Source organism: Pseudooceanicola sp. NS-SX9 (assembly GCF_057380705.1).
On the sequence record NZ_CM170818.1, the window covers coordinates 1,968,087 to 2,080,738 of the forward strand.

Sequence of the window (112,652 nt, forward strand, 5' to 3'; positions counted from 1 at the left end):
AATGCACCTTCATCGAACAGTCGGGCTGCTACCGGCGCTATCATGCGCCGCTCTGCCGCTCGATCTTCTTTGGCAAGCCGCCACAGTTCATGTCGGATGCCTCCGAGGCGCTGACCGAGGGGCTGAATGCCGGGATCGAGGCCGCCCGCGCCGGCAGCCGCGCCTGCGACATCGCCAATGCGCTGGATGCCGCGCTGCGCAAGGTCGGGATCGAGCGTCCGAACCGCGCGGGCTATGCGGTGGGCCTGTCCTATCCGCCCGACTGGGGCGAGCATACCGTGTCGATCCGCGCCTCGGACCAGACGGTGCTGCAACCGGGGATGACCTTCCACTTCATGCCAGGCCTTTGGATGCAGGACTGGGGGCTGGAGACGACCGAGACCATCCTGATCCGAGAAAATGGCGCAGCGGAAACGCTTTGCAACGTGGAACGAAAGCTTTTCGTGAAGGACTGAGCGATGGATCTGAGCCTTGCCAAGCAGCATCTCGACCGGCTGGTCTCCTGTCCCAGCATCTCTGCCGACAGCAATCTGGACATCATCGCCTATTGTGCCGACATCCTGACGGCCGCCGGCGCCCGGGTCGAGGTGCTGCGCGACGACACCGGGCTGAAGGCCAACCTTTGGGCCACCCTGGGCCCGGATGCGCCGGGCGGGCTGGTGCTGTCGGGCCATACGGATGTGGTGCCGGTGGCGGATCAGCCCTGGTCCGGCGATCCCTTCCGCCTGCGCGAGGCCCATGGGCGGCTGTACGGGCGTGGCACCTGCGACATGAAGGGCTTTATCGCGCTGTGCCTGGCCACAGCACCCCGCCTGGCACAGGCCGCCCGCGACACCCCGATCCATTTCGCCTTCACCCATGACGAGGAAACCGGCTGCCTGGGCGCCAGGCGGCTGGTCGAGGCGCTTGCCACCCGGCCGCATCGCCCGGGGCTGGCGCTGATCGGGGAACCGACGCGGATGCAGGTGATCGAGGGCCACAAGGGCTGCTGCGAATATACCGTCTGTTTCACCGGCGCCGAGGGGCACGGGTCCGCCCCTGACCGGGGCATCAACGCGGTGGAACTGGCGGTGCGCTACGCCACCCGCCTGCTGGACCTGCGCGCCGACCTCGTGCCCCGCGCCCCCGGCAACAGCCCCTTCGATCCCCCCCATACAACGATCAACATCGGGGCCCTGCAGGGCGGCAGCACCCATAACGTGATCCCCGGCCGCGCCACGCTGAAATGGGAAATGCGCCCTGTCACCCCCGAGGATCATCTTTACGTCCTGGATGAGGTAACACGCCTAACCCGATTTCTTCAAAATGAAATCCCAGGGTCTACCATAGACACGACCGTCATCGGAGAGGTCGTCGGCCTGACCCCCGAACCCGTCAACCGCCTGCGCGATCTGGTGCAGCGGCTGACCGGGTCCGGTCCGGCCTGCGTTCCCTTCGGCACCGAGGCCGGGCTGTTCCAGGGCCTCGGGCTGCAGGCCATCGTCTGCGGCCCCGGCGACATCGCCCAGGCACACAAGCCCGACGAATACCTGGACCTGGATCAGTTGGCGGCAGGCCAGGACCTGCTGCTGCGCCTGGCCGACAGCCTGGCGGCCCACCCGTGAGCAGCGAACCCACGGCCCGCACCCGCGCCGAAGCCCTGGAGGAGGAACTGCGCGACCGCATCTGCCTGCTCGACTACCCTCCGGGCATGCGGCTGTCGGAAACCGAGCTGGCCGAGGAATTCGGCATCTCCCGGACGCCGCTGCGCCGGGTGCTGGCGCGGCTGGAGGTGGCCGGGCTGGTGGTCTCGGTCCACGGGGTCGGCACCTTCGTGACCGACCTGCGCGACGAGGAACTGGACCAGATCTATCGCCTGCGGCTGGAACTGGCGCAGCTGGCCGGTCAGCTGGAACCGGTCCCCCCCACGGCCGCGCAGATCGCGGGCTTTTGCGCCCTGACGCGGCGCACCCGCGCCCTCGACCCGCAGGACGCCGGCACGCCGCGTGCCTTCGCCCGGCTGATCCTGGATTACATTCTGGCCCAGAAGGCGCTTTCTGCGAATGTGCCGCTGACGGAATTCGCCACCCGGCTTTATGTCCAGACGGCGCGGATCTGGCTGCATTCCCTGCAGGCCTCGGCGCTGGACCGGGCCGAGGAGATCCGCCTGTTCGCCGACGAGGTCGAGGCCGTGACCCGCGCGCTGCAGGCCGGTGACCTGCAGGCCGCCGCGCTGCTGCACCGGGCGCATGTGTCGATGTCCTGGCACCGGATCCGCCAGCGCCGGCCGATCAGCCGTTAAGACAGTGGAAATCAACCTGTGGCAGCCTCGCGGTTCAGCGGCGGGGCCAGGTCCGGATGACACAATATTCCCTCAACATCTTCGAACTGTCGGGATTGTCGACCACGTCCTATACGTTCGACGACAATGGGGGCTACCAGTTCAACCTGGGCAGCGACACGGTGACGATCAATTCAGGCGTCACCTCGCAAACAGCCCTGATCGAGGATGCCGACGGCTATTTCGACGATGACCAGACACAGACGCTGGTCAACGACCTGGTGCTGGACGGCAGCACCCACAGCGCCGGAACCGAGATCGAGGCCGAATACGTGATCCGCGTTCAGGATGGCGACGGCAACAATTACTATCTGCAGATCGTCTCGCTCGATAATGATGCCTGGGCGGCGCATGGCTTTACCGTCCTGGGCACCATGCCGCCCTGGGATACCCCGCTGACGGTGGTCGAAACCTATGACAATATCCAGGGGGTCTGGCCCTATGCCACGACCCTGCCCGCCTGTTTCGCCGCCGACACCCTGATCGCCACGGATCGCGGCCCCGTACCGGCGCGGCAGTTGCGTGTCGGAGACAGGCTGGTGCGCGCCGGAGGCGGCACCGCAGACCTGCAGATGATCCTGCGCCGACGCCATGTGCTGGACGGCAGCCTGGAGCAGGCGCCGGTCCGCCTGCAGCCGGGAACCCTGACACCCCAGATGCCCGGCCGGGCGTTGCTGCTGTCGCCGCAGCACCGCGTCTTCGTGCCACGCCTGGCCGCGCTGGTGCCCGCCCGGGCCCTGACCGTGCTGCCGAAGATCGGCAGCCAGCGCCAGCTGCGCCGGATCGACTACGTGCACCTGGTCTGCCCCCGTCACGAGTTGATCGAGGCCGAGGGCGTGATCTGCGAAAGTTTCTGGCCCGGCCCCCAGGCCATGGCCTCGCTGCGGATGTCGGATCGCATCCGGGTGCGCGCATTGATGGGGCCTGCCCCCGATCCTGCCGCCCCGATGCTGCGCCGCCGCCCGGCCGAGGCCGCGCTGCGCGCCGACCATCTGCTGCCGGGCTGACACCGCCAGACGAAATCGCCTCGGGCCGATTTCCCCCCCGGATGTGTCGCAAACAGAAATCCCGTTTCCGATCGGCCGCGTAATCTGGGGCCATCCGCCGGATCCCCCTCCGGCGCTCCCACCTGTTCCCGGGGCGCCAAGCCCCACCCTCATCCGGGATACCCCGTCGCCAAGGAGACCGGCCATGGACGCCCAGGCCAAGACGCGCATTCTGCTGGACCGCCGCAAGCCGGCCCATGCCCTCGAGCAGCCCTTCTACACCGATCCCGACATCTTCGCCCTGGACATGGACACGATCTTCCATCGGGAATGGCTGTTCGTGACCCCTGCCTGCGCCCTGCCCAAGGCGGGCGCCTATGTCACCTATCAGCTGGGCGTCTACCGCGTGATCATCGTGCGCGGCGCCGACGGCCAGATCCGCGCCTTCCACAACACCTGCCGTCACCGCGGCTCTGTGATTTGCAAAGGGGCCAAGGGTCAGGTTGCAAAGCTGGTCTGCCCCTATCACCAATGGACCTACGAACTGGACGGCCGTCTGCTGTGGGCCCGCGACATGGGGCCCGAATTCGACCCCTCGAAGCATGGGCTGAAAACCGTGCACTGCCGCGTCCTGTCGGGCCTGGTCTATATCTGCCTGGCGGACGAAGCCCCCGATTTCGACGCCTTTGCAAATCTCGCCCAGCCCTATCTGGACGTGCATGACCTGGGCGAGGCCAAGATCGCCTTCCAGTCCACCATCATCGAGAAGGGCAACTGGAAGCTGGTCTGGGAAAACAACCGCGAATGCTATCACTGCGGTGGCAACCACCCCTCGCTGTGCCGCACCTACCCCGAGGACCCTTCCGTCACCTTCATCCCCGCCACCGGGGAAATCCCGCCGAAGCTGAAGACGCATTTCGACCGGCTGGAAGCCGCCAACACCCCCTCGACCTACCGCATCGACCCGGCCGGCCAATACCGCCTGGCGCGGATGCCGCTGCTGGACGGCGCCGAAAGCTACACGATGAACGGCAAGATCGCGGTCAGCAAGCGGCTGGGCCGGGTGCCCTTCCTGGATGCCGGCACGCTGCTGAAGTTCCACTATCCGACCACCTGGAACCACTTCCTGCCCGACCATTCGATCACCTTCCGTGTGACCCCCATCAGCCCGACCGAGACCGAGGTCCAGACCACCTGGCTGGTCCACAAGGATGCCGTCGAAGGCCGCGATTACGACATCAAGAACCTGACCCAGGTCTGGGAAGAAACCAACGACGAGGACCGCCGCGTGGTCGAGGACAACCAGCAGGGCATCCTGTCGCCCGCCTATGAACCCGGCCCCTATTCCGAGCTGCAGGAGGCCGGCGTGATCGGCTTTGTCGACTGGTATGCGCAAACCCTGTCGGACCGGCTAACCCCCACGCGGATGGCGGCGGAATGACCCCGACGCTCTCGCATCCGCTGCGCGTCTGGGACGGGACCGAGGAACTGGAATGCGTCTCGGTCATCCCCGAGGCGCCCAATGTCGCCAGCTTCTGCTTCCAGGCGCCTTCGGGCGCGCTGTTCTCCTACAAGCCCGGCCAGTTCGTCACCCTCGAACTGCCGGTGCCAGGCGGGCCGCTCTACCGGACCTACACGATCTCGTCCTCGCCCTCGCGGCCGATGTCGATCACCGTGACCGTCAAGGCGCAGGATGGCAGCCTGGGCACCCGCTGGATGCTGGACCAGCTGCGGCCCGGAATGCGACTGAAGGCCACGGCGCCCGGCGGCCATTTCACCAACCACGAGATGTTCGGGAAGAAATACCTGTTCATCTCGGCCGGCTCGGGCATCACGCCGATGATGTCGATGACGACCTGGATGTTCGACCAGGGCCGCCCCGCCGACATCGTCTTCGTCAACTGCGCCAAGCGCCCTTCCGAGATCATTTTCCGCGAGCGGCTGGAGCATATGGCGGCCCGTGTCCCGGGGATCGACCTGAAATGGGTCGTCGAGGGCACCGATCCGTTCTCGCCCTGGACCGGTTACCAGGGGTTCTTCAACCAGCTGATGCTGGGCCTGATGGCGCCCGACTACCTGGAGCGCGAGGTCTTCTGCTGCGGTCCCGAACCCTTCATGCAGGCCGTCCGCGACGCGCTGCAGGGTCTGGGCTTCGACATGGATCATTACCACCAGGAGAGCTTTGGCGCCCCCACGCCCGAACAGGCCGAGGACTGGACCGAGGACGATACCGTTCCCGAAGCCGATGCCACGGCCGAGGTCACCTTCGCGGTCTCGGGCGTCACCCACAGCTGCAAGGAAACCGACACGGTTCTGGCGGCGGCGCGGGCTGCGGGTCTGAACATCCCCTCGGGCTGCACCTTCGGGGTCTGCGGCACCTGCAAGATCAAGAAGGCCTCGGGTCAGGTCCACATGGTCCACAATGGCGGCATCACCGATGACGACATTGCCGAAGGCTACATCCTGGCCTGCTGCTCGCATCCGATCGGCAAGGTCGAGGTCGAGGTCTGATCCCCCCGGGGGCGGCGCTGCCGCCCCTTGATGCTTTGGATTAGGATCGCCACTCAAGCACCTGAAATCAAAAGATCCTGTGGCATTTCGAAAGCAGGGTTTCCCGCAGCCCCGGGGCGCCTGCGCAGGTGGCGAAAGGCTGCTGCGGCTGCGTGGGATCGGCATTGGTGACGATCCAGCCACCGGCACCCTCGATCACGGCCGTGGCGCCTGCAACATCCCACAGGTACATGTTGGCCTCCAGGTAGCCGTGGTAGCGACCTGCCGCCACATAGGCCAGCGCCAGCGCCCCTGCGCCCGGCATCCGAGGCCGGAACCCTTCGGCCATCAGCTCGGCCAGGGTGTCGAAGGTCAGCGCCACGGGGCGTTTCGACACCACGCCAAAGCCCAGCACCCGGCGCCCCTCGACCGGCGCGGCGGCAAGGTCGATCCTGACCCCATCCAGCCAGGCCCCCTGACCGGGCAGACCGGTGAACATCTCGTCCAGGTTCGGATCATAGACCAGCCCCAGCACCACCCGGCCGCGATACATCAGCCCGATCGAGATGCACCAGAACGGGATACCGGCGGCAAAGTTGCCGGTGCCGTCGATCGGGTCGATCACCCAGGTCCAGTCGGCCATCTGGCCGCCCGCTTCCTCGCCCAGAACGGCATGATCGGGGAAGCGTTCCAGCAGGGCGCGACGCAGGTAATCCTCGACCAGCCCGTCATAGAGCGTCACCACATCCCCCGGACCCTTCAGGCGAACCTGCCGGTCGGCCTCGGTCGCGGTGAAACCGGGCATGGCAATGGCTGCAGCATCGCGGGCAAGCGTTTCGGCCAGGGCCAGCCATTCGGCCAGCGGAGCCTGTTCTGGAGTCATGATCTTTTGCCTGTCTTCAATGGGATGGGATGTCATCTTAACGTGCGATCACAATATCGGCCCGCAGGCCACCCAAGGTGTCGCTGTCGCCAAGCCGCAGCACCCCGCCATGGGCGCGGGCAATGTCGGTGGCAATCGACAGACCCAGACCCACGCCCGGGCCGCGGTTCTGGTTGCGGGCGGCCTCCAGGCGGGTGAAGGGGCGCGTCGCCTCCTCGCGGCGCTCGGCCGGGATGCCGGGGCCGTCGTCCTCGATGCGGATGCGCAGGGATTTCGCCGACAGATCGACCGAGACCTCGGCCCGGGTGCCATAGCGCACCGCATTGCCCACCAGGTTCTCGACCGCGCGGCGGATGGCGATGGGGCGCAGCGGCAGCGTGCCCGTGCCCTCGGCATGGATCAGCGTCACGTCGCGCCCCGCGCGCTGCGAATCCGCCACGATGGTGCGCACCAGCGCGATCGGGTCGACATCCTGCGCGACCTCCTCTCCGGTGCCGCGGGCGAAGGACAGGAATTCGTCCAGCATCCCCTGCATGTCGTCGATATCCTGCTCCAGCGCGGCGCGCTCGGGGCCGTCGAGCATCGCGACCTCCAGCCGCATCCGCGTCAGCGGCGTGCGCAGGTCGTGGCTGACCCCCGACAGCATCAGGGTGCGCTGCTCGATATGGCGCTCGATCCGGGTGCGCATGTCAAGAAACGCATTGCCGGCGGCGCGCACCTCGACGGCGCCACCGGCGCGGTAAGGAATGTGGCGGCCGCGCCCGAAGGCCTCGGCGGCTTCGGCCAGCCGGGTGATCGGACGCAGCTGGTTGCGCAGGTAGAGGAAGGCGATGACCGTCATCAGCGCACTGAAGAAGACCATGTTGACCAGCAGCTGATGCGGATTGGAGGCCGACACCCGCCGCCGGTCAAAGCTGAGCTGCAGCGCCCGGTCGCCCCGATGCACATAGACATGGACGGTGTAATCATCCGGCAGCTCGACTTCCTGGACGCCGGGGACCGTTTCGCGCAGGGTGCGGATGACGACGCGGCCGGACAGATCGTACCAGCGCAGCCGGTCGCCCGCGGGCACCGCATCCGCCGCCACGGGCTTCAGCGTGATCTGCAGCGCCCGGGCGATCCGCGGCCCGTCGCCGCCATCAGGTTCCTGTAGCACCAGCCCTAGATCGTAGCTGACGGAACGTGTCATCTGCACGGTCACATCTTCGAAATGTCGCTGGATAAACACCACCGACACTACAAGTTGAAGCGTGACCACCGGCAACACCAGGATCAGCGCGGCACGTCCATACAACCCGTGCGGTACATAACGTTTGAGCCATTCGAAAGACATGCGCTACCCTAAGCCGGTCGCAGGACGGAGAAAAGACGCATGGCACCGCTCAGGAGCTTCGAGGCCCGCCCCGGGGAAGCCGAAGCCATCACCGGCACGATCCGTCGGATCCTTGCCCCGAATCCCTCGGCCTTCACCGGGCCTGGCACCAATACCTATCTGCTGGGGCGGCGCGAGGTGGCGGTGGTCGATCCGGGCCCGGCCTCTCAGGCGCATCTGCAGGCGATCCTGGATGCGCTGGAGCCCGGCCAGAGGGTCAGCCACATCCTGGTCACCCATGCCCACCGGGATCATTCCGAACTGGCACCGGCGCTGTCGCAGGCCACCGGCGCCCCGGTTCTGGCCTTCGGCACCGCCACCGCCGGTCGGTCCGAGGCAATGAGCCGGTTGGTGGAGGAAGGCGGCGCCCTGGGCGGCGGCGAGGGCGTGCACGAGGATTTTGCCCCTGACTGGATCCTGCCCGACGGCGCCACCCTGCGCGGCGAGGACTGGCAGGTCACTGCGCTCTGGACCCCTGGCCACATGGGCAACCATCTTTGTTTCGACCTTGGGACAGGCGACATTCTGACCGGAGATCTGGTGATGGGCTGGTCGACCTCGATCGTCTCGCCCCCCGATGGGGATGTCAGCGATTTCATGGCCTCGTGCCGCCGTCTGGCCGCGGCTGGTGCACGGCGCCTGCTGCCCGGCCATGGCGGCCTGATCGAGGATCCGGCCGCGCGCCTCGCATGGTTGATCGAACATCGGCTGGCCCGCGAACGCGCCGTGCTGGAGGCCCTGGCCGCCGGCCCCGCCACCCCTCACGAGCTGGTGCCCCGCGTCTATGCCGACGTCGCCCCCGCGCTGCATCCGGCGGCGCGGCGCAATCTGCTGGCCCATCTGATCGACCTGCTGCAGCAGGGTCGCGTCGAGCGCAGCGGTCCCTTGGGCGAAACTGCCATCTTTCACCTCTCTGGCACCTGAGCTTTCTCGGCTGAGCCCTTGTTATCCATACGAAAACCACCTTCCGTAAGGTCGTTCTGAAAATCGCCCCAAAAGGTCGATAAACGCCTTGCGCGCCCCGAAAGCCATCGCTATACAGCCCCACATGTTCCGGCGTAGCTCAGCGGTAGAGCAGTTGACTGTTAATCAATTGGTCGTAGGTTCGATCCCTACCGCCGGAGCCAAATCTCTCTAAGAGATCACTGGCATAAAGGCCCCTCTCGCGAGGGGCCTTTGTCGTTTCAGGGGCCTCTGCAACAACTCTGCAACATTGGGGTCTCTACAACGAAAAGGGCCGCATTCGAAGGCGCGGCCCCGTTGTCGATGCAAGTGGCAGTCAGGGATTGGTGAACCGCTGCGTGCGGGTCACGATGGTTTTACCCCTTTCCCAGGTCACGTGCCATTCCGAGCCATCAACGGGGCGTTGTTGCAGAACTCAGCCGGTGAAGGATTCACATCGGGAATCCATACGGTTAGACGCGCTGCATTAGCAAGCCCAAGCCCGCCCGCTACCACACGACAAACTGGTCTACCTACAACGATGCGCTCAGGAAGCGCGGGTCACTGCTGATCTGGCTGAACAAGGAGATGGCCTGGCACGCGCCGCATGAGGGACGCCCAGGGCGCCCGCCAGTTTTCTCGGATGCCGCGATCCAGTTCTGCCTGTCGATCAAGGTGCTGTTCAAACTGCCGCTCAGACAGACAGCCGGGATGGTCGCGAGCCTCCTGCGGCTCGCAGGACTGGACTGGCCCATTCCCGACTACTCGACGCTGTGCCGTAGGCAGAAGACCCTCAAGGTGCAGATCCCCTATCGTCGTGCCGACGGGCCGCTGAATCTGCTGGTGGACAGCACCGGCATCAAGTTTCTTGGCGACGGCGAATGGCAGGCCCGCAAGCATGGTGTTCAGGGTCGTCGCCAATGGCGCAAGGTGCATCTGGCAATGGACACTACCACTTCGGATATCCGGGCCGTTGAGTTCACCCCCAGCCGGGAAGGCGACAGCCCCATCCTGCCAGACCTGTTGGGCCAGATCCCCGAGGACGAGGACATCGGCACCGTGACTGCGGATGGCGCCTACGATACCCGCCGATGTCACAGCGCCATCATCGCACGCGGCGGCTCGGCAATCATACCGATCCGAAGGAACGGTCGGGCTTGGAAAGAGGACTGCCCGGCTGCCAAGGCGCGCAACGAAACCCTGCGCGCCACACGTCACTACGGCCGGGCGTTCTGGAAACGGTGGACCGGATACCACGCTCGCAGCCGCGTGGAGGCCAAGATGCGCTGCATCAAGTCCTTCGGCGAGCGCATCGCTGCAAGGGACCCCGATCGCCAAACCGCCGAAATCCACATCCGCGTCGCTCTTATCAATCGCTTCAACGCGCTCGGCACCGCCGAGGTTGTTCGCGTGGCCTGAGCCTGAACGGGAAAGGGGCACTCACGTCTCAGGCCGCCTTTCTGCAACAACGCCGGTCAAACGCGAGACGCGCGAACTGATATTCGATCATCTGCCGACCATCGACCATCTTGCCGGCCGCATCGAAGCGGACGTGTGGGTCGCGTCTACGCCATGCGGTGCGTGCCGCAGAGAGCACATCAGAGCTTGGGCATCGCCGCCAAGTAACGTCAGTATAGGTAAGCGGAAAGTCATCGCCTGCTACCCCAGTTCTGGGGGCGCTCTACCAGTAGCCCTTGAGCGGTACCTGACCGATGTGCACCCCGACGCTGCGATGATCAGAGAGCCATAGGGCGAGCGCTGCGGAAACGGCAAGGTCCGCGTGGCCGAACTTCGTGCCACCTTCGATCTTCACTCGTCCGCTTGACCCCACATCGGCCTCGAAGCTCTCAAGCTCTTGCCGCATGAGGTCGCGGGCATCGAAGTTACCGATGGACAGGTCGCCCGTGTGGATTGCCGAGTTCAGCGCTGACAAGAGCCGGGTGCGCCCCACGTTGTTGAAGGTGCGCCCACGTTCAGTAGTCTCGGTCTCATTCTCACCGGCGACCATCTGAACGCGGATGTGCTGGACCGACTTAGTGTCAAGCAGATCGCAGAAGGCGCGCCCGACGCCAGAGGAATCCACGACAAGATAGGCGCGGCTCGCGATTGAGTGGTCCATCATCAGGTTCCGCGTCACGATGGCGAGGTCGGCATAGGACATGGCAGGCAGATGGTCCGCCCGAACGATCTCGCGGCACCTTCCCGCGAAGGCCTTTCACTGCAGCCCTGACACCAAGGCCGAGGATCTCCTTCGTCAGAGGCAGGCGGAAATGCCGCTGCGGTGTTTTGTTGCCACGACGGCGTGGCTTTTTGGGCTTCGGGGGCGCTGCTTTGCCCCCTTCATCTCGGCCCGGGCCCTGCTGGACGTCCGGTCCGCAAGGGTTTGAAAAAGCGCGGTTTCAGGGTCAGTCGCCAACCTTGACGCTTTGCCGCAGGGCACCGGTGGTGGCGTCATAGATCAGGATCTGCTCCTTGCCATCCTTGCCCTTGGCGACAACGGCCACCCAGCCGGTACCGATGGTCACCGCCTCGGCGGTGGCGCCGTCCGGCAGGCTCAGGCTGTCGGGCATCAGCGGCTCGGGCGTGGCGGAAAAGCGGATGACAACCAGGCCGACAATGCTTACGACGCCGATAATCATCACCACCATCAGCAGCGTGACAAGGCGGCGCAGCAGCCGCAGGTTCGCCGGTTCCTGATATTCGGAGGTCTCTTCCTGCGCCATGAGCAGCACTATCCTTCACGTCCTGATCGCGGCCAACCCGCCTGCCCGCCTTGATAAAGCGCTTTCCCGCGATGTGCCAGAGGACGCGGCCCTGTCGCGCACCCGCCTCGCGCGGCTGATCGCCGAGGGCCAGGTGGCCCGCGACGGCATCCCGCTGACCAATCCCAAGGAAAAGGTGGCCGAAGGCGACGTGATCGAGATCACCGTGCCCGTCGCCACTGATGTCGAGACCGTGGCCGAGGCCATTCCTCTCGACATCGTGTACGAGGACGACGACCTGATCGTGCTCAACAAGCCCGCCGGCATGGTCGTGCATCCCGCGCCCGGCTCGCCCACGGGGACGCTGGTGAACGCGCTTCTGGCCCATTGCGGCGACAGCCTGTCGGGGATCGGCGGCGAAAAGCGTCCCGGCATCGTGCACCGCATCGACAAGGACACCTCCGGCCTGCTGGTGGTGGCGAAATCCGACCGCGCCCACCATGGCCTGGCCGCGCAATTCGAGAAGCACTCGGCCGAACGCGCCTATCTGGCGCTGTGCCACGGCGTGCCCGATCCCGGCGATCCGCGGCTGCGCGGCATCAAGGGCACCTCGTTCGAGCCGGGCGGCGTCCTGAAGATCACCACGCTTCTGGATCGCCACCGCACCGACCGCCAGAAACAGGCGGTGTTCTTCGACCATGGCCGCCATGCGGTGACGCGGGCCCGGGCGCTGGCCGCATTCGGCACGCCGCCCTCGGTCGCGCTGCTGGAATGCCGGCTGGAAACCGGTCGCACCCACCAGATCCGCGTCCACATGTCCCATGCCGGCCACGCGCTGGTGGGCGATCCGACCTATGGCGGGCGCCGCCGCGCCTCGGCCAGCGCCCTTGGCGCCCAGGTCGCAGCCCTGATCGATGCCTTCCCCCGCCAGGCGCTGCATGCCGCCACCCTGGGCTTCGAACACCCCGCCACCGGCGAGCGCATGACCTTCGAAGCCCCGCTGCCCGCGGACATGCAGGCCCTGCTTGACCGGCTGCAGCCTCTTCAAGCCTGACCCAACCCTGCACATGAGCGTCATTCCTCACGAAGGACCACGCTCATGTGCATTTTTGCGAAGACCCTTCGCCTTGCGGTTCCGGTCCGGCCAGGCCTATCCTCGGCGCGAACAAACCGACGTGAGATCCTGAAACATCCGGATATTTCCCGACGGACAATCATTAACCCCTCGTTAGAACTTGCATGACAGGTGCTTGAACGCACCCACCAGCGCACCTAAGTTCATGTTAAGCGCATTTACATAAAAAGGCGCGCTGGTCAGTGGAAGGATGTGGACGTGAGCAATTACAACAATCTGCCGGCTCCGACCCCGGAAGGTGGTCTGAACCGTTACATGCAGGAAATCCGCAAGTTCCCGATGCTGGAGCCGGAAGAGGAATACATGCTGGCCAAGCGTTGGGTGGAGGACCAGGACACCCATTCGGCGCATAAGCTCGTCACCTCGCACCTGCGCCTGGCGGCCAAGATCGCCATGGGATATCGCGGCTACGGCCTGCCGCAGGCCGAGGTCATCTCCGAGGCCAACGTGGGCCTCATGCAGGCGGTGAAACGCTTTGACCCGGAAAAGGGCTTTCGCCTGGCGACCTATGCGATGTGGTGGATCCGCGCCTCGATCCAGGAATACATCCTGCGCTCCTGGTCTCTGGTCAAGCTCGGGACCACCTCGGCGCAGAAGAAGCTGTTCTTCAACCTGCGCAAGGCCAAGGCCCGCATCGGCGCGCTGGAAGAAGGCGACCTGCGCCCCGAACACGTGCGCCAGATCGCCAATGACCTGGGCGTCAGCGAAGAGGAAGTGACCTCGATGAACAGACGGATGTCGGGGGGCGATGCCTCGCTGAACGCCACCGTCGGCTCCGAGGGCGATTCCGCCATGCAATGGCAGGACTGGCTGGAAGACGAAGACGCCAACCAGGCCGGTGATTACGAGGAACGCGACGAGATGGACGCCCGCCGCGAGCTTCTGGTCGAGGCGATGGACGTGCTGAACGAGCGCGAGCGCGATATTCTGACCCAACGCCGCCTGACCGAGGACACGGTGACCCTCGAAGACCTCAGCGCCTCCTATGGCGTGTCGCGCGAACGCATCCGCCAGATCGAGGTCCGCGCCTTCGAGAAACTGCAGAACCGGATGCGCGACCTCGCCCAGGCGAAGGGCATGCTGCGTCGGATCTGAGGCGCCGTTCCCCGTCATCTGGCCGAAAATACTCCGGGGGAATCGGCGCGGCCCGCGCCGATGGGGGCAGCGCCCCCGGCCCGCTCTCCACCGGCATCCCCTCTCCTCCGGGTCTCCCCGCCCTCCGGGTCTCCCCGCGGCAAGGCTGCAAATGGAAAAAGGCGGGCCCATCGGCCCGCCCTTTTTCGTCCGACCGTTTCCGGTCGTCCCGGTCCTGAACGCCTCAGGCGGCCTTGACGCCCAGAACTTCGGCGACGCGGGTGCGGATGTCGGCGCGGGACATGCCCAGATCGGCCAGTTCCCGGTCGGACAGGCTGTTCAGCTCGGCGCTGATGCGCGAGGCCTGCATGGCGCGGCCGATCATCGAGAAAAAGCCCATGATGCCCTTGGTGTCGATCATCGGAGCGGCGTGGATATGTGCGGTATGTGCGGCCATTTTCGGGTCCCTTCCGGTTGAATGTCTTCGTTTGCCTGCCCCCTAGATAGCGAGGCCCCGGCCCGCGCGCCAACGCCGTTTGGTCAGCCCCGTCATGCATCCAGAGCATGGATTTGCCTGCGCCCCGCGCATGGCTCGGCACAACCTTCCCGGTCCCGGCCGACCGCGACAGATCCGCCCGGATCCCCCGCGCCCCTTGCCCGATGGGGACGGCAGGCACCACTGTGGCAGCAGCGAAGGGAGAGACCCGCCATGACACGCACCGACGGCTACAGCGCCCCGCAGATCGGCCTGCATTGGCTGACCGCCATTCTGGTCCTGTTCAACTACATCTACAGCGACGGCATGGGCCGGGCGCTGCACATCCGCCTCGACGGCGGCGACGCAACGGGGCTGCAGATCCTGCCGCAGATCCATGTCGTGGTGGGCATCGTGGTGCTGGTGGCGGTGCTGTTGCGGATCGCGCTGCGCCATCTGACCGGCGCCCCGGAAGCGGCCGGCGAAGGCCGGGCGCAACAGGTCGCGATCTGGGCCCACCGGCTGCTGTACCTCCTGCTGCTTCTGGTGCCGCTGGCGGGCATGGCCGCCTGGTTCGGCGGCGTCCATCTGCTGGGCGACCTGCATGCGCTGATGGCCAACGGGCTGATGATCCTTGCCGGGCTGCACGCGCTGGTGGCGCTGGTGCATCAGTTCATCCTGCGCGATGGGGTGTTGCGGCGGATGTTCATCCCCAGATAAATTCGCCCCCAGATAGAACTCAGCCGCCCCCATGCGCCAGTTCGGCATTGATTGCCACCGCCCGGACGTGGCATTCCGGTCGGGCCCGGCGTCAACCGGGCGGGAATGACGGGACACACCACTTGCTGACTGACCTGCGGGGCCGCATCGGCCCGATGCTGCCCTATATCGTCATGGCTGCGCTCTTTGCGGCCGGGTCCTATGCGCTTTATCACCTGCTCGACAAGGTCAGCCTGCGGGAGGTCATGCGCCTGGTCCGCCATACCCCGCGCGACACCATCGGGCTGGCGCTCTTGTGCACGCTCGGGGGGTTCTCGGCGCTGATCGGCTATGACTGGTCGGCACTGCGCTACATCGGCAAGAAGCTGCCCTTCCCGGTGATCGCCACCGGCGGCTTCCTGGGCTATGCGATCGGCAATACCGTGGGCGTCGGCCCCGTCACCGGCGGCGCCGTGCGCTATCGCGTCTATTCGGCGCTCGGGCTGTCGGCCTATGACATCGCCGGGATCTCGGTCTTCGGCTCTGTGGCCTTCGGGCTGGGCGCCACGATGATCGGCGTCGGCGCCTTGGCCTGGCATCCCCATGCCCTTGGCGCGCTGATCAACCTGCCCGGCGCGACCATCCGCATCGCGGCGCTGGTGCTTCTGACCACGGCGCTGGCACTGCTGACGCTGGTCACCACCCGGCGGGCCGAATTCACCGTGCGCGGCTTCCGCCTGCGCGCGCCCTCGCCAAAGCTGATGGCGGGGCAATTCCTTTTCACCGCCACGGAAACGCTGCTGTCGGCGACGGCGCTTTATTTGCTGCTGCCGGCGCATGACCTGGGCTTTGCCACCTTCCTGGCGGTCTTTGCCGCCGCCGTCATGGCCGGCGTCATCAGCCATGTGCCGGGCGGCGTCGGCGTCTTCGAGACGGTGATCGTCGCCGCCCTTCCGGCTTCGGTCCCCGCAGGCCAGGCGGCGGCGGGGCTGCTTCTGTACCGGCTGATCTACTACCTTGCCCCCTTCGCCCTGGCGCTGGTCCTGCTGGCCCTGGGCGAGCTGCGCATGGCGTCGCGCCGCATCGCGCCGGAACGGCTGGCGCTGCTGCAGCCGCTGTTCCGCGCCATGAGCGCCATCGTCCCCATCGCCATGGCCGCCATGGTCTTCGTTTCGGGGGCGATGATGATGGCAGCCACCCTGATACCGCCCACCAGCCATGCCGCCGAAGAGCTGGAGCTGCTGCTGCCGCTTGCCTTCGTGGAAAGCGGCGCGCTGGTGTCTTCGGCGCTTGGCGCCAGCCTGCTGGTCATTGCCCATGGCCTGCTGCGCCGGGTCGAGGGCGCCTGGTGGCTGTCGATCGCCGTGCTGACGGGCGGCATCGCCGCCAGCCTTGCCAACGGCATCGACATCGACCGCGCGGTGATCCTGCTGATCGCCATGGCGATCCTGCTGCCCACCAAGGGCGAATTCTACCGCGCCACCCGGCTGACGAAGAATGTCCTCAGCCTGCGGTGGTTCCTGCTGGTGCTGTGCCTGATGCTGGCGCTGCTGGCGGTGCTGTTCTTTTCCCACAAGGCCACCCCCTACGAGACCGACCTGTGGTGGCAGTTTGCCTCGGACAAGGCGGCGCCCCGGGCGCTGCGGGCGGAACTGGTGGCGCTGGTGGTGCTGGCGGTCTTGCTGCTGCGCTACGCGCTGCGCCCCGGCCGGCTGCACACCGCCCCCGCCACCCCCGAGGATCTGGACCGCGCCGCGCTGATCATCGACACCCAGACCGACCCCGAGGCCTGCGTCGCCCTGACCGGGGACAAGGCGCTGATGTTTTCCGAAACCGGAGACGGCTTCGTGATGTACCGCGTGCATGGCCGCAGCTGGATCGCCCTGCACGAACCGGTGGGCCCGCCCGCCCAGACCGCGACCCTTGCCTGGAGCTTTCACGACGCCGCCTATGCCGCCAGTGGCCGGCCGATCTTTTACGCCGTCGGCGCGGCATCGGCGGCGCTTTGGCTGCAGATGGGCCTGGCCCTTCACAAGCTGGGCGAGGAAGCGGTGGTGAAGCTGCCGGCCTTCAGCCTGGAGGGCAGCCACCGCAAGCGCCTGCGCACCACCTACAACCGCGCCCTGCGCGACGGGTTGTCGTTCGAGGTCCTGGCGCCCCCCTATGCCCCCGAGCTGCTGGAGACACTGCGCGCGATCTCGGACGCCTGGCTGACCTCGAAGGCGGGGGCGGAAAAGGGCTTTTCGGTGGGCAGTTTCGATCCCGCCTACCTGAACCGCACCCCGATCGCCCTGTTGCGCCATGAAGACCGCATCGTCGCCTTCGCCAACATCTGGCAGACGCAGGCCAAGACGCGCGCCACGCTGGACCTGATGCGCCACGTCGATGACACGCCGCAGGGGGTGATGGAGTTCCTCTTCACCAACCTGCTGCTGCATTACCGCGAGGCAGGTTTCGCGGAATTCTCGCTGGGCAATGCGCCGCTGTCGGGGCTTGAGGCGCGTCGCGGTGCGCCGCTTTCGACGCAGCTTGGCGCCTTCGTCTATCGCCACGGCCGGCAGTTCTACAATTTCGAGGGGCTGCGCAGCTTCAAGGAAAAGTTCGATCCCGACTGGGAACCGGTCTATGTGGCGCTGCCGCCCCGGGCCAATCTGGTGGCCGTCACCGCCGATCTGGTCGCGCTGATCGGCGGCGGCCTTGCCCGCGGCCGGGAAAAGCGCAGTTAACTGTCCTGACGGCCGTGTGCCTGTCATGAAATTGCCGCTGTATGTGGCGGACAGGACAGGATAAAGACGACCCGAAGACCTCCGGGCATCGGCCCGGAGAGACATGGCAACCTCCGGCTCCAAGTTTCCGGACCCTTCCTTTCAAGAGGAGTGCCTCATGAAATTCCGCTTCCCCATCGTGATCATCGACGAGGATTTCCGTTCCGAGAACTCCTCGGGGTTCGGCATCCGCGCCCTGGCCCAGGCCATCGAGGACGAGGGCTTTGAGATCCTCGGCGTCACGAGCTACGGGGATCTGTCGCAATTCGCGCAACAGCAAAGCCGGGCCTCGGCCTTCCTGCTCTCCATTGATGACGAGGAATTCACCCCCGGTCCCGATCTGGACCCGGCGGTGATGAACCTGCGCAAGTTCATCGAGGAAGTCCGCTGGAAGAACGCCGACGTTCCGATCTACCTCTATGGCGAAACCAAGACCTCGCGCCATATCCCCAATGACATCCTGCGCGAACTGCACGGCTTCATCCACATGTTCGAGGATACGCCGGAATTCGTCGCCAAGCACATCATCCGCGAGGCCAAGGGATATCTGGAATCGATCCAGCCGCCCTTCTTCAAGGCGCTGCTGGATTATGCCGAGGACGGGTCCTATTCCTGGCACTGCCCGGGCCATTCCGGTGGCGTCGCCTTCCTGAAAAGCCCCATCGGCCAGATGTATCACCAGTTCTACGGTGAAAACATGCTGCGCGCCGATGTCTGCAACGCGGTCGAGGAACTGGGCCAGCTGCTGGACCACAACGGCGCCATCGGGGCCTCCGAACGCAACGCTGCGCGGATCTTCAACGCCGATCACTGCTTCTTCGTGACCAACGGCACCTCGACCAGCAACAAGATGGTCTGGCACCATACCGTTGCGCCCGGCGATATCGTCGTGGTGGACCGCAACTGCCACAAGTCGATCCTGCATTCGATCATCATGACCGGCGCGATCCCGGTCTTTCTGAAGCCCACGCGCAACCACTGGGGCATCATCGGGCCGATCCAGCGGTCGGAATTCGACATGGACTCTATCCGCGCCAAGATCCGCAACAACCCGCTGCTGGAAGGCGTCGATGCCGAGCAGGTCAAGCCGCGCATCATGACGATCACCCAGTCCACCTATGACGGCGTGCTGTACAACACCGAGGTCATCAAGGAGCTGCTGGACGGCGAGATCGAGAACCTGCACTTCGACGAGGCCTGGCTGCCCCACGCCGCCTTCCACCCCTTCTATGGCCAGTATCACGCCATGGGCCGCAAGCGCGGGCGCACCAAGAAATCGGTGACCTACGCCACCCAGTCGATTCACAAGCTGCTGGCGGGCATTTCCCAGGCCAGCCACGTCCTGGTCCAGGATGCCGAGGAAACCAAGCTCGATCGCGCGCTCTTCAACGAGGCGTATCTGATGCACACCTCGACCAGCCCGCAATATTCGATCATCGCGTCCTGCGACGTGGCGGCGGCGATGATGGAACCCCCGGGCGGCACCGCCCTGGTCGAGGAAAGCATCGTCGAGGCGCTGGAATTCCGCCGCGCCATGCACAAGGTCGATGGCGAATACGGCGATGACTGGTGGTTCCAGGTCTGGGGCCCCGAGGACTTTCATCGCAACAGCGAAGACGGCATGGGCAAGGCCAAGGACTGGGTGCTGAAGAAGACCGATGCCGAGGGCGTCGAGACCACCGGCGACGACAGCTGGCATGGCTTTGGCGACATGGCGCCGGGCTTCAACATGCTGGACCCGATCAAGGCCACCATCATCACCCCCGGCCTGAACCTGGACGGCCGCTTCGAGGACTGGGGCATTCCCGCCTCGATCGTCACCAAATACCTGGCCGAACATGGCGTTGTCGTTGAAAAGACGGGACTTTATTCGTTCTTCATCATGTTCACCATCGGCATCACCAAGGGCCGCTGGAACACGCTTCTGACCTCGCTTCAGCAGTTCAAGGACGATTTCGCGAAGAACGCCCCGATGTGGCGCATCATGCCCGAATTCTGCCAGAAGCACCCCCGCTACGAGCAGATGGGCCTGAAGGATCTGTGTGATCACGTCCATGCGCTTTATGCGAAATACGACGTGGCGGTGCTGTCGACCGAGATGTACCTGAGCGATCTGACCCCGGCGATGAAGCCCTCGGATGCCTTCGCCCATATCGCGCGCCGCACCACCGAGCGCGTCGCCATCGACGATCTGGAAGGCCGCATCACCACCAGCCTCGTGACGCCCTATCCGCCGGGCATCCCGCTGCTGATCCCCGGCGAAGTCTTCAACCGCAAGATCGTCGAATACCTGAAGTTCAACCGTGAATTTGCCCGCAAATGCCCGGGCTTCGAGACCGACATTCACGGACTGGTTCAGGAAACCGATGCCGACGGCGTGGTGCATTACTTCGCCGATTGCGTCGCCAGCTAAACCGCAGATCTGCACGAACCAGAGGGGCCCCGGACGTACCAACGTCCGGGGCCTTTTGGTCTGCGTCACCCTGTCGCTGCGGCTCACCGGTAAAATCCCACCGATTTGATCAGGAACAAGGTTGCTTTTTTAATCCGACTGATCTTATCAGATTACAGCCACCTTTCGAGGGAACGCCATGGAACTGAGACAGCTTGATGCCATCGACCGTTCGGTCTCGCTGGGCGAGGCGCGTCGGGGATACCGGGGGCGCGTTGTCTGCCTGCTGCCCCTCGACGGCGCAGGCCGCCTCGCGGCCGACGAGATGGAGCGCCGCCTGATCGAGATGGGCTTTATCGAGGGGGTCGAGGTCTCGGTCATCCACGAAGGGCCCTTCGGCCGCGATCCGATTGCCGTGCGCGTGGGTCATGCCACCGTCGCCCTGCGCCGCCGCGACGCCATGGCGATCCTGACCGAATAAGCGATTCCCAGATGACCGATATCCAGACCCAGACCGGCGACGGGGTGACCCGCATCGCCCTTGTCGGCGCGCCCAATTGCGGCAAGACCTCTCTGTTCAACGCGCTGACCGGCGCCAACCAGCGCGTCGGCAACTATTCCGGCGTCACGGTCGAGCGCAAGATCGGCACCGCCCGCACCCCCGGCGGCCAGGCCCTGCGCATCACCGACCTGCCCGGCACCTACAGCCTGCGGGCGCGCTCGCCGGACGAGGCGGTGACGCGCGACGTGATCCTGGGCACCCGCCGCGATGCCGAACCGATCGACCTGCTGATGGTGGTGGTGGACGCCACCCAGATGCGCCACGGGCTGCGCCTGGCGCGCGAGCTGCGCAGCACCGGCCTGCCGCTGCTGGTCGTCGTCAACATGATCGACATCGCCCGCCACCGCGGCATCGAGATCGACCTGGACCGCCTCTCGGCCGATCTGGAGCTGCCGGTCGTGGCCTCGACCGCGGTGCGCCGGGCGGGCATGGAAAGCCTCTGGGCGCGCCTTGACGCGCTGGCGGCGGGCGGGCTGCCCGAGCGGCAGCCCATGCAGTGGCAGGCGCCCTCGGCCGGGGATCTGCGCGGCGCCCTGCGCGAGGCCGACCGGCTGATCACCCGCAGTGTCCGCCTGCCCGAACGCCGCCGCTCGGTGTCGGAGCGCATCGACGGGGTGCTGCTGCATCCGGTGGCCGGGCCGGTGATCCTGCTGCTGATCATGTTCACCATGTTCCAGGCAGTCTTTGCCGGCGCCGCCCCGCTGATGGACGGGCTGACCATGCTGGTCGATGCGGTCTCGGCCGCCGTCACCGCCCTGCTGCCCGAAGGGCTGCTGCGCGGGCTGCTGGTCGACGGGGTGATCGCGGGCGTCGGCAGTGTCATCGTCTTCCTGCCGCAGATCCTGATCCTGTTCGCCTTCATCCTGATCCTCGAAGACCTGGGCTACATGGCGCGCGCGGCCTTCCTGATGGACCGCATCATGGGCCATGCGGGGCTGCACGGGCGCGCCTTCATCCCGCTGTTGTCCAGCTTTGCCTGTGCCGTGCCCGGCATCATGTCGGCCCGCGTCATCGACGACCAGCGCGACCGGCTGATGACCATCCTGATTGCGCCGCTGATGACCTGCTCGGCGCGGATCCCGGTCTATACGCTGCTGATCGGCGCCTTCGTGCCCGCCCGCAGCATCGGCCCCGGCATCGGCCTGCAGGGGCTGGTGATGTTCGCGCTGTTTGCCGCGGGCGTCGTCTCGGCGCTGCTGGTGGCCTTTGTCAGTCGCCTGATATTCCGCCGCAACGAGGTCGCCTCGCCCTTGATGCTGGACCTGCCGGATTACAAGGTGCCGCAGGCGCGCGGCGTGCTGCTGGGGCTGTGGCAGCGCGGCCATGCCTTCCTGCGCCGCGCCGGGACGATCATCTTCACGGCCAGCGTCGTGGTCTGGGTGTTGTCGACCTTCCCCTATCCGCCCGCCGACGCCACCGAACCCGCGATCAGCTACAGCTTTGCCGCCATGATCGGCCATCTGCTGCACCCGCTGCTGGCACCGCTGGGCTTCAGCTGGCAGATCTGCGTGGCGCTGGTGCCCGGCATGGCCGCCCGGGAGGTCGCCGTGGCGGGCCTGTCGACGGTCTATGCGGTCTCGGGCGGTGATGGGGCGCTGGCCGGCGCGCTCGCCGCACAATGGAGCCTGGCGACCGGCGTGTCGCTGATCGTATGGTACATCTTCGCGCCGCAATGCCTGTCGACCCTGGCGGTCATCCGGCGCGAGACCGGCGGCAACCGCTGGATGTGGGTCGCGACGCTCTACATGTTCGCACTGGCCTGGATCGCGAGTTTCGCCGCTTATCACCTGGTCGCAGCCCTGTCCTGATCCCGGTCACAGCACGTCAGGGCCCGAGCCTCTGGTTCGGGCCTTTTGCCTGCCCGGCGCCTTGATGCGAAACATCAGCATCGGCCCCCAGTCCCCTGTTCGGAAAAAGAAAAAGGCCCCCAACCGGGAGCCTTTTTCTGAAAGCCACAATGTTGTGGCGGAGAGACAGGGATTCGAACCCTGGAGACGGTTTCCCGCCTACACACTTTCCAGGCGTGCGCCTTCGACCACTCGGCCACCTCTCCATGGCGCTGTCTTTAGCCGTGCCTGCTGGGGCTCGCAAGGGGGTGAAACGGATTTTTTGCACCTTTTTTCAGTCCCCTCGCCATGACCTTGCGACAGCTTCAGCGATCGTCGCCGCCACCATCCCCGTCACCCGCCGCATCGGCGTCGCGCATATGCGCAGGCGCCGGTCCGTCGGCCAGCGTCGGCCCCTGCGCCACCCCCGGCGGCACCGGTTTCGAGCTGCTGGCCGGCGGATGCAGGGCCTCGGGGTTGCGCAGCCAGATGTCGCGCTGCGCGAAGGGGATCTCGATCCCCTCCTGGGCAAAGCGGGCGGCGATCTGGTGGTTGATCTCGGTCTTGGTGGACAGACCCTGGGTCACGTCGCGCAGGATCATCCGCATCTCGAAGTTCAGCGAATCCGCCCCGAAGCCCTGGAAGACCACGCCCGGAGGCGGGTTCAACAGCACCAGCGGCTGGGCCTCGGCGATCTCCTGCAGGATCTTCTGCACGCGGCGGGTGTCGGTGCCATAGGCCACCCCCACCGACACGATCAGCCGCCCGATCAGGTTGCCCCGCGTCCAGTTCGTCACCTGACCCGAGATCAGATCGGCGTTCGGCACGATCACGTCGGTGCGGTCGAAGGTCTCGATCCGGGTCGAGCGCACCGAGATCGAACGCACAAAGCCCTGCTTGCCGCCGACCTCGATCCAGTCGCCTTCGGAAATCGGCCGTTCGATCAGCAGGATGATGCCCGAGACGAAGTTCTGCACGATGGTCTGCAGGCCGAAACCGACACCGACCGACAGCGCGCCCGCAACGATGGCCAGCGACGACAGGTCGATCCCCGCCAGCGTGATCGCCACCAGCGCCGCCAGGAAGATGCCGATGTAGCCGATGCCCGACACCGCCGCGTTGCGCCCGCCGATGTCCAGCTTGGTCTTCGGCAGGATCGTCGTCTTCATCGCCTTCTGGACCATGCGGGTGACCACGTAGCCCACCGCGAAGATCACCACGAAGGTCAGAAAGTCCGCGGGGCTGATATGCGTGCCCCCGATCGAGAAGCCGGCGACGAAGCGGGTCCACATCTCGGTCAGGTCGGTGACGCGGGCGCCCCAGATCAGCGCGAAGACCGGCAGCGACAGCACCACCAGCATCATGTCGATCAGCACCGGCACCAGCGCATCCGACACGCCCGAGCGGTTGCCCGTGACCAGCACGTAGACTTCCTCGGTCAGGCGCTGGAGGATCACCAGGAAGGCGATCAGCTGCAGCGACAGCAGCGAGGGGAAGATCAGCGTCCTTGCGGCCTGGAAATAGCCGATGGCACACAGGATGGGCGCCACGATGGCGATGATGAAGACGATGCGCCCCAGCACCATGGCCAGCTGCGCCCGAAAGCCCGGGTCGTTGCCCTCGCCATCGGCGGCCGAGGCATGGGCGATCAGGAAGCGCGACAGCCGCAGCAGGAAAAGCGAGATCACCACCAGGATCGGGAAGACCAGCGTCACCACGGTGGCGGGGGACCAGTCCTCGAAATCGGCGACGCTTTCCAGCAGGTAGTAAAGCGCCATCAGACCGCCCAGCACATTGGCATAGACGCGCCCCTCGCGGCGCTGGCCGCCCGACAGATCCAGCGGCGGGCTGGCCTTGTCGGAAACCGGGAAGATATAGCCCCCCACCCAGCGGGCGGTAAAGAACAGCAGGCCGATGTCGGGCACCGCGCGCGCCAGCGCCTGCACCCGGTCGCTCATCAGCCCCGAGATCATCGCCGCCATGTAGAGCATCAGGATCCCCGCCACCGGCAGCAGGATCTGCCCCAGCGACACGATGAAGCTGATCAGCCAGCGCGAGGCGCTGCGTTCGGATCCCAGCACCCGCAGGGCCAGCCGCTCGATCACGTCCCGGCCGCGCAACAGCAGGAAGACGGCCGCAATCACCAGGCCCAGTTCCAGCGGCAGGTTCTGCCGGAAGACCGAGCGGTGGCTGTCATCATTCCAGGCGGTGACGGAATCGGTGACGACATTGCCGACAAAGGTCACCACGGCCTCGATCGCATCGGGCCATTTGGTGGGATCAAGGGGCGACGGGCCCAGCTGGATCAGCGCCTGGGTCTGGCGATCACGCAGGATGGCATCGGCGGATTTGATCAGCGCATCGGCCCGGCTGTAGGCCAGCGTCGCCTGTTTGGCGGGGGCCTGAAGCTCGGTCAGCTTGGCCTCCAGCGTGGCACGCTGTTTGGCGTCGCCGTCGCCCTGCCCGTCCTTCGGCGCGGGTCCCAGGGCATCCAGCTGCGCCTGCACGGTGCTGATTGCGGTGGAATTGGCGCTTTCCTGGCCCTGGAACTTGTCGCGCCAGCTGACCAGCTGGCTGCGCAGCGCCTCGAAATCGGATGCCGAGGCCTGGTTTTCCTGGATCGACTGCTCGGCCTTGGTGGCGAAGCTGTCCCACTGCTTGTAATCTTGGGCGCTCAGGGCCACGGCTTCGGGGGCCGGATCGGCCGCCGCGGTGGTCTTGGCGGATTTGGCATCCGTGTCCGCCTTGTCCTGCCCGGACTTGTCGGCCCCGGGCAGGATGCTGGCCAGCGTGGTATCAAGGGCATTGCCGTCCTGCGCCAGCGCCGGCCCTGGTCCTGTCCCCTGCAAGGCAATCACGAAGGTGAAGATCAGGCAGAGGCGGAGGAGGAACCGGCGGGTCAGGAAGGTCATGCTTACTCGGTGAAGACTCCGGGAATGGAGCGGGGTGCTTCGGCCATCCAGGGCGGCGTCGGCAGGCCCTTTTCCTTCAGGAAGTCGGGGTTGAAGAGCTTCGATTGATAGCGCGTGCCATAGTCGCACAGCACGGTCACGATGGTATGGCCCGGGCCAAGGTCACGTGCAAGCCGCACCGCGCCGGCGACGTTGATCGCCGAAGATCCGCCGAGGCACAGGCCTTCTTCCGCCAGCAGGTTGAAGACATAGGGCAGCGCTTCGGCATCCGGAATCTGGTAGGCGAAGTCAGGGCGGAAGCCCTGCAGGTTGGCGGTGATGCGCCCCTGCCCGATTCCTTCCGTGATCGAGGACCCCTCGGCCGAAAGCTCGCCCGTGGTGTAATAGGAATAGAGCGAGGCGCCCATCGGATCGGCAAGGCCGATCTTGACGCCCTTGGGCTGCAGCGCCGCCGCCGTGCCCGCCAGCGTGCCGCCCGAGCCCACCGAGGCCACGAAGCCATGCACCTTGCCGCCGGTCTGTTCCCAGATCTCGGGGCCGGTGGTTTCCTCGTGCGCGAGCCGGTTTGCCACGTTGTCGAACTGGTTGGCCCAGATCGCGCCGTGGGGTTCGGATTTCTTCAGCTCTTCGGCCAGACGCCCCGAGTAATGCACATAGTTGTTGGGGTTGCGGTAGGGCACGGCGGGCACCTGGATCAGATGGGCACCGGCCAGCCGCAGCATGTCCTTCTTTTCCTGGCTCTGGGTCTCGGGGATCACGATGACCGTCTTGAAGCCCATCGAGGCGCCGACCAGCGCCAGGCCAATGCCGGTGTTGCCGGCGGTGCCCTCGACGATGGTGCCGCCGGGCTCAAGTTCGCCGCGGGCGATCGCATCCTTGATGATGTAGAGCGCGGCCCGGTCCTTGACCGACTGACCGGGGTTCAGGAACTCTGCCTTGCCGAGGATGGTGCAGCCGGTTTCCTCGCTGACGCGCTTCAGCTTGATGAGCGGCGTGTGACCGACGGCCTCGGCCAGGTCCTGGGCAACGAACATGGGTATATCCTTCGTCTTGAGGGGTCGCTCAGATGTATCGCCGCGGGGCGGCCAACTCAAGCCGCGCCCCGCAACTCGGAACGCTTGGACTGCAGCCACATCAGGGTCAGGAAGAGTGGTGCGGCCTGGGCCTCTCCGCTGGTCAGGAGTTCCATGGCGGCGTCATAGGACAGGACATGCGTCCGGATATCCTCGGCCTCCTCATCAAGGCCATGCTGGCCGGTGATCCCATCCGGCAGGTCGCAGGTGCCGAGGAAGACATGGTAATATTCGCTGGAGCACCCCGGCGTCGGGTAGCACGAGGCGATGTGAAAGAGATCCTTCAGTGCCACGCCCGCCTCCTCGACCGCTTCGCGGCGCACGCAGGCTTCGGGGGTTTCGCCGGGATCGACACGACCGGCGACGGGTTCCAGCATCCAGGGCAGCGCCTCGCCGCGGGCAAAGGGGCCCATGCGGAACTGTTCGACCAGCAGCACCCGGTCGCGCACCGGATCATAGGGCAGCACGATGCCCGCGTCGGGCGCCAGGAAGGTTTCCCGCCGGATCACCGCCGAGGTGCCCCCCGCGAAGGTGCGGTGCGTCAGCTCGTAGCTGCGGGTGAAGAAATAGCCCGCGTGATCGTCGCGCCGCGACAGCATGGTGACCTGCGGATCGGCCGGACCGGTGGCGATGCGATGGGGGGCGGGTTCGTCCTCGGCGCGGACACGGGCATGGGCGCGGGCCTCGATCTGCGGCAGGCGCAGTTGCAGCGCCGCGCCCGAGAAGCGGCCCCAGAGGGCCATGACCTCGCGGGCGGCATGGATGTCGGCGCGCGAGGCGCCGGCAATCCATCCGGTCAGGTCCCATTCACCGGGATCGACGCGGCGGGCATCGCGGGGGGCGAAGCGCTGCGCGGCGATCATGGCGCCATCCTGCTGTACGGTGCAGGGCTGCGGCGCATAGCCATAGGCGCCAAGGTAATGGCACAGCCGGTCGACGACATCGGCCGAGAGGTCGCGCATCAGGTAGCCGCGGGTGCGGGCGCCGGGTTCCTGCACCAGCAGCGGCCAGTTGGCCCGTCCCGAAGGCGCCACGCGGTAGCCTTCGAGCAGGGCCTTTTCGCGTGGCGGCAGGTAGCCTGCGACGATGGTCAGGAGCGGGTCGTGCAGCAGCGTGCCGTAGAGGAAGATGTTGGCGGTCATCGTCTTTTGTCCTTGGCCGGGGTGTGGCGGGCGGGCGTTGCGGGGGGCGCTGCCCCCCGTCGGCCTGCGGCCGCCTCCCCCCGGAGTATTTGGGGCCAGATGATAAAGAACCGGGCGCGAGGGGCGGCCGGCGTTTCGGAATGCTCTGACCCTGTCTAGGACGCGGCCCGGGATGGGGGCAAGGGGTGGGCTAGGACGCGGCCTCTTCCCGGGCGGCGCGGAAGCTTTCATAGGCATCAAGGGCGCGCTGGCGGCCGGTTTTCGGGTCTTCGGCGGGCTGCGGTGGTGGGTCCGAGGGCGCGAGGGTCCAGCGTTCGGGGATGGCATCGTAGAACGCGAGGGCCGTGGCGGGGGGATGGGCCTGCCCCTCGGCCAGCCATTGGCGGCGGTAGCGGTGGTCGGGGTCGAATTTCTCGGCCTGGGTGATCGGGTTGAAGATGCGGAAATAGGGGGCGGCATCGGGGCCGGAGCCTGCGACCCATTGCCAGCCCATGGCATTCGAGGCCGGATCCCAGTCGATCAGCGTGTCCTCGAACCAGCGCAGGCCGATCTGCCAATGGGCCATGAGGTTTTTCGTGAGGTAGGAGGCCGCGATCATCCGGGCGCGGTTGTGCATCCGCCCCGTGACGTAAAGCTCGCGCATCGCGGCATCGATGAAGGGGATGCCGGTGCGGCCCTGCTGCCAGGCGATGACCTCGGGGCGGGTGGCGTCAGTGTTCCAGGGGAAGTCGCGCCAGTCCGGGCGCCAGCTGTCGGTCAGGATCTCGGGGGTGTGCCAGGCGAGATGGGCGGCGAAGTCGCGCCAGGTGAGCTCCTTCAGGAAGGTTTCGGCGCCGGGCTTGCCGTCCGCCATGGCGCGCAGGCCCGCGTGCCAGCAGCGGCGGGCCGAGACCTCGCCCCAGGTCAGGTGATGCGAGAGGTCCGAAGTGCCCTGGGCCGCGGGGATGTCGCGCTGGCCCTGGTAATCGGCGATACGGTCGCGGATGAAGACCGACAGGCGCGCGAGGGCGGCGTCCTCTCCGGCTTCGGCATGGGCGCGCAGGACCGCGGCGCCGCGGCGCATCTGGGCGGCCAGATGCCAGTCGGTCAGGGTTTCGGTTTCGGGCCAGTGTGTCGGTGCGGGGATCTGCGCGGGGGCGCTGACCGGATCGCCCGGGTCGCGATCCTTGACCGCGCGCCAGTAGGGGGTGAAGACGCGGTAGCAGCCGCCCTGCCCGGTCTTGACCGTCCAGGGTTCGAACAGCAGGTGCCCGGCAAAGCTGTCGGCCTGCGTTCCCGCATCGCGAAGGGTGGATTTCACGCGGGTGTCACGCTCGACCGAGGCGGGCTCGTAGAGGCGCTGCCACAGCACGGCCCCGGCGCCGGTTTCCGCGACCAGCGCCTGCAGCACCTCGGCCGCGGGGCCCGAGCGCAGGATCAGCCGGCTGCCCGCGCCCTTCAGCCGCTCGGCAAAGGCCTGCAGCGCCATCTCGAGGCGCAGTTTCGAGGCCGCGCCCAGGGCATCGACCGCGTGGTCGCGGATGTAGACGGGGATCACCGGGCCGCCGCGCGCCAGCGCTGCCTGCAGCGCCGGATGATCGCTGAGGCGCAGGTCGCGGCGCAGCCAGAGAAGAGTGGGGTTGGTCATCGGATCGTCCTGTTCGTCTGCGCCCCGGGGATACGCGCGCGGGGTCCGGACGGATCACATAAGGCACGGCACGCGCAGGAAAAGGCCCCGCCACATGGGCGGGGCCTTCGGGCATCAGGCGCGATGTTCGCTGAGCAGGCCCTTGAAGATCGCCCAGCACATCATGAGCAGCACCACGGTGAACGGCAACCCGGTCGAGATCACCATGGATTGCAGGCTGGCAAGGCCGCCCGCCGACAGCAGCAGCACGATCGCCACCGCGCCCTCGAAGACGCACCAGAAGACGCGCTGCGGCACCGGGGCATCGACCTTGCCGCCGGCGGTGATCGTGTCGATCACCAGGCTGCCCGAATCCGAGGAGGTGACGAAGAACACGATCACCAGCACGATCCCCACCAGCGAGGTGATCGAGTCCAGCGGCAGGTGGTCCAGCATCTTGAACAGCTGGATCGGCAGGTCCGCGTCCTTGGCCGCGGTATAGCCGTCCTGCACCACCTGCTGGATCGCCACGCCCCCGAAGACCGACATCCACAGCACGCAGACCAGCGACGGGATCAGCAGCACGCAGGTGACGAATTCGCGCACCGTGCGGCCCCGCGACACCCGCGCGATGAACATGCCGACGAAGGGCGACCAGGAGATCCACCAGGCCCAGTAGAAGGCCGTCCAGCCCTGGACGAAGTTGGTGTCGGTGCGCCCGATCGGGTTCGACAGCGCCGGAAGGTATTCGAAATAGGCCAGCAGGTAGTCCCAGAAGCCCGTCAGGATCGCCAGCGTGTGGCCCGCGACCAGCACGAAGACCAGCAGCACGAAGGCCAGCCCCATGTTGATCTCCGACAGCAGCTTGACCCCGCCATCAAGGCCGCGCAGCACGGAAAACAGCGCGATCGCCGTGATCAGCGTGATCAGCAGCACCTCGACGGTATGGTTGACGGGGATGCCGAACAGCTCTCCCAGGCCCGCATTGGCCTGCGTCGCCCCGAACCCAAGCGAGGTCGCCAGGCCGAAGAGCGTCGCGAAGACCGCAAGGATGTCGATGATGTGGCCGGGCCAGCCCCAGACGCGCTCTCCCAGGATCGGGTAGAAGGCCGAGCGCACCGTCAGCGGCAGGCCCTTGTTGTAGCTGAACAGCGCCAGCGCCAGGGCCACCACCGCGTAGATCGCCCAAGGGTGCAGCGCCCAGTGGAAGATGGTCGCGGCCATGCCAAGGCGGATGGCGGCCTGCGGATCGCCCTGGGCGCCCCCCAGCGGGGCCCAGTCGGTGCGAAGACCGTCGTCGCCCATCTTCACCCCGCCCAGCGAGGAGGAGAAATGGCTCATCGGTTCGGAAACGCCGTAGAACATCAGCCCGATGCCCATGCCGGCGGCAAAGAGCATCGCGAACCAGCCGACGTAGCCGTAGTCGGGCGTGGCCTCGGCACCGCCCAGGCGCACCCGGCCCAGCGGCGTCACGATCAGCACCAGGCAGAAAATGACGAAGATGTTGGCCGCCCCAAGGAAAAACCAGTCAAAGCTTTGGGTGACGCTGTTGAACAGCCACTTGAACAGCACGCCCGCCTGATCGGGCAGCGCCAGCGTGTAGAAGACGAAGGCGACGATGCACAGGCCCGAGACCAGGAAGACCGGGTTGTGGATGTCGAAACCGAAGGGACCAAGCTGGCCGTCGATATTGTCCTGGCCGATCTCGTAATCGGTATCGATCACCTCGGCGGCGCCTTCCGGGGCGGGAATACCCTGTTCCTCGGTTGCACTCATGTTCGTGTTGACCTTTCTTTTATTACAACTGATTGCGACACTCTCCTCATGTGACGCACGAAGATGACCCAAGGCCCTCAGGCGTCAGGTCGGACCCCGCTTGGGGCCATCGCGGGGCCAGGGCCCGGCGCGAAAACAGCGAATGGATCGGCGCAGCCCAGCAGGGCTGCAGGGCAGCGCTCAGCGCCGCCCGGTCCGGTCGCTTGGCAAAAAGGGTAAGGCGATCGTGATCAATTCAAGGGCAAGACCGCGAGAAATTGCCGAAAGCGACATCAAATTGTCGGTTTCGTCGCGTCACAGCCAGGGACCCTGCTGCGGCATGTAGATCAGGTCAGTGTCCTCGGTCGGCAGGCCGAGGGCAGTCAGCATGGCATGGATCTGGCCGCGGTGATGGGTCTGGTGATTGAAGAGATGCATCAGCACCTGCCCGATGGGCCGCGCCGAGGTGACCCCGGTCGCCCCCGAGGTCCAGACAAGATCGCCTGTCAGATCAAGGGCCTGGACGTCCTCGGACCACAGCAGCAGCTGGCCGTCCAGCCGGTAGCGTTCCGTCGACCAGGTGGCGAAGGTGGGGCACAGCGTCAGGCCGCGCGGGCCGCCGCCTTCGGGACGCGGGGCGCCGGTCAGCCGGGCCAGCCAGATCGCATCGGCCCAGATCAGATGGTTCGCCGTCGCCAGGATCGAGCCGAAAAAGGCGCCGCGGTCCTGCTGCAGCGCCTCGGGCGACAGGCCCGCCATCGCCCGCCGCAGGCAGCCGTTCTGCCAGGCATTGTAGCGGGCCATGGTCAGGCAATAGGCGGGGGTGATCATCGGTTCCTCGCTTTCCGGACTCGCAGGACGCCGTGATTTCAGCGTTCTGCGATCTGGAATGCAAGCGGAACACGAAGTCGGTCAGCGCCCCCGCAGCGCTTCTGCCAGCACGCTGTGCACCGCGTCGCGCGGCACGTCCGAGGTCACGAAGGACTGCCCGATGCCGCGCGCCAGGATGAAGCGCAGCTTGCCGTCCAGCACCTTCTTGTCCTGGCCCATCAGCTCCAGCAGGCCATCGGCATCGGGCAGATCGCCCTCGATGTCCTTCAGATCGACCTTCATGCCCATGTCGCGCAGATGGGCGCGCACGCGGCTGGGGTCTTCCTGGGAACACAGGCCCAGCTTCGATGACAGCTCGAACGCCAGCGCACAGCCGATCGCCACCCCCTCGCCATGCAGCAGCCGCGAGGAATAGCCCGTCGCGGATTCCAGCGCATGGCCGAAGGTATGTCCAAGGTTCAGCAGCGCGCGGTCGCCCTGCTCGGTCTCGTCGCGGGCGACGATCTCGGCCTTCATCTGGCACGCGCGTTTCACCGCGGTGACGCGCGCCGCCATGTCGCCCGCAGCCAGCGCCGGGCCCATCTTTTCCAGCCAGTCGAAGAAGGCGGCATCGCCCAGCAGGCCGTATTTCACCACCTCGCCGTAACCGGCCAGGAAATCGCGCGGCGCGAGCGTCCCCAGCACCGCCGTATCGGCCAGCACCAGCGCGGGCTGGTGGAAGGCGCCCACCAGGTTCTTGCCCTGCGGCGCGTTGATGCCGGTCTTGCCCCCGACCGAGCTGTCGACCTGCGCCAGCAACGTCGTCGGGATCTGCACGAAACGCACGCCGCGCCGCAGCACCGAGGCCGCAAAGCCCGCCAGATCGCCGATCACCCCGCCGCCAAGCGCCACCACCACGTCCGAACGCTCGACCTTCTGGTCCAACAGCCATTCGACAGCCCGGGTGAACTGCGGCCAGCCCTTGGTGGCCTCGCCCGCCGGAAGCGCCAGCGACACCATGTCGATGCCCTGCCCCGCCAGCCCCTCGCGCAAGGCCTCAAGGTGCAGGCCCGCCACGGTTTCATCCGTCAGCACGGCGACGCGCTTGCGGCGCAGGAGCGGCGCGATATGGGCCCCTGCCTCGGCCAGCAGGCCCGGTCCGATCTCGATATTGTAGCTGCGTTCGCCCAGCTCTACCCGCAACGTTTCACGCATCACGCCACCTCCAGCACATCGGGGCGCAGCTGCAGCGCCCCCACGACCCGATCGCTCATGTCCTGCACGGAGAAGCTCGGGTCGGCCTTCACCGCAAGATCGGCCAGCGCATAGATCGGCACCCGTTGCTGGTAAAGGCCGGCCAGTGTCGCGCGCGGATCGGCGGTGCGCAGAAGCGGCCGGGAATCGCGATGCTTGACCCGGTTCCACAGGATGTCCAGATCGGCGTCCAGCCAGACCGAGATGCCGCGTGCCGTGATCATTTCACGGTTGCGCGCCGCCAGAAAGGCGCCGCCGCCTGTCGACAGGACGCAGGGCGCCTCGTCCAGCAGGCGCCGGATCACCCGGGTCTCGCGCTCCCGAAAGAACGGTTCCCCGTCGCGGGCAAAGATCTCGGGGACGGACATTTTCGCCGCCGCCTCGATCTCTGCATCCGTGTCGCGGAACGCCACTCCCAACTGGGTCGACAGGGCTTTTCCGACCGAAGTCTTGCCCGCGCCCATCATCCCCACCAGTACAACCGTCTTCTTAAGCACCCAGCCCATTGCCCCCGCGGCATGCAGCACCGCTTTGCCATTCGCGTGATTTTGCGACTGAATGACGTGATCTTGCCGAAAATGCCAGTTATAAGTTGGTCAAAACACAAGCGAACGAGGCGGGAACGACATGCTGCGCGTGCTGAAATGGCTCCTCTACCTGGCAATTGTGGCGGGAATCGCCTTAGTGGCCTATGCCTATGTGGGGCCGTGGCTGGGGGCCGATTTCGCGCCGCCCGCGCAGGAAGTCCACACGCCCGTAACGCTGAATGCGGAGTGACGGGAAACTGAGACCCTCTCTTCTGGCAGTGACGATCAGCCTTGGGCTGGGTCTGGTGCAGGGTGCCCAGGCCCAGAGCGCGGCCGATCCCGGGGCCGGTCATCCGATGTCGGCCATCGACTGGCTGAACGTGCTGAGCGCGGCCGGGCTGACCATGCCCGACGCCCAGCCCAGCCCCGAGCCGCCCACCAGCCGCGACGCCCTGAGCCCCGAGGTCTCGAGCGGGCCGTTGGGCCGGGTCGAGGCCGATGCGGTGGGGCTGCTGCCGGGATCCGTCACCGGTCTGCCGACCAGCCTGTGGTCGGGCTCTGCGGCGCAGGGCATCGCCACGCGCCTGCGCCAGATCGACGTGACCGGCAGCCCGGCGATGCAATCGCTGCTTTATACCCTGCTGCTGGCCGAGGCCGACCCGCCCGCCGATGACACGGCGCAGAACGGCGATCCGCTGCTGCTGGCACGCATCGACAAGCTGCGGGATCTGGGTGCGGTGGATCCGGCGCTGGCGCTGATCGAACGCGCCGGGCCCGACAGCGATCCGCGGCTTTTCGCGCGCTGGTTCGACCTGTCGCTGCTGAACGGCACCGAGGACGCGCCCTGCGCCCGCATCACCGCCCAGCCGACGCTGGCACCGGGTCTGGGCGCCAGGATCTTCTGCCTGGCGCGCGGCAATGACTGGGACACGGCGGCGCTGCTCTTGGATGCGGGATCGGCGCTTGGCACGCTGGGCCCGTCGGAAACCCACCTGCTGACGCGCTTTCTGGATGTGACGACCGATGACGACGCGGTGGCGCTGCCGCCGCCCGCCATCGTGACGCCGCTGCTGTTCCGCCTGTCCGAGGCGATCGGCGAGCCCATGGCGACCACCTCCTTGCCGCGCGCCTATGCGGCCTCGGACCTGCGGGGCGTGTCGGGGTGGAAGGCGGAACTGGATGCGGCCGAACGGCTGGCTCGCACCGGAGCGCTGGCGGAAAACGCACTGCTGGGGATCTATACCAGCGGCCGGCCCTCGGCCTCGGGCGGGGTCTGGGACCGGGTGGCGGCCCTGCAAAGCTTTGATCAGGCCCTGACCGCCGCCGGCAGCAAGCCGCTGGATGCCAAGGTGCTGGACCGCCTGCCCGCGGTCTGGTCGGCGATGGCCGAGGCCGGGCTGCAGGTGCCTTTCGCGCATCTTTACGGCGGCGCCCTGGCGGCCTATGCGGCGGCCCCCGGACCCGCCGGGCAGATCGCCGCCACGGCGGCCCTGCTGGCCCCCGATTACAAGGCCCTGGCGCCGATGCTGAAGCCCCACGACCCGCGCGAGGCCTTCGCGCTGGCGCTGGCCCAGGGCACGCCCCAGACGGCCCAACCCCCGGATGCCACCGCCCGGGCCATCGCCGCAGGCTTTGCCGAAGACGCCCATCCGCCAGCCGACATGCTGGAGCTGATCCGCTCGGGCCAGCTGGGCGAGGCCATTCTGGGGGCCATGGATCTGTATCTGGCGGCTCAGGCAGGCGATCTGTCGAAACTGCCCGATGCGCTTGCCGGCTTCCGCGCCATGGGTCTGGAAGACACCGCACGGCAGGCGGGACTGCAACTGCTGCTGCTGGACGACCGGACCTGAAACGATGACAGAGCATCCGAACCCCGACCGCTGGCTGCCCGCGTTCCTGGACGCGCTGGCGGCTGAAACCGGCGCCGCGCGCAACACGCTGCTGGCCTACGGGCGCGATCTGAAGGACCTGCGCGGCTGGCTGAACGCGCAGGGTCGCGACTGGCACGATGCCAGCCGCGACGATGTCGAGGGTTACCTGGTGCATTGCGATGCCGAGGGGCTGAAGCGCGCCACCCGGGCGCGGCGGCTGTCGGCGGTCAAGCAGCTCTATCGCTTCGCCTTCGAGGAAGGCTGGCGGCCCGACAATCCGGCGATCCAGATCCGCAGCCCCGGCAAGGCGCGCACCCTGCCCAAGATCCTGACCCCGGCCGAGGTCGATGCGCTGCTGGACGGTGCCCGCCAGCAGGGCCGCCGCGAAGAGGACCGGGTCCGCAACACCTGCCTGCTGGAGGTCCTCTATGCCACCGGCATGCGGGTGAGCGAGCTGGTCTCGCTGCCGGCCGCCGCTGCCCGCGGCCATCCCGAGATGCTGCTGATCCGTGGCAAGAGCGGCAAGGAGCGGCTGGTGCCGCTGTCGGGACCCGCGCGCACGGCGCTGGATGTGTGGCTGTCGCTGCGCGATGCGCGCGAGGAACAGGTGCGGCTGGCGGGCGGCACGCCCTCGCGGTTCCTGTTCCCCTCGCGTGGCAAGGAAGGCCATCTGTCGCGGATCCGCTTCTACACGCTGATCAAGGAAATCGCCGTCACGGCGGGCATATCGCCCGACAAGGTGACACCGCACCGGCTGAGACATGCATTCGCGACTCACCTTCTTGAGAACGGCGCCGACCTGAGGGCGATCCAGACCCTTCTGGGGCATGCCGACCTGGCCACCACCGAGATCTATACGCATGTTCTTGAAGCACGCCTGCAATCTTTGGTGGAAGACCACCACCCGCTCAGCCGCCGGAACGGGCGGGACTCGTGAGAACGTTGAAATACAAGGGCAAATAATAGGCGGAACTGCGGCACTTCTTCTCGCTGCGGCAACAAGTACATTTATCGGATCAGGATCGCGGGATAAGGAAACGCCATGTCGCGTTTCATGCAAACCCTCGTCTCTCCCCTCGTGCCGCCAAAGATTGTACACAATCATCGGGTACCGGTTCTTGGCAGGTCATTGCTGCTGGTCCTCATGGGATGCGGCCTGGGCTTTGGGCTGGGCATCATCGGCCATCCGGACCGCGAAGCGACAGCCCCTACCGCAGCCGTCGCCCTGCCCACCGCGCCGCCGCCGGCCCTGCAGGTGCGGGGTTTCCTGTGCAGCTTCCCCCAGGATCCGCGCAACAGCCTGGTCAGCAAAATGCGCACCCAGCTGATGATCTTCGAGGCCGACGGATCCGGCGCGCCGATGCAGCTGATGGGGCAGCCCAAGGCGCAGGTGCAAACCGGGCCCCAGGGCATCATGGTCACAAAGGGAACGGATTTCTTCTCGATCCAGGTTTCGGGCAATGGCTCGGGGCCGATCAAGGGGATCATCGACGACACGCTGACCCAGGGCAGCTGCGACGAGGTCACCGATGCCTTGATCGGCGTGGCCCTTTCAGCGCGCAGCAATACCTTGCAGCAGCTGTCCGCCTGCGCCGCATCGGGCAGCCTGGCTGGCCAGCAGGCCTGCCTGGCGGTAACGGGCCACCATGCGCCCGCCCTTGCCGAAGGCGGGCCTTGAACCCCGGCCCGCGCATCCCCATAACCCGTTGCAAACGGACGGCTTGCGAGGACCATCATGGACGGATCGACTGGGGCACTGGACAGCGCATTCTGGATCACGGCCGGAGCGATCCTGCTGCTGCTGGTCTTTTCGGCCTTCTTCTCGGGGTCCGAGACGGCGCTGACGGCAGCCTCGCGCGGGAAACTGCGCAGCCAGGCCGACAAGGGCAACCGCGGCGCCGAGCGGGCACTGAAAGTCACTGAAGACAGCGAAAAGTTGCTGAGCTCGGTGCTGCTGGGCAACAACCTGGTGAACATCCTGGCGACCTCGCTGACGACGTCGTTGTTCACGCGGGTGCTGGGCGATGGCGGCGTGGCGCTGGCGACGCTGGTGATGACGATCCTGGTGCTGGTCTTCTCGGAAGTGTTGCCGAAGACCTATGCGATCGCCAATGCCGAGGCCGCGGCCGCCAGGGTGTCGGGCCCGATCGCGGTGATCATCCGCCTGACCGCGCCCTTCGTCGCCATGGTGCGGCTGATCGTGCGGCTGGTGCTGCGCCTTTTCGGGGTGAAGACCGATCCCAACAGCCAGATCCTGGCCGTGCGCGAGGAAATCGCCGGTGCGCTGCAGCTTGGGCATTCCGAGGGTGTGGTCGAGAAAGAGGACCGTGACCGCATCCTGGGTGCGCTGGACCTGAGCGAACGCACGGTCGAGGAGATCATGCTGCACCGCTCGCGGATCGAGACGATCAACATCGCCGATCCCGCGCAGGAAATCCTGGGCCAGTGCCTGCGTTCGAACCACACGCGGCTGCCGGTCTACCAGGACGAGCCCGAGAACATCATCGGCATCCTGCATGCCAAGGACCTGTTCCGCGCCACCTACCGGCTGGCCACCGAGGGAACGCGGGCGGGCGGCGATGACGCCGACGTGCTGAAGGACTTCCGCATCGCCGACATCATGATGAAGCCCTATTTCATCCCCGAGACCACGCCGCTGGACGAGCAAATGCGCCAGTTCCTGCGGATGCGCACGCATTTCGCGCTGGTGGTCGATGAATACGGCGCCCTTCAGGGGCTGATCACCCTGGAAGACATCCTGGAGGAAATCGTCGGTGAAATCGCCGATGAATTCGACCCGGCTGCCGCCGAGCAGATCGTGCGGCGCACCGAGGATGGCCAGTACGTGGTCGATGGCGCGATGACGATCCGCGACCTGAACCGGGCGATGGAATGGACACTGCCCGATGACGAGGCCAACACCATCGCGGGGCTGGTGATCCACGAGGCGCAGACCATTCCGGTGGCAGGCCAGGTGTTCTCGTTCCATGGGTTCCGCTTCGAGGTCGCAGCGCGCAAGGACAACCGCATCACCCGGCTGAAGATCCGGCCGCTGGCGGGCTGAGGCCCCGGGTCGGGGGGCGCTGCCCCCCCGGTGCTGCGCACCTCCCCCCCGGAGTATTTCCGGCCAGATGAAAGAACCGGGCGCTTACAGGCTGAGGCGGGATTCCTCGGCCAGGGAGCGGTGCAGGCGCGCGCGCAGGTCACGGGCAGCCGTGGCGATCCCGGAATCGACATGGGCCGCCAGGGCGCCCAGGGTTTCTTCGAACGGGTCGCGCAGTTCGGGGCGTTCGGCGCCATCCTTGAGAATGGGCAGCAGGATGGTTTCGGTCAGCCGCCGGGTGTCGAGTGGCGGAATGTAGAGACGGTCGTATTTCAGCGGCTGGCCTTCGCCGTCGGCGGGCGCATCGATGGTCATGAAGACCCGGGCGATGCGGCGCAGGATATTCTCGGCGGTGCCGGGATCGTTGATCCCGGGCGAAAGAGAGCGCACGGCAATCTCGCGCAGGCAGGTGAAGCCGAATTCGGGATCTTGGTCGTAATTGCGCAAGGGGTCGAGGACGATATTGGCCGCGATTGCCGCCAGCAGCGCCGGGTCCTCGCTTTCGGTGCGGGCAAAGGCCTGACCGCGGTGCACGAAAGCCCCCACCGGATGCAGGATCCAGACATGGGCGCCCGCGTCCAGGGCGGCCTGTTGCAGCCGGTCCTGGTAAATCTGCCCCACGTAGCCGCTGGTGCAGGCGGCGACCTGATGCGTGGCCTTGGGGATCTCGGTGCGGATCAGGCGGCGGGCGCCGAGGCTGGGCCAGGCGGCGCGCAGCTTGAAGGCTTCGGTGGTGCGGTCCTCGATTCCGGCCGAGGTCTCGATCAGCGAGCCCAGCCGCTCCATATGGGTGATCCAGCGGATGATCGCCAGCACGATCAACGCCACCACGACCAGGGTGGTGACGAAGAGGACCAGACGCGAGGGGCCGGCGAAGCCGCCCATCTCGCGCAGGATGATCGCCAGAAGGGCATAGAGATAGGCACCGACGAAGGTCGCCAGAACCGTCTGCGTCACCGTGTCCTGCAAGAGAGCCTGATGCGCGCGCGGGGTCCATTGACCGGCCACGTAGCGGTGCACCGAAGACATGATCGTAAGCGAGAAAATCGTCACCGACAGCATGGAATTGGCGATGATCGACAGGATTTTGTCGACCGCATCGGTACCGATCAGACCGGCAAGGTCCGGCGGGATCAGCCGGCCGCCCAGGCGGGACAGGGCAACGGCCAGGACCGCGAGACCCGCGATCAGGAGAATGCGCACGACCAGGCGGCGGGAGATATCGTGGAGCCTGCGCAGAAGAGAGGGGAGCATCGTGGGTCCGGCGTTCATCGCTCTGGATCTAGGTCACTGTTCGAGAGGGAAAAGGGGGTCAACCGTCACAGGCGCAGCCACTTCCCTTGTGGCAGGCCCGGTCACGCGAGATACAGGAATTTCCGCAGGCCTTGCCGGCATGGCAGACCTTGCAGCAGGCCGCCTGTACGGACTTTGCAGATTGAAGATCAAGCATTTGCAAAAGTGCTGCCGTATCGCTGACGGGCAAGCTGTGCGGCAATGTGCCCATCGGCAGCGCCTGAGCCGGGGTTCCCAGCAGCAGCGCCAGCCCGGTCAGCAGCAGGGCGATGGATCGGCATCCTGGTCCTGATTTCGGCGCCACGGACCGCCGAGGCGCGCCACGCCGGGATCCCGATACCCGATCCGGGCGGATTTCAGAGAGGCCAGATCTGTCACCCAGAGCCGTCGCCGGACCCTGATCTGGCCACAGATCCCCCGGGGCACCGGGCCGCCCATCGCTGTGGCCCGCACCCCATGTTTCCGGCTGGGCAGAACAGACGGCCATCGCAGGACTGGAACCAGGCAGGGGCCTGACAGAAGCAGAGGGGAGGCGGCGCATGGAACTTCCCTTGGGAGCGTTAAAGAAGGTTAACGTCGCCCCTACCCCCTTTGCAATCTAGGGAATAGGGCTTTGCAAAGGATGGGACGCTCGGTCGCGGGGGCTGATCTGCAGATGGATCCCCGAAGCGCTGCGCAGGGTCAGATGCGACACCGGTTCGGGGCGGTCGCCAGCGACAGGTGCGAGGGTCAGATGCGACAGAACCTCGGCCAGGAAAAGCTGTCCTTCGATCATTGCAAAGCCCGCCCCCAGGCAGACCCGCGGCCCAGCCAGGAATGGCAGGAAGGCATCGCGCAGGCCGGCGCGGCCGTTCTCGGTTTGCCAGCGGCCGGGATCGAAGGCATCGGGATTTTCCCAGAGCAACCGGTGCCGGTGCAGGTGCCAGGGGCTGATCACCACCTGCGCGCCCTTCGGCACCCGGCGGCGGCGCAGATGCATCGGACAGGCAGTTTCGCGCAGCACCATCGGCAGCGGCGGATAAAGGCGCAGGGTCTCGCGGAAGATGTCGCGGGTCAGGCGCAGGGCGCCCACCCGGGCGAAATCCAGCGGCGCGGCGCGGGCCTCGGCGGCGGCGGCGTCCTGCCAGTCGGGATGGGTGGCCAGCAGGTAAAGACCCCAGGACAGCGCCGAAGCCGACGTTTCGTGCCCGGCAAGGAAGAAGATCGCCACCTGATCCACCATTTCCTCAAGGGTGAAGCAGGCGCCGGTTTCCGGGTCGGGCGTGGTCATGATCTTGGTCGCCAGGTCATCGGGCGCGGTGCCGGCGCGGATCTGGTCCATGCGCATCCGGGTCAGGTCGCGGATCAGCTCGCGGATCCGGGCGGCCAGGCGGCGGGCCTCGGCCGGGGGACGGCGCAGCCAGCGCGGCAGCGGGATCAGCTCGGAGGCGGAAAGGATGGGCTGGGCGCGCTGATAGGCGCGAAACAGCGCAAAGGTCTGCGCGGCGGTCTGGTCCTCGATCGGCAGCGAGAACAGAGTGCGAAAGATCACGTCGGCGGCGAAATGGCTGGTCTCGGCCTCGATGTCGAGGGGGCCCGGGGCCTGCGCCATCCGCGCGATCGAGGCCCGTGCCGCCGCCTGCATCGCGGGAAAGGTGTCCTTCAGACGGCCCCCTTCGAAGGCGGGGTCGATGATGCGGCGCTGGCGGGCCCAGGTGGCGCCGTTGGTCTGGAAGACGGACTGGCCCAGCAGCGGCGCCAGCCCCCGCCCCAGCCGGTGCGATTTCGGGAAGTCCTGCGGGCGCTCTTTCAGGATCAGCCGCAGCAGCGCCGGTTCGTTCACCAGGTAGGAGCGGAAGAAGGGCGTGCGGAACTCGGCCATCCAGGCGCCGTAGAGGCGGTCGGGCTGGGCGGCCAGCACGTTCTGCCGAAAAAGCCGCGCACGCGCACGCAGCGACAGCCGGTCGGGACGGGCGGGCGGTTTCGGCGGCAGCCCGTCCGGCGGCGTCACGGCCCGAGGCTCCGGTAGCGGTTGACCGGCGCGGTGATCCGGCTTTTCGAGGGCGGCCGGTCACGGTAGCTGTCGGCCAGCCTGCGCGGTCCGGCGGTGATGCGGAAATAGTCGTAGTCCCCCGGCCGGTCGAAGGCGCAAAGGTACTGGAAATGCAGCCGGAAGAAGCGCCAGCGCAGTTCCTGCCGGCGGTCGGGCGACAGGGTCTGGGTGAAGGCCGCCGACAGGATCAGAGGCCATTTCTGCCCCTCGGGGGCGACGCCGCTGACCGCCACCGGATCGCAGAGCGCGAAGGAACAGCCATCCCCCGGCGCCGAAACATCCAGCCAGAACACCTCGTCCCGGGTCGAGAGATAGGCCAGATCGGCGCGCAGGCGGTGGGCCTCGGGCAGGAAGGACACCATCGGCACCACCTGGCCCAGGGTCAGAAGGCCAAGGGACGGGCCGCGACCGGGCCCCTCGCCCGCGCGGATCAGCTCGGCCAGGATCGAGACCGCCAGATGCGCCCCCGAGGAATGGCCAACCACCAGCACCTCGTCCAGGTCGTCACGGGTCAGGACCTCGGCCAGGCGGTGGCGGAAATCGGTGATGCGGGCGGCAAGTTCCGGCGGGGTGGCGCCGCGGTGACGGGCCGAGAAGGCATAGTCGTGCATCAAGTAATAGGCGTAGAACCGGCCGTCGCGGCGGCGAAACCATTCCAGCACCAGCGGGATCACGGCCAGCCCGACGCCGATGCCGATCCAGGGATCGAAGGCCGCGAGTTCGGCCCCGTCAGCGGCCCAGTTGAACAGCGCACCCAGGCCCCAGGCCACCAGCAGCGCCAGCAGCAGCTGCAGCAGCAGGAAGCCCACCGGATAAAGCGCCGCCAGCACCGGCCCCTTGCGCAGCTTCATCAGCCGGAACAGGGCCCCGGTGCCGATATAGGTCCAGGCGGTGCGCGCCAGCTGCAGATAGGTGGCGGCAATGGTGCGGCCCATGGAATGGCGCACGATGTCGGTCCATAGCAGCACCTCGACCTCGGTCTCGACATGGGTTTCCCGCGCGCCGTCGTGGAAATGACCCTCGACATGCCAGCCGTAGGGGCCGGTGCCATGACGGGCCCGCAGCGTCACCTCATAGCCCGAGATTGCGCCCTGGATGGCGCTTTCGCGGCGATAGAGCTCCCGGTAGCGGCGGGGATGCACCGGGTCGTAACCCGGCAGATAGAAGACATGCCGCCTGCGCACCGGTGCCGTCCCGCTGGCGGGATCGCTGGTGCCTTGCTCTGGCGGACTGCGCATTCTCCTCCTCCCCGAGGTTGCAGTGTCGTCCGGGACCAGGGGCCCGACCCTAGCCCAGTTTGGCCAGAGCGGGCACGGTTTCAAGCAGCCAATAGGAAAAACGCGAGAACCCGCCGGTCAGCATCAGCAGGCCGATGGTCCACAGCAGCAGGCCCATGGTGCGTTCGATCTGCGCCATGTGGCGTTTCATCCAGCCCATCAGCCCGGTGAGCCGCGGCAGGAAGGCCGCCACCAGCAGGAAGGGAATGCCGAGGCCCGCCGCATAGGTCGCCAGCAGCAGCGTGCCCCGCGGCAGCGAGGCCGATTGCGCCGCCAGCGACAGGATGGCGCCCAGCTGCGGGCCGATGCAGGGGGTCCAGCCAAAGGCAAAGGCGAGCCCCAGGACGTAGGCTCCGAAGGCGCTGCCGCCACGGTCGCCGGCGTCCAGGCGGGCCTCGCGGTCCAGGAAGCCGATCCGGTAGATGCCGATGAAATGCGCCCCGAAGACCATGACCACAAGGCCCGCGACGGTGTTGAAGGCGCCCTGATGCTGCAGGAAAAGCGCGCCCGCCGCCGAGGCGGCGAAGCCCAGGAACAGAAAGACCGTCGAGAGGCCCAGCACGAAGAAGAGCGCCGGAAGCAGGGCCCGGCCACGCGCACCGTGACGGCCCATGTCCTGCAGCGACACGCCCGACATATAGGCCAGATACGGCGGCACGATCGGCAGCACGCAGGGGCTGAGGAAAGAGACGAGGCCCGCGAGCGCCGCCACGACCATCGCGGGCAGAAGCGCCGCATCCATGATTTCGATTCCGAACATGGGCTAGGATTAGCGCGGACGCGGCGCCGCGTCACCTGCCCAAGGCACACGGGATCGTGTCAGGAACAAGGGCGGGAACCCGGGGTTGCAGGGGGGCTCTGCCCCCGTCAGCCTTCGGCTGCCTCCCCCGAGGTATTTCAGACAAGAAAATGCAAGGAGAGGACGTGATGGAGGAGCTGGATGCGCGGGGGTTGCTGTGCCCCCTGCCCGTGCTGAAAGCCAGGAAGCGGCTGCTGGACATGGCGGCGGGCGACGAACTGGTGGTGCTGGCCGACGACCCGATGGCCGCCATCGACATGCCGCATTTCTGTGACAGCGCCGGTCACCTGCTGCTGGAGCAATCCTGCGGCAGGTTCCGCATCCGACGGGGCCCGGAGAGAAGCTGAGAGCGGGGCATGGCGGCCCGGATGTGGCCGCGCACCCTATTGGGCCGGGACGAAGCCGCCGTGCGCTGCTGCCCGGTTGGGCAAACAGAAAGGGCGCCCTGCAGGGCGCCCTTTCCGGTCTACAGAGGCGGAGCCTGTCAGGCGCTCCACCAGCCGCGTTTCTTCGGCTTGGGATCTTCTTCACCCTCGGTCTCGGCCTCGGCAAGCACCGGTTCGGCGACGGGCGCGGGCGAAGCCACGGGTTCGGAGACGGCCGGTTCGACCTCAACAGCTGCGGGCGCGGCGACGGCCTCGGGGGCCGGAGCCGGTTCCACAGGGGCCTCGGCCACCGGGGCAACCTCAGCGGCAGGTGCCTCTTCGGTTGCCGGAGCCTCGATCCCGTCCTCATCAGCATCCTCATCCGAGCCATCCTCGGACGCGCCCAGCACATCATCCCCCGAGCTATCAAGCGAATCATCCCCCGACTGGCCTTCGGGACGCGCGCCCTTCCGGCGGCGACGGCGACGACGACGCTTCTTCTTCGGCTGCTCTTCCCCCTCGGCCTCCGGGGCCTCGGGCGCTTCGGGCGGCGCCTCGACCACAGCCACCTCGGCGGCTTCGCGGGCCTCGGCCTCCTCCTCGGCCAGACGTTCGGCTTCCAGCGCTTCGGCTTCGGCCTCTTCGTCCACGTCATCCATCAGCGAGGCATCGACCGAGACCACATAGGGGATCTCGACCACGGTGCGGGTCGCGGTCTTGAACTTCTCCATCTCGAAATCGGGCGAGATGAGATGCGGATGCCCCTCGATCCGCACGGCCATGCCGTAGCGGGATTCGATCTGCGCCACATGTTCGCGCTTCTGGTTCATCAGGTAGTTGGCGATGCCCACCGGGCATTTCACCAGAACCTCGCGCGAGCGGCGGCGGGTGCCCTCTTCCTCGATCTGGCGCAGGATGTTCAGCGCCATGTTGTCGTCCGAGCGGATCAGCCCGGTGCCGTGGCAGGCATGGCAGGGCTGGGTCGTGGCCTCGATCATCCCGGGGCGCAGGCGCTGGCGCGACATCTCCAGCAGGCCGAAGCCCGAGATGCGGCCGACCTGGATGCGGGCACGGTCGGTTTTCAGCTTGTCCTTCAGGCGCTTCTCGACGGCGAGGTTGTTCTTGCGCTCGTCCATGTCGATGAAGTCGATGACGATCAGGCCCGCGAGGTCACGCAGACGCAGCTGGCGGGCGACCTCTTCGGCGGCTTCCAGGTTGGTCTTGGTCGCGGTTTCCTCGATCGAGCCTTCCTTCGTGGCGCGGCCCGAGTTCACGTCGATGGCCACCAGCGCCTCGGTCACGCCGATCACGATGTAGCCGCCGGATTTCAGCTGCACCACCGGATTGAACATGCCGCCCAGGTAGCTTTCGACCTGGTAGCGCGCGAACAGCGGCAGCTGGTCACCGTAAAGCTTCACGTTCTTGGCGTGGGACGGCATGATCATCTTCATGAAGTCCTTGGCGTTGCGGTAGCCGCGTTCGCCTTCCACCAGAACCTCGTCGATATCGCGCGAATAGAGATCGCGGATCGAGCGTTTGATCAGGTCGCCTTCCTCGTAGATCTTCGCCGGCGCGATGGATTCCAGCGTCAGCTCGCGGATCTGTTCCCAGAGCCGCTGCAGATATTCGTAATCGCGCTTGATCTCGGACTTGGTGCGGTTCGCACCGGCGGTCCGCACGATCAGGCCAGCACCGTTCGGCACATCAAGTTCGGCCGCGATCTCTTTGAGTTTCTTGCGATCCACCGCGTTGGTGATCTTGCGCGAGATGCCGCCGCCACGGGCGGTGTTGGGCATCAGCACGCAGTAGCGACCGGCCAGCGACAGATAGGTCGTCAGCGCAGCGCCCTTGTTGCCACGCTCTTCCTTGACGACCTGGACCAGCAGGATCTGGCGGACCTTGATGACTTCCTGGATCTTGTAGCGCTTGGGACGCGGCTTGCGCGGCGGACGGATATCCTCGTGATCGTCGTCATCGGCGACGCTCTCGATCTCGTCGGCGGGGTCGCCGTCGGCCTCGTCGGCCTCGGGCTTGCCCCGACGCGAGCGCGTGCGGCGACGGCGCGAGCCGCGGTTGCCGCCCTCGTCTTCCGCTTCGTCCTCGCTGTCGTCCTCGGCCTCGGCGGCCTCGTCGGTGACGGGCTCCTCGACGGGGGTGTCGCGCACGGTTTCCATGGGCGAGCTGCCCTCTTCGACCGCTTCATCCTCCAGGTCGATGGTCTCCATCCCGCTGATCTCAGAGAGCTCGCGGGTGGCGGTGGCATCGTCGCTGTCGGTCGAGGACGCTTTGGCGGGACGCGACCGCGACCGGCGCGGCTTGCGCTCTTCTTCCTCGTCACGCGCCTTCATGGCCTCGGCATAGGCGCGTTCTTCCTCCATCAGCGCCTCGCGGTCGGCGACGGGGATCTGGTAGTAATCGGGATGAATCTCCGAGAAGGCCAGGAAACCGTGACGGTTCCCGCCGTAATCCACGAAGGCCGCCTGCAGCGAGGGTTCGACCCGCGTTACCTTGGCCAGGTAGATGTTGCCAGCAAGCTGGCGCTTGTTTTCGGATTCAAAATCGAACTCCTCGACCTTGTTTCCGTCCACCACCACGACGCGGGTTTCCTCCGCGTGGGTGGCATCGATGAGCATTTTCTTTGCCATTGGATCCAATTGCGCATGACGACACGGCCGCCTCCCGTGGGAGGGGCCGTGGCAGCATTGCGTCTGTCAGGGGCGATCAGGTCGGCGGGTGTGGCAAAGCAGAGGGTCCGGCTTGCGCCGCCCGTCCTGATTGCCTCGTTCCTCGCACGCCTCATCGCGTTTCTTCTCCGACGCGGGACCCGCCACGGGGGCGACCCGTCCTCGGGTCAGCCACCTGCGGCAGGCACCGCGCCAATTTACTACCGGTCCGGCTGGTCAGCCATGCGGCAAGCCCTGAACCCCTTCGGGTTCACAATATCTGGAGCCGGGGTCGGGAGACCCGTGCGCCCGGAGCCAGGAAACTCTCTCGTTCAGGGTGATAGCCCTAAAGTCGTCTTATGAACATAAGGTGCATCATGGCCTTATGACAATGGAGAAAATGTCACAACCGCAGGAGGAATCACCCCACGCCACGGTGAGACCGGTGTGATCACACCAAAAGCGGCGCCGGATCGGGCAGCCCACGATCACCCTGCCGTGACACCTTGCGATCCGGCCCGCGCTGTCATTCCATCGTCACGGGATCGCGAGATTGCGATGTCACCCAAAGCTTTTCCGCAAGGACCGGATATGAAAAGACTTCTCCCGCTTCTCCTCGCCGTGGCGCCGCAGGCGCTGCTGGCCCAGGACCTGCCTGCCCCGCAATTCATGGACGATTACGAGCTGGTCTCGGGGCTGTCCATCAACGGGGTCGGCCTTGGTGGCCTGTCGGACCTGTCCTATGACGCAAAAACCGGCCAGTTCGTGGCGATATCGGACGACAAGGGGCAATACGGGCCGATGCGTTTCTACACGCTGGGTCTCAGCTTCAAGAAAGGCCGCATCGCGGGCCTCGACATCGCCGGCATGCACGAGCTGATGGCCCCCGGCAACACCCATTTCGGCCCCGATGGCGCCGATCCCGAAGGCATCGCGCTGGATCCCGCGCATGACCGCATGTTCTGGAGCTCGGAACGTGACGAACATGACGTGCCCGCGATCTATGTCGCCAAGACCGACGGCACCGACAGCCAGAAGCTGGAGATGCCCGCTGCCTTCCTGCCCGATGCCTCGGGGCATCACGGGGTCTATCCGAACCTTGGCCACGAGGGGCTGACGGTCAGCGCCGACGGCAAGCTGCTGGTCGCGGCCACCGAAAACGCCCTGCAGCAGGATGGCAACAAGGCCACCGTCGATGCTGGCAGCCCGGCGCGCATCCTGACCTATGATCTGGAGACGCTGAAACCCGGCGCCCAGTACCTTTACAATGTCGACAAGATCCCCGCCGCGCCGCTCAAGGATGGTGACTGGGCCGACAATGGCGTCAGCGCCATGGCCGCCCTGCCCGATGGCCGCTACGTGATCCTGGAACGCAGCTATACCGCCGGGGTCGGCGACAACATCCGCGGCTATATCGTCAGCTTCGACGGTGCCACCGATGTCTCGGGTCAGGACCAGCTGGACCTGGCCCACGACGTGCCGGTGAAAAAGACCCTGTGGTTCCAGCTGGACAAGGACCACAATCCCTTCAAGGCCCCCGTCGACAACCTGGAAGGCATCGAGTTCGGCCCCGTCGTCGATGGTAAGCAAAGCATGATCCTGGAAGCCGACAACAACTTCTCGCATGGCGAGGTGAACCAGTTCGCCTGGTTCTCGGTCGAACTGCCACCCCATAGCTGAGGCCGCACGGGAGGGGGTCCGCCCCCTCCCGGCTGTTCATCAGGCCAGGTAATCGGCCCGTTGCAGGCCGTATTTCGCCATCTTCTCGTTCAGGGTCCGGCGCGGCAGGCACAGTTCCTCCATCACCGAAGCGATCGAGCCCTTGTGCCGCCGCATCGTATTGTCGATCAGCATCCGTTCGAATGCCTCGACATATTCCTTCAGCGGCTTGCCCTCGGTGGTCATGACGGGCTGCATGTCCTCGTTCTCGCTCATCAGCAGCGAGGCGATGGTGCCCGAGCCCCGGCGCGATTGCAGCACCGCGCGTTCGGCCACGTTGATCAGCTGGCGCACGTTGCCCGGCCAGGGCGCCTGCAGCAGCTGCGCGGCCTCCTGCGCCGAAACCTGCGGGCTGTCGCAGCCGTATTCATCGCTGAACTGCTCGCTGAAGCGGGTAAAGAGGGTCAGGATGTCCTCGCCGCGCTGGCGCAGCGGCGGCACGGTGATGCGCAGCGCGGCCAGGCGATAGAACAGGTCCGGGCGCAGCACGTCCTCGCAGGTGCGGTTCTGCTCCTGCAGGTTGGAAATCGCGACGATGCGGGTTTCACCGGGCGTGCCCTGCTCGTTGATGGCGCTCAGCAGGCGGGCCTGCAGCTGATCCGAGAGCGCCTCGACATCTTCCAGCACCAGCGTGCCGCCGCGGGCTTCCTCGATGGCGGGCAGGCGCGAATCCTCGGGCATCATCGGGCCGAACAGGCGCTTCGACAGCGCGTCTTCCTCAAACGCCGCGCAGGAGATCAGCACAAAGCGTTTGCCCGCCCGTGCCCCCACGGCATGCAGCGCATGGGCCACCAGCGTCTTGCCGGTGCCGGTTTCGCCGTCGATCAGCACATGGCCGTCGGCCTGGCCCAGGTCCAGGATGTCCTCGCGCAGGCGTTCCATCGCCGGAGAGGTGCCGATCAGCTTTTTCATGATCTGGCCGCCGTCCGACAGTTCCTTGCGCAGCTGGCGGTTGTCCATCACCAGACGGCGCGCATTGGCGGCCTTCTTGGCCAGCTGGGTCATCTTGTCGGGATTGAACGGCTTTTCCAGGAAATCGAACGCGCCAAGGCGCATCGCCTCGACCGCCATCGGCACGTCGCCGTGGCCAGTGATCATGATGACCGGCAGCGCGCTGTCGGTGCCCATCAGCTTTTTCAGGAAGGCCATGCCATCCATGCCCGGCATCTTGATATCCGAGATCACGATGCCCGGATAATCGGGCCCGAGCTTCTTCAGCGCCTCCTCGGCGCTCGGGAAGGTCTCGGTGTCGTAGCCCGACAGGGCCAGCCACTGGCTGATCGATTGGCGCATGTCCTGCTCGTCATCGACGATCGCGATCTTCATGGCTTTTTGCATCTGCGTCTCCGCCTCTGATTATTCTGCGGCTTCTATGTCTTCGGACAAGATAGGAAGCTGAACTTCGAAAACAGCCCCGCCCCCTTCCGCGTTCCGTGCGGTCAGTCGGCCCCCGAGGTCATTCACGATCCCCGAAGAGATCGCCAGACCCAGCCCCGTGCCATCGCCCGGGGGCTTCGTGGTATAGAAAGGTTCGAACAGTTCGTCGAGGTCCTTGATCCCCGTGCCATTGTCCCGGACGGTCAGCGTCGCGGTCTCTCCGGCGGAAAGGATGATGTCGATCTGCGCATTTTCAACCGCGGCCGTCGCGTCCAGCGCATTGCGCAGCAGGTTGATCATCACCTGTTCCAGCCGCACCTGATCGGCCATCACCATCACCGGTTTCTCGGGCAGCGCCCGGGTGATCCTGACCCGCCGCTGGCGCAGCTGCGGTTCCATCATCGACAGGGCGGACGCCAGCGCATCGCCCATGTTCACCTGCGTCAGCTGATCGCCCCCCTTGCTGGCGAAGCTCTTGAGCTGACGGGTAATCTTGCCCATCCGGCCGATCAGGTCATCGATCCGCTGGAAGCTGGCCAGGGCCTCTTCGGGGCGGTTGCGGCGCAGCAGCAGCTGGGCACCGGCAAGATAGGTCTTCATGGCGGCCAGCGGCTGGTTCAGCTCGTGGCTGACGGCCGCCGACATCTCGCCCAGGGCGGCCAGTTTCTGGCTTTGCGCCAGGCTTTGTTCAACGACGTGCAGGCTTTGCTTCATGCGCTCGCGCTCGGCGATCTCGCGCTGCAGGCGTTCGTTCAATGCGCGAAGATCCGCCGATTCCTCCTGGGTGAAGGCCAGCCGCAGCATCGTCTTGCGGCTGAGCGCATAGAAGGCCAGCGCCAGCAGGATCGCGAACCCCATGATTTCCAGCGCCAGCACGCCGTTCACTTTCTCGCGAACACTGGCGTAACTGGTATAGCTGGCGACCTGCCAGCCGCGGAAGGGAATGCGGCTGGACACGCGCATCACCGCCTCGCCCCCCAGATAGCCATCGACCGAAGGCGCCCAGTCGGCCGTGGCCAGCAGCGCCCGCTGGATGGCGGAACTGGGCGGCTCGCGGCTGACGGCCTCGTCCTCCTTGACGCCGCGCCAGACGGGTTCGGTCGACAGGATGATCTGCCCCTCGCTGTCCATCACCAGAAGCGCATCCGAAATCCCCGACCAGGAGCGTTCGAACTTCTGCAGGTCGACCGTCACCACGATCACCCCCAGAAGGGTGCCGTGATCCTCGATCCGCCGCGAATAGGTGAAGGTGAACCCCGAAGACGCCCCCTTCAGCACCGAGAACACCGTGTCGTTCGACCGCTGCGCATCGACAAAGAACGGATCCTGGCGGTGGTTTTCGCCCAGCCGGTTGCGATCGGTGCTGGCGACGGCCCGGCCGTCCTTGTCCAGCAGCATCAGGCTGGCGGCGCCGATCTCGTCGACAAAGGACATCAGACGTTGGGTCGAACGGCTGTAATCGGCGGAATTCAGAGCCCCGATCAGCTCGGGGTCGCGGGCCAGAAGCTGCGGCACGATGGAATTGCGGCGCAGCTCGCTGACCAGGTTGGCCCCGAACAACGCCAGGCGCAGCTCGGCCCGGGTGCGGGTATTGGCCGTGAAGCGATCCATCAACATGCCATTGGTCACCGCAACCACGACGATGACCATGGCGACAAAGAAGGCGAGCGCGATGCGCGCCCGCCAACTGACCGTACGGCCCCTCAAGGGTCGGGAAGATCGCTTCGGAAACATGGCGCCAGATTACGCCGGGCGCAATGCGCGCTCAAGCACAGGCTGAGCGCGCGCGGCGGCGCTTCGGCAAGGAAGCGCCACATGCGGACCGGATCAGGCGCTGACCAGCGCGTCCATCAGACCGCTGAACATCGCCGTGCCGTCGGTGCCACCATGGCCCGCATCGGCGGCGCGCTCGGGGTGGGGCATCATGCCCAGCACGCGGCGGTTGGCGCTCAGCACACCCGCGATGTCGCCGGCCGAGCCATTGGGGTTCTCGCCATAGGTGAAGGCGATGCGGTCCTCGCCGCGCAGCGCGGCCAGCAGCTCGGCATCAGCCTGGTAGTTGCCGTCATGGTGCGCGATCGGGATCGAGATCCGCGCGCCGGCATTATAGGCCCGGGTGAACACGCTGTCCGAAGTCTCGACCACCAGCGGCACATGCTTGCAGATGTACTTCAGCCCGGCATTGCGCAGCAGCGCGCCCGGTAGGATGCGGGTTTCGGTCAGGATCTGGAAGCCGTTGCAAACGCCCAGGGCATAGCCGCCACGCTCGACATGCGCCTTCAGCGAGGCACAGATCGGCGAATTCGCGGCGATGGCGCCGCAACGCAGGTAATCGCCGTAGGAAAACCCGCCGGGCACACCGACGATGTCGATACCCTGGGGCAGCTCATGATCCTTGTGCCAGACCATGGTGACCTCGGCGCCGGCCTTTTCGAAGGCGGTCTTGAGGTCACGGTCGCAGTTGGACCCGGGGAAGACGAGGACGGCGGCTTTCATGGCGGGGCTCCGGCATCTGGCGTGGCGGGGAATTTCGCCCCGCTGATACGCGCGCTTGCCCCCCGGTTCAAGCGCCACCCGCACCCCGCCGCCAGGAATTGCGCCCCCGCCCCAGGATTCGTGCCCCCGCCCCAGGAATCGCGCCCCCGCCTTTCAGCTTTCCCCAAATATGCCCGCCGGAGGCACCGGCGCCTGCGCCGGTTTCCGGCAGCCCATGAAAAATCCATCCGCGCACCGCATCCGAAGGCCCCACACCGATTGCCCCGCCGCAGCCGCCTTGCTAGCACGGTCCAGCCCCATTCCCGAAGGACCCCCCATGGCCTGGATCTGCCTCGTACTCGCTGGTTTTCTCGAAATCGTCTGGTCGTTCTTCATGAAGAAATCCGACGGCTTCAGCCAGCTCGGCCCGACGGTGATGACCATCGTCACCATGCTCGCCAGTTTCGGCCTGCTGTCGCTGGCCATGCGCAGCCTGCCGCTGGGCACTGCCTACACGGTCTGGACCGGCATCGGCGCGGTCGGCGCCTTCATCATCGGCGTACTGCTGCTGGGAGAGGCCGCGACGCCGCCGCGCATGATCGCCGCCGGGCTGATCATCGCCGGGATCGTGCTGATGAACGTCTCGTCCCCGGAAGCCTGAGGCCAAAGAAAAACCCCCGCGCGGCCTTTGCCACGCGGGGGTCCGGAACCGATCGGTCGGGGCGCGCCCCGCGCCTCAGACCAGCTCGACCGAGTAGCTTTCGATCACCGTGTTGGCGAGCAGCTTTTCGCACATCTCCTTCACGGTGTCTTCCGAGGTGCCCTCGGCCAGGTCCAGCTCGATCACCTTGCCCTGGCGGACGCCTTCGACCCCTGCAAAGCCGAGACTGCCGAGCGCGTGACGCACCGCCTCTCCCTGCGGGTCGAGCACACCGTTCTTCAGCATGACATGGACTCGGGCTTTCATTTCAGGTCTCTCCTCAATTGATCAGCGTGGGCTTGGTCACGCCGGTGGTCTGGGGGATCACGCCAAGGCGGCGGGCCACCTCGGTATAGGCATCGGTCAGGCTGCCCAGGTCGCGGCGGAACACGTCTTTGTCCAGGTGCGCGCCGGTCTCGATGTCCCACAGGCGGCAGCTGTCGGGGCTGATCTCGTCGGCAACGACCAGGCGCTGGAAATCGCCCTCGTAGACGCGGCCGATCTCGATCTTGAAGTCGATCAGCTTGATGCCCACGGCCATCATGACGCCGGACAGGAAGTCGTTCACCCGCAGCGCCAGGTGAACGATATCGTCCATGTCCTGCTGGCTGGCCCAGCCAAAGGCCGCGATATGCTCTTCCGACACCAGCGGATCGCCGAGCGCATCGTCCTTGTAGCAGTATTCCACGATCGGACGCGGCAGCTGGGTGCCCTCGTCGATGCCCAGACGCTTCGACATGGACCCTGCGGCGAAGTTGCGCACGATGATTTCCAGCGGGATGATCTCGCAGGAGCGGCACAGCTGCTCGCGCATGTTCAGCCTACGGATGAAGTGCGTCGGCACGCCGATGTTGTTCAGGCCGGTCATGAAGAATTCGCTCAGGCGGTTGTTCAGCACGCCCTTGCCTTCGATGGTGGCCTTCTTCTGCGCGTTGAACGCGGTGGCGTCGTCCTTGAAATACTGGACGATCGTGCCCGGCTCGGGGCCTTCGTACAGGATCTTGGCCTTGCCTTCATAGATTTTCTTGCGTCGCGCCATTGGCTTGGGGCCTCTGTTGACTTTAGGGGGAGAGTCTTCTGGTTGCGCCCTCTTAGTCCAACCCGCGCGCTGCCGCAAGCGGGCCCGGGTCGATGCCGGGCGCCGGGCCTTGAAAACAAGGCCGAACCCGGTCTTTTTCGGGAAAATCGCCGGAAATGCACCGGCGTTTACCCCCTCTGGCACAGATCATGATATATTCCCCCTCACCCCAGCCCGGGGCGGCAGAGGAGGCCGCAGCGCCACAGGAGGAGACCATGACGATTTTCGAAGACCGCGAGCGTGCGGCCGAGCAACGCTGGGTCAATGCTGCCGAGGCCGAATTCCGCATCGTCTCGCGCGCCAAGCGCGAGCTTGCCCGCTGGAGTTGCCAGCTGCAGGACATGACGCAGGAGGAAACCGAGACCGCGATCAGCCGTCAGCTGCTGGCCGATCTGGAGGGCCGCTTCACCGTCCCCGAGGCGGTGCATGCCGCCCTCGCCGGCCGCGCCACCGCCGCCGAGGTGACCGAACGCTACATCCATTACCTGGACCTTGCGCGCCGCGCCGAGGCAGCCGACCCCGCGCCGCGCCGTATCGGTTGATACCTGCCGCAAAAGGCAAGCGGGAAGTATCTTAAAACCATGGTATTTCCCGCCCCCTGCTTAAGAGCCCGGCAAGGAACAGGGCCTACCCCAGAAGATGGTGGAACCGCAGGGAAAGGGGATCGGGATGACACTCGCCATCGCCGCGCGCAAGCGCACGGGTCGGGTCTGGCTGCGATACGCGCTGCCGCTGGGGATCGGCGCGCTGTGCCTGTGGCTGCTGGCAGGCCGGCTGTCGCATCTGGAGCCCGAACTGGTCTGGGAGGCCTTCCGTGCCGTGCGCCCCGGCCAGTGGCTGGCCTCGGCTGCCGCCACCATCATCAGCTTCTGGGCGCTCGGGCGTTACGATGCAGTGATCCACCGCCATCTGCGCACCGGCGTCGATCCACTGGAGGCACAGCTGTCAGGCGCCTCGGCCATTGCGCTTGGCCAGGTGCTGGGGCTTGGCGTGCTGACCGGTGCTCTGGTGCGCTGGCGGCTTCTGCCTGCCATCGGCCCGTTGCGTGCGGCGCAGGTGACGGCGGCGGTCTCCGCCTCGTTCCTGATCGCCTGGGCGCTGATCACGGCGCTGACCTGCCTGGTGCTGGCCCCGCGCCTGCTGCCCGGCTGGATGCTGATGGCCGCCCTCGCCGGGATACTGATGCTGCCGGCCCTGGCCTTGTTCTTGCCGGAAATGCGCTTTGCCCGCTGGCGCTTCCGCCTGCCCTCGCTGCATGCCATGGCCGCAATCACGGTCTTCGCCGTGATCGACACCAGCGCCGCCTCGGCCGCGCTCTATGCGTTGCTGCCCGCCCCCCCGCCCTTCACCGAGGTCCTGCCGATCTTCCTTCTGGCCCTCGGCGCGGGCCTTTTCGGCGGCACCCCCGGCGGCGTCGGCCCGTTCGAGCTGACACTGCTGGCCTTCCTGCCCGCCCTTCCCGAACCCGAGCTTCTGGCCGCCGTTCTGGCCTTCCGCCTGGTCTACTATGCCCTGCCGGCCCTGGCCGCCGCCCCCCGCCTGCTGCGCAACCGCGACCGCACCGCCGAAAACAGTCGCCCCCATGTCGCGCGCGGCATCCCCGAGCTGCTGCTGTTCCATGCCCCGCGCGCCGAATCCGGTGTGGCTCGTCAGAACGGTGCGCGGCTGCTGGGTGACAGCCGCACCGGCGCCCTGTGCATCGACACGCCGCAGACACTGACGCTGCTGTTCGATCCGCTGTCAGGGCCGCTCGACCGTCTGCTGCCGGCGCTGCACCGCGCCGCCCGCGGCTGCAATCGGCTGGCCACGGTCTACAAGTGCAGCGCCGGCCAGGCGGTGCTTGCGCGCCGCGCCGGCTGGAAAATCGCCCGCGTCGCTGACGAGGCGATGATCGACACGGGCGATTTCCAGCTCGACACGCCGCGCCATCGTCAGCTGCGCCGCAAACTGCGGCACGCGGAAAAGGCCGGGATCCGGATCACCCGCCCCCTCGACCTGCCGCTGGTCGAAATGGCACGTCTTGATGCCGCCTGGAAGGCCAGCCATGGCCTGGCGCGCGGCCTTTCGACCGGCCGTTTCGCCCCATCCTACGTCGCCCGGCAACGGGTCTACTGCGCCTGGCAAGGCAGCATCCTGGTGGCCTATGTCACCTTCCACGCCAATACCCGGCAATATTGCCTGGACCTGATGCGCCACGGCCCCGACCTGCCCGATGGCACCATGCACAGCCTGGTTGTCGCCGCCATTGCCGATGCCACGACCGAGGGCGTGCCCCTGTCGCTGGCCGCCATGCCCGCCCGCGACGTGCGCGAACACCCCTGGCTGGCCCGCCTGCGCGCCCGCATCGCGCATCGCTCCGGCGGCGACGGATTGTGCCGCTTCAAGGACAGCTTCGCCCCCCGTCGCGCTCCGCTCTACATGGCCGCGCCCTCGACCCTGGCGCTGGTGCTTTCGGCCATCGACCTGGCCCTCGCCATGCGCCGCCCCGCCGGAGAGGCAGATCCCCTTTCAACCAGCGACGAGGCATCGTAAGACGATGGCAACTGCGCCGCCAGAAGGCGGCACCGCTGACCTGCAAGGAGCCCGCGATGACCAACGCTCTCACCCGCCTGCTGGCAACCCGTGACTGGCTGATGGCCGATGGCGCCACCGGGACCAACCTGTTCAACATGGGCCTCAGCTCGGGCGATGCGCCGGAATTCTGGAACGAACAGCACCCCGACCGGATCATCAAACTCTACCAGTCGGCAGTGGACGCGGGCTCGGACCTGTTCCTGACCAATTCCTTCGGCGGCAATGCCTCGCGGCTGAAGCTGCACGACGCCGCACATCGCGCGGGCGAACTGTCGCGCATGTCCGCGGAACTGGGCCGCGAGGTCGCCGACAAGGCCGGCCGCCCGGTGATCGTCGCCGGCTCCGTCGGTCCCACCGGCGAGATCATGGAACCCATGGGCCCGCTCTCCCATGCCCTCGCGGTCGAGATCTTCCACGAACAGGCCGAAGGCCTGAAGGCCGGTGGCGCCGATGTGCTGTGGCTGGAAACCATCTCTGCCCCCGAGGAATACCGCGCCGCGGCCGAGGCCTTCAAACTCGCCGACATGCCCTGGTGCGGCACCATGTCCTTCGACACGGCCGGGCGCACCATGATGGGGATGACCTCCGAGGCCATGGTCAAGATGGTCGAGAAACTGGAAAACCCACCGATCGCCTATGGCGCCAATTGCGGTGTCGGCGCCTCGGACCTGCTGCGCACGGTGCTGGGCTTCTCGGCCATGGGCGTCGAACGTCCGATCATCGCCAAGGGCAATGCCGGCATCCCGAAATACGAAGACGGCCACATCCACTACAACGGCACGCCCGAGCTCATGGCCGATTACGCTGTCATGGCGCGCGACTGCGGCGCCACGATCATCGGCGGCTGCTGCGGCACCATGCCCGAGCACCTGGAAAAGATGCACGAAGCCCTCTCGACCCGCCCCCGCGGCCCACGTCCCACCCTGGACGAGATCGCGGCCAAGCTCGGTGGTTTCTCCTCTGCCTCCGACGGCACCGGCGACGCGGCCGAAGCCGCCCCGGCCCGCCGCAACCGCCGCCGCCGCAGCTGATTTTCATCTTTCCCCAAATATGCACCAACGCCCTGCCACCGGCAGGGCGTTTCCCTTTCGCCTGCCCCTCGCGGCACCGGCTTTCATCTTTCCCCAAATACGGTCCGCGAAGCGTCGCGCGCAGGGCGATCCCCCGAACTTCCGATTCGAAACACGCAATTCGGACCACCGACCTCAGAACAGCGACAACTGCTCGCCCGGTTTCACCGGCACCCGGAACAGGTCGCAGCGCAGCTCCGGTGTCGGGCCATCCAGCCCCAGCCGCTTGGCCGCCGTCCGAAACCGCTGCCCGATCATCGCCGCATAGGGCCCCTCACCACGCATCCGCCGATGCCAGCTGGGATCGTAATCCTTGCCGCCATGCATCTCGCGCAGCCGCGTCATCACCCGCTTGGCGCGCTCCGGGTAATGCTCGGCCAGCCAGTCCTGGAACAGCGCGGATACCTCCTGCGGAAGGCGCAGCATGATCCAGCTGGCCGCATCGGCCCCCGCTTCCTTCGCCGCCGCCAGGATCGCCTCGACCTCGGCATCGGTCAGCCCCGGCACCACCGGCGACACCATCACCCGCACCGGCACCCCCGCCCGCGTCAGCGTCCGCATCACCTCCAGCCGCTTGGCCGGCGCCGGCACACGGGGCTCCATCCGGCGGGCGATCTCGGGGTCCAGCGTGGTGACGGAAATCCCCACCCGCACCAACCCCAGCTCGGCCATCTTCCGCAGGATATCCAGATCGCGCAGGATCCCCGTGCCCTTGGTGACGATCGCCACCGGATGGCGATGCTCCCACAGCACCTCGAGGCAGGCGCGCATGATCCCCAGCTTCACCTCGGCCGGCTGGTAGGGATCGGTGTTGGTGCCGATCGCCAGCGGCGCGACCTGATAGGCCCTGCTGCCCAGCTCCTGCGCCAGGACCTCGGCGGCATTGGGGCGCGCGATGATGCGGGTCTCGAAATCCAGCCCCGGAGACATCCCCAGATAGGCATGAGAGGGCCGCGCGAAACAATAGATGCAGCCGTGCTCGCAGCCGCGATAGGGGTTGATCGAGCGATCGAACGGCAGATCCGGCGAGCGGTTGTAGGTGATCAGGCTGCGCGCCTGTTCCTCGCGCAGCTCGGTGCGCAGGACGGGGGTCTCTTCGGGAATGTCCCAGCCGTCGGCCTCGGGGGTGCGGGCATGCCTTTCGTAGCGCCCGGCCTGATTGCTGGCGGCGGCCCGCCCCTTGCGGCGGTCCTTTTCGACGGGATGGTGGGCGGCGGGCGACTCGGGCGTGAACATAGGGCGAACATACGCGGCTTGCCCCATGATCTCCATGAGTCTTTTTCAATATCTCTTTTTGACCCTTCAGGTATAAGTCGTGTCAACCGCGAGAGGCGTCGCTTTCCGCCAAGTCGCGCCCCCGCCCGGGGCGCATCCTTGGCCAAAGGCGCGCCCCAACTGAAAAGAGACCGACCATGTCCGACGAAGACGACGAAATCATCCTCTCCGAACTGTCCGACGAAGAGCTTGTCGACCAGATGATGGACGACCTCTACGATGGCATGAAAGAAGAGATCGCGGAAGGCGTGAACATCCTGCTGGAGCGCGGCTGGGCCCCCTACGACGTGCTGACCCGGCCGCTTGTCGGCGGCATGACCATCGTCGGCAACGATTTCCGCGACGGGATCCTTTTCGTCCCCGAGGTGCTGCTGGCTGCGGGCGCGATGAAGGGCGGCATGGCGATCCTCAAGCCGCTTCTGGCGGAAACCGGGGCGCCCACCATCGGCAAGATGGTGATCGGCACGGTCAAGGGCGACATCCACGACATCGGCAAGAACCTGGTTGCCATGATGATGGAAGGCGCCGGATTCGAGATCGTCGATCTGGGCATCAACAACCCGGCCGAGGACTATATTGCCGCGCTCAAGGAACAGAATGCCGACATCCTGGGCATGTCGGCGCTGCTGACCACCACCATGCCCTACATGAAGGTGGTGATCGACACGCTGAAGGAACAGGGCATTCGCGACGACTATATCGTGCTGGTGGGCGGCGCCCCCCTGAACGAGGAATTCGGCCGCGCCATCGGGGCCGATGCCTATTGCCGCGACGCCGCCGTGGCGGTGGAAACCGCCAAGACCTTCGTGGCGCGCAAGCACAACCGCCCGCAGGCCTGACCCGCGCACCGGCATCGGACCGACGGGCGCCCTGCGGCGCCCGTTGCGCTTTCGGGCGGGGCGTCCTATCTGCGGGACCAGCTACAGGAGGTGATCCATGCCATTCCGCGTCTTCTTCGTCGTGCTGCTGTCTGCGGGCATTGCCGGCGGCCTGACCATCTGGGCGCTGACGGCGCTTGGCACCAAGGGGCTCTGGGTGCCGATGGTGTTCATTGCCCTGGCGCTTCTGGCGCGGCTGAAGGCCGGCCCGCGCCTGTGATCCCCAGCGACGCCCACCTGACCCGCGAGGGCGCGGACCTGCGCGACGGGGCGCCGCAAAGGCTGCTGCTGATCGCCTGCGGGGCGCTGGCGCGCGAAGTGCTGGCGCTGAAAGCACATCATGGCTGGGACCACCTGGACCTGATCTGCCTGCCGGCGATCCTGCACAATGCGCCGCAAAAGATACCCGCGGCCGTCGAAGAGAAAATCCTGGAAAACCAAACCTCTTACGACCGGATCTTCGTGCTTTACGCTGACTGTGGAACGGGGGGGCTGCTGCAGGCCACCTGCGACCGGCTGGGCGTCGGCCTGCTGAAGGGGCCGCATTGCTACGCTTTCTTCGAAGGGGTCGAGGCCTTCGCCGCCCGGGACGAGATCACCGCCTTCTACCTGACCGATTTCCTGGCCCGGCAGTTTGACGCCTTCGTCTGGGAGCCCCTGGGCCTCGACCGGCATCCGCAGCTGCTGCCGATATATTTCGGCCATTACGAAACGCTGGTCTACCTGTCCCAGACCGAAGACGCGGCGCTGCTGGCCCGCGCCCGCGCGGCCGCCGCGCGTCTGGGCCTGACCTTTGAACACCGTCCGACCGGCTATGGCGACCTGGCAACCGAACTGGCCCGGGAGGCCCGGAAATGATCGAACTGAAGGCCGATTGCGGCCAGTGCGCGGCGCTGTGCTGCATGGCCCTGGCCCTCGACAAGGGCGACAGCTTTGCCATCGACAAGCCCGCGGGCCTGCCCTGTCCGATGCTGGACGGCTTTGCCTGCTCGATCCACAAGGATCTGGATGAGAAGGGGTTTTCCGGCTGCCGGGCCTATGACTGCCTGGGGGCCGGCCAGCGCGTCACCCAGCAGCTGTTCCCCGGCCGCGACTGGCGGCAAGAGCCGAAGCTGGCGCGTCCGATGATCCTGGCCTTCGCCGGAATGCGCGCGATCCACCAGCGGATCGAACTGCTGCAGGCCGCGGCCAGGCTGCCGCTGTCAGACAGCGATGAAGCCATCCGCGTCGCGCATCTGGAAAAACTGTCCGCGCCGCTGACGCCCGAGATCGCCGAAGCCTTCCCCCAGAGCCGGGCCGAGGCCGCCATTGATGCTTTCATCCGGTCGCTGCGCCGCTACGTGGCCCGCCACTGAGGGAATGCCGCCCCTGCAGGGGCGGCAGCCTCCGGCGGGCATATTTGGGGAAAGCTGAAAGATCAGGCCGGAGCCTGTTCGCGTATCCGTTGAATCATGGCGCGCAAGCCATTGGAACGCTGAGAGGAAAGGTTGTCCTCCAGGTTCAGCCGAGCGAGCTCGGCGCGGGTGTCGATGCGGGCCAGATCCGCCATCGGCGTGCCGTTGTAGAGCGCACGCAGCACCGCGATCAGGCCGCGCACGATCATCGCGTCGCTTTCCCCGTCGAAATAGAAGATACCGTTTTCCGGGCGCGGATGCAGCCAGACCTGGCTGGCGCAGCCGTCGACCTTGGTTGCAGGCACCTTCAGCGCCTCGGGCAGCGGATCCATCGCCTTGCCCAGGTCGATCACGTAGCGGTAACGGTCTTCCCAGTCGTCCAGAAAGTCGAAATCCGCGACGATGTCCTCGAATGCGTCCTGCGCCATGATCTGCCTCTTTGGTGGTCGTGCGGCAGGGGTAAGCCCGACGGCGCCGAAGGTCCAGAGGCCACGGACAGGCGGCCGGCCACCGCCCGCCGTTGCGGCCGCTTTTCTTCGCGGCGCGGATGCGGTAGGCAAAAACCGATTTCCCGGAAAGGCTTTCCCATGCGCAAGACGCTCGTCCCGATCCTGATCGCCACGCTCGCCCTGGCGGCCTGCGGGCACCGGCAGGTTCCGGTCGCCCCGGTCACGCCCGGCGCCAACCCCCTGCTGCCCGCCGATGCCAAGGCGCCTGCCCCCGACACCCGGGCGCTGGTCGCCCATATCGACAAGGTCGTCTCTCGGCGGATGCCCGGCGGCACGGTGATCGAGGTCACCGCGACCGCCGCCGTGCAGGGATCCTTCGACGTGGCGCTGAAGGCGCCCGAGCAGAAGGGCCCGGTGGATGGGGCGCTGACCTATACGCTGGTCGCCAACACGCCCTTCAATCGCAACGGTACGCCGATCAATGTCGTGGGCCCCGCGGCCACCCGCCAGATCGTTGCCGCCGTGCGGCTGGATACCGAGGCGCTGGCGGGCGTGTCGAAAGTGGTGATCCAGGGCGCCGACAACAGCGTCGCCGTGCGCCCCTGAGGCTGTCCGAAGGGGCGTGCTGTGCGGCGCGCCCCGTCCGGTTCAGTCCAATTCGAAGGTGATGACGCGCTGGCCCTTGGTCGCCAGACCGATCCGGCCATCGCAAAGCCGCAGCGCGTCATTGCCGAAGACATCGCGGCGCCAGCCATGCAGCGCCGGCACGTCGCGTTCGCCCGCCGCCAGCGCATCCAGTTCCGAGGTGGCCGCGATCAGCTTGGGCGCGACACCCGCCGTGTCGGATTTGGCCTTCAGCAGCACCCGCAGCAGATCCGCCAGCGCCGGGTTCACCTGCAGCTTTTCCTTGTCCTTGTCGGGCTTCGGCAACTTGGCATCGGGGCAATCGACCCCGGCCTTGATCGCGGCCAGCAGGCCATCGGCGATCTCGCCCTTGCGGGCCTCGCGCAGCAGCAGCCGCGAGCGACCCAGATCGGCAATGTTGGCGGGCTTGGTCGAGGCCAGCTCGACCAGGGCGTCATCCTTGCAGACCCGGTTGCGCGGAATGTTCTTTTCCTGGGCATAAGCCTCGCGGAACTGCGCCAGCTCGCGCAGGATGCCAAGGAACCGGCCCGAGTTGGTGCGGGTGCGCACGCGTTCCCAGGCGTCTTCGGGGCGGGAAATATAGGTCTCGGGGTTGGTGAGGATGCCCATTTCCTCGGCCACCCAGGCCTCGCGCCCGGCCTTCTTCAGCTCGGCCGAGAGGAATTCGTAGATCTTGCGCAGATGGGTCACATCGGCCAGCGCGTAGCGCTTTTGCGCCTCGGTCAGCGGGCGGCGCGACCAGTCGGTGAAGCGCGACGACTTGTCGAGGCTTTCGCGCGCGATCTTGCGCACCAGGGTTTCATAGCCAACCTGTTCGCCAAAGCCGCAGACCATGGCCGCGACCTGGGTGTCAAACAGCGGCGCCGGGATCAGACCTGCATCGACAAAGAAGATCTCAAGATCCTGACGGGCGGCGTGGAAGACCTTGACCACGTTGGTATCGCGGAACAGTTCATAGAGCGGTTCCAGCGACAGCCCTTCGGCCAGCGGATCGACCAGAACCGCACCGCCCTCGTCCTCCTTCAGGCCGGGAAGCGCAAGCTGCACCAGGCAAAGCTGAGAGTAATAGGTCCGTTCGCGGAGGAACTCCGTGTCGACGGTGACATAGGGTTTCGTCTTCGCCGTCTCGCAGAACGCCGCAAGGTCTTCGGTGGTCGTGATGGTGATCATTCTCAGGTCTGCCGCTCGGAATATCCGACAGGCATATTGCATCGGGCCGGGATTGAAAAGGCGCGCAGGACGCGGGCGGGACCGGCGGGTCACTAGGGGCACAGAGCATCACGATCCGTGATGCGGTTCAGATCAATCATTCATTTCCGTTGTGCGGTAGGACAGCCTATCTGTGGGTCAACGCTCTCTCTCGCCCCGGCACCGGGGCTGCCCCGAAAGGACACGCCATGCCGACTCAGATCGCGCTGACCTATGATGCCCCCCACCGCCTGCCGCTGGCCCCTGTCGTGGCCGCAGCGGCCCTTGCCGTGCTGCTGCTGGGATCCGCCCTGTTCCCGCAGGGCCCGGCCGAGCCGCAGATCGGCTGGCGCGGCAATGCAGGCACCATCAGCGCCATCCGCTGATCCCTGCCCCCAGACGAAAAAAGCCCGGATCCTGCGATCCGGGCTTTGTCGTTTTCAGGGCCTGCGGTCAGCGGGCCGCAAAGACCCGCAGCATCGCGGGATAAAGGCGGTGTTCCTCGACCAGTACCCGGGCGGCCAGGGTTTCCGGCGTGTCACCGGGTTCGATCGCGACGCGGGCCTGGCCCAGGATCGGGCCGTCGTCCAGCTCGGCCGTGACCTCGTGGACGGTGCAGCCTGCCTCGGTGTCGCCGGCTTCCAGCGCGCGGGCATGGGTGTGCAGGCCCTTGTATTTCGGCAGCAGCGAGGGGTGGATGTTCAGCATCTTCCCCTCGTAGCGGCGGATGAAATCGGCCGTCAGGATCCGCATGAAGCCCGCCAGGCAGATGATGTCGGGCTGCACCGCATCCAGACGCGCGATCAGCTCGGCCTCGAAGGCGGCGCGATCCTTGCCGAAGGGCCGGTGGTCGACCGCATCGGTGGCGACGCCCCGCTCGGCCGCCTTCGCAAGACCCCCCGCCTTCGGATCGTTCGACATCACCAGCACCGGACGCGCCGGGTGGTCGGGCCCCATCGAGTCAAGCAGCTTGACCATGTTGGACCCGCCACCCGAGATCAGGATGGCGACTTTCTTCTGTGCGCTCACCGGTTCGCCTCAGTCGAGGTTGGTGTAGCGGATGCCGGCCTCGGCCGTCACCTGACCCAGGCGGCAGACGGTCTCGCCGGCCTCGGACAGCAGCGCCTGCAGGGCGTCGGCGCGGGCGGGATCCACCACCAGCACCATGCCGATGCCGTAGTTGAAGGTCTTCAGCATCTCGCGCTCGGCGATCCCGCCGACCTGCTGCAGCCACTGGAAGACGCCGGGCTTGTCCCAGGCGGCAAAGTCGATCTGGGCGCCCAGGCCCTCCAGCACGCGGGGCAGGTTTTCCGTCAGGCCGCCGCCGGTGATATGCGCCAGCGCATGAACGCCACCCGCACGCACCGCCGTCAGGCTGTTCTTGACGTAAAGGCGGGTCGGCGTCAGCAGCTGTTCGCCCAGGCTGCCTTCGGCCCAGGGGCAGTCCGCGTCCCAGCCCAGGCCCGAGATCTCGACGATCTTGCGCACCAGCGAATAGCCGTTGGAATGCACGCCATCGGACGCCAGCCCCAGCAGCACGTCGCCCGCGGCCACGTCCCTGGGCAGATCCTCGCCGCGTTCCATCGCGCCCACGGCAAAGCCCGCCAGGTCGAAATCGCCCTTGTGGTACATGCCGGGCATCTCGGCGGTCTCGCCGCCGATCAGCGCCGCGCCCGACAGCTCGCACCCCTTGGCGATGCCGTTGATGATCGCGGTTGCCTGTTCCAGCTCCAGCTTGCCGGTGGCGAAATAGTCCAGGAAGAACAGCGGTTCCGCGCCCTGGCAGACCAGGTCGTTGACGCACATTGCCACCAGGTCGATGCCGATGGTGTCGACATGGCCGGTGTCGATGGCGATGCGCAGCTTGGTGCCGACGCCGTCGGTCGCCGCGACCAGGATCGGATCCTGATAGCCCGCGGCCTTCAGGTCGAACAGCGCGCCGAAGCCACCCAGGCCCGACATGGTGCCCGAACGGCTGGTGCGCTTGGCCGCCGGCTTGATGCGTTCGACCAGTTCGTTCCCGGCGTCGATGTCGACGCCCGCGTCGGCGTAGGTGATGCCGTTCTTGCTCTCGCTCATCGCTGGTTCCTTCCCCGGCGGCAGAAATTTGGCCCCGGTTAGCCCATCGCCCGGCGCCGTGCAACGGCATTCACGGCGGCAGCCTGCGCATGATCTTGACCCCCGCCGCGGCGCACCCTATCGGTAGTTCCCGGATGGGCCTGTAGCTCAACGGTTAGAGCAGAGCGCTCATAACGCTTTGGTTGCGGGTTCGAATCCTGCCGGGCCTACCATCCCCCCAACCTTCTGTCGCGACGTCATCGCGCCGCCCCGGGCACAGAACCCGGCCGTCCTGACGCAACATTATGTTCCCACCATTTGCGACGCCCCTTGCAAGCGTCCCGGAGGGTCGTAAAAATCTCCACTTAATCTGCATCAATTACTGCGACGCCGAAACCGGCTAGCCCCAGAAGACCGCATCGGAGCGCATCATGGCGAACCTGGCCTTTGTCATTCTGGAAATGGGTCTCATGGCCCTGATATCCTTTGTCTATAGCTACGTGCACCAGGCCGTCTCGGTGCGCTGGAAGCGGCATGTCGTACTGGGCCTGGCCTTCGGCATTGCGGCGATAACGGCGATGCAGACGCCGCTGACCCTGGCCCCCGGCGTGATCACCGACGGACGTACGCTGTTTCTGGGCTTCGCGGGCCTGTTCGCCGGCCCCATCGCCACCGCCATCGCCCTGTGCCTTTCGGCGGCCTTCCGCATCTGGCTGGGCGGCGAGGGCATGATGACGGGACTGGCCGGCATGGCCATCGGCGCGGCCCTGGGGCTGGTCTGGTCGCTGCCGGTACTGCGCGCCGATCCGGTGACGCTGCTGCACCGCGCCGTCATGGGGCTGACCTTCGGGCTGACCATCGTGCCGGCCTTCTTCCTGCTCGACGCCAAGGTCCTGCCGGCGCTGGCCAAGGTGGTGCCCTACATGCTGCTTTATTACATCCTGGCCAGCATCGCCTTCGGCGGTTTTCTGGAATTCGAACGTGCCCGCGCCCGGCGCGAACGCTACCTGCAGCGATGCGTCAACCTGGACCCGCTGACCGGCGTGCTGAACCGCACCGGCCTGGACGAGGTCTTTGCCAGCCGCAACGCCGAGGGCACCCCCAACGGCCGCTGCCTGCTGCTGGTCGAGATCGACAATTTCGCCGACAAGAGCCGCCGCCATGGCCGCGCCTTCCGCGAGGTCGCGCTGCGACGGACCTCGGCCGCGATCCGCGACTGCATCCGCGCCACCGACGAGCTGGCCCGCACCGGAGAGGCCGAATTTGCCATCCTTTTGATGAATGTCGATCTGGAGGCCACCGAAGCGATCGGCGCGCGCATCCAGAAATCCATCCGCGATTTCACCTCCTTCACCGACATCGAGATCACCGCCACCATCGGCGCCTCGCATTGGCCGGGGGATCTGTGGACGCTGGAACAGGCGCTGCAGGCCGCCGATGCCTCGCTGTTCGAGGCCAAGATGGGCGGCACGGAACAACGGCTATGCCGCGCCGGCTAACGGAATGCGCCCCGTATCACGCGGGTGCAGAAAATCATAAAACGTCCTGTTTTCAAATGCCTGTGCATTTTTACATCGGGGCCGTTAACGAACTGTTAAGCTTCGACCGTGCATAAGCAGCATGTCGCGTCTTTCGGTTTCCTGGTCTTTGACGATCCGTCCCTGACAAGGTCCACCGACTCTCTCACCCATGCGACCCCTCGTGACGACGGGCACTCCCGCCCGTCGTCACCTTTTCGCAAAACTCTCCCCTTGCGTGCAAAATCCGTCTAGGCGTCGCCCAAACCCGCGCCTATCCTCAGGCCATAGCAGCACGCGCTTCGGAGGCCAGGTGAGCGAGCAGCAGTTCAATGTCGTCCTCATCGCCCAGGCGGGACGGCTGCAATACGAGGCAGCGCTGTTCGCGGCCTCGCTGCGGGCACGTTCCCCGCGCTTTACGGGGCGTCTGCTGGTGGCCGAACCCCAGCCCGGCCCGCTCTGGCCCGGCGATCCGCGGATCTCGGACCCCGAGGTGCGCGCCCTGCTCGCCGCCCTCGACGCCGAGATCCTGCCCTTCGACAGCCACCATTTCGGCGCCGCCTACCCCCAGGGCAACAAGATCGAATGCCTGGCCGCCCTGCCCGACGCCCCCTTCGTCTTCTTCGACAGCGACACGCTGATCCTCGACGAGGTCACCTCGGTGCCCTTCGATTTCGACCGCCCCGGCGCCTCGCTGAAGGTCGAGGGCACCTGGCCCGCGATCGAGCTGTACGGCCCCGGCTATCACCAGATCTGGGGCAGCCTTTATGCGCTCTTCGGGATGGATGTCGACAGCGCCCTGGATCCGGCCCAGCCGCAGGAATACTGGCGCCGCTACCCCTATTACAATGCCGGGGTCTTCTGGCACCGCGACCCGGCCCGCTTTGGCACCCTGTTCCGCGACTTTGCCTGCCGGATCCGTGACACCCCCCCGCCCGAACTGGTCTGCCAGACCCTTGATCCCTGGCTGGATCAGGTGGCGCTGCCGCTGGTGATCCATGCCCTGGGCGGCGGACGCGATGCGCTGCCTGCGGGCCATATCGACGGCCGCGTCAGCTGCCACTACCGCTTTCTGCCGCTGCTCTATGCCCGTGAAAGCGACGCGGTCGTCGCAGCCCTGGAGGAAATCACCGCCCCCAACCGCGTCAAGAAGGTGCTCAAGCGGCACGAGGCGATGCGCCGGATGCTGTACCAGGGCCGTGGCGGAAAGGTGCGCGCGCTGATCGCTGCCGAAGGCCTGCCGCGCCGTGAACAGGCGCTGCGCAACCGCCTGAAGCGCGCCGGGATGTGGCTGCGCTAGCAGCCTTCCCCCGCGTCGCTTTTCCGCCGACCTCACCGGACCGGCTTTCTCCGCGCGGGCAGGCGCGTTAAGATGGGGCGCCTCCGGCACGGGCGGCCGGCGTACCGACGGAAGCGGTGCCCTGCCTGCGTACCAGCCGGAGTGACCGGGCGAATGGCCCGTGCCCCGCCACACTGCCACCGACGAGACCCAGGCCGAGCATGCGACCGAATTTTGCCCTGAACTTCCTGCCCGACGGGCTGGACCTTCTGCATCGTCAGATCCCGGGGCGCGGCGGCCAGGACCGCTGGGACACCGTTGGCCATGTGGCCTTTGCCGCCCCCCGCTTCGCCGAGGGCGTGGCGCTGCTGAAGGCCCATGCCGCGCAGCTGTATCCCGCCCCATATTACTGCACGCTGGTGGTGCCGCGTGACCAGGTGCGGTTCCTGGAAACCATCGTCATCGGCACCGAACCCATCGACGACCAGGTCCGCGCCCGGCTGCAGGGGGCCACGCCCTATGATCTGGACGAACTGGCCTATTGTTGGCACGAGGATGACGATGGCCGCCTGCGCATCGCCGCCGTGGCGCAGGAAACCCTTGACGAGGCCGAGACCTTCGCCATCGCCCAGGGCTTTGCGCCGGTCAGCTTCATGGCGCAGGGCGATCCCGCGGATCCGCTCTTTCCCGAGGCGCCCTGGTTCGGCCCGACGCTCTGCGCCGCCACCCTGCTGGAGGGCGAGCCGCCCGAACCCGAACCCGGCCAGCCGGTCTTTCCGCTGACCCCCGGCCCCGATGTCACCCCGCCCGAGCGCGCCCAGCCGCTGGCCGCGCCGCAGCAAAGCGGCACCGACAGCGTCGTGCGACAGGCCGAATCCCGCCTGCGCAGCGCCGATGCCACCCTGGCCCTCGCAGCCCCCCAGCCAAGTGCCGGGGAGAGCGACGAATCCCTGCGCCTGACCGTCTTTGGCGAACGCGCCCAACAACGCCGCCCCGGTGGCACGCGCCTGCTGCGCCGCCTGCTGGTCGTGCTGGTGCTGGGTCTGGCCGCCGCCGGAGGCTGGGCGGCCCTGCGCGGGCCCGATGCGCTCTGGTCCCCGTTCCGGGCGCCACAAAACACCTCTGAACTGCTGACCCCAGCCACAGCCCCCGCCCCTGCTGCGGCCCCCGCCTCTGTTGCCGCCCCCGCCCCGGCGGCCGACACGGCAGCGTCCCCCGGGATCCAGTCCCAGGTGCCGACCCCGGCCGAAACCCGGCAGCGCTATGACGCCACCGGCATCTGGCAAAGCGCCCCCAGCCAGCCCGAAGCCCCCCTGCCCACCGGCACCACCCCGGTGGCCCTGCCGCAGATCACTGAGGCCGGCCGCGCGGCCTCGGCCGGAGCGCTCGCCAGCGCCGCCGCCCCCGGCACAGCCCCCGGCGCCGTGCCCAATCCGCCCGCCTCCGATGACACGTTCCACCTCGATTCCCGGGGGCTGGTGACCGCCACCACCGATGGCACCGAGACCCCCCAGGGCGTGACCGTCTATGCCGGGCGCCCCGACAAGCGGCCGCCCGCCACCGTCGTCTCGGGCAGCCCCGCCAGCACCGACACCCCGGCCGAGGACAGCGGCACCGATGTGGCCGAGGACAGCGCCGCCGCCGAAACCCCGGTTATCGACAATGGCCCCGTCGAGGCACCGGTCTCGCCCCGGCTGCGCCCCGCGGGCCTGGTGCCCCCCGAACCCGAAGCGCCGCCGGTGCCCAAGGGCTCTTACGCGGCCGAGCAGGCGGTGCGTCCGAAAACCCGGCCGGGCAATTTCTCGGCCAAGGTCGCCGCCGCCCAGGCCGCCGCCGCCAATGCGCCACCGGCACGCACCCCGGCCTCTCAGGTGGTGACGCTGCCCCGGCCCTCGCCCGCCAAAGTCGCCAGCACTGCCACCGACAAGGACGAGATCAACCTGAAGAAAATCAACCTTCTGGGCATCTCGGGCGGATCGAAATCGCGGGTGGCGCTGGTCCGGCTGGCCGATGGCAACATCGTGCGGGTCAAGGTCGGCGACACGCTGGACGGCGGCCGGGTTCTGGCCATCGGGGAAACCCAGCTGCGCTACCTCAGCCGCGGCCGCAACGTGGCGCTGGAACTGCCGTAAGGCCGGACTTGCGGCTGTTGCCTGCGGCGCCCCCTGACGTCATCATCGCCTCGCGCCGCCTTCCCCGCAGGAGAGACCATGGACGATTTCCTCTACCAGGCCACGATCTATCTTCTGGCCGCGGTGATCGCCGTGCCGATCGCCGCCCGGCTGGGGCTGGGATCGGTGCTGGGTTATCTGGCCGCGGGCATCCTGATCGGCCCGGCGCTGCATCTGGTCGGCCAGGAAACCCATTCCCTGCAAAGCTTTGCCGAATTCGGCGTCGTCATGATGCTGTTCCTGATCGGACTGGAGCTGGAGCCCCGCGCGCTATGGAACATGCGGCACAAATTGCTGGGGCTGGGCGGCTTGCAGGTGGTGCTGACGGCGCTTGCCGTGATGGGCGCGGGCATGGCCCTGGGCCTGGGCTGGCGCGAGGCGCTGGCCACCGGCATGATCCTGGCGCTGTCCTCGACCGCGATCGTGCTGCAGACCCTGTCGGAAAAGGGGCTGATCCAGATGCAGGGCGGCCGGTCGGCATTCGCGGTGTTGCTGACCCAGGACATTGCCGTGATCCCGATGATCGCCTTCCTGCCGCTGCTGGCGCTGGAACCCGGCACCCAGGCGGCGCTGCACGGCAGTTCCGATGCGCCGCAAGCGGTCGAGGCCGCACGGTCCCTGATCGACAGCCTGCCGGGCTGGGGCGCGACGCTGGTGACGCTGGGTGCGGTCGGCGTGGTGGTGCTGGTGGGCGTCTACCTGGTGGGGCCGGTGTTCCGCTTTATCCATTCCGCCCGCCTGCCCGAGATGTACACCGCCTTCGCCCTGGCCATCGTCATCGGCATCGCCTTCGTGATGAACCTGGTGGGTCTGTCACCGGCCCTGGGTACCTTCCTGGCGGGCGTGGTGCTGGCCAACAGCGCCTTCCGGCATGAGCTGGAAAGCGACATCCAGCCCTTCAAGGGGCTGCTGCTGGGGCTGTTCTTCATCACCGTTGGCGCGGGGATTGATTTCGGCGTGCTGGTCCGCGATCCGCTGCCGATCATCGGAATCGCCGTCGGCGTGATGGCGCTGAAGGGGGTGATCCTGTTCCTGCTGGGGCGGATCTTCCGGCTGCGGATGCGCAACCTGGTGCTATTCACCCTGGCGCTGGCGCAGGCCGGCGAATTCGGCTTCGTGCTGGTCAGCTTCTCGGAGCGGCTGTCGGTGCTGCCCGCGGCCCTGGCCGAGCGCATCCTGCTGGCGATCACCCTGACGATGCTGCTGACGCCGCTGTTCTTCATCTTCTACGACGTGATCTCAGGACGGATGCGCGAGGCGGGTGAGACGCCCGAGGCCGACACGATCGAGGATCGCGGCCCCGTGATCATCGCGGGCATTGGCCGCTTCGGCCAGATCGTCAACCGCCTGGTGCAGAGTTCCGGCTTTGAAACCGTGGTGCTGGACCACGACATGGAAACCATCGAGCTGATGCGCCGCTTCGGCTTCAAGGGTTATTTCGGCGATCCGACCCGGCCCGACATCCTGCATGCGGCGGGGTTGGCAGAGGCGCGGGTGCTGGTGGCGGCGCTGGATGATCCCGAGGCGGTGACGAAACTTGTGACCTATGCCCGGGCGCAGCGCCCCGATCTGCACATCATCGCGCGCGCCTATGACCGGCCGCATGTCTTCCGCCTGTACAAGGCCGGGGCCGACGACATCGTGCGCGAGACCTTCGACAGCTCCCTGCGCGCCGGGCGCTATGTGCTGGAGAACATCGGCCTGACCGAGTTCGAGGCGGCCGAGGCCGAGAAGATCTTTTTCCACCACGACCGCAAGGCCGTGCGTGAGCTGGCCGAACTATGGGACCCGAGCGTGCCCACCGCCAAGAACGCCGCCTATATCGCGCGCTCGAAAGAGCTGCAGAAGGATCTGGAGGCGGCGCTGCTGGCCCAGAAGGGCGAGCGCGAGGACAGCGCTGCCTAGCGTGCGGGACAAGAAAATGGCGCGGCCCTTGCGGACCGCGCCAGCCTCCGGCGGGAGTATTTCCGGTCAGATGAAAGAACCGGTCAGCCTTCGGAGACGCCGGCCTCGGCGAAGGTGGCCATGCCGGAATGGGCGGCAAGGGCTGCGGCCAGGATGTTGATCGCCAGCGCGGCGCCCGTGCCTTCGCCCAGGCGCAGCCCGAGGGTCAGCAGCGGCGCCTTGCCGAGCTTTTCCAGCAGCGCGGGATGGGCGGCCTCGGCGCTGGCATGGCCTGCAACCGCGTGATCGAGGGCCGAGGGGACATCCGTCACCAGGCAGGCGGCGGCGGCGCTGCAGATATAGCCGTCGAGCAGCACCGGGATGCGCAGCACGCGGGCCCGGGCGATGGCGCCCGCCATCGCCGCGACCTCGCGGCCGCCAAGGCAGCGCAGGGTTTCCAGGCCGGTTTTCGGTGCATTGAGCGCAACGGCGCGGGCGATGACCTGGGCCTTGTGGGCAACGCCCTTGTCATCGAGGCCGGTGCCGCGGCCGGTCCAGTCGGCCGCCTCGCCGCCGTAAAGCGCATGCGCGATGGCGGCGGCCGAGGTGGTGTTGCCGATGCCCATCTCTCCGGTGATCAGCAGGTCGGCCTGCGGATCGACCGTGTTCCAGCCGATGGCAAGGGCCTGCAGCAGCTCGGCCTCGGTCATTGCGGGGCCTTCGCTGAAATCAGCGGTGGGGCGGTCAAGCTCGATCGGGTGGATCGACATCTTGCAGCCCGCATGGCCTGCCAGCGCGTTGATCGCGGCGCCGCCGTGGCGGAAGTTCTCGACCATCTGGGCGGTGACTTCGGCGGGGAAGGCCGAGATGCCCTGCTTTGCCACGCCGTGGTTCGCCGCAAAGACCAGCGCCTGCGGCGCGGTGATGCGGGGCGTCGCATCGGCGCGCCAGCCCGCGTACCAGATCGCGAGCTCTTCCAGGCGGCCGAGGGCACCCGGCGGCTTGGTCAGCGTCACGTTGCGCGCTGCCGCCGAAGCAGAGGCCACGGCATCGGCGGCGGGGGCGGCGGCCAGGGCCGCGCGGAAGGCATCGAGGGAGGAGAAGGCGTCGGTCATGGTCCATCCGTTGCAATTGGTGGCCCCTGCGTGAATAACCCCTGCAGCGCATGGGGCAACAGGAAAGAGGGCTGACGTGAGAGCATGGAATGACCTGTTGGGGGCGCTGAGCCTGCTGAGCCGCCTGCCCCTGCCCGCCCATCAGGCACGCGGCGCCGCAGGAGCCTGGGCCTGGCCGCTGGCGGGCGTGGTGCTGGGGGCGATCGCGGGGCTGACAGGCGCCGTGCTGCTGGGGCTGGGGCTCGCACCCGGGGCAGCGGCGGCGCTGGCGCTGACCACTGCGGTGATGCTGGGCGGCGCGCTGCACGAGGACGGGCTGTCGGACATGGCGGATGGGCTATGGGGCGGGCAGACCGTGGCGCGGCGGCTTGAGATCATGAAGGACAGCCGGATCGGTGCCTTCGGGGTGATCGCGCTGGTGCTGTCGCTGTTGGCCCGCTGGGCCGCTCTGCAGGCGCTGTTCGGGCTGGGCGCAGGTGCCGGGATCGCCGGGATGGTCGCCGCCGGGGCGCTGTCACGCGGGGCGATGGCTGCGGTGATGGCGGCGCTGCCGCCGGCGCGGGTGAACGGGTTGTCGCGGGCCGTGGGACGGCCCGATGCACTGCAGGCGGTTGCGGCCTGTGCCCTGGGGTTGGCCGTCGTGCTGGGGCTGTGGGGCCTTGCGGGGATCGCGCCGCTGATCGGCGCCGCGCTGGCGGTTCTGGCGGTCGCGCGACTGGCCATGGCAAAGATCGGCGGCCAGACCGGAGACGTGCTGGGCGCCAGCCAGCAAGTGGCCGAAATCGCCGTCCTGCTGGTGTTGATGCCGGCCTGAGCCCTTGGAACAAGAGGCCCTCACGCCTTCTGCGGCAGAGGCGGCGTCCAACGGAGCCCGATCACGTGCCGGCCTGTCCGGCGCCCCAAGGACGGTGCGTTACAGTCGTTGAAGCCGGGAAGGCACCCCTGGGCCGGGACACGGCCGGGACAATCAAGGCCGGTGAAATCCGGATCAATGAAATAAAGGCAAATATAATCAAGGGGGCGCGCCCGGCAGGCACGCCCCCTGTTGATCATCCGGCCCCGTCAGGGGCGATGCGGGTCAGGCAGCGCGGCCGACCAGAACCTCATCCACCTGCTTGGCGGCGGCAACCTCATCCGCGCCCGACACGGCCGCGACTTCGCGGGTCAGACGTTCCAGCGCCGCTTCGTAAAGCTGACGTTCCGAATAGGACTGCTCGCGCTGATCATCGCTGCGGTGCAGGTCGCGCACGACCTCGGCAATCGCGATCAGGTCGCCCGAGTTGATCTTCTGTTCATATTCCTGGGCGCGACGCGACCACATGGCGCGCTTTACCTTGGCCTTGCCCTTCAGGGTTTTCATCGCCTGGCTGACGACCTCGGGGGTCGAAAGGCTGCGCATGCCGACCTCGGTCGCCTTATGGGTCGGAACCCGCAGGGTCATCTTGTCTTTCTCGAAGGAAATCACGAACAGTTCCAGCGAGATGCCGGCGATTTCCTGCTGTTCGATCGACATGATCTGGCCAACGCCATGGGCCGGGTAGACAACGAATTCGTTCGGACGGAACTCGGGGGACTTGGACTTGGTCATACAGGTTCTTCCTCAGATACCCTGGTCACAGAGAGCACGAAAACGCCCGGCGCCGGAATTCAGCGCCAAACGTGTCTGATCTCTCTTTCAGAAGCGGGTCGGGGCGCGGGGCGCGCGCCGGGACCCCGAAGGGGCAAGCTTTGTCATGTGTAGACACGAGCTATAGCACAGAATCAGCCATCTTGGAAGCCTTCTGCACAGATGCCGCCCCTGGCCGCTGGATTACGGCAGGTCAGGCCTGTCCCTTCCAGGGCCGGTCCCGGGGACCGGCCACAGGGATCTGGATGCGGGAAAGGGGGGCCTCAGCCGCCCTCGCCCGGCGCCTCGGAGAAGTACTTGTCCAGCTTGCCGGATTCGCCATCGCGTTCGGCATAGCCGTCCATCGGCTCCTTCTTGGTGATGATCACCGGCCAGAGTTCCGCGTATTTGCGGTTGAACTCGACCCATTTGTCCATGTCGGGCTCGGTGTCCGGACGGATTGCGTCGGCGGGGCATTCGGGCTCGCAGACGCCGCAATCGATGCATTCGTCGGGATGGATCACCAGGGTGTTCTCGCCCTCGTAGAAGCAATCCACAGGGCAGACTTCCACGCAATCAGTGTATTTGCAGGCGATACAGTTCTCGGTGACGACGTATGTCATGGCTTTCTCTCGAATTCGCTTGAAGCCGTGACTAGACCACCCCCCCGGATCATTCAAGCGCCCCACGGCGATCAAGATCGAGTTTCCTGCGGTCGCGCTTCGTTGGACGAGAATTGCCTTCGATCCGGGCGATCGGCGGAACGGGTTTCTCCTGCAGCTCGGGGGGCGAGAGATCCTCATAGAGGGACTGGGCCTCGGGGGCGGGGCCACGGCGTGTGCCAAGGGCCAGCACGCGGATGACGCGCACGGCATGTCCCTGAGGAAAAGTCAGCACGTCCCCGGGGCCGACATTGGCCGAGGGCTTGGAGACGTGCTGGGAATTGATGCGCAGGTGGCCGCCCCCGGCGCAGGAGGCGGCAAGGCTCCGGCTCTTGAAGAACCGGGCCTGCCACAGCCATTTGTCCACGCGCATGCGGGGGGCGGCCGGATCCGACAAGATCAGCTCTTGTCCTTCAGCCCCATCAGCGCGGCGGCGAAGGGATTGTCGGGATCGATCCGGTCCTTCTTCTTCGGCGGTGCGGCCTCGAAGACCTTGGGCTTGTTGCGGTCGCCCCGGTCCGGGCGGTCGCCGTCACGGCGCGGCGGCTTGCCGCCCTTGCCCTTCGGCCCCTGGCCGGGCTTGCCGCCCTTGCCGCGGGGACGTTCGCCCTGCGGTGCAGCACCGTCGCGCGGGGCGCCACGACCCTGCGGACGACCGCCACGGGCCGGCTGGCGGTTGGCGCGGCCACCCCAGGTGAAGGTGTAGAACACCTCTGCCTCGGGGGCGCCCGCCTCGGCCCCTGCCGGAGCCTCGGCGGCCGCGTCGGCCTGAACGGCCTCCGGCGCGGGCTCCGACGGTTCCGCGGGGGCCTCAGCGGCCGGGGTTTCCCCGGTCGCCGCCTCGGGCGCGGCCTCGATGGCCGCGCCCGGGGCCGCTTCGACCTTGGTCTTCTCGCGCTCGCCCTTCTCGGCCCGGTAGCCCAGGCCCTGCATCAGGTCCGCGAACTGTTCCAGCGTCATGCCGGTGATCGACAGCATGTCGGCCTTGGCCTCGAAGCCCGCCTTCGAATCCTCGGGGCGCAGCATGTCGGCCAGGCGTTCCAGCATGTCGATGCGGATCGCGCGCTCGCCGGCGGCACGGTAGCCCGCCATGGCAAAGTAGCCCTGCGGCAGATCGCGCGACGCAGGCACTGTCACCAGACCCGGAGGCGGCGCCTCGGGGAATTCCTGCAGGTCCTTCGACAGCGACCACAGCACCAGGCGCAGACGGGTCGGCGCGGGCTTCAGCAGCAGCGGCTGGAAGATCGTGTACTGGCCGAACCGCACGCCATGCTTGCGCAGGGCACCGCGGGATTCCTGGTCCAGCTGCTTCACGTCATCGGCCACTTCGCCGCGCGGGATGATCCCGAGGTTCTCGACCATGCGGAACGCAAAGCCGCGCGCCAGACCCGTCAGGGCCTCGTCACGGGCCAGATTCAGCAGGGGCTCGAACAGCGCGGCCACCTTGCGGTCGATGAAGTGCTGCAGGCGACGCTGCACCTTCTGCGCCACATCGGCACCCGCTTCCTCGTCGACGAAGGCCACCACCTGGGGCTTCATCGGCTCGGATCCCGCGACCAGCTTGCCCACAGCCTCGGCGCCCCACATCAGGCCACCCTGCTCGGTGAAGTCGATCTCGGTATCGGGCGCGTTGTAGAAACGGTCCGCCCGCAGGTTGAAATGCGGGACCAGGGCCTGCACGCTGGCCTGGCGAATGGTCTTCGCCTCCTGCCCCTGGGCATCCTTGTCCTGGCGGAACCGGAAGCCCTCCAGGCGTCCCACGAATTCACCTTCGACGGTCACTTCGCCGGTTTCACTCACTTCGGCCAAGAGGGCCTCCTTCTGCTTGAGCCGCCGCAACAGTACGCTGGTACGCCGATCCACAAATCTTTGGGTCAGCCGCGCATGGAGCGCATCCGACAAGCGGTCTTCTACCGCCCTTGTCTCGCCGCGCCAATGACTTTCGTCATCGACCCAGCCCTTGCGCTGCGCAACGTAGGTCCAGGTGCGGATGAAGGCGAGCCTTTTCGACAGCGCGTCGATGTCGCCGTCGACCCGGTCGATGCGGTTCACCTGGCGGGCAAACCAGTCGTTCGGGACCGATCCGCGCTCGTGCAGGAAGTCGAAGATGCGCGCCAGAAGCGTCGCGTGCTCGTTCTGGCTGATGCCGCGAAAATCCGGCACGCGGGCCACGTCCCACAGCTTTTTCACCGCCTCGGTCGAGGTCGCGCGCGCCGTCACCTCGGCGTCGCGGGCCATGTTCTTAAGCGCGATCAGGTCGTCGGCGTCGCGCGCGCGCAGCAGGCGCTCGTCCTTGGGCATCTCTTCCAGAGAGCGGATCAGCGCCTCGATCGAACCGAAATTCAGCCGCGTGTTGCGCCACTGCAGCTTGCGGATCGGGGCGAAGCGGTGCTCGGTGATGGCCTCGACCACCTCCTCGTCCAGGGCATGGGCCTCGCCGGTCACGCCGAAGGTGCCGTCCGACATGCCGCGCCCCGCGCGCCCCGCGATCTGCGCCAGCTCGTTCGGCGCCAGTTCGCGCATCCGGCGGCCGTCGAACTTCATCAGCGCCGAAAACGCGACGTGATTCACATCAAGGTTCAGCCCCATCCCGATCGCATCAGTCGCCACCAGGTAATCCACGTCACCGTTCTGATACAGCTCGACCTGGGCATTGCGGGTCCGCGGGCTGAGCGCCCCCATCACCACGGCCGCGCCCCCCTTCTGGCGCCGGATCAGTTCCGCCATCGCATAGATGTTGTCGACCGAGAACCCGACGATGGCCGAGCGCGCCGGCATCCGCGAGATCTTGCGCGATCCCGCGTAGCTCAGCTGCGACATTCTTTCGCGGCGCACGAACTGCGCCTGCGGCAGCAGTTCGGCGATGACGCCGCGCATCGTCTCGGCCCCCAGGAACAGCGTTTCCGTGGTGCCGCGCGCGCGCAACAGGCGGTCGGTGAAGACATGGCCGCGCTCGGGGTCGGCGCACAGCTGGATCTCGTCCACCGCCAGGAAATCACAGCCCATCCCCTCGGGCATGGCCTCGACCGTGCAGACCCAGTACTGGGTGCGCGGCGGCACGATGCGTTCCTCGCCGGTCACCAGCGCCACCACCGAGGGGCCGCGGATGGCGACGATCTTGTCATAGACCTCGCGCGCCAGAAGCCGCAGCGGCAGGCCGATCACGCCTGTCCGATGGCCCAGCATACGTTCGATCGCGTAATGCGTCTTGCCGGTGTTGGTCGGTCCCAAGACCGCCACGATCCGTCCCTGCCCGGACATTCATGCCTTTCCCTGAAGGGTCTGCGCCCCTCAGATATCCCGTTCCGAGATCAGCGGTTTCAGCCGTTCCATCGCCTCTCGCGCGCCTTGATGGCCGGGATAGACGTTCAGAACCGCCCGGAAACCGCGCCAGGCCGCGTCGACTCGGCCCGTCTGCTCCAGGATCATGGCGATACCGAAAGCCGCCTCGAAGTTCGAGGGGTTCAGTGACAGGCATTTCGCCAGGTCCTGCAGCGCCAGACCATATTCCCCCTGCTGGTAGAAGGCCTGGGCGCGCTGGTGATAGCCTTCGGCGAAATCGGGCGCATGGTCGATCAGCGCCGAGAAATGCCCGATCGCCACCCCGGTATCGCCGGTGGCCATCGCATCCTCGCCGCGCCGCAAAAGCAGGTCCATGCTGGGGGACCCCGAGCGCGACCAGATCATCTGAAGCTCGCGCTCGATCTGCGCGGCATCGCCCGCATCCGCGGTCTTCAGCGCGGCCACCAGCGCCTGCTCGCGGTCGTCGACTTTGGCCTCGGCCAGGACGCCCGACGCACACAGAAGTGACGTGGCGAAAAGCCCCGCCGTCAGCACTTTGCGGTATATGTTCAGAGCGACCATAATTTCCTACTCTAGCTGCTGCACCCGGCCTGCATAGCCCAATTTCGTAAATTTGAAGGAAGCCGTCATGAGCGAAGTGATCCCCGCCGCCGTCGAGGCGCTGAACCGCAAGATCGGTGAGGGCCGCTTTGACGCGGTGGCGAAATTCGTGATCCTGGGCGAGGGCGCGATCATCATCGACGCCGAAGGCGCCCGCGCCGCCGCCGAGGATGAAGAGGCCGACGTCACCCTGACCGCCGAACAAGAGGTCTTCGAGGACCTGCTGGCGGGCGATCTCAGCCCCACCTCGGCGTTCATGACCGGCAAGCTGAAGCTGGACGGCAGCATGGGCCTGGCGATGAAGCTGGGCAGCGTCCTGTCCTGATCATGACCAGCGCCACCCCCATTGCCCTGCCCCCGGCACCCTATTTCGCCGCCGAGGCCGAGGGCCCCGCCGCCCGTGCCGTCTGGCTGCGGACGCCCGATGGCCTGCGGCTGCGGCTGGTGCACTGGCCCTGCGAGGGCGCCCGCGGCACGGTGATGATTTTCACCGGCCGCACCGAATATGCCGAGAAATACGGCCGTGCCGCTGCCGATCTGGCGGCGCGCGGCTATGCGGCGATGACGATCGACTGGCGCGGCCAGGGGTTGTCGGACCGGGTGGCGGGCGATCCCGCCCTTGGGCATGTGGCGGATTTCTCGGATTACCAGATCGACGTGCAAAGCTGGCTGGGCGCCCTGCCCGCCCTGGGCATCGACGGCCCGCTGTTTCTGCTCGCGCATTCCATGGGCGGCTGCATCGGCCTGCGCGCCCTCTACGAGGGGCTTCCCGTTCGGGCCGCGGCCTTCACCGCGCCGATGTGGGGCATCCGCCTGTCGGCGCTGATGGAGCCCGTCGCCTGGGGCGTGTCGTGGCTGGCCAGCCAGTTCGGCCGCCAGGAGGCCCGCGCGCCCGGCACCCGCGCCGAAACCTACGTGCTGTGGGAAAGCTTCGAGAACAACCAGCTGACCCATGACCGCGACATGTTCGACTACATGCGCCGCTATGCCGAAGCCCATCCCGAGGCGCTGATCGGCGGCCCCTCGATGGGCTGGCTGCTGGCGGGGCTCAGGGAAACCGCGGCGCTCGGGTCCAGGGCCTCGCCCGACCTGCCTTGCCTGACCTTCCTCGGAGAGCAGGAAAGCATCGTCTCGGCCACCCGGATCGAGGCCCGTATGGCGCGCTGGCCGGGCGCCGAGCTGATCCGCGTCCCCGAGGCCTACCACGAGGTCGTGATGGAGAGCCCGGCCATCCGCACCCTGGCCTTTGATCGCAGCTGCGCGCTGTTCGACGCCCGGATCGCCTGAGACCCGGGCGCCGGGCGGCGTCAGTCCTGCACCACCTCCTGGCGCTGGCGGCCCAGATTCTCGATCGCCAGTTCCATCACGTCGCCCTCCTTCAGGAAGCGCGGCGGCTGCATCCCCATCCCCACGCCCGGAGGCGTGCCGGTGGCGATGATGTCGCCCGGATGCAGCGTCATCATCTGGCTGATGTAGGAAATCACCTGCGCTACCCCGAAGATCATCTTCGCCGTGGTGCCCGCCTGCATCCGCACGCCGTTCAGTTCCAGCGACATGCGCAGGTCCTGCGGGTCGCCCACCTCGTCCGGGGTCACCAGCCAGGGGCCGACGGGGCCGAAGGTGTCGCAGCTTTTGCCCTTGGTCCAGGTGCCGCCGCGCTCGATCTGGAAGGCGCGTTCCGAGACGTCGTTGACGATCGTGTAGCCTGCCACGTAGTCCAGCGCCTCTGCCTCGGTCACATATTGCGCACGGCGGCCGATGACGACGCCCAGCTCGACCTCCCAGTCGCCCTTGGTGGCGCCGCGCGGCAGCCGCACGGTGTCATCGGGTCCACACAGCGCGCTGGTGGCCTTCATGAACAGGATGGGTTCCGAGGGCTCGGCCATGCCGGCCTCGGCGGCGTGGTCGGAATAGTTCAGCCCGACGCAGACCATCTTGCCCACCCCCGCGACAGGAATGCCCAGACGCGGCGTCCCCTCGACCAGCGGCAGGGTGGCGGGATCGGGCGCAGGCAGCTTCGCCAGCACCGCACCGCCCAGATCCCGCACCAGCCCCGACAGGTCCCGGATCTGGCCCTTGTCATCAAGAAGTCCAGGCTTTTCAAGACCTCGCGGGCCATAACGAAGGTAACGCATCAGCTACTCCTGCCTTGCAATCTGGCGCGACCCTCTGCGAGGGCGCGCGATTTGGCAAGCGGCACCGCAGCAAGGGCAGCGCCGCCGGCGACTTGCTGCGGACCCGCAGGCGGCCTATCTCTGATACCGGTTCGCTAATCCAGGAGGACGAATGAAACGCCTGCCCCTTACCGCCCCGATGTTCCCGGCGCCGCTGCCCGATGCCAATGCCGCCGATCACGGAGGCGAGGCGCGCCCCTTGGGCAACCTGCCCGAATGGGACCTGTCGGACCTTTACACCGCCCCCGATGCCCCCGAGATGAAGCGTGACCTCGACTGGTTGGAAACCGCCTGCCGCACCTTCGCCGAGGATTTCGAAGGCAAGCTTGGCACGCTCGATGCGCCTGCCTTCCTGGACTGCGTGAAGCGCAACGAACGCATCAGCGCCGTCGCCGGGCGCATCATGTCCTATGCCGGCCTGCGCTATTACCAGCTGTCGACCGCCGGAGACCGGGTCAAGTTCCTCTCCGACATGCAGGACCGCATCACCACCTTCACCACGCCGCTGGTCTTCTTCACGCTGGAGCTGAACCGCCTGCCCGAGGATTTCCTGGCGGGCCTCTTTGCCCAGGACGCGGAACTGGCGCGCTACAAGCCGGTCTTCGACCGCATCCGAGCGATGAAGGACTATCAGCTGTCCGACGAGCTGGAGAAATTCCTGCATGATCTGGGGGTCGTCGGCGACGCCTGGGAGAAGCTCTTTGATGAAACCATCGCCGGGCTCACCTTCACCCTGGGCGGCGAAGAGCTGAACATCGAGGGCACGCTGACGCTGCTGACCGACCATGACCGCACCAAGCGCGAAATGGCCGCGAAGGAACTGGCGCGCGTGCTGTCGCAGAACCTGCGCACCTTCGCCCGGGTCCACAACACCGCCGCCAAGGAGAAAGAGGTCATCGACCGCTGGCGCGGCATGCCCACCGCACAGACCGCGCGCCACCTGTCGAACCATGTCGAACCCGAGGTCGTCGAGGCGCTGCGCAACGCCGTCGTCGCCGCCTATCCGCGCCTGTCGCATCGCTATTACGAGCTGAAGCGCAAGTGGCTGGGCCTCGACAAGATGCAGGTCTGGGACCGCAACGCTCCCCTGCCGACCGAGGCCCCCAAGACCGTCGACTGGGACGAGGCCCGCGACACCGTGCTGACCGCCTATGCAGGCTTCAGCCCCCGCATGGCCGAGATCGCGCAACCCTTCTTCGACAAGGGCTGGATCGACGCGGCGGTGAAGCCCGGCAAGGCCCCCGGCGCCTTTGCCCACCCGACCGTCACCGACGCGCACCCCTACGTGATGCTGAATTACCTGGGCAAGCCGCGCGACGTGATGACGCTGGCGCATGAGCTGGGCCATGGCGTCCACCAGGTGCTGGCCGCAGGCCAGGGCGAGATGCTGGCCTCGACCCCGCTGACGCTGGCGGAAACCGCTTCCGTCTTCGGCGAGATGCTGACCTTCCGCGCCATGCTGGCCAAGGCCGAGACCGCCGAACAGCGCAAGACGCTGCTGGCCGGCAAGGTCGAGGACATGATCAACACGGTGGTCCGCCAGATCGCCTTCTACGACTTCGAGTGCAAGCTGCATGCCGCGCGCCACGGTGGCGAACTGACGCCCGACGACATCAACGGCATCTGGATGTCGGTCCAGGCCGAGAGCCTGGGCCCGGCGTTCGAATTCATGGACGGCTACGAGACCTACTGGGCCTATGTGCCGCATTTCGTGCATTCGCCCTTCTACGTCTATGCCTATGCCTTTGGCGACGGCCTGGTGAACGCGCTTTATGCCGTCTACGAGGACCAGCCCGAGGGCTTCCAGGAGAAGTACTTCGAGATGCTCAAGGCCGGCGGCTCCAAGCATCACAAGGAACTTCTGGCGCCCTTCGGCCTTGATGCCTCGGATCCCGCCTTCTGGGACAAGGGCCTGTCGATGATCGAGGGCTTCATCGACGAACTGGAAGCCATGGAAGACTGATGAGCCCGCGCCGCAGCCTGAAATCGCGTCTGCGGCGCCTGCTGGTCCATGTGCGCAGGTGGGTCCCCCCGGGGTTCCGCCTGCCGCTGGGGGTGCTGCTGATGATCGGCGGCATCCTTGGATTTCTGCCGGTGCTGGGGTTCTGGATGTTCCCGCTGGGCGTGGCGATTGCCGCCATGGACACCCGCGCCTTCTGGATCTGGCTGCGCCGGAAACGCTCAGCCTGAACGGCGCGCCTTCACCCAGTCGCGCGGGCTTTGCCCGTGCCAGCCCTTGAACGCCCGCGACAGCACCGCCGCATCCGCATAGCCCACGAAGGCCGCGATGGCCGACAGCGGCAGGCGACCCTCGCTCAGCAGCATCTCGACTGCGGCGCGGCGGCGGATCTGCACCAGATCGCGGAACACCAGCCCCTCTTCGGCCAGCCGCCGCTGCAGGGTGCGCCCGCTGATCCCCATCATCCGCGCCACCGCCTGCAGGCTGGGTTCGCCCCGTCCCAGACAGCGCTGGATGGCATTCAGCGTCGCAGTGCGGAAGTCCTGCTGCACCGGGGCGCCGATCAGATCGACCAGATGCTGTTCGATGATCGCGATGGCGGGGGCGTTGACGCCCTGCAGGGGGGCGTCGAAATCGGCCGCGCGCAGCAGCATCCGGCTGACGGGCTGTTCATAGCGCACGATGGTGCCGAAGAACCGCTGCGTCTCGGCCGCGCCGCGTCCGGGGGCATGTTCGAAATGCACCTCCTCAGGCGTCCAGGCGGGGCTTAGTCGGGTGCGGGTGAAGGTGGTGATCAGCGCCAGGGTGAATTCGGCATCCTGCCGGCGCGGCCAGATCCGGGGATCCTCGATCTGATAGGTGAACCAGGTGCCCGCCGCATCGCTTTCCAGACCGATCCGCGTGTCGCTTTGCAGGGCAGGGAAATAGCTGCTGAATCTCTCGATCGCCAGCCGCAGGGTCTTGTGCATCGTGTAAAGGACACCGATCGGCCCCAGGTCCTCGGGGCGGATCGCACCGCCCAGCTTGACACCCAGATAGGGGCAAGAAAGCCGCTCGGACGCCTTTTCGAACAGCGCCACATAGCGCGCAAGCGGCGTGGTATTATACGGGTCCATCATGATGTCCCGCGTGAGGCCCTGCGCATAAAGCATTGAATCGGCGTCCAGACCTTCACGCTCCAGCGCATCGACCACGACCTTCAGCACCGAGGATCGGATCGAGGCGATCGGATGGCCACCTGATTCGTAGCTTTTCGTCAGACGCAGGTCCCGGGCCGGCTTCATGAGGGTCCTCCGTGCCCCGCAGGCACATATGCAAAACATTTCATCTGTCGCGAATTGTCATGTATTTGGCACATATTGCAATCCCACATCCGCTCCGCATGGGACATTTTGCCCAAGGACGCCCTGGCAGGTTGACCGCCACCGGACATCAGCCACGGGCGCCAGCAAGCTGAATTAACGCGACTTTTCCAACGAAAGGCCGCCTGCGCCCTGCGGCGTGGCGGCCCGGGCCCGCAACCCCATCCCCCGCGCTCCTCCGCTGCGGGACAGGAGACCTGTGCCATGAACAAACCCGTCGATCCGACCACCACCACCGCGCCGCGCCACCCGCTGGATCCGCTGAGCCTGGCCGAGCTGAAGCGCGCCGCCGACATCCTGCGCAGCGAAAAAGCCCTGGGCGAGAGCGCGCGCTTTCCCTACCTGATGCTGAACGAGCCCCCCAAGGCCGAGGTCCTGGCCTTTGCCGAAGGCCAGCCCTTCCGCCGCGAGGCCTATGCGCTGATCCTCGACCGTGCCAGCGAAGAGACCCACGAGGCCATCGTCGATCTGACCACCGGCACCGTCACCCGCTGGGACAAGCTGGACATCGAGGCCCGCGGCCAGGCGCCGATCATGATCGAGGAATTTGACACCTGCGTCGACATCGTCAAGAACGACCCCGCCTGGCGCGCCGCCGTCCGCGCCCGCGGCCTGAGCGATGCCGATATCGAGCGCATCCAGTTCGACCCCTGGTCCTTCGGCCATTTCGGCGATGATCCGAAATACCGCGGCAAGCGCCTGATGCGCGGCGTCGCCTTCCACCGCGGCGCGCTGACCGACAACGGCTATGCCCACCCGGTCGAGGGGCTGGTGGCGATCATCGACCTGAACGCCGGCAAGGTGATCGAACTGCTGGACGACGGCCCCGCCGCCCCGGTGCCGCAGACCTTGCGCAATTACGACACGCCCTCGCTCGGGACCCCGCGCGAGGGGCTGAAACCGCTGCATATCGTCCAGCCCGAAGGCGTTTCCTTCGAGGTCGATGGCTGGAACGTCAAATGGCAGAACTGGGAGTTCCGCGTCGGCTTCACCCCGCGCGAAGGCCTGGTGCTGCATGATCTGGGCTATCACGACAAGGGGCGCCGCCGGCCGATCATGTACCGCGCCAGCGTCACCGACATGGGCGTGCCCTATTCCGACAATGCGCTGAACCACTACTGGAAATGCGCTTTCGACGGTGGCGAATACGGCCTGGGGCGGCTGGCGAACCAGCTGGAGCTGGGCTGCGACTGCCTGGGGGCGATCCGTTATTTCGACATTCCCACGGTCGATGACCTGGGCCGCCCGATGACCATGAAGAATGCTGTGTGCATGCATGAAGAGGACTTCGGAACCCTCTGGAAGCACTATGAATTCCGCACCGGCGTTTTCGAGGTTCGCCGCTCTCGCCGGCTGGTGATCAGCTTCTTCTGCACGGTGGCGAACTATGATTACGGGTTCTACTGGTATCTCTATCAGGACGGCACCATCCAGCTTGAGGCCAAGCTGACCGGCATCATCCAGACCGCTGCCGTCACCCCCGGCCAGACACCCGCCGGTGGCATGGTCACGCCCGAAATCTACGGGCCGACCCACCAGCACTTCTTCTCGGCCCGGCTGCACATGATGGTCGATGGCGAGAAGAACGCGGTGACGGAAACCAACTTCTCTCCGAAACCCATCGGGCCGGACAACACCTGGGGCAATGTTTTCAACGCGGAAACGACCACTCTCGAGACCGAGCTTCAAGCCGCGCGCGAAGCGGACGGGGCCAAGGGCCGCTACTGGAAGATCGTCAATCCCAATATCCGCAACAGCGTCGGCAACCATCCCGGCTACAAGCTGATGGCCGAGCACAACCCCGTCATGCTGGCCCAGCCCGACAGCCCCGTCGGCCGCCGCGCGGGCTTTGCCAGCAAGCACCTCTGGGTCACGCAGTACGATCCGGCAGAGCGCTATGGCTCCGGTGAATTCCCGAACCAGAACAAGGGGGACGGCGTGCAGGTCTGGGCGCAGCAGGACCGGCCCGTCGCGAACCAGGACATCGTCGTCTGGCACACCTTCGGCCACACCCATGTCTGCAAGCCCGAGGACTTTCCGGTGATGCCGGTGATGTACGTGGGCTTCAAGCTGTCGCCGAACAACTTCTTCGATGCGAACCCGGCGATGGACCTGCCCGCAGGCACCGACCAGGCCAGCGTCCATGCGGGCGCCGACACCGGGTCCTGCTGCAAGCACGGCTGACCCCCCGGCGCCGCCCCCGCGGCGGCGCCCTTCCCCTTGCGGAGCCTTCCCATGGACATGTCCCATATGCCGCCGCCGGGCGGGCCGCAGGCCCTGCCCGAATGGGGGTTGATTGCCCTCCTCCTGATCTGGAGCGCCGCCTCTCCCGGCGCCTGGCGTCGCGCGCCCCTGGCCTCGGGGCTGGGGGTTGCGCTGCTGGCCCTCGGCATGGCGCCGGGGCTGGACGGGCTGGCGCGCCATTCGGTCTTTCTTCATGCGGTGCAATCGGTGCTGGTGCACCACATGGCGCCGATGCTGCTGGTGGCGGCGGGCCACAGCCCGGCGCGCGCCCTGACCCGCCTGCCCGCGCGCCTGACGCCCTGGATCGAGGGGCTGCTGGCCTGCGCCTTCCTGTCGATGGTGCTGGTCTGGATGCTGCCCGCCCTGCACATGGCCTTCATGGGCGTTGTTGCAGAAAGGCGGCCTGAGACGTGAGTGCCCCTTTCCCGTTCAGGCTCAGGCCACGCGAACAACCTCGGCGGTGCCGAGCGCGTTGAAGCGATTGATAAGAGCGACGCGGATGTGGATTTCGGCGGTTTGGCGATCGGGGTCCCTTGCAGCGATGCGCTCGCCGAAGGACTTGATGCAGCGCATCTTGGCCTCCACGCGGCTGCGAGCGTGGTATCCGGTCCACCGTTTCCAGAACGCCCGGCCGTAGTGACGTGTGGCGCGCAGGGTTTCGTTGCGCGCCTTGGCAGCCGGGCAGTCCTCTTTCCAAGCCCGACCGTTCCTTCGGATCGGTATGATTGCCGAGTCGCCGCGTGCGATGATGGCGCTGTGACATCGGCGGGTATCGTAGGCGCCATCCGCAGTCACGGTGCCGATGTCCTCGTCCTCGGGGATCTGGCCCAACAGGTCTGGCAGGATGGGGCTGTCGCCTTCCCGGCTGGGGGTGAACTCAACGGCCCGGATATCCGAAGTGGTAGTGTCCATTGCCAGATGCACCTTGCGCCATTGGCGACGACCCTGAACACCATGCTTGCGGGCCTGCCATTCGCCGTCGCCAAGAAACTTGATGCCGGTGCTGTCCACCAGCAGATTCAGCGGCCCGTCGGCACGACGATAGGGGATCTGCACCTTGAGGGTCTTCTGCCTACGGCACAGCGTCGAGTAGTCGGGAATGGGCCAGTCCAGTCCTGCGAGCCGCAGGAGGCTCGCGACCATCCCGGCTGTCTGTCTGAGCGGCAGTTTGAACAGCACCTTGATCGACAGGCAGAACTGGATCGCGGCATCCGAGAAAACTGGCGGGCGCCCTGGGCGTCCCTCATGCGGCGCGTGCCAGGCCATCTCCTTGTTCAGCCAAATCAGCAGTGACCCGCGCTTCCTGAGCGCATCGTTGTAGGTAGACCAGTTTGTCGTGTGGTAGCGGGCGGGCTTGGGCTTGCTCATGCAGCGCGTCTAACCGCATGGATTCCCGATGTGAATCCTTCACCGGCTGAGTTCTGCAACAACGCCGCCTTCATGGCCAGCGGCACGCTTTATGCGGGGATGAAATGGGCCATGGCGCTTAGCGGGATCCTGTATTGCAGCTATGCCGCCCGCGGCCCCGCCTGCTGGCTGCCGCCGGTTCTGGTGATCGTCGCGCCGCAGATCCTGACCGGGGCGCTGCTGCTGGCGCTGCCGCCGCTCTACCCGATGCCGGGAATGCAGATGGCCGCCCCCTGGCTGCCGGTCGGCGCCGCCGATCAGCGGCTGGGCGGCATGGTGATGCTGCTGACCGGGGTGATCCTGTGGGCGCCCGCGCTGCTTCGGGTGCCGCTTTCCTCCTCTCTCTTGCGGATGCCCCTGCCGGGCCCGCGCCTGCCCAAGGACCCCAGATGATCCGTTTCCTGATGCTTACCCTTGCGGTGCTGTTGCCCGCGGCCCCGGCGCTGGCCGGGGACACCCCCGCGCCCGAGGTCCTGGATACCGGGATCACCGCCTGGATGATGGTGGCGGCGATGTTCGTGCTGCTGATGTGCCTGCCGGGGCTGGCGATGTTCTATGGCGGCATCGTTCGGGCCAAGAACATCCTGTCGATCTTCACCCAGATGTTCGTCAACGCCGGGCTGGTGGGCGTCCTGTGGGTCGCCATCGGCTATACGCTGGCGATGGACACCACCGGGATGCAGGACGGCACCTACAATCTGCATAGTTTCGTGGGCGGCTTTGCAAACATCCTGATGAAGGGCGTTTCCCCGGAAGAGATCATCGGAGGGATGCCCTCAGGCGTGCTGACCGTCTTCCTGATGACCTTCGCCATCATCACCCCCGCCATCATCGCCGGCGCCTTTGCCGAGCGGATGAAATTCGCCGCCGCCGTGGCCTTCATGGGCGCCTGGTTCCTGCTGGTCTATGCGCCCATGGCCCATATGGTCTGGGGCGGCCCGGGATCGCTGATGCACAACTGGGGGGCGCTCGATTTCGCGGGGGGCACGGCGGTGCATATCAACTCGGGCGTGGCGGCGCTGATCGCCTGCCTCATGGTCGGCCGGCGCAGGCATTATCCGCGGATGCCGATGCCGCCGCACAACCTGGTGCTGACGCTTGCGGGCGCGGGGATGCTGTGGGTCGGCTGGTTCGGCTTCAACATCGGCTCGGGGGCGACAATCGACGGCGGCGTGGGCCGGGTGATGCTGACCACGCAGCTGGGCGCCTGCGCGGGCATCCTGGGTTGGGCCCTGGCCGAGATCGCGACCCGCGGAACCGTCAGCGCCCTGGGGGCGGCCTCGGGCGCGCTGGCGGGGTTGGTGGGGATCACGCCTGCCTGTGCCTTCGTGGGCGCCGGGGGGGCCGTGGTGATCGGGCTGGTGACGGCGCTGGTCTGCTATGGCGCGATCAGCTGGCTGAAGCCCCGGCTGGGCTATGACGACACGCTTGACGTCTTCGGCCTGCATGGCGTGGGCGGGATGGTGGGTGCGCTGCTGACCGGCCCCTTTGCCATGCCGGTGCTGGGGGGCACTGTGACCGGCGTGCCGATGCTGACCCAGATCGGCGCCCAGGCGGCCAGCGTCGTCTTTACCATCCTCTACTGCGGGGTGCTGACCTGGATCATCCTGACCGTCATCGACCGGCTGATCGGCCTGCGCGTCGACGAGGCGGCCGAAGACGAGGGCCTGGACATCACCGCCCATCACGAAGCGGCCTACGACTGAGCGCGGCCAGCCTACCCCCCCTGCAAACCTGCCCCTGTGCAAGCCTGCCCGTGTCCCCAAGGGGCGCGGACAGGCCTTGCGCCGCGCCCCGATCCCGATACCCCTGTCGCATCATTCAAGGAGGACGCGATGATGCGGATCTGGGGCCGGGACAATTCGACCAACGTGCGCAAGGTGCTGTGGTGCGCCGAGGAACTGGGGCTGAGCTACGAACACACGCCCGCGGGCGGCGCCTTCGGGCTGACCAAGACGCCCGAGTACCGCGCCATGAACCCCAACGGGCTGGTGCCCTGCCTGCAGGACGGCGATCTGGTGCTGTGGGAATCGAACACCATCGTGCGCTATCTGGCGCGGCAATACGGCCAGCCGCCCTTTGCCCCCGAAGGCGCCGCCGCCTGGGCCGCGGCCGAGAAATGGATGGACTGGACCAGCACGGCCCTCTCGGGCCCCTTCCGCGACATCTTCTGGAACCTCGTGCGCTCCGCCCCCGAGGATTGCGACATGGCCGCCGTCGACCGCGGGGTCGCGGCCTGCGGCCAGCTGCTGCAGATGGCCGACCGGGCGCTGGAACCCACCGGCTGGCTGTCGGGGGACGGCTGCGGCATCGGGGATATCCCGCTGGGCTGCATCGCCTATGCCTGGTTCACCCTGCCGATCCCGCGCCCCGACCTGCCGGCGCTGGAAGACTGGTACGGCCGGCTGCAACAGCGTCCCGCCTACCGCAAGGGGGTGATGACGCCGCTGACCTGACCCTTCGTCGCCGCGCGGCACAGGGCGGTAATCGGGGGTTGTATCCGCGCCGCGCTTCCGTTCTATGGACCCCCAATCCGAATTCACAGGAATACCGGGTATCCAGATGCAACGTGATCACAGCGCCGGCGCGGCGATTTCCTTTGCCGATGTCGGCAAGACCTATCCGCAGAAGGCGGGCCCCGCCCTGATGGCCCTCGAGGGGATTTCCTTCGAGGTGCCCGCGGGCTCTATCACCGGGATCATCGGGCGCTCGGGCGCCGGGAAATCGACGCTGATGCGGATGGTCAACGGGCTGGAGAAACCAACCTCGGGGCGGATCACCGTGGGCGGGCGCGACGTGGGCGCGGCCCAGGGCGCCGCCCTGCGCCAGATCCGCCGTGAAGTCGGCATGATCTTCCAGCATTTCAACCTGCTGTCCTCGCGCACGGTGCTGGAAAACGTCGCCCTGCCGATGGAAATCGCAGGCATTCCGCGGGCGCAGATCCAGCCCCGGGCCCGCGATCTGGTGGCCCGCGTGGGTCTTGAGGCGCTCTCGAACCGCTACCCGGCCGAGCTGTCGGGCGGCCAGAAGCAGCGCGTCGGCATCGCCCGGGCGCTGGCCACGGAACCCAAGGTGCTGCTCTCGGACGAGGCGACATCGGCGCTCGACCCCGAGACCACCCAGACGGTGCTGAAGCTTCTGGCCGACATCAACCGCGACCTGGGGCTGACGGTGCTGCTGATCACCCACGAGATGGCCGTGGTCCGCGACATCGCCAGCCACATGGCGGTGATCGACGGCGGCCGCATCGTCGAGGCCGGCCTGACCTACGACATCTTCACCGCCCCCCAGCATCCCACGACGCGGTCCTTCCTGTCGGGCGTGACCGGCGTCACCCTGCCGCGCTTCATCGCCGACAAGATGGTCGCGACACGGCCCCCCGGCCCCGCGCGAGAGGTCATCCGCATCACCTTCCTGGGGGATCAGGCGACCGATCCGCTGCTGGCGCGCATGACCACCGAGATGGGCCTCGACGTCAACATCCTGGCCGGCGCCATCGAGGAAATCGGGCCGCGCCCCTTCGGCAACCTGCTGGTCTCGGTTCCGGCCGATCGCGGCCCCGAGGCGCGCGCCTATCTGGAAACCCATCAGCAGCGCACGGAGGTGCTGGGCTATGTCGGCTAACCTGATCAACATGCTGATCGCCTCGACCGGGCAGACCCTGTACATGGTCGCCGTCGCGGCGATCCTCGGGGCCCTCTTCGGGTTGCCCATCGGCGTCTTTCTGGCGTGCTCGCAACGGGGCGAACTGCTGTCGGCGCCGCTGGTGAACCGGGTGCTGGGCATCGTGGTGAACGCCACGCGCTCGGTGCCGTTCATCATCCTGGTGGTGGCGATCATCCCCTTCACCCGCTTCATCGCCGGGACCTCGATCGGCACCAGCGCCGCCATCGTGCCGCTGACCATCGCCGCCATCCCCTTCATCGCCCGGCTGATCGAAAACGCCATCCGCGAGGTCGACGCCGGCCTGATCGAGGCGGCGCGCGCCATGGGTGCGACGCCGCTGCAGATCATCCGCAAGGTGCTGATCCCCGAGGCCCTGCCCGGCATCACCCTGGGCATGACGCTCGCCGTGGTCAGCCTGATCGGCTATTCCGCCATGGTGGGCGCCGTTGGCGGCGAGGGGCTGGGGGATCTCGGCATCCGCTATGGCTACCAGCGCTTCATGCCCGACGTGATGGCGATGGTGGTGATCATTCTCATCGTGCTCGTGCAGCTGGTGCAGACCATCGGCGAATGGATCGCACGGCGCGTCGACAAACGGGCGCCCCGCAACCGCGGCGCCTGACCCTAACATCGAAGGACCAATGTCATGAATAAGCTGCTGACGCTTGTTTCCGCCCTGGCCCTGTCCGCAACCGCGGCCATGGCGCAGGACATCAAGGTGGGCGTGTCCCCCGGCGAACATGCCGAGATCATGGAAGAGGTGGCCAAGGTCGCCAAGCCCATGGGCCTCGACATCAAGGTGGTCGAGTTCTCGGACTACGTGGTGCCGAACCAGGCGCTGGCCGATGGCGACATCGACGCCAACTCGTTCCAGCACAAGCCCTATCTGGACAACCAGATCAAGGACCGCGGTTTTGACCTGGTGCCGGTGGCCACCACCATCACCACGCCGATGGGCCTTTATTCCGCCAAGCTGAAATCCCCGGACGAGCTGAAGAAGGGCGACACGATCGGCATTCCGAACGATCCGACCAACGGCGGCCGCGCGCTGCTGGTGCTGCAGGATCTGGGGCTGATCAAGCTGGCCGACGGCACCGGCCTGGTGCCCACCGTCCTCGACATCACCGAAAACCCGAAGAAGCTGAAGTTCCAGGAGCTTGACGCCGCGCAGCTGCCGCGTTCGCTGGCCGATCTGGGGGCTGCGATGATCAACACCAACTACGCGATCGCCGCCGGCATGAACCCCAAGACCGATGCCATCGCGATGGAAAAGCCCGACAGCCCCTACGTGAACATCATCGTCGTGCGCAAGGGCAACGAGGACGCCCCCTGGGTCAAGACCCTGATCGCCGCCTACCATTCCGATGACGTCAAGAAGTTCATCGAGGACAAGTACCACGGCACCGTCCTGACCTCCTGGTAAGGGCTTGGCCTCCAGGTAAGGCCTTGGCCGCCCGGCAAGGGCCCGGCCTTCAAGCGGGGGCCTGGGCAAGGAGCTGGCCTTTTGGCAAGAGGCTGATCTTCGGGCAAGGTCCCGGCCGGAACCATCGAACGGGCGTCCTCAGGGGCGCCCGTTTCGCTTCCCCGATGCCGCGAAGGCCCTCAGTGCTGCTGCATGGCGCCGGGGGTCACCCCGTAATGGCGGCGAAACTGGCGGATCAGATGCGCCTGGTCGCAGAACCCCGCCGCCACGGCGGCCTCGGCCGCGGGCGTACCGGTCTGCAGCAGCTGCCGGGCCCGCGCCACCCGCGCCCGCAGCACATGGCCATGCGGCGTCAGCCCCGTTGCCCGCACCGTGGCGCGGATCAGGTAGGAGGGCGACAGGCCCACCGCTTCGGACAGCTCGGCCAGGCTCAGCGGCAGGCCGTCCTCGACCCCGGCCACGATCATCGCGCGCAGGCGCCGGATCGCGGCGGGCTCGGATCCCGGCGGGCGCAGATGGGCGCCGCCGTAGCAGGCAAAGGCGCGCGCCAGGACCTCATGCACCGCTTCCTCGGTTCCCAGCCGGTCGGCGGGCTGATCCAGCCGCAGCGCCAGCCGCGCCAGCGCCCGTGTCAGCCCCAGCCCCCGGTCGCGCGGCGCGATGGTGGCAAAGCCGCGCAGCCGCCGCAGCCCCAGCACCGCCTGCACCGCCGCCTCGGAGACATAGACCATGTTGTAGCGCACGCTGCCCGCCGCAGCATGACCGGTATGGGGCTCCTCGGGGTTCATCAGCGACAGCGACCCCGCCGGCAGCACCATGGATTCGCCCCGGCACACATAGCCGCCCGCCCCCGCAGCAATCGCCCCGATGGCAAAGCCCTCATGGGCATGGCGCGAAAAGGTCTGGCGGCTGAAGGAGGCCTGGTACAGCTCGATCCCGTGGTGCCAGCCCAGGGTGTGGAAACGGTTCTGGGTCATGCCCCAAGGCTAGCACACGGCCGTGCCTGCGGCGAGGGGTCAGCCGGGGATCGGGGGCTCTCGCAGCAGCAGGCCGATGGCGCCCAGGGCCGGTTCGTCGCGCAGCTCGGCCTGACCGATATTGGCCATGGCCGAGGCCAGCCGGATCGGCGCGGCGCGCGGGTTCAGCGCCTGCAGACGCTGCCGCGCGGCCTCAAGGAAGGGCGCCCCCAGACGGGTCAGCGGACCGGCGAACAGGATCAGCTCCGGGTCGACCGTGCGCGAGACGACAGCCGCCAGTTCCCCCGCGATAAAGCCGGTTTCCTCGGCGGCACGCAGGATCGCCCGGTCGCCGCCCTGCAGCAGCGCGATCACCTGGTCCAGCTCCAGCCTGCCATGGATCGGGGCCACACGTTCCAGGAAGGCCGGGACCGAGACGAAATGCTCGAAGCAGCCGCGGCCCCCGCAGCGGCAGTAGCCCCCCATCCGGTCATAGCTGACATGGCCGAAATTCCCCGCCCGCCCGGACCGGCCCCGCCAGACCTGCCCGCCGATGATCACCGCGCCGCCCACCCCGCCGTCAAAGCGCAGGTAGGCGGCACTGCCGTCCGCAGGCACGTCCCCCCACAGCAATTCGGCCAGAATGGAACAATTGGCATCGTTGTCGACCAGCACCGGCACGTCGAAATGCGCCGCCACGCCGTCCTGCAGCCGCAGGCCGCTCCAGTCCGGGATCATCACCGAACCGGCAATCTCGTGACTGACGGGATCCATCACCCCCGCCACCGCCACGGCAATGCCACTCAGGCCCGCGGGATCGCGGCCCGCATCCTGCAGGGCATGGTGGGCAATGGCGATGACCTGCTCGGCGCCGGGGCGCAGATCGGCCTCCATCGGGTAGCGGGCGTGAAACTGCACCTCGCGCGCGGCATTGGCCAAAACCGCCCCGATCGAGCCCCTTCCCACCGCAAGTCCCAGATATAGCCCGGTTTCCGGCCGGATCCGTACCGCACGCCCGGCCCGCCCCAGCGAAGCGCGGCGGAAGTCGGCGCCGGTTTCCTCGACCAGGCCGCGTTCGCGCAGCGCCCGCACCGCCCGCGAGGCCGTCGCCTTGCCCATGCCGGTCAGCTGCGCCAGCTCGGCCACGCTGCTTTCGCCCCGCTCGCGCAGAATGCCGATGATCCTGGCCTCGCTCTTGCCGATGTCGTCCATGCGCCCCCGCTTCATTCGTTTCATTTGGATCATATATGGGATTGACTCGAACCAATACCCCTCACTACGATCCAAATGGTCCGAATTGAGGTTTCGGACACCGGGAGGATGACAAACAGGTTACGGCAGCGCAAGCCGGGTCCCAGGGCCCGGGCTGTCCCGTCCCCCGGCAAACGGAGGAAGGCGGCGCCGGATCCTGCAAGGGCGGCCGCCGAATATGGGGGACATCCTATGGACAGACGCAGCTTCCTGCGCAGCACCAGCACGCTGGCGGTGGCCGGGCTGATTTCCGGCGCCCTGCCGCGCCTGGCGCGGGCCGAGGGCGCGGTCGAGATCGGCTTTTCCGTGCCCGACACCACCAACCCGTTCCTGGGCTGGCTGACCACCACGGTGAAAAAGACGGCCCAAGACAACGGCGTGCGGCTGGAAATCGCGGATTCGGGCAACAGCCCGCTGAAGCAGATGGAGCAGATCGAGAACTTCATCGCCATGGGCGTGAAGGTCATCGACATCATGCCGGTCGATCCCAACAACGTGCAGGACATCATCAAGCGCGCGCAGTCCCAGGGCATCAAGGTCTTTGTCCAGGGCACCGACACCGGCGTCTACGACGTGATGCAGAACATCGACCAGCACGCCTGCGGCGAACAGATCGCGCAGATGACCATCGACTGGCTGGTCAAGACCTTCTCGAAGGATGGCACCGAGGCAGGCCTGCCCACCGGCAAGAAGGCCCCCAAGGTCATCGCCATTCCCGCCACCGACACGATCGACGCCAAGAACCGCTCGGGCGGGATGATCGAGGCGATGCAGAAATGGGGCAAGGCGCGGTTGGTGATTTCGCCCACCGAGGCGCGCACCACCGCATCGGGCACCTCGGTCATGGAAACGCTGTGGCTGCAGAATCCCGATGCCTCGGCCGTTATGACGTACAATGCCGACACCGCCATGGGCGTCAACGAATACATGATGAGCCAGGGAATGCTGAAGAAGGCGCGCTTTGGCGTCTTCTCGGGGGACTGGTCGCCGCCCGTTCAGGAAACCATCGACATGTCCGCCGATGACGAAAGCGTCTTCCGCGGCACCATGCAGATCACCGGCCCGGTGCTGGAGGGCAAGCATGTCGACCTGCCCGATGCCACCTGGATGGTGATGAGCGCCCTGCTGAAAGGCGAAACGCCCTATGGCAACTGGATCCAGGACAGCGTGGCGCCCGCGGGACCCAAGGCCCATGAATAATGCCGTACAATCCGGGGGGCGCAGCGGCGCCCCCCTTCTGGCGCTGGAGGGGATCACCAAGACCTATCCCGGGGTGGTGGCGCTGGATCATGTCTCGGCCAGCTTCGAGGCCGGCGAGGTCCATGCCATCATCGGTGAGAACGGCGCCGGAAAATCCACCATGATCAAGACCATCGCGGGCGCCATCAGCCCCGATGCGGGCCGTGTCGTCGTGGCCGGCCAGGCGCAGGAGATGACGCCGCAAAGCTCCCGCTCGCTCGGGATCGAGGTGATCTACCAGGAATTCAACCTGGTGCCGACGCTGTCGGTGGCCGAGAACATCTACATGGGCCAGTCGACCGGCTGGCGGGCCGATTTCGGCCGGATGCGCCGCCATGCCCGCGACCTGCTGGCGGAACTGGGCGTCGACATCGACCCCGACATGCTGGTTCGCGACCTGCCCTCGTCCCAGCAGCAGCTGGTCGAGATCGCCAAGGCCCTGGCCAAGTCGCCGCGGGTGCTGATCATGGACGAACCCACCGCGCCGCTGTCGCTGGCCGAGGTCGAAAGCCTGTTCGCCATCATCCGCAAGGCGCGTGCGCGGGGCACCTGCATCCTGTATGTCTCGCACCGCCTGGACGAGATCTTTGCCATCTGCGACCGCATCACCGTGCTGCGCGACGGCCAGTATGTCTCGACGCTGATCACGGCGGACACGACGCGCGACCAGCTGGTGCACCTGATGGTGGGCCGCCAGCTGACCCATGCCTATCCGCCGCGGGTGGCCCGGCACGGGCCCGTGGCGCTGGAACTGGACGGGCTTTCCGGCAACGGCAACGCGCCGATCAGCTTTCAGCTGCACGAGGGAGAGATCCTGGGCGTCGCGGGGCTGGTGGGCGCCGGCCGGACCGAGATGGCCAAGGTGATCTACGGCGCCGCCCCCGCCGATGGCGGCAGGCTGCTGGTGCACGGCCAGGAGATGACCTTTGCCTCGCCGCGCGCGGCGCTGAAGGCCGGCATCGGCCTGGTCCCCGAGAACCGCAAGGAAGAAGGCGTCTTCCTGGACCGGGAGATCCGCTGGAACGTCGCCATCGGCGCGCTGTCGAAGCTGGTCCGTGGCCTGCGCGTCGACCGCCGCGCCGAGGACGCCCTGGCCGAAACCTACCGCGAGCGGATGCGCATCAAGGCCCCCAGCATGGAGGTCCGCGTCAAGGCGCTGTCGGGGGGCAACCAGCAGAAGGTGGTGATCGCCAAGACCCTCGCCGCCGAGGCCCGCATCATCATCTTCGACGAACCGACCCGCGGCATCGACATCGGCGCCCGCGCCGAGGTCTACCAGCTGATGGCCGATCTGGCCGCCAGCGGCATCGCCATTCTGATGATCACCTCGGACATGGAAGAGCTTCTGGGCATGTCCGACCGCATCCTCGTCCTTCATGAGGGCCGCATGTCCGGCCTGATCGACCGCAACGAGGCCACGCAGGAGCGCGTTCTGGCGCTTGCCTCGGGCCTGACCGAAAGAGCCGCCGCATGAGCGATACCACCGCCTCTCCCGCCGCCCCGCAGGGCGCCCTGCTGCCAAGGCTGCGCCAGTTCGTGATCCCGCTGGTGCTGCTGGCGCTGATCGGGCTGTTTTCCGTCCTGTCGCCCTATTTCTTCACCGTGCAGAACCTGACCAACATCCTGGCGCAGAACGCCTATGTGGTGATTGCCGCGGTCGGGCTGTCGTTCGTGATGATCTCGGGCGGGATCGACCTGTCGATCGGCTACCAGATGTCCGTGGTGGGCGTCGTCACCGCCGTCTTCATGAAATGGTTCGGCGTGCCGGTCGCGCCCTCGATCATGGCGGGCATCGCCTGCGGCGTCGCCATGGGTCTGCTGAACGGGCTGCTGTCGATCACGCTGAAGGTCCATTCGCTGATCGTGACGCTGGGGACGCTGACGGTGTACCAGGGCCTCAGCTACATCATCTCGAACCAGACGGCGATCATCAACCTGCCGAAATCCTTCAAGTTCATCGGCCAGGGCTACCTGTGGGGCTGGCTGCCCGTGTCGGTCATCCTGATGATCCTCTGCGTGCTGATCGCGGCCTTCATCCTGAATGTCACCAGCTTCGGCCGCCAGATCTATGCCATCGGCGGCAACGAGGACGCGGCCTATCTGACCGGCATCCCGGTCACCCGCGTCAAGGTGATCACCTATTCGCTGTGCTCGCTCTTCGTGGCGGTGGCGGCCATCGTGCTGTTCGCGCGCTCGGGCTCGGCCTCCTCGGCGACGGGTCCGGGGACCGAATTCACCGCCATCACCGCAGCCGTTCTGGGCGGGATCTCCTTCAAGGGCGGCGAGGGCAAGATGCTGGGCCTGGTGACCGGCGTGCTGATCCTGGGCGTGCTGGGCAACGGCATGCAGCTGGTCGGCCTGAACACCTATGCGCAATACATCGTCAAGGGCGCGGTGCTGCTGGCGGCGGTCGGTTTCGACACCTTCCAGAACACCCCCCGCAAGAAAAAGAAAGCAGCCTGAGCCATGGCCGATCCGAATTCTCCCGACGGACCGAACGGCATCTACGTCCTTCCCTTCGCCGATATCTCCGGGGTGCCGAACCGGCACCTGGACCTGACCTATGCCGAGGCCAGCGCCTTCCAGAAGCTGGACCTGTACCTGCCTGAAGGCACAGCGCCCGACGGCGGCTGGCCGCTGCTGATCTTCGTCCATGGCGGCGCCTGGATGATGTGCGACAAGCGCGACGTGCAGCTGACCTCGCCGCTGCTGCTGCTGGATCAGGGCTTTGCGGTGGCTTCCGTGAACTACCGCCTGTCCTCCGAGGCGCAGTTCCCGGCGCAGATCTTCGACGTCAAGGCCGCGATCCGCTTCCTGCGGGCCCATGCCGGGGATTACGGGCTGGATCCCGACCGCTTTGCCCTTTGGGGCTGTTCGGCGGGCGGGCATCTGGTGTCGCTGGCCGGCACCACCAACGACATGCCCCTGATGGAGGACCTGTCGATGGGCCATGCCGGGGCCTCCAGCGCGGTGCAGGCGGTGGTCAGCTTCTACGGGCCGACGCGGCTGGACCAGATGGACCAGTACATCCGCCAGACCGGTGCGGGTGACGATGACCACATGCACCCCGACAGCCCCGAAAGCCGCCTGCTGGGCGGCGTGCCGACGGACCGGCCCGGGATGGTGATCGCCGCGAACCCCGAAACCTGGGTGACGCCCGACTGCCCGCCGTTCCTTCTGGCCCATGCGCCGATGGACCCGATCGTGCCGGTGCAGCATTCGGTGGTGCTGTCGCAGAAGATCACGACGGTGGCCGGCGAAGGCCGCGCCCGGCTGCAATTCGTGCAGAACGCCGGCCATGCCACGCCCGAGTTCGACACCCCCGAGGTCAACACCCGCGTGGCAAGCTTCCTGCACGAGGCCCTGGCCGGGGCGGCCCGCCCCCGGCGCCGCGCGCACCAAGGCTAGGCACCACATCCGGCCAGCGGGCCGTCCCATTGGGGGCGGCCCCTGCGCTGCTGCAGATCGCCCCGGCCGACCGCACCCGCGGGGATCCGGTCAGGGCCCGTCACCTGTCCCCGCGCCGGGGCATCGCCCCGGTCACGCCGAAGCCACCGGAAGCATCAGCCGCGACCCGCCATGTCCCATTGCCTCTGCGCGCACAGGGCCCTACGGCGCGGCGCTACATCCCCTCGCGCATTGCCGTCACCAGCACCCCCAGCAGCGCCGAGGCCGCCGGGGTCATCGCCGCGTCCTGTCGCGTCACGATGCAGCTGTGCGAGGCCGCCAGCGCCGCGCTGCGCAGCGGCAGTGCCCGAAGCCCCGGTGCCGATCCCGCCGTGCCGCCCCGCCCAAGCGCGGTAACCGCATAGCCCAGCCCCTCGGCCGCCAGCCGGTAGGCGGCCTGAAAGGAATTCGTCGTCACCAGCGCCGGCAGTGAAATGCCCTCGGCCAACTCTGCCAGCCGCAGGATCTGCCGCACCCCCAACTGGTCCTGCAGCAGGATGCCACGATGCGCTGCAAGCTGGGTCAGGCCGATCTCGGGGCCCTGCCGGGCCAGCGGGTGATCGGGATGCACCAGCGCCGCCAGACGGTGCGACACGGCACAGTGGCGCCGCAACCAGGGGCTTTCGGGGGGCTGGAAAACCACCCCGATATCGGCCTGTTCATCGATGATGCGGGCGGCGATCTCTCGGGTGCTTTCCACCGTCAGGTTCAGCGTGATGCCCGGCCGCGCCTGCAGGAACGCGGCCACGCCCGAACCTGCGAACCAGGCGGCAAAGCCTTCGCCCAGGGCGATCTCGACATGGCCGCTTTCGGCGGCCTGGATGCGGCGGATGCGCTCGAACAGGCGGCCCTCGCGCTCGGCCTGGTGGCGGGCATGGGTGGCGACCAACTCTCCGATCTCGGTGGCGACGACGCCGCGACCCTGGCGACGCAGCAGCACCGCACCGGAGTCCGCCTCCAGCGCCGCCACCGCCCGGCTGACCGCCGAGGCATCCATGCCCAGCCGGTCCGCCGCCCCGCGCACCGATCCGGTCTCGACCACCTCGAGGAAATAGGCCAGGCGACGGCCCGACAGCGACTGCTCCGGCATGACGCCTCCGTTGCAGGAAATGCAACGATACTAGGTCTTCCATGTCATGGGAGCAATCTGTACCAGCGGGTAGACTGGCCTTCAGGCCCCCGGACGGACAGGGGGCGGCCACAAGATCAACGACGGGACTCCCATGACCACCAGCCAGACCGATATCGCCCCCCCTCAGGGCCTGACCCCGATGCGCGCCGGAAAGGCCCGCCTGATGATCGGAGGCCTGCTGCTGGTGGGTCTGGCCGAGGAAATCGGCCGCGTCAGCTTTCACATCGGGCCGGGCCAGGTGACGCTGCTGCCGATGCTGTGGGCGCTGCTGATGGCGGCGCTGTGGGGCGGGCTGCACCGGGTGCTGCCGGCGCCGCTGGCGGTGCGGCCGCAGGTCCAGGCCTGGGCGGGCGCGGCCCTGAGCGTGTCCGTCATGCTGTTCCTGGCGCGCATGGGCCTGACGGTGGGCCAGTCGCTGCCCACGGTGATCGCCGCCGGCCCCGCCCTGATCTTCCAGGAGCTGGGGCATTTCCTGGGCACCATCGTCATCGGCCTGCCGCTGGCGCTGGTGCTGGGCATGAAACGCGAGGCCATCGGGGCGACCTTCTCGATCGGGCGCGAGGGCAGCCTGATGATCATCGGCGAGCGCTACGGCCTGAACAGCGCCGAGGGCCGCGGGGTGCTGGGTGAATACATCACCGGCACCGTGCTGGGGGCGATCTTCCTGGCCAGCGTCGCGGGCTTCCTGGCCAGCCTCGGCATCTTCGATCCCAGGTCGCTGGCCATGGGGGCGGGTGTCGGTTCGGCCAGCCTGATGGCAGCCGCACTTGGCGCCATCATGGCGCAGTCGGACCCCGCGCTGCAGGACCAGCTGACGGCGCTGGCCGCCACCGCCAACATGCTGACCGGGGTCGTGGGCTTCTACTTCACCATGCTGGTGTCGCTGCCGCTTTGTGCCTGGCTTTACGTCCGGCTGGAGCCGGTGCTGGGCCGGCTGACCCGCTACGGACGCGCCGACCTGTCCGGGCAGGACGTGGCCCGCGATGCCACCCCCGCCTTCGGCTGGTCCGACCGGATCCTGGCCTGGGCCTTCATCGTGCTGGGCGCGGCGCTGGCCAACCACCTGGGCTATGGCGTGGGGCTGGTGACCTCGCTCGCGGGGTGCCTGCTGCTGATGGTGCCGGTGGTCGTGGCGGCACTGCTGCGCGCCCGCTTCCCCCGCTTCCCCGAGATGATCGTGCTGTCGCTGGCCGCCGCCCTGGTCGCAGTGCCCGGGCTGGTGCCGCCGCTGGCGCCGCTGGTGGCGCTGGCCGCCAAGATGAACTTCCTGGCCTTCACCACCCCGGTGCTGGCGCTGGCGGGCTTCTCGGTGGCGCGTGACCTGCCGGTCTTCCGCCGCCTGGGCTGGCGCATCGTCGTCGTCTCGCTGGCCGCCGAGGCCGCCACCTTCCTGGGTTCGGTGCTGGTCGCCGAAACCTTCCACTGATCCTGACGGAGCCCCTCATGCTGTCGAACTCCCTTCCCGCCTTCGAGGCAGATACGCTGGCACGCATGGTCGCCTGGCGCCATGATTTCCACCAGCACCCCGAAACCGCCTTCGAGGAACACCGCACCGCCGGCATCGTCGCCACCACCCTGACGGACCTTGGCTACGAGGTGCATTGCGGCCTGGGCGGCACCGGCGTGGTGGGCGTGCTGCGCAACGGCGAGGGCCCCTCGATCGGGCTGCGCGCCGACATGGATGCCCTCGACATGGACGAGCTGGGCGAGGTGCCGTGGAAATCCCTGGTGCCCGGCAAGATGCATGGCTGCGGCCATGACGGCCATACCGCGACGCTGCTGGGCTGTGCCGAATACCTGGCCCGGCACCGGCCCTTCCGCGGCACCGTGCACCTGATCTTCCAGCCGGCCGAGGAAAACCTGGGCGGCGCCCGCGACATGATCGCCGACGGGCTGTTCACCCGCTTCCGCATCGACAGCGTCTATGGCGTGCACAACATGCCCGCCCTGCCCACCGGCAAGATCGGCCTGTGCTTCGGCGCCGCCGCCGCCGCCTACGACAATTTCGAGATCACCATCACCGGCCGCGGCGGCCATGGCGCGGTGCCCGAAAGCACCGTCGACCCGGTGCTGATCCAGGCGCAGCTGGTGCAGGCGCTGCAGGGCATCGTCAGCCGCAACCTCGGGGGGCTGGATGCGGGTGTCGTCTCGGTCACGCGGGTGCATGGCGGCAACACCTGGAACGTCATCCCCGAAACCGTGGTGCTGGGCGGCACCGCCCGCAGCTTTGACCCCGCGATCCGCGACCGCATCGAGACCCGCATGACGCAGATCTGCGCGGGCCTGGCCGATGCCCATGGCGCCCGGATCGACCTGGACTACCGACGCGGCTATCCGACCCTGGTCAATGCCGAACCCCAGGCCCGCCGCGCCCAGGCCGCCGCCATCACCCAGCTGGGCGCCGACAACGTGATCGAGATCACCCGCCCGATGATGGGCTCGGAGGATTTCGCCTACATGCTGCAGGAATGCCCCGGCGCCTACCTGCTGGTGGGTGCGGGCCGCAGCGACAGCGATCCGATGCCCCACAACCCCTATTACGACTTCAACGACGACATCCTGCCGATCGCCGCCCGCTTCTTCGCGGGCCTCGTGGAGCAGGAACTGCCGCTGGCATAGGAGCGCTCAGGCCGGGTCGTAGCGCAGCCACCCGGCCACCCGCGACACGCCGGTATCGTTGGGATGCGCCACCCCGTCGGTCACCTGGACCCGCGCGAAATCGAACGGGCTGATGCCGTCAAGGCAGGCCACGTTGATGCCGAATTGCGTGGGATCCGAACGCCGCTGGTGGTGGGTGTAGATGCCGCAGACCGGACAGAAATAGTGCTTCGCCACGCCGGTGTTGAACTGGTAGAGGGTCAGCGTCTCTTCGCCCTTCAGGAAGGTCAGGTCCGCCAGCGCCGCCGAGGCCGCGATGGCCCCGCGCATCCGGCAGAACGAACAGGTGCAGCGGCGGTTGCTGTCGAACCCCTGGCTGAGGCGGACGCGAAAACGCACGGCGCCGCAGTGGCAGCCGCCTTCGTGCAGGTTGGGATCTTCGGTCATCGGCCTCTCCGGTTGCGGTGCAAGGGCAGCCTAGCGGTGTGCCCCGCCCCTCGCAACCGTGGCCGGGGCGGGCTATGTGGGTCGGATCCGCCCCCAAGGAAGGTTGCCCATGATGTTGTCGCTGCTGCTTCTTCCGCTGATCGCCCTGGCGCTGCTGGGCTGGCGCTGGCATCGTCGCGCACAGGCGCGGGCGCGGGCACTGGCCAGCCCGCTCGATCCGCGGCAGCGCGCCATCATCGCCGCCGAAGTGCCGCTGTCGCGCCACCTGCCCGCCGCCCTGCGCCCGGGCTACGAGGGGCGCATCAACGCCTTCCTCCAGCAGGTCGAGTTCATCGGCTGCAACGGTCTTGATGTGACCGAGGAGATGCGCCTGTCGATCTCCGCCCAGGCCTGCCTGCTGATCGCCGGCAGCGACACCTGGTACAGCCACCTGGCGACGATCCTGATCTATCCGGGCGCCTTCAAGTCGCGCCAGGCCCGCCACGACGGCTTTGTCGTGACCGAACGCGAGGTGGTGCGGATCGGCGAAAGCTGGCCCTCGGGGCCGGTGGTGCTGTCCTGGCCGCATATCCGCGCCGGCGCGCAGGACAGCCACGACGGCCACAATGTCGTGCTGCATGAATTCGCCCATCAGATCGACAGCCTGTCGGGGCAGACCGACGGCGTACCGGTGCTGGACCACGACCAGAGCCTGGCAGCCTGGGCCCACGCCTTCCTGCCCGCCTATGATCGCCTGCAGGCGGATGTGGCGGCCGGGCGGGCTTCGGTCCTTGATCCCTATGGCATTGAGGGGCACGAGGAATTCTTTGCCGTCGCCGTCGAGGTCTTCTTCGAGCGCCCCGCCGCCCTGCGCCATCAGGAACCCGAACTTTACGCCCAGCTTTCGACCCTCTTCCACCTCGACCCTGTCAGCTGGCCCCACGGCTAGGCCGGGCCCCTTGCCTTTCGCCCCGCGATGCCCGACCCATAGGGCACCCCCGAAGGAGCGCCCATGCAGATCGTCGTCCGCCTCTCCGACCCCGAGGAAACCCTCTGGTGGCAGAGCGCCCTGAGGCGCCACCTGTCCGGGCACCAGATCTGCCTGCCCGAGCAGGTCGAAGACCCGGCCCGGGTCGACATCGCCGTGGTCTGGGCCCCGCCCACCGGCTGGCTGGCGGGCTTTGCCGGGTTGCAGGCGGTGGTGTCCTGCGGCGCCGGGATCGACCATGTGCTGGCCGATCGCGATTTCCCCCGCAAGGTGCCGATCATCCGCACCATCGGCCGCGACCTGACCCAGAGGATGACGGAATATGTCGTCCTGCAGGTGCTGCGCCACCACCGCGAGATGCCCGCGCTGGCCGCCGCGCAGCGCGCCCATCACTGGCAGCAGATCGTGCCGCCGGTGGCCCAGCAGCGCCGCGTCGCGGTGCTGGGGCTGGGGAACCTGGGGGCGGCGGCGGCGCAGGCGCTGGCGGGGTTGGGCTTTGCCACCTCGGGCTGGGCGCGCTCGGCCCGCGATCTGCCGGGCGTCGCCTGCCATGCCGGCCCCGATGCCCTGCCCGCGCTGCTGGCGCAGTCCGACATCGTGGTCAACCTGCTGCCCCTGACGCCCCGGACCCGCGACCTGATCGACGCGCGCTTTCTGGGGCAGATGAAACCCGGCGCCTCGCTGATCAACGCCGCCCGCGGCGCCCATGTGGTCGAGGCCGATCTGCTGGCGGCCCTCGATTCAGGGCAGCTGTCGCATGCCACGCTCGATGTCTTCCGCACCGAACCCCTGCCCGCCTCCAGCCGGTTCTGGCAGCACCCCAAGGTGACCGTGACGCCGCATGTCGCCTCGATGATCGATGCCGAGACCGGCGCCGCCATCGTCGCCCGCAACATCCTGGACTTTGCCGCCAATGGCACCGTCGCCGACATCATCGACCCGGAGCGCGGTTACTGAGGCCCCGCGTGCGTTATCACGTCCGACTGTGCGTCATAACGGCCGCGACCGGCGCAGCTCGGACATGATCCAGGCACGGAACAGCCGGGCGCGGTGATCCTGCTGCTTGTGCTCGGGTGTGACCAGCCAGTAGCCCGCCCCCGAGGGCACCGGGCCGCCGAATGGCAGGCACAGGGTGCCCGCCGCGATCTCCTCGGCCACGTAATGCTCCGGCAGGACCGCAAAGCCCAAGCCCCGCAGGGCGCCAGCGGCCAGCATCTCGCTATTGGCCAGGCGATGCCCCTGGATCGTGCCACTATGCGCCATGCCGGACTGGCGCAGCCAGGTCAGCCATAGGCTGGGCCGGGACGCATTCTGCAGCGCCGGCAGCCGGTCGAAGGCGAAGCAGCCGGGATCCGTCACCTCGGGCTGCCAGCGCGGCGCGCAGACCACGCCCAGACGTTCCGGGAACAATTCCGTCGCCCGGGCGCCCCGCCACTGGCCGCTGCCGCGCAGCAAGGCCACGTCGATCACCCCCGATGTCAGATCCTCTTCGCCAGACATCACCCGGATCTCGACGCGGATGCCCGAATGTGCGGCAAGAAACCCGCCTAGCCGCGGGATCAGCCAGCGCGCCGCCATGGTCACCGTGGTCCCCACCTGCAGGGCGCTGGCCACCCGCCAGCCCCGCACGACGTCAATGGAAACCTCCTCCAGCCGGTCCAGCAACTGCGGCACATCGGCATAGTAGCTTTGGCCCAGCTCGGTCAGCACCAGACGCGGCCCCATCCGGTCAAACAGCGGCAAAGTCAGGAATTTTTCCAGGTTCCCGATGTTGCGGCTGATCGCGCTCTGGGTCACGCCCAGCTCGTCTGCGGCGCGGGTAAAGCTCAGGTGCCGGGCTGCGGCCTCGAAGGCCAGCAGGTCGGACAGCGAGGGGATGTAGCGGCGCATCGGGTCCCTGGATGAGTTTAACTCATCCAACATACAGCTAAAGGCGTTTTAGCGAAAGACCCGCAGCCGATACACAAGATGCAGAAGAGACCCCTCTTCACCAGACGGCCAAGAAAACGCGCACCGACAGGCACATATACGTGACAGATTAATTCGCGGGCAGCACACCCACCGAAAGCCCTCGGATTAATCATGATCAAATCGCATGTAACGGCGCGCCTCCAACAGATGAGGATTTGCACCATGATCAATCGACGCGACTTTGCCGCCCTGGGCCTGTCTGCCCTGGGCGTGATGGCCGCCGGCCGCGCCGGCGCCGCAGACCAGAGCGCGCTGGAGCGCGTGAAGGCCTCGGGCACGCTGCGCATCGGCGGCATCGCCGACGGCGCGCCCTATTACCAGAAAGGCATCGCCGACGGCAAATGGCGGGGCTTCTACATCGACATCTGCCAGAAGCTGGCCGATGATCTGGGGCTGAAGCTGGACATCACGGAAACCACCTGGGGCAACTCGGTTCTGGAACTGCAGGCCGACAAGCTGGACGTGTTCTTCGGCCTGAACCCGACGCCCGAGCGCCAGAAAGTCATCGACTTCTCGGGCCCCGTCTTCAAGAACGCCTTCACCCTGGTCACCAAGAAGGGCCTGGAAGGCAAGACCTGGGAAGATTTCAACAAGCCCGAGATCACCATCGCCGTCGATGCCGGGTCCTCGCATGACGCGGCCGTCACCCGCAACCTGCCGAAGGCCAAGATCGTTCGCCTGAAAACCCAGAGCGACGCCACCGCCGCCGTCATGTCGGGCCGTGCCGATGCGCAATGCCTGGTGCTGATCCTGTCGCTGGCGCTGGTCGCCAAGAACCCCGCCATCGGCACGCTGGTGGTGCCCGATCCGATCGACGCCACGACCTCGAACGCGGGCTATCGCCGCGAGGACGACAAGAGCTGGGAAGACTTCGTGACCAAGTGGATCGAAGAGCACCGCGACAACGGCTTTATCAAGCAGGCGATCATGAAGAACATGGAGCTGGTGGGCGTGACCCCGGCCCAGTTCCCCGAAGGCTTCACCATCTGATCCGCCAGGGGGCCCTTCCCGCCGGGAGGGGCCCGTTTCCCAGGGCGGTTCATCCCTGCCGCCGCCTCCCTCTCTCCGGAGACCGACATGTATCACTGGGATTTCAGTATCCTCTGGACCTATCGCTGGCTGTTCCTGCAGGGCCTTGGCATGACCGTGGGCCTGACGGTGGCCGTGGTGCTGGGGGGCCTGTTCGTGGGCCTTCTGGGCGCCGCCGGCATGCTGGTGAAGAATCGGTTCCTGAACGCCGTCACCATCGCCGTGATCGAACTGTTCCGCTGCACCCCGATCCTGGTCCAGCTGATCTGGTGCTATTACGCCCTGCCGATCCTGGCCGGCATCGAACTGACGCCGATCACCGCGTCCATCCTGGCGCTGTCGTGCTACGGCGGTTCCTTCTATTCCGAGATCATCCGCGGCGGCATCCTGTCGATCGAGACCGGCCAGAACGAGGCCGGCATGGCGCTTGGCATGACGCCGGCGCTGGCGATGCGCCGCATCGTGCTGCCGCAGGCCATCCGCCGCATGGTGCCGGCGCTGATGAACCAGTCGATCCTGCAGTTCAAGAACACCTCTCTGGTGTCGGTGCTGGCGGTGCCCGATCTGGTCTACCAGGGCCAGATCGCCGCCCATGACAGTTTCCGCCCGCTGGAAACCTATACCGCGGTCGCCGTGGGCTACTTCATCGTCCTGCTGCCGCTGACCCTTTATGTTCGCTACCGCGAAAAGAAATTCGGGAGCGCCCGCTGATGTCCGCCACCAACCTCGCCCCCGAAAGGCAGCCGATGATCGAGATCTCGGCCCTGCGCAAAAGCTTTGGCAAGCTGGAGGTGTTGCGAAACATCAACTTCACCGTCGAACCCGGCGGAGTCGTTGCCCTTATCGGTCCCTCGGGGTCCGGCAAATCGACCCTGCTGCGCTGCATCAACCTGCTGGTCATCCCCGATGACGGCGCCATCCGCGTGGGCCAGACCGCCTTCAGCTTTGGCCAGGGCGCCAGCAAGCCGCGCACCAGGGCGCTGGCGGATTTCCGGGCCCGCACCGGGATGGTGTTCCAGAACTTCAACCTGTTCGGCCACCTGAGCGTGCTGCAGAACGTCATGGAGGCCCCCGTCCAGGTGCGCAAGATGCCCAAGGACAAGGCCCGTGCCCTAGCGCTGGAACAGCTGGCCAAGGTGGGGCTGGCGGACCGCGCCGACCAGATGCCCAACACCCTGTCGGGCGGGCAGAAACAGCGTGTCGCCATCGCCCGGGCGCTGGCCATGGAACCCGAGGTGATGCTGTTCGACGAGGCGACCTCGGCGCTGGATCCGGAACTGGTGGGCGAGGTTCTGGCCACCATGAAGCAGCTCGCGCGCGAGGGCATGACCATGGTCATCGTCACCCATGAAATCGCCTTTGCCCGCGATGTCGCCGACCGCGTGGTCTTCATGCGCGATGGCATCGTGGTCGAGGAAGGCCCCGCGCGGCAGGTCATCGACAGCCCCCGCGAAGAGGCCACCCGCGCCTTCCTGGCGCATTTCCACGCCGACCCAGAAAGAGACTGAGCGTCATGACACTTCAACCGACCCCGCTGTCGGCCGCGGCCGACAGCATCGCCGCCCTCTCCGTCTATCTGATCGAAAGCCCGATCATGATGGCGCGCCAGCAGGGCGTCGGCGACGTCAAGGGCACCGTCAAGCGCGTGCTGATCGAACTGACCTCCTTCGAGGGTGTCACCGGCTGGGGCGAGGCCGCCCCCTGGGAGGTCTTCACCGGCACGGCCGAGGCCGCCTTTGCCGCGCTGGACACCTATCTGCGGCCCTTGGTCATTGGCTGGCCGCTGTCGAACATCCGCGGGCTGATGCAGGCGATGGACCGCCGCATCGTCGGCCATGGCGAGGCGAAACTGGCCATCGAAATGGCCATGTACGACATCCTGGGCAAGCGCGCGGGCCTGTCGGTGGCGGAACTGCTGGGCGGGCGCGTGCGCGACACCATCCCGCTGTCCTTCTCGATCGCGGATCCCGATTTCGAGGCCGACATGGCGCGGATGCAGAAGATGGTGCCCGAGGGCAACATCATCTTCAAGGTGAAGACCGGCGTGAAACCCCATGATGTGGATATGAAACACCTGGAGGCGATGCGCAGGGAATTCGGCGATGCCATCGACCTGCGGCTGGATTACAATCAGGCCCTTGCCCCCTTCGGCGCGCTGCGGGTGCTGCGCGATGTCGAACAGTTCCGCCCCACCTTCATCGAACAGCCGGTGCCGCGCGATGCGCTGGCGGCGATGGCGGGCTTCCGCGCCGTGCTCGACAGCCCGATCCTGGCGGATGAAAGCTGCTTTGACGCCCGCGACCTGATGGAGATCATCCGCCTGGGCGCGGCCGATGCGATCTCGGTCAAGCTGATGAAGGCGGGCGGGCTGCAGAAGGCGCAGGGCATCATGGCGATCGCCGATACCGCGGGCATCCCGGGCTATGGCGGCACGCTGTGGGAGGGCGGCATCGCGCTGGCCGCCGGCACCCAGTTCATCGCGGCGACCCCCGGCATGTCGCTGGGCTGCGAATTCTACATGCCCCACCACGTCCTGACCGAGGACGTGCTGGAAGAGCGCATCCCCAATGTCGCAGGCCATGTGGTCGTGCCGCAGGGGCCGGGCCTGGGAATTTCCGTCAGCCGCGCCTCGATCAAAGAGAACGCCCGCGTCCTCGCCACGGCCTGAGGCCCCACCCCGGTCCGGTCCGCCCGGGCCGGGGACGACACCACACGGAAGGATCGCCCAGGCGATGCAGACCCAATCGAATACCGCCGCGCTGCATGTCGCGGTCATCGGCAGCGGCATCGTCGGTGCCACCGCGGCGCTGGAACTGGCCAGCCGCGGCCTGCGCGTCACCCTGATCGAGCCCGACCCCGCCGGTGGCCCCCAGGCCGCAAGCTATGGCAACGGCGCCTTCATCAGCCCGGCCTCGGTCATCCCGATGTCGGTGCCCGGGCTCTGGCGCAAGGTGCCGGGGTTCCTGATGGATCCGCTGGGACCGCTGGCGATCCGGCCGCTGGCGCTGCCGCGTCTGGCCCCCTGGCTGATCCGCTTCGTGCTGGCGGGCTGTACGCAAGCGCGGCTGGCGCGCACCGCGACCGCGCTCAACGCGCTGCTGAAGGACGGGCCGGAACGCCACCTGGCGCTGGCAGACCGCCTGGGCCGGCCCGATCTGATCCGGCGCTCGGGGCTGATGTATGTCTATCCCGACCGTGCCGCCTTCGAGGCCGAGGCCCGCGTCTGGACCTTGCGCAAATCCCTCGGGCTGCACTGGA

At 67.1% G+C, this 112,652-nt stretch carries 104 protein-coding genes and 3 tRNA genes (2 of these 107 cut by a window edge); 64 read left to right on the top strand and 43 right to left on the bottom strand.

The genetic code is table 11. From position 1 onward, the window contains the following. From AC2ITM_RS09385 to AC2ITM_RS09410, 6 genes are all read left to right on the top strand, one after another. Positions 1-455 carry the final stretch of a M24 family metallopeptidase gene (locus AC2ITM_RS09385; RefSeq protein ID WP_486466392.1) on the top strand. 730 nt of this gene lie to the left of the window's left edge, so 455 of the gene's 1,185 nt are visible here — the last part of the coding sequence; its start codon lies beyond the left edge, outside the window; its stop codon occupies positions 453-455. Between the two features lie 3 nt (positions 456-458). Beyond that, entirely contained in the window at positions 459-1,604 is a 1,146-nt protein-coding gene (gene argE / locus AC2ITM_RS09390; RefSeq protein WP_486466393.1) for an acetylornithine deacetylase, read from the top strand. Further along, the gene (locus AC2ITM_RS09395) at positions 1,601-2,281 is read left to right on the top strand and encodes a GntR family transcriptional regulator (RefSeq protein WP_486466394.1); all 681 of its coding nucleotides are present in this window, start codon (positions 1,601-1,603) and stop codon (positions 2,279-2,281) included. Before argE ends, AC2ITM_RS09395 begins: the two co-directional genes overlap by 4 nt. Before the next feature lie 56 nt (positions 2,282-2,337). Continuing rightward, positions 2,338-3,327 carry a Hint domain-containing protein gene (locus AC2ITM_RS09400; protein ID WP_486466395.1) on the top strand — a complete coding sequence of 330 codons (990 nt, stop codon included), beginning with the start codon at positions 2,338-2,340 and terminating at the stop codon, positions 3,325-3,327. Positions 3,328-3,511: 184 nt separating this feature from the next. Beyond that, positions 3,512-4,747 carry an aromatic ring-hydroxylating oxygenase subunit alpha gene (locus AC2ITM_RS09405; RefSeq protein WP_486466396.1) on the top strand — a complete coding sequence of 412 codons (1,236 nt, stop codon included), beginning with the start codon at positions 3,512-3,514 and terminating at the stop codon, positions 4,745-4,747. Beyond that, on the top strand, positions 4,744-5,817 hold the full coding sequence (locus AC2ITM_RS09410; RefSeq protein WP_486466397.1) for an FAD-binding oxidoreductase: 1,074 nt from the start codon (positions 4,744-4,746) through the stop codon (positions 5,815-5,817). The genes AC2ITM_RS09405 and AC2ITM_RS09410 overlap by 4 nt, the downstream gene beginning before the upstream one ends. Positions 5,818-5,884: 67 nt before the next feature. On the opposite strand, the gene AC2ITM_RS09415 is transcribed toward AC2ITM_RS09410, so the two are convergent. Together AC2ITM_RS09415 and AC2ITM_RS09420 are read right to left on the bottom strand one after the other, a co-directional pair. Beyond that, positions 5,885-6,679 carry an inositol monophosphatase family protein gene (locus AC2ITM_RS09415; protein WP_486466398.1) on the bottom strand — a complete coding sequence of 265 codons (795 nt, stop codon included), beginning with the start codon at positions 6,677-6,679 and terminating at the stop codon, positions 5,885-5,887. A 37-nt stretch (positions 6,680-6,716) separates the two neighbouring features. After that, positions 6,717-8,012 carry an ATP-binding protein gene (locus tag AC2ITM_RS09420; protein WP_486466399.1) on the bottom strand — a complete coding sequence of 432 codons (1,296 nt, stop codon included), beginning with the start codon at positions 8,010-8,012 and terminating at the stop codon, positions 6,717-6,719. Positions 8,013-8,051: 39 nt separating this feature from the next. Between AC2ITM_RS09420 and AC2ITM_RS09425 the strand changes: the two genes are divergently transcribed. From AC2ITM_RS09425 to AC2ITM_RS09435, 3 genes are all read left to right on the top strand, one after another. After that, complete coding sequence (locus AC2ITM_RS09425; protein WP_486466400.1) at positions 8,052-8,975, top strand: MBL fold metallo-hydrolase; 924 nt, start codon at positions 8,052-8,054, stop codon at positions 8,973-8,975. 128 nt (positions 8,976-9,103) lie between these two features. After that, positions 9,104-9,178, top strand: a tRNA-Asn gene (locus AC2ITM_RS09430). Between the two features lie 301 nt (positions 9,179-9,479). Further along, positions 9,480-10,412 carry an IS5 family transposase gene (locus AC2ITM_RS09435; RefSeq protein ID WP_486466497.1) on the top strand — a complete coding sequence of 311 codons (933 nt, stop codon included), beginning with the start codon at positions 9,480-9,482 and terminating at the stop codon, positions 10,410-10,412. A gap of 262 nt (positions 10,413-10,674) precedes the next feature. On the opposite strand, the gene AC2ITM_RS09440 is transcribed toward AC2ITM_RS09435, so the two are convergent. Both AC2ITM_RS09440 and AC2ITM_RS09445 read right to left on the bottom strand, forming a co-directional pair. Further along, complete coding sequence (locus AC2ITM_RS09440) at positions 10,675-11,154, bottom strand: hypothetical protein (RefSeq protein ID WP_486466401.1); 480 nt, start codon at positions 11,152-11,154, stop codon at positions 10,675-10,677. Between the two features lie 244 nt (positions 11,155-11,398). Then, a complete protein-coding gene (locus tag AC2ITM_RS09445; RefSeq protein ID WP_486466402.1) occupies positions 11,399-11,716 on the bottom strand; it encodes a DUF6476 family protein in 318 nt (105 codons plus the stop codon). Here AC2ITM_RS09445 and AC2ITM_RS09450 point away from each other — a divergent pair. Together AC2ITM_RS09450 and rpoH are read left to right on the top strand one after the other, a co-directional pair. Continuing rightward, the gene (locus AC2ITM_RS09450; protein ID WP_486466403.1) at positions 11,715-12,749 is read left to right on the top strand and encodes an RluA family pseudouridine synthase; all 1,035 of its coding nucleotides are present in this window, start codon (positions 11,715-11,717) and stop codon (positions 12,747-12,749) included. The two genes, AC2ITM_RS09445 and AC2ITM_RS09450, sit on opposite strands and share 2 nt — an antisense overlap. Positions 12,750-13,028: 279 nt before the next feature. Continuing rightward, on the top strand, positions 13,029-13,925 hold the full coding sequence (rpoH, locus tag AC2ITM_RS09455) for an RNA polymerase sigma factor RpoH (protein WP_486466404.1): 897 nt from the start codon (positions 13,029-13,031) through the stop codon (positions 13,923-13,925). Positions 13,926-14,148: 223 nt separating this feature from the next. On the opposite strand, the gene AC2ITM_RS09460 is transcribed toward rpoH, so the two are convergent. After that, on the bottom strand, positions 14,149-14,361 hold the full coding sequence (locus AC2ITM_RS09460; RefSeq protein ID WP_486466405.1) for a DUF1127 domain-containing protein: 213 nt from the start codon (positions 14,359-14,361) through the stop codon (positions 14,149-14,151). 252 nt (positions 14,362-14,613) lie between these two features. Here AC2ITM_RS09460 and AC2ITM_RS09465 point away from each other — a divergent pair, with 252 nt between their 5' ends. The 5 genes from AC2ITM_RS09465 to feoB all read left to right on the top strand — a co-directional run bounded on the left by AC2ITM_RS09465 (position 14,614) and on the right by feoB (position 22,605). After that, positions 14,614-15,099: a cytochrome b gene (locus AC2ITM_RS09465; protein WP_486466406.1), complete on the top strand. Its 486-nt coding sequence runs from the start codon at positions 14,614-14,616 to the stop codon at positions 15,097-15,099. Between the two features lie 122 nt (positions 15,100-15,221). Continuing rightward, positions 15,222-17,804 (top strand): bifunctional lysylphosphatidylglycerol flippase/synthetase MprF, encoded by a 2,583-nt coding sequence (mprF, locus tag AC2ITM_RS09470; protein WP_486466407.1) that lies wholly within the window; start codon positions 15,222-15,224, stop codon positions 17,802-17,804. A 157-nt stretch (positions 17,805-17,961) separates the two neighbouring features. Then, a complete protein-coding gene (locus tag AC2ITM_RS09475) occupies positions 17,962-20,256 on the top strand; it encodes an Orn/Lys/Arg family decarboxylase (RefSeq protein ID WP_486466408.1) in 2,295 nt (764 codons plus the stop codon). Between the two features lie 178 nt (positions 20,257-20,434). Then, positions 20,435-20,716, top strand: coding sequence for a FeoA family protein (locus AC2ITM_RS09480; RefSeq protein ID WP_486466409.1), 282 nt, complete (start codon positions 20,435-20,437; stop codon positions 20,714-20,716). Between the two features lie 11 nt (positions 20,717-20,727). Beyond that, positions 20,728-22,605: a ferrous iron transporter B gene (feoB, locus tag AC2ITM_RS09485; RefSeq protein ID WP_486466410.1), complete on the top strand. Its 1,878-nt coding sequence runs from the start codon at positions 20,728-20,730 to the stop codon at positions 22,603-22,605. Positions 22,606-22,760: 155 nt separating this feature from the next. Here the strand turns inward: feoB and AC2ITM_RS09490 are convergent. The 9 genes from AC2ITM_RS09490 to AC2ITM_RS09530 form a co-directional block, all read right to left on the bottom strand. Continuing rightward, a tRNA-Ser gene (locus AC2ITM_RS09490) sits at positions 22,761-22,850 on the bottom strand. Between the two features lie 99 nt (positions 22,851-22,949). Continuing rightward, positions 22,950-25,535 carry a DUF3772 domain-containing protein gene (locus AC2ITM_RS09495; protein ID WP_486466411.1) on the bottom strand — a complete coding sequence of 862 codons (2,586 nt, stop codon included), beginning with the start codon at positions 25,533-25,535 and terminating at the stop codon, positions 22,950-22,952. Between the two features lie 2 nt (positions 25,536-25,537). Further along, on the bottom strand, positions 25,538-26,569 hold the full coding sequence (locus tag AC2ITM_RS09500) for a cysteine synthase A (protein ID WP_486466412.1): 1,032 nt from the start codon (positions 26,567-26,569) through the stop codon (positions 25,538-25,540). Between the two features lie 56 nt (positions 26,570-26,625). Continuing rightward, on the bottom strand, positions 26,626-27,750 hold the full coding sequence (locus tag AC2ITM_RS09505) for an NUDIX domain-containing protein (protein ID WP_486466413.1): 1,125 nt from the start codon (positions 27,748-27,750) through the stop codon (positions 26,626-26,628). 190 nt (positions 27,751-27,940) lie between these two features. After that, complete coding sequence (locus AC2ITM_RS09510; protein WP_486466414.1) at positions 27,941-29,377, bottom strand: cryptochrome/photolyase family protein; 1,437 nt, start codon at positions 29,375-29,377, stop codon at positions 27,941-27,943. A gap of 114 nt (positions 29,378-29,491) precedes the next feature. Then, a complete protein-coding gene (locus tag AC2ITM_RS09515; RefSeq protein ID WP_486466415.1) occupies positions 29,492-31,132 on the bottom strand; it encodes a BCCT family transporter in 1,641 nt (546 codons plus the stop codon). A 294-nt stretch (positions 31,133-31,426) separates the two neighbouring features. After that, positions 31,427-31,942, bottom strand: a complete 516-nt coding sequence (locus AC2ITM_RS09520; RefSeq protein WP_486466416.1) for a DinB family protein — start codon at positions 31,940-31,942, stop codon at positions 31,427-31,429. Positions 31,943-32,023: 81 nt separating this feature from the next. Beyond that, entirely contained in the window at positions 32,024-33,136 is a 1,113-nt protein-coding gene (gene aroB, locus AC2ITM_RS09525) for a 3-dehydroquinate synthase (RefSeq protein ID WP_486466417.1), read from the bottom strand. Continuing rightward, positions 33,136-33,681, bottom strand: coding sequence for a shikimate kinase (locus tag AC2ITM_RS09530; protein WP_486469413.1), 546 nt, complete (start codon positions 33,679-33,681; stop codon positions 33,136-33,138). Before AC2ITM_RS09530 ends, aroB begins: the two co-directional genes overlap by 1 nt. 121 nt (positions 33,682-33,802) lie before the next feature. Here AC2ITM_RS09530 and AC2ITM_RS09535 point away from each other — a divergent pair, with 121 nt between their 5' ends. The 5 genes from AC2ITM_RS09535 (at position 33,803) to AC2ITM_RS09555 (ending at position 38,637) form a co-directional block, all read left to right on the top strand. Beyond that, positions 33,803-33,952: a hypothetical protein gene (locus AC2ITM_RS09535; protein ID WP_486466418.1), complete on the top strand. Its 150-nt coding sequence runs from the start codon at positions 33,803-33,805 to the stop codon at positions 33,950-33,952. A 28-nt stretch (positions 33,953-33,980) separates the two neighbouring features. Continuing rightward, complete coding sequence (locus tag AC2ITM_RS09540) at positions 33,981-35,552, top strand: hypothetical protein (protein WP_486466419.1); 1,572 nt, start codon at positions 33,981-33,983, stop codon at positions 35,550-35,552. 4 nt (positions 35,553-35,556) lie between these two features. Beyond that, positions 35,557-36,510 carry a site-specific tyrosine recombinase XerD gene (locus tag AC2ITM_RS09545; protein ID WP_486466420.1) on the top strand — a complete coding sequence of 318 codons (954 nt, stop codon included), beginning with the start codon at positions 35,557-35,559 and terminating at the stop codon, positions 36,508-36,510. 192 nt (positions 36,511-36,702) lie between these two features. Beyond that, complete coding sequence (locus AC2ITM_RS09550) at positions 36,703-37,251, top strand: hypothetical protein (RefSeq protein WP_486466421.1); 549 nt, start codon at positions 36,703-36,705, stop codon at positions 37,249-37,251. Between the two features lie 57 nt (positions 37,252-37,308). Continuing rightward, positions 37,309-38,637: an HlyC/CorC family transporter gene (locus tag AC2ITM_RS09555; RefSeq protein ID WP_486466422.1), complete on the top strand. Its 1,329-nt coding sequence runs from the start codon at positions 37,309-37,311 to the stop codon at positions 38,635-38,637. A gap of 84 nt (positions 38,638-38,721) precedes the next feature. On the opposite strand, the gene AC2ITM_RS09560 is transcribed toward AC2ITM_RS09555, so the two are convergent. The 4 genes from AC2ITM_RS09560 to AC2ITM_RS09575 all read right to left on the bottom strand — a co-directional run bounded on the left by AC2ITM_RS09560 (position 38,722) and on the right by AC2ITM_RS09575 (position 44,038). Beyond that, entirely contained in the window at positions 38,722-39,930 is a 1,209-nt protein-coding gene (locus tag AC2ITM_RS09560; protein WP_486466423.1) for a DUF2254 domain-containing protein, read from the bottom strand. 637 nt (positions 39,931-40,567) lie between these two features. Next, positions 40,568-41,959 (bottom strand): cytochrome P450, encoded by a 1,392-nt coding sequence (locus AC2ITM_RS09565; protein ID WP_486466424.1) that lies wholly within the window; start codon positions 41,957-41,959, stop codon positions 40,568-40,570. Beyond that, a complete protein-coding gene (locus AC2ITM_RS09570; RefSeq protein WP_486466425.1) occupies positions 41,956-43,239 on the bottom strand; it encodes a hypothetical protein in 1,284 nt (427 codons plus the stop codon). Before AC2ITM_RS09570 ends, AC2ITM_RS09565 begins: the two co-directional genes overlap by 4 nt. A 49-nt stretch (positions 43,240-43,288) precedes the next feature. After that, positions 43,289-44,038: a cytochrome c biogenesis CcdA family protein gene (locus AC2ITM_RS09575; protein ID WP_486466426.1), complete on the bottom strand. Its 750-nt coding sequence runs from the start codon at positions 44,036-44,038 to the stop codon at positions 43,289-43,291. A 167-nt stretch (positions 44,039-44,205) separates the two neighbouring features. On the opposite strand from AC2ITM_RS09575, the gene AC2ITM_RS09580 reads away from it, so the two are divergent. Further along, positions 44,206-44,424 carry a sulfurtransferase TusA family protein gene (locus AC2ITM_RS09580; protein WP_486466427.1) on the top strand — a complete coding sequence of 73 codons (219 nt, stop codon included), beginning with the start codon at positions 44,206-44,208 and terminating at the stop codon, positions 44,422-44,424. Positions 44,425-44,561: 137 nt separating this feature from the next. Here the strand turns inward: AC2ITM_RS09580 and AC2ITM_RS09585 are convergent, their stop codons facing one another. Continuing rightward, positions 44,562-47,087 carry an Rne/Rng family ribonuclease gene (locus tag AC2ITM_RS09585; RefSeq protein ID WP_486466428.1) on the bottom strand — a complete coding sequence of 842 codons (2,526 nt, stop codon included), beginning with the start codon at positions 47,085-47,087 and terminating at the stop codon, positions 44,562-44,564. Between the two features lie 609 nt (positions 47,088-47,696). On the opposite strand from AC2ITM_RS09585, the gene AC2ITM_RS09590 reads away from it, so the two are divergent. Next, positions 47,697-48,785 (top strand): esterase-like activity of phytase family protein, encoded by a 1,089-nt coding sequence (locus AC2ITM_RS09590; RefSeq protein ID WP_486466429.1) that lies wholly within the window; start codon positions 47,697-47,699, stop codon positions 48,783-48,785. Positions 48,786-48,824: 39 nt separating this feature from the next. On the opposite strand, the gene AC2ITM_RS09595 is transcribed toward AC2ITM_RS09590, so the two are convergent. The 3 genes from AC2ITM_RS09595 to purQ form a co-directional block, all read right to left on the bottom strand. Beyond that, positions 48,825-50,162 (bottom strand): sigma-54-dependent transcriptional regulator, encoded by a 1,338-nt coding sequence (locus tag AC2ITM_RS09595; RefSeq protein ID WP_486466430.1) that lies wholly within the window; start codon positions 50,160-50,162, stop codon positions 48,825-48,827. Positions 50,163-50,180: 18 nt separating this feature from the next. Beyond that, positions 50,181-51,935: a sensor histidine kinase gene (locus AC2ITM_RS09600; protein WP_486466431.1), complete on the bottom strand. Its 1,755-nt coding sequence runs from the start codon at positions 51,933-51,935 to the stop codon at positions 50,181-50,183. Positions 51,936-52,028: 93 nt separating this feature from the next. Continuing rightward, positions 52,029-52,697 carry a phosphoribosylformylglycinamidine synthase subunit PurQ gene (purQ, locus tag AC2ITM_RS09605; protein ID WP_486466432.1) on the bottom strand — a complete coding sequence of 223 codons (669 nt, stop codon included), beginning with the start codon at positions 52,695-52,697 and terminating at the stop codon, positions 52,029-52,031. Positions 52,698-53,013: 316 nt separating this feature from the next. Between purQ and AC2ITM_RS09610 the strand changes: the two genes are divergently transcribed. Further along, entirely contained in the window at positions 53,014-53,337 is a 324-nt protein-coding gene (locus AC2ITM_RS09610) for a DMT family transporter (protein WP_486466433.1), read from the top strand. A gap of 75 nt (positions 53,338-53,412) precedes the next feature. Here the strand turns inward: AC2ITM_RS09610 and purS are convergent, their stop codons facing one another. Then, the gene (gene purS / locus AC2ITM_RS09615; protein WP_486466434.1) at positions 53,413-53,643 is read right to left on the bottom strand and encodes a phosphoribosylformylglycinamidine synthase subunit PurS; all 231 of its coding nucleotides are present in this window, start codon (positions 53,641-53,643) and stop codon (positions 53,413-53,415) included. A 13-nt stretch (positions 53,644-53,656) separates the two neighbouring features. Beyond that, entirely contained in the window at positions 53,657-54,415 is a 759-nt protein-coding gene (purC, locus tag AC2ITM_RS09620; RefSeq protein ID WP_486466435.1) for a phosphoribosylaminoimidazolesuccinocarboxamide synthase, read from the bottom strand. Positions 54,416-54,669: 254 nt separating this feature from the next. Here purC and AC2ITM_RS09625 point away from each other — a divergent pair, with 254 nt between their 5' ends. The 3 genes from AC2ITM_RS09625 (at position 54,670) to bmt (ending at position 58,059) form a co-directional block, all read left to right on the top strand. Further along, positions 54,670-54,996, top strand: a complete 327-nt coding sequence (locus tag AC2ITM_RS09625; RefSeq protein ID WP_486466436.1) for an ATPase inhibitor subunit zeta — start codon at positions 54,670-54,672, stop codon at positions 54,994-54,996. 127 nt (positions 54,997-55,123) lie between these two features. Beyond that, positions 55,124-56,986 carry a phosphatidylglycerol lysyltransferase domain-containing protein gene (locus tag AC2ITM_RS09630; protein WP_486466437.1) on the top strand — a complete coding sequence of 621 codons (1,863 nt, stop codon included), beginning with the start codon at positions 55,124-55,126 and terminating at the stop codon, positions 56,984-56,986. 56 nt (positions 56,987-57,042) lie between these two features. Then, complete coding sequence (bmt, locus tag AC2ITM_RS09635) at positions 57,043-58,059, top strand: betaine--homocysteine S-methyltransferase (RefSeq protein ID WP_486466438.1); 1,017 nt, start codon at positions 57,043-57,045, stop codon at positions 58,057-58,059. A gap of 174 nt (positions 58,060-58,233) precedes the next feature. Here bmt and AC2ITM_RS09640 read toward each other — a convergent pair whose 3' ends face one another. Further along, complete coding sequence (locus AC2ITM_RS09640; protein ID WP_486466439.1) at positions 58,234-59,334, bottom strand: PA0069 family radical SAM protein; 1,101 nt, start codon at positions 59,332-59,334, stop codon at positions 58,234-58,236. 176 nt (positions 59,335-59,510) lie between these two features. Between AC2ITM_RS09640 and AC2ITM_RS09645 the strand changes: the two genes are divergently transcribed. From AC2ITM_RS09645 to AC2ITM_RS09660, 4 genes are all read left to right on the top strand, one after another. Next, entirely contained in the window at positions 59,511-60,212 is a 702-nt protein-coding gene (locus AC2ITM_RS09645) for a corrinoid protein (RefSeq protein WP_486466440.1), read from the top strand. Positions 60,213-60,309: 97 nt separating this feature from the next. Beyond that, on the top strand, positions 60,310-60,471 hold the full coding sequence (locus tag AC2ITM_RS09650) for a hypothetical protein (protein ID WP_486466441.1): 162 nt from the start codon (positions 60,310-60,312) through the stop codon (positions 60,469-60,471). Continuing rightward, entirely contained in the window at positions 60,471-61,109 is a 639-nt protein-coding gene (locus tag AC2ITM_RS09655; RefSeq protein ID WP_486469414.1) for a DUF1638 domain-containing protein, read from the top strand. The genes AC2ITM_RS09650 and AC2ITM_RS09655 overlap by 1 nt, the downstream gene beginning before the upstream one ends. Then, positions 61,106-61,606, top strand: coding sequence for a hypothetical protein (locus AC2ITM_RS09660; RefSeq protein ID WP_486466442.1), 501 nt, complete (start codon positions 61,106-61,108; stop codon positions 61,604-61,606). The genes AC2ITM_RS09655 and AC2ITM_RS09660 overlap by 4 nt, the downstream gene beginning before the upstream one ends. Positions 61,607-61,668: 62 nt before the next feature. Here the strand turns inward: AC2ITM_RS09660 and AC2ITM_RS09665 are convergent, their stop codons facing one another. Beyond that, positions 61,669-62,073, bottom strand: a complete 405-nt coding sequence (locus tag AC2ITM_RS09665) for a SufE family protein (RefSeq protein ID WP_486466443.1) — start codon at positions 62,071-62,073, stop codon at positions 61,669-61,671. A 159-nt stretch (positions 62,074-62,232) separates the two neighbouring features. Here AC2ITM_RS09665 and AC2ITM_RS09670 point away from each other — a divergent pair, with 159 nt between their 5' ends. Then, positions 62,233-62,700: a hypothetical protein gene (locus tag AC2ITM_RS09670; protein ID WP_486466444.1), complete on the top strand. Its 468-nt coding sequence runs from the start codon at positions 62,233-62,235 to the stop codon at positions 62,698-62,700. 42 nt (positions 62,701-62,742) lie between these two features. Here the strand turns inward: AC2ITM_RS09670 and rnd are convergent, their stop codons facing one another. Next, positions 62,743-63,909 carry a ribonuclease D gene (gene rnd, locus AC2ITM_RS09675; protein ID WP_486466445.1) on the bottom strand — a complete coding sequence of 389 codons (1,167 nt, stop codon included), beginning with the start codon at positions 63,907-63,909 and terminating at the stop codon, positions 62,743-62,745. Positions 63,910-64,136: 227 nt separating this feature from the next. Here rnd and AC2ITM_RS09680 point away from each other — a divergent pair, with 227 nt between their 5' ends. After that, positions 64,137-64,313 carry a hypothetical protein gene (locus AC2ITM_RS09680; RefSeq protein ID WP_486466446.1) on the top strand — a complete coding sequence of 59 codons (177 nt, stop codon included), beginning with the start codon at positions 64,137-64,139 and terminating at the stop codon, positions 64,311-64,313. Positions 64,314-64,380: 67 nt separating this feature from the next. On the opposite strand, the gene purN is transcribed toward AC2ITM_RS09680, so the two are convergent. Then, positions 64,381-64,956, bottom strand: a complete 576-nt coding sequence (gene purN, locus AC2ITM_RS09685) for a phosphoribosylglycinamide formyltransferase (RefSeq protein WP_486466447.1) — start codon at positions 64,954-64,956, stop codon at positions 64,381-64,383. Between the two features lie 9 nt (positions 64,957-64,965). Then, positions 64,966-66,006 (bottom strand): phosphoribosylformylglycinamidine cyclo-ligase, encoded by a 1,041-nt coding sequence (gene purM / locus AC2ITM_RS09690; protein ID WP_486466448.1) that lies wholly within the window; start codon positions 66,004-66,006, stop codon positions 64,966-64,968. A 136-nt stretch (positions 66,007-66,142) separates the two neighbouring features. Here purM and AC2ITM_RS09695 point away from each other — a divergent pair. The 5 genes from AC2ITM_RS09695 (at position 66,143) to AC2ITM_RS09715 (ending at position 72,857) form a co-directional block, all read left to right on the top strand. After that, positions 66,143-66,218 (top strand) — tRNA-Ile (locus tag AC2ITM_RS09695). 237 nt (positions 66,219-66,455) lie between these two features. Next, the gene (locus AC2ITM_RS09700; RefSeq protein WP_486466449.1) at positions 66,456-67,484 is read left to right on the top strand and encodes a GGDEF domain-containing protein; all 1,029 of its coding nucleotides are present in this window, start codon (positions 66,456-66,458) and stop codon (positions 67,482-67,484) included. Positions 67,485-67,815: 331 nt separating this feature from the next. Continuing rightward, entirely contained in the window at positions 67,816-68,802 is a 987-nt protein-coding gene (locus AC2ITM_RS09705) for a hypothetical protein (protein ID WP_486466450.1), read from the top strand. A 200-nt stretch (positions 68,803-69,002) separates the two neighbouring features. Beyond that, entirely contained in the window at positions 69,003-70,913 is a 1,911-nt protein-coding gene (locus AC2ITM_RS09710; RefSeq protein WP_486466451.1) for a hypothetical protein, read from the top strand. A gap of 78 nt (positions 70,914-70,991) precedes the next feature. Then, positions 70,992-72,857, top strand: a complete 1,866-nt coding sequence (locus tag AC2ITM_RS09715) for a monovalent cation:proton antiporter-2 (CPA2) family protein (protein WP_486466452.1) — start codon at positions 70,992-70,994, stop codon at positions 72,855-72,857. 83 nt (positions 72,858-72,940) lie between these two features. On the opposite strand, the gene cobT is transcribed toward AC2ITM_RS09715, so the two are convergent. Continuing rightward, positions 72,941-73,951, bottom strand: a complete 1,011-nt coding sequence (gene cobT / locus AC2ITM_RS09720) for a nicotinate-nucleotide--dimethylbenzimidazole phosphoribosyltransferase (RefSeq protein WP_486466453.1) — start codon at positions 73,949-73,951, stop codon at positions 72,941-72,943. 76 nt (positions 73,952-74,027) lie between these two features. Here cobT and cobS point away from each other — a divergent pair, with 76 nt between their 5' ends. Next, positions 74,028-74,765, top strand: coding sequence for an adenosylcobinamide-GDP ribazoletransferase (gene cobS, locus AC2ITM_RS09725; protein ID WP_486466454.1), 738 nt, complete (start codon positions 74,028-74,030; stop codon positions 74,763-74,765). Positions 74,766-75,029: 264 nt separating this feature from the next. Here cobS and AC2ITM_RS09730 read toward each other — a convergent pair whose 3' ends face one another. From AC2ITM_RS09730 to AC2ITM_RS09750, 5 genes are all read right to left on the bottom strand, one after another. Then, complete coding sequence (locus AC2ITM_RS09730) at positions 75,030-75,539, bottom strand: CarD family transcriptional regulator (RefSeq protein ID WP_160893047.1); 510 nt, start codon at positions 75,537-75,539, stop codon at positions 75,030-75,032. A gap of 302 nt (positions 75,540-75,841) precedes the next feature. Beyond that, positions 75,842-76,180 (bottom strand): ferredoxin FdxA, encoded by a 339-nt coding sequence (gene fdxA / locus AC2ITM_RS09735; protein WP_486466455.1) that lies wholly within the window; start codon positions 76,178-76,180, stop codon positions 75,842-75,844. Positions 76,181-76,229: 49 nt separating this feature from the next. Beyond that, positions 76,230-76,592, bottom strand: coding sequence for an RNA-binding S4 domain-containing protein (locus AC2ITM_RS09740; protein ID WP_486466456.1), 363 nt, complete (start codon positions 76,590-76,592; stop codon positions 76,230-76,232). A 26-nt stretch (positions 76,593-76,618) separates the two neighbouring features. Then, the gene (locus AC2ITM_RS09745) at positions 76,619-79,480 is read right to left on the bottom strand and encodes a helicase-related protein (protein WP_486466457.1); all 2,862 of its coding nucleotides are present in this window, start codon (positions 79,478-79,480) and stop codon (positions 76,619-76,621) included. A 30-nt stretch (positions 79,481-79,510) separates the two neighbouring features. Continuing rightward, on the bottom strand, positions 79,511-80,083 hold the full coding sequence (locus tag AC2ITM_RS09750; protein ID WP_486466458.1) for a tetratricopeptide repeat protein: 573 nt from the start codon (positions 80,081-80,083) through the stop codon (positions 79,511-79,513). 67 nt (positions 80,084-80,150) lie between these two features. On the opposite strand from AC2ITM_RS09750, the gene AC2ITM_RS09755 reads away from it, so the two are divergent. Both AC2ITM_RS09755 and AC2ITM_RS09760 read left to right on the top strand, forming a co-directional pair. Further along, positions 80,151-80,447: an SCP2 sterol-binding domain-containing protein gene (locus tag AC2ITM_RS09755; protein ID WP_486466459.1), complete on the top strand. Its 297-nt coding sequence runs from the start codon at positions 80,151-80,153 to the stop codon at positions 80,445-80,447. Between the two features lie 2 nt (positions 80,448-80,449). Continuing rightward, complete coding sequence (locus AC2ITM_RS09760) at positions 80,450-81,409, top strand: alpha/beta fold hydrolase (protein ID WP_486466460.1); 960 nt, start codon at positions 80,450-80,452, stop codon at positions 81,407-81,409. A gap of 20 nt (positions 81,410-81,429) precedes the next feature. Here AC2ITM_RS09760 and AC2ITM_RS09765 read toward each other — a convergent pair whose 3' ends face one another. Continuing rightward, complete coding sequence (locus AC2ITM_RS09765; RefSeq protein ID WP_486466461.1) at positions 81,430-82,257, bottom strand: fumarylacetoacetate hydrolase family protein; 828 nt, start codon at positions 82,255-82,257, stop codon at positions 81,430-81,432. A 151-nt stretch (positions 82,258-82,408) separates the two neighbouring features. Between AC2ITM_RS09765 and AC2ITM_RS09770 the strand changes: the two genes are divergently transcribed. Both AC2ITM_RS09770 and AC2ITM_RS09775 read left to right on the top strand, forming a co-directional pair. Further along, positions 82,409-84,259, top strand: coding sequence for a M3 family oligoendopeptidase (locus AC2ITM_RS09770; RefSeq protein WP_486466462.1), 1,851 nt, complete (start codon positions 82,409-82,411; stop codon positions 84,257-84,259). Continuing rightward, complete coding sequence (locus tag AC2ITM_RS09775) at positions 84,259-84,486, top strand: hypothetical protein (RefSeq protein ID WP_486466463.1); 228 nt, start codon at positions 84,259-84,261, stop codon at positions 84,484-84,486. The genes AC2ITM_RS09770 and AC2ITM_RS09775 overlap by 1 nt, the downstream gene beginning before the upstream one ends. Here AC2ITM_RS09775 and AC2ITM_RS09780 read toward each other — a convergent pair. Next, on the bottom strand, positions 84,478-85,539 hold the full coding sequence (locus AC2ITM_RS09780) for an AraC family transcriptional regulator (protein ID WP_486466464.1): 1,062 nt from the start codon (positions 85,537-85,539) through the stop codon (positions 84,478-84,480). The genes AC2ITM_RS09775 and AC2ITM_RS09780 overlap by 9 nt on opposite strands. A 282-nt stretch (positions 85,540-85,821) precedes the next feature. Here AC2ITM_RS09780 and AC2ITM_RS09785 point away from each other — a divergent pair, with 282 nt between their 5' ends. Together AC2ITM_RS09785 and AC2ITM_RS09790 are read left to right on the top strand one after the other, a co-directional pair. Next, positions 85,822-87,801, top strand: coding sequence for a primary-amine oxidase (locus AC2ITM_RS09785; RefSeq protein ID WP_486466465.1), 1,980 nt, complete (start codon positions 85,822-85,824; stop codon positions 87,799-87,801). Between the two features lie 51 nt (positions 87,802-87,852). Continuing rightward, on the top strand, positions 87,853-88,275 hold the full coding sequence (locus tag AC2ITM_RS09790) for a hypothetical protein (protein ID WP_486466466.1): 423 nt from the start codon (positions 87,853-87,855) through the stop codon (positions 88,273-88,275). A gap of 21 nt (positions 88,276-88,296) precedes the next feature. Here the strand turns inward: AC2ITM_RS09790 and AC2ITM_RS09795 are convergent, their stop codons facing one another. After that, a complete protein-coding gene (locus AC2ITM_RS09795) occupies positions 88,297-89,229 on the bottom strand; it encodes an IS5 family transposase (protein WP_486466467.1) in 933 nt (310 codons plus the stop codon). A gap of 30 nt (positions 89,230-89,259) precedes the next feature. Here AC2ITM_RS09795 and AC2ITM_RS09800 point away from each other — a divergent pair, with 30 nt between their 5' ends. The 6 genes from AC2ITM_RS09800 (at position 89,260) to AC2ITM_RS09825 (ending at position 94,357) form a co-directional block, all read left to right on the top strand. Beyond that, positions 89,260-89,661 (top strand): hypothetical protein, encoded by a 402-nt coding sequence (locus AC2ITM_RS09800; RefSeq protein WP_486466468.1) that lies wholly within the window; start codon positions 89,260-89,262, stop codon positions 89,659-89,661. Further along, positions 89,658-90,974: an ammonium transporter gene (locus tag AC2ITM_RS09805; protein ID WP_486466469.1), complete on the top strand. Its 1,317-nt coding sequence runs from the start codon at positions 89,658-89,660 to the stop codon at positions 90,972-90,974. The genes AC2ITM_RS09800 and AC2ITM_RS09805 overlap by 4 nt, the downstream gene beginning before the upstream one ends. A 129-nt stretch (positions 90,975-91,103) precedes the next feature. Beyond that, a complete protein-coding gene (locus AC2ITM_RS09810) occupies positions 91,104-91,724 on the top strand; it encodes a glutathione S-transferase family protein (RefSeq protein WP_486466470.1) in 621 nt (206 codons plus the stop codon). A gap of 106 nt (positions 91,725-91,830) precedes the next feature. Then, the gene (locus AC2ITM_RS09815; RefSeq protein WP_486466471.1) at positions 91,831-92,892 is read left to right on the top strand and encodes a methionine ABC transporter ATP-binding protein; all 1,062 of its coding nucleotides are present in this window, start codon (positions 91,831-91,833) and stop codon (positions 92,890-92,892) included. Beyond that, positions 92,882-93,556 carry a methionine ABC transporter permease gene (locus AC2ITM_RS09820; RefSeq protein WP_486466472.1) on the top strand — a complete coding sequence of 225 codons (675 nt, stop codon included), beginning with the start codon at positions 92,882-92,884 and terminating at the stop codon, positions 93,554-93,556. The genes AC2ITM_RS09815 and AC2ITM_RS09820 overlap by 11 nt, the downstream gene beginning before the upstream one ends. Before the next feature lie 24 nt (positions 93,557-93,580). After that, positions 93,581-94,357 (top strand): MetQ/NlpA family ABC transporter substrate-binding protein, encoded by a 777-nt coding sequence (locus tag AC2ITM_RS09825; RefSeq protein WP_486466473.1) that lies wholly within the window; start codon positions 93,581-93,583, stop codon positions 94,355-94,357. Positions 94,358-94,536: 179 nt separating this feature from the next. Here the strand turns inward: AC2ITM_RS09825 and AC2ITM_RS09830 are convergent, their stop codons facing one another. Together AC2ITM_RS09830 and AC2ITM_RS09835 are read right to left on the bottom strand one after the other, a co-directional pair. Further along, positions 94,537-95,334: a helix-turn-helix domain-containing protein gene (locus tag AC2ITM_RS09830; protein ID WP_486466474.1), complete on the bottom strand. Its 798-nt coding sequence runs from the start codon at positions 95,332-95,334 to the stop codon at positions 94,537-94,539. Positions 95,335-95,373: 39 nt separating this feature from the next. Further along, entirely contained in the window at positions 95,374-96,549 is a 1,176-nt protein-coding gene (locus AC2ITM_RS09835) for an ROK family transcriptional regulator (protein ID WP_486466475.1), read from the bottom strand. A gap of 207 nt (positions 96,550-96,756) precedes the next feature. Between AC2ITM_RS09835 and AC2ITM_RS09840 the strand changes: the two genes are divergently transcribed. Genes AC2ITM_RS09840 through AC2ITM_RS09855 form a run of 4 tightly spaced genes read left to right on the top strand, consistent with a single transcriptional unit; the run spans position 96,757 to position 101,211 of the window. Then, positions 96,757-97,764 (top strand): sugar ABC transporter substrate-binding protein, encoded by a 1,008-nt coding sequence (locus AC2ITM_RS09840; RefSeq protein ID WP_486466476.1) that lies wholly within the window; start codon positions 96,757-96,759, stop codon positions 97,762-97,764. After that, positions 97,757-99,277 carry a sugar ABC transporter ATP-binding protein gene (locus AC2ITM_RS09845; RefSeq protein WP_486466477.1) on the top strand — a complete coding sequence of 507 codons (1,521 nt, stop codon included), beginning with the start codon at positions 97,757-97,759 and terminating at the stop codon, positions 99,275-99,277. Before AC2ITM_RS09840 ends, AC2ITM_RS09845 begins: the two co-directional genes overlap by 8 nt. Further along, a complete protein-coding gene (locus tag AC2ITM_RS09850; protein ID WP_486466478.1) occupies positions 99,274-100,266 on the top strand; it encodes an ABC transporter permease in 993 nt (330 codons plus the stop codon). The genes AC2ITM_RS09845 and AC2ITM_RS09850 overlap by 4 nt, the downstream gene beginning before the upstream one ends. Before the next feature lie 3 nt (positions 100,267-100,269). Next, positions 100,270-101,211: an alpha/beta hydrolase fold domain-containing protein gene (locus AC2ITM_RS09855; RefSeq protein WP_486466479.1), complete on the top strand. Its 942-nt coding sequence runs from the start codon at positions 100,270-100,272 to the stop codon at positions 101,209-101,211. Between the two features lie 214 nt (positions 101,212-101,425). On the opposite strand, the gene AC2ITM_RS09860 is transcribed toward AC2ITM_RS09855, so the two are convergent. Next, positions 101,426-102,340: a LysR family transcriptional regulator gene (locus tag AC2ITM_RS09860; RefSeq protein WP_486466480.1), complete on the bottom strand. Its 915-nt coding sequence runs from the start codon at positions 102,338-102,340 to the stop codon at positions 101,426-101,428. A gap of 133 nt (positions 102,341-102,473) precedes the next feature. Between AC2ITM_RS09860 and AC2ITM_RS09865 the strand changes: the two genes are divergently transcribed. Both AC2ITM_RS09865 and AC2ITM_RS09870 read left to right on the top strand, forming a co-directional pair. Continuing rightward, the gene (locus AC2ITM_RS09865; protein WP_486466481.1) at positions 102,474-103,808 is read left to right on the top strand and encodes a DUF3100 domain-containing protein; all 1,335 of its coding nucleotides are present in this window, start codon (positions 102,474-102,476) and stop codon (positions 103,806-103,808) included. A 17-nt stretch (positions 103,809-103,825) separates the two neighbouring features. Next, positions 103,826-105,001: a M20 aminoacylase family protein gene (locus tag AC2ITM_RS09870; RefSeq protein ID WP_486466482.1), complete on the top strand. Its 1,176-nt coding sequence runs from the start codon at positions 103,826-103,828 to the stop codon at positions 104,999-105,001. A 6-nt stretch (positions 105,002-105,007) separates the two neighbouring features. Here the strand turns inward: AC2ITM_RS09870 and AC2ITM_RS09875 are convergent, their stop codons facing one another. Then, positions 105,008-105,427 (bottom strand): GFA family protein, encoded by a 420-nt coding sequence (locus AC2ITM_RS09875; RefSeq protein WP_486466483.1) that lies wholly within the window; start codon positions 105,425-105,427, stop codon positions 105,008-105,010. 109 nt (positions 105,428-105,536) lie between these two features. Between AC2ITM_RS09875 and AC2ITM_RS09880 the strand changes: the two genes are divergently transcribed. Beyond that, positions 105,537-106,355: a M90 family metallopeptidase gene (locus tag AC2ITM_RS09880; RefSeq protein ID WP_486466484.1), complete on the top strand. Its 819-nt coding sequence runs from the start codon at positions 105,537-105,539 to the stop codon at positions 106,353-106,355. 63 nt (positions 106,356-106,418) lie between these two features. Then, complete coding sequence (locus AC2ITM_RS09885) at positions 106,419-107,351, top strand: 2-hydroxyacid dehydrogenase (protein WP_486466485.1); 933 nt, start codon at positions 106,419-106,421, stop codon at positions 107,349-107,351. Positions 107,352-107,384: 33 nt separating this feature from the next. On the opposite strand, the gene AC2ITM_RS09890 is transcribed toward AC2ITM_RS09885, so the two are convergent. Beyond that, the gene (locus tag AC2ITM_RS09890; protein WP_486466486.1) at positions 107,385-108,284 is read right to left on the bottom strand and encodes a LysR substrate-binding domain-containing protein; all 900 of its coding nucleotides are present in this window, start codon (positions 108,282-108,284) and stop codon (positions 107,385-107,387) included. 243 nt (positions 108,285-108,527) lie between these two features. On the opposite strand from AC2ITM_RS09890, the gene AC2ITM_RS09895 reads away from it, so the two are divergent. The 5 genes from AC2ITM_RS09895 to AC2ITM_RS09915 form a co-directional block, all read left to right on the top strand. Then, positions 108,528-109,355: a transporter substrate-binding domain-containing protein gene (locus AC2ITM_RS09895; RefSeq protein ID WP_486466487.1), complete on the top strand. Its 828-nt coding sequence runs from the start codon at positions 108,528-108,530 to the stop codon at positions 109,353-109,355. 87 nt (positions 109,356-109,442) lie between these two features. Continuing rightward, positions 109,443-110,105 (top strand): amino acid ABC transporter permease, encoded by a 663-nt coding sequence (locus AC2ITM_RS09900; protein WP_486466488.1) that lies wholly within the window; start codon positions 109,443-109,445, stop codon positions 110,103-110,105. Further along, a complete protein-coding gene (locus tag AC2ITM_RS09905; RefSeq protein WP_486466489.1) occupies positions 110,105-110,902 on the top strand; it encodes an amino acid ABC transporter ATP-binding protein in 798 nt (265 codons plus the stop codon). The genes AC2ITM_RS09900 and AC2ITM_RS09905 overlap by 1 nt, the downstream gene beginning before the upstream one ends. 5 nt (positions 110,903-110,907) lie before the next feature. Next, positions 110,908-112,062 carry an enolase C-terminal domain-like protein gene (locus AC2ITM_RS09910; protein WP_486466490.1) on the top strand — a complete coding sequence of 385 codons (1,155 nt, stop codon included), beginning with the start codon at positions 110,908-110,910 and terminating at the stop codon, positions 112,060-112,062. A gap of 64 nt (positions 112,063-112,126) precedes the next feature. Then, a protein-coding gene (locus tag AC2ITM_RS09915) for an NAD(P)/FAD-dependent oxidoreductase (RefSeq protein ID WP_486466491.1) crosses the window boundary here: on the top strand, positions 112,127-112,652 show its 5' end (the start). Its footprint extends 749 nt past the window's final position; the window shows 526 of its 1,275 coding nt (coding positions 1-526); it begins with the start codon at positions 112,127-112,129; its stop codon lies beyond the right edge, outside the window.

Coding starts and splice junctions, on each gene's coding strand:
- argE (WP_486466393.1), top strand. CDS start 459: ATGGATCTGAGCCTTGCCAAGCAGCATCTCGACCGGCTGGTCTCCTGT.
- AC2ITM_RS09400 (WP_486466395.1), top strand. CDS start 2,338: ATGACACAATATTCCCTCAACATCTTCGAACTGTCGGGATTGTCGACC.
- AC2ITM_RS09405 (WP_486466396.1), top strand. CDS start 3,512: ATGGACGCCCAGGCCAAGACGCGCATTCTGCTGGACCGCCGCAAGCCG.
- AC2ITM_RS09410 (WP_486466397.1), top strand. CDS start 4,744: ATGACCCCGACGCTCTCGCATCCGCTGCGCGTCTGGGACGGGACCGAG.
- AC2ITM_RS09415 (WP_486466398.1), bottom strand. CDS start 6,679: ATGACTCCAGAACAGGCTCCGCTGGCCGAATGGCTGGCCCTGGCCGAA.
- AC2ITM_RS09420 (WP_486466399.1), bottom strand. CDS start 8,012: ATGTCTTTCGAATGGCTCAAACGTTATGTACCGCACGGGTTGTATGGA.
- AC2ITM_RS09425 (WP_486466400.1), top strand. CDS start 8,052: ATGGCACCGCTCAGGAGCTTCGAGGCCCGCCCCGGGGAAGCCGAAGCC.
- AC2ITM_RS09440 (WP_486466401.1), bottom strand. CDS start 11,154: ATGTCCTATGCCGACCTCGCCATCGTGACGCGGAACCTGATGATGGAC.
- AC2ITM_RS09450 (WP_486466403.1), top strand. CDS start 11,715: ATGAGCAGCACTATCCTTCACGTCCTGATCGCGGCCAACCCGCCTGCC.
- AC2ITM_RS09445 (WP_486466402.1), bottom strand. CDS start 11,716: ATGGCGCAGGAAGAGACCTCCGAATATCAGGAACCGGCGAACCTGCGG.
- AC2ITM_RS09460 (WP_486466405.1), bottom strand. CDS start 14,361: ATGGCCGCACATACCGCACATATCCACGCCGCTCCGATGATCGACACC.
- AC2ITM_RS09465 (WP_486466406.1), top strand. CDS start 14,614: ATGACACGCACCGACGGCTACAGCGCCCCGCAGATCGGCCTGCATTGG.
- AC2ITM_RS09475 (WP_486466408.1), top strand. CDS start 17,962: ATGAAATTCCGCTTCCCCATCGTGATCATCGACGAGGATTTCCGTTCC.
- AC2ITM_RS09480 (WP_486466409.1), top strand. CDS start 20,435: ATGGAACTGAGACAGCTTGATGCCATCGACCGTTCGGTCTCGCTGGGC.
- feoB (WP_486466410.1), top strand. CDS start 20,728: ATGACCGATATCCAGACCCAGACCGGCGACGGGGTGACCCGCATCGCC.
- AC2ITM_RS09495 (WP_486466411.1), bottom strand. CDS start 25,535: ATGACCTTCCTGACCCGCCGGTTCCTCCTCCGCCTCTGCCTGATCTTC.
- AC2ITM_RS09500 (WP_486466412.1), bottom strand. CDS start 26,569: ATGTTCGTTGCCCAGGACCTGGCCGAGGCCGTCGGTCACACGCCGCTC.
- AC2ITM_RS09505 (WP_486466413.1), bottom strand. CDS start 27,750: ATGACCGCCAACATCTTCCTCTACGGCACGCTGCTGCACGACCCGCTC.
- AC2ITM_RS09510 (WP_486466414.1), bottom strand. CDS start 29,377: ATGACCAACCCCACTCTTCTCTGGCTGCGCCGCGACCTGCGCCTCAGC.
- AC2ITM_RS09515 (WP_486466415.1), bottom strand. CDS start 31,132: ATGAGTGCAACCGAGGAACAGGGTATTCCCGCCCCGGAAGGCGCCGCC.
- AC2ITM_RS09520 (WP_486466416.1), bottom strand. CDS start 31,942: ATGATCACCCCCGCCTATTGCCTGACCATGGCCCGCTACAATGCCTGG.
- aroB (WP_486466417.1), bottom strand. CDS start 33,136: ATGCGTGAAACGTTGCGGGTAGAGCTGGGCGAACGCAGCTACAATATC.
- AC2ITM_RS09530 (WP_486469413.1), bottom strand. CDS start 33,681: ATGGGCTGGGTGCTTAAGAAGACGGTTGTACTGGTGGGGATGATGGGC.
- AC2ITM_RS09535 (WP_486466418.1), top strand. CDS start 33,803: ATGCTGCGCGTGCTGAAATGGCTCCTCTACCTGGCAATTGTGGCGGGA.
- AC2ITM_RS09545 (WP_486466420.1), top strand. CDS start 35,557: ATGACAGAGCATCCGAACCCCGACCGCTGGCTGCCCGCGTTCCTGGAC.
- AC2ITM_RS09555 (WP_486466422.1), top strand. CDS start 37,309: ATGGACGGATCGACTGGGGCACTGGACAGCGCATTCTGGATCACGGCC.
- AC2ITM_RS09560 (WP_486466423.1), bottom strand. CDS start 39,930: ATGCTCCCCTCTCTTCTGCGCAGGCTCCACGATATCTCCCGCCGCCTG.
- AC2ITM_RS09570 (WP_486466425.1), bottom strand. CDS start 43,239: ATGCGCAGTCCGCCAGAGCAAGGCACCAGCGATCCCGCCAGCGGGACG.
- AC2ITM_RS09575 (WP_486466426.1), bottom strand. CDS start 44,038: ATGTTCGGAATCGAAATCATGGATGCGGCGCTTCTGCCCGCGATGGTC.
- AC2ITM_RS09580 (WP_486466427.1), top strand. CDS start 44,206: ATGGAGGAGCTGGATGCGCGGGGGTTGCTGTGCCCCCTGCCCGTGCTG.
- AC2ITM_RS09585 (WP_486466428.1), bottom strand. CDS start 47,087: ATGGCAAAGAAAATGCTCATCGATGCCACCCACGCGGAGGAAACCCGC.
- AC2ITM_RS09590 (WP_486466429.1), top strand. CDS start 47,697: ATGAAAAGACTTCTCCCGCTTCTCCTCGCCGTGGCGCCGCAGGCGCTG.
- AC2ITM_RS09595 (WP_486466430.1), bottom strand. CDS start 50,162: ATGCAAAAAGCCATGAAGATCGCGATCGTCGATGACGAGCAGGACATG.
- AC2ITM_RS09600 (WP_486466431.1), bottom strand. CDS start 51,935: ATGTTTCCGAAGCGATCTTCCCGACCCTTGAGGGGCCGTACGGTCAGT.
- purQ (WP_486466432.1), bottom strand. CDS start 52,697: ATGAAAGCCGCCGTCCTCGTCTTCCCCGGGTCCAACTGCGACCGTGAC.
- AC2ITM_RS09610 (WP_486466433.1), top strand. CDS start 53,014: ATGGCCTGGATCTGCCTCGTACTCGCTGGTTTTCTCGAAATCGTCTGG.
- purS (WP_486466434.1), bottom strand. CDS start 53,643: ATGAAAGCCCGAGTCCATGTCATGCTGAAGAACGGTGTGCTCGACCCG.
- purC (WP_486466435.1), bottom strand. CDS start 54,415: ATGGCGCGACGCAAGAAAATCTATGAAGGCAAGGCCAAGATCCTGTAC.
- AC2ITM_RS09625 (WP_486466436.1), top strand. CDS start 54,670: ATGACGATTTTCGAAGACCGCGAGCGTGCGGCCGAGCAACGCTGGGTC.
- AC2ITM_RS09630 (WP_486466437.1), top strand. CDS start 55,124: ATGACACTCGCCATCGCCGCGCGCAAGCGCACGGGTCGGGTCTGGCTG.
- bmt (WP_486466438.1), top strand. CDS start 57,043: ATGACCAACGCTCTCACCCGCCTGCTGGCAACCCGTGACTGGCTGATG.
- AC2ITM_RS09640 (WP_486466439.1), bottom strand. CDS start 59,334: ATGTTCACGCCCGAGTCGCCCGCCGCCCACCATCCCGTCGAAAAGGAC.
- AC2ITM_RS09645 (WP_486466440.1), top strand. CDS start 59,511: ATGTCCGACGAAGACGACGAAATCATCCTCTCCGAACTGTCCGACGAA.
- AC2ITM_RS09650 (WP_486466441.1), top strand. CDS start 60,310: ATGCCATTCCGCGTCTTCTTCGTCGTGCTGCTGTCTGCGGGCATTGCC.
- AC2ITM_RS09660 (WP_486466442.1), top strand. CDS start 61,106: ATGATCGAACTGAAGGCCGATTGCGGCCAGTGCGCGGCGCTGTGCTGC.
- AC2ITM_RS09665 (WP_486466443.1), bottom strand. CDS start 62,073: ATGGCGCAGGACGCATTCGAGGACATCGTCGCGGATTTCGACTTTCTG.
- AC2ITM_RS09670 (WP_486466444.1), top strand. CDS start 62,233: ATGCGCAAGACGCTCGTCCCGATCCTGATCGCCACGCTCGCCCTGGCG.
- rnd (WP_486466445.1), bottom strand. CDS start 63,909: ATGATCACCATCACGACCACCGAAGACCTTGCGGCGTTCTGCGAGACG.
- AC2ITM_RS09680 (WP_486466446.1), top strand. CDS start 64,137: ATGCCGACTCAGATCGCGCTGACCTATGATGCCCCCCACCGCCTGCCG.
- purM (WP_486466448.1), bottom strand. CDS start 66,006: ATGAGCGAGAGCAAGAACGGCATCACCTACGCCGACGCGGGCGTCGAC.
- AC2ITM_RS09700 (WP_486466449.1), top strand. CDS start 66,456: ATGGCCCTGATATCCTTTGTCTATAGCTACGTGCACCAGGCCGTCTCG.
- AC2ITM_RS09710 (WP_486466451.1), top strand. CDS start 69,003: ATGCGACCGAATTTTGCCCTGAACTTCCTGCCCGACGGGCTGGACCTT.
- AC2ITM_RS09715 (WP_486466452.1), top strand. CDS start 70,992: ATGGACGATTTCCTCTACCAGGCCACGATCTATCTTCTGGCCGCGGTG.
- cobT (WP_486466453.1), bottom strand. CDS start 73,951: ATGACCGACGCCTTCTCCTCCCTCGATGCCTTCCGCGCGGCCCTGGCC.
- AC2ITM_RS09730 (WP_160893047.1), bottom strand. CDS start 75,539: ATGACCAAGTCCAAGTCCCCCGAGTTCCGTCCGAACGAATTCGTTGTC.
- fdxA (WP_486466455.1), bottom strand. CDS start 76,180: ATGACATACGTCGTCACCGAGAACTGTATCGCCTGCAAATACACTGAT.
- AC2ITM_RS09740 (WP_486466456.1), bottom strand. CDS start 76,592: ATGCGCGTGGACAAATGGCTGTGGCAGGCCCGGTTCTTCAAGAGCCGG.
- AC2ITM_RS09745 (WP_486466457.1), bottom strand. CDS start 79,480: ATGTCCGGGCAGGGACGGATCGTGGCGGTCTTGGGACCGACCAACACC.
- AC2ITM_RS09750 (WP_486466458.1), bottom strand. CDS start 80,083: ATGGTCGCTCTGAACATATACCGCAAAGTGCTGACGGCGGGGCTTTTC.
- AC2ITM_RS09755 (WP_486466459.1), top strand. CDS start 80,151: ATGAGCGAAGTGATCCCCGCCGCCGTCGAGGCGCTGAACCGCAAGATC.
- AC2ITM_RS09760 (WP_486466460.1), top strand. CDS start 80,450: ATGACCAGCGCCACCCCCATTGCCCTGCCCCCGGCACCCTATTTCGCC.
- AC2ITM_RS09765 (WP_486466461.1), bottom strand. CDS start 82,257: ATGCGTTACCTTCGTTATGGCCCGCGAGGTCTTGAAAAGCCTGGACTT.
- AC2ITM_RS09770 (WP_486466462.1), top strand. CDS start 82,409: ATGAAACGCCTGCCCCTTACCGCCCCGATGTTCCCGGCGCCGCTGCCC.
- AC2ITM_RS09775 (WP_486466463.1), top strand. CDS start 84,259: ATGAGCCCGCGCCGCAGCCTGAAATCGCGTCTGCGGCGCCTGCTGGTC.
- AC2ITM_RS09780 (WP_486466464.1), bottom strand. CDS start 85,539: ATGAAGCCGGCCCGGGACCTGCGTCTGACGAAAAGCTACGAATCAGGT.
- AC2ITM_RS09785 (WP_486466465.1), top strand. CDS start 85,822: ATGAACAAACCCGTCGATCCGACCACCACCACCGCGCCGCGCCACCCG.
- AC2ITM_RS09790 (WP_486466466.1), top strand. CDS start 87,853: ATGGACATGTCCCATATGCCGCCGCCGGGCGGGCCGCAGGCCCTGCCC.
- AC2ITM_RS09795 (WP_486466467.1), bottom strand. CDS start 89,229: ATGAGCAAGCCCAAGCCCGCCCGCTACCACACGACAAACTGGTCTACC.
- AC2ITM_RS09805 (WP_486466469.1), top strand. CDS start 89,658: ATGATCCGTTTCCTGATGCTTACCCTTGCGGTGCTGTTGCCCGCGGCC.
- AC2ITM_RS09810 (WP_486466470.1), top strand. CDS start 91,104: ATGATGCGGATCTGGGGCCGGGACAATTCGACCAACGTGCGCAAGGTG.
- AC2ITM_RS09815 (WP_486466471.1), top strand. CDS start 91,831: ATGCAACGTGATCACAGCGCCGGCGCGGCGATTTCCTTTGCCGATGTC.
- AC2ITM_RS09820 (WP_486466472.1), top strand. CDS start 92,882: ATGTCGGCTAACCTGATCAACATGCTGATCGCCTCGACCGGGCAGACC.
- AC2ITM_RS09825 (WP_486466473.1), top strand. CDS start 93,581: ATGAATAAGCTGCTGACGCTTGTTTCCGCCCTGGCCCTGTCCGCAACC.
- AC2ITM_RS09830 (WP_486466474.1), bottom strand. CDS start 95,334: ATGACCCAGAACCGTTTCCACACCCTGGGCTGGCACCACGGGATCGAG.
- AC2ITM_RS09835 (WP_486466475.1), bottom strand. CDS start 96,549: ATGAAACGAATGAAGCGGGGGCGCATGGACGACATCGGCAAGAGCGAG.
- AC2ITM_RS09840 (WP_486466476.1), top strand. CDS start 96,757: ATGGACAGACGCAGCTTCCTGCGCAGCACCAGCACGCTGGCGGTGGCC.
- AC2ITM_RS09845 (WP_486466477.1), top strand. CDS start 97,757: ATGAATAATGCCGTACAATCCGGGGGGCGCAGCGGCGCCCCCCTTCTG.
- AC2ITM_RS09850 (WP_486466478.1), top strand. CDS start 99,274: ATGAGCGATACCACCGCCTCTCCCGCCGCCCCGCAGGGCGCCCTGCTG.
- AC2ITM_RS09855 (WP_486466479.1), top strand. CDS start 100,270: ATGGCCGATCCGAATTCTCCCGACGGACCGAACGGCATCTACGTCCTT.
- AC2ITM_RS09860 (WP_486466480.1), bottom strand. CDS start 102,340: ATGCCGGAGCAGTCGCTGTCGGGCCGTCGCCTGGCCTATTTCCTCGAG.
- AC2ITM_RS09865 (WP_486466481.1), top strand. CDS start 102,474: ATGACCACCAGCCAGACCGATATCGCCCCCCCTCAGGGCCTGACCCCG.
- AC2ITM_RS09870 (WP_486466482.1), top strand. CDS start 103,826: ATGCTGTCGAACTCCCTTCCCGCCTTCGAGGCAGATACGCTGGCACGC.
- AC2ITM_RS09875 (WP_486466483.1), bottom strand. CDS start 105,427: ATGACCGAAGATCCCAACCTGCACGAAGGCGGCTGCCACTGCGGCGCC.
- AC2ITM_RS09880 (WP_486466484.1), top strand. CDS start 105,537: ATGATGTTGTCGCTGCTGCTTCTTCCGCTGATCGCCCTGGCGCTGCTG.
- AC2ITM_RS09885 (WP_486466485.1), top strand. CDS start 106,419: ATGCAGATCGTCGTCCGCCTCTCCGACCCCGAGGAAACCCTCTGGTGG.
- AC2ITM_RS09890 (WP_486466486.1), bottom strand. CDS start 108,284: ATGCGCCGCTACATCCCCTCGCTGTCCGACCTGCTGGCCTTCGAGGCC.
- AC2ITM_RS09895 (WP_486466487.1), top strand. CDS start 108,528: ATGATCAATCGACGCGACTTTGCCGCCCTGGGCCTGTCTGCCCTGGGC.
- AC2ITM_RS09900 (WP_486466488.1), top strand. CDS start 109,443: ATGTATCACTGGGATTTCAGTATCCTCTGGACCTATCGCTGGCTGTTC.
- AC2ITM_RS09905 (WP_486466489.1), top strand. CDS start 110,105: ATGTCCGCCACCAACCTCGCCCCCGAAAGGCAGCCGATGATCGAGATC.
- AC2ITM_RS09910 (WP_486466490.1), top strand. CDS start 110,908: ATGACACTTCAACCGACCCCGCTGTCGGCCGCGGCCGACAGCATCGCC.